Source organism: Paenibacillus sp. PCH8 (genome assembly GCF_002968835.1).
Taxonomy (GTDB): Bacteria; Bacillota; Bacilli; order Paenibacillales; family Paenibacillaceae; genus Paenibacillus.
This window is the reverse complement of record NZ_PKQK01000001.1, coordinates 2,191,520-2,306,862: the sequence shown is the minus strand read 5'-3', so window position 1 is coordinate 2,306,862 and position 115,343 is coordinate 2,191,520. Positions and strand designations below refer to the sequence as shown.

The window sequence follows — 115,343 nt, the reverse complement described above, 5'->3', positions numbered from 1 at the left end:
GATATATATTAAGTCCTCCGCTAATAATCATGTTTTTCTTTCGACCAACCAGATATACATAGCCTTCGGAATCTCGTGTTGCAAGGTCTCCCACCGTTGCCCATTCACCATGTACAACTTGGCTGGTCTCTGCCTCGGAACCATAATATCCGGCAAAGATCATCGGGCTCTTCACAAACAATTGTCCCACCGTGCCTTCGGTTGCTTCCGTATGATCCGCCTCACGAATGGAAACCTGCACACCGGCGAACGGTTTACCGATTGAATCAGGCTTATACCGATTACCCTCCGGGTCAAGTACAGTGACAAAGCTTAACTCAGATGCACCATAAAATTCGTATAAGCCTGCATTTTCAAATACTTCTGTCACCTTCCGTTTTGATTCTGGCGACCATTTATCACCAGACGTAATGAGAGATCTGACTGTTGGCAGCCCAGGAACTGAATCAGAAGCTGTGAACGCTTTGTAAAGTGCTTCAAACATCGTAGGTACAAGATAAAGGTGCGTAACCGCATGCGTTGCTAACGTCTCCAACACACACTCCGCTCGGAATCTGCGTGTCAGATGGAACGTCCCGCCGATATACAACGTTTGAATGCACGCATATAACGTAAGTGAATAGACCAAAGAACCCGGCGCCAATACATGGTCTCCTGCATCATGCACGAATGTCTCATGCGCATATGCAAAGCTCTCGATCCAGGAACGCTGAGAACGAAGATAGCCTTTCGGTCGTCCGGTCGTCCCAGAAGTATATCCCATATAGAACAGGCTATCTTCAGTTGAGGAGCGCCGCGGTTCGGCTTCTTTCCTTGTGAGAGAACGAGGTTCGCCCGCATCCACAATAATCACCCTTGTTGAATCTGGAATATGAGGTATTCTGGCGTTGAACTCCATATCTATGACAAGCACACGAGGTTCACATTCGTTAATAACCTCTATCAGATTTGCATCGCTCCACTTGGGATCAAATACAGCAGCACACATTCCCGTTTTGGTGGCTGCAAGAAAGTATTCGATCATCGCGACACTATTGTTCATCAACAGGCCGACAAGAGGAATATCATCTGCTTCAAGATCATCCTCGATAGTAAGAAGTTCATTCGCCGCCAGCTTTATTCCATGGTATAACTCGGCGTACGAAATCTGTCGTTCATCATCAAAAATTGCCGTTTTATCTGGATTTTGAGAAGCATGCATGTGTATCGCATCAGCCAATAACATCATTTCACCTTCCTTACTGTATTAACTAAGGGGGTAGCCGAGATCAATGTCTCACCTGTTTTAATCAGGTACAACCCTTTGTCTGATACACGAATATGCGGCAAATGTGAAGCTGTCAGAAATAAAAGAGAATACAGAGGATCACCAAATCGGTAACCGTGGGAACGCATCTTCTCGTTGAACTGATCCACACTGGCACCAATCGATTCTACGCTCTCCATACTCATAGCTCCGCTGAGCGGAAGAGGAATGTACAGTTGCTCCCCATCCACGAAATTTACTAATATACCTTCCCCGCGAAGTCCCATCTCCTGAGACGCTTCGCGCATGGCAGACAGAGATCGCCCAAGCAAAAGTGTATCGTTCGAGGCATTGTACGTACTTGCCAATGCCTTGACCCCGGACGCAAAACCTTTGATTCGGGTGTTGATCACCCAGCTTCCGTTAGCATCCAGCAATGTAATCCAGTTCTCATCCGTTTCTAATTCCGCATGGGGATCAAATGGATACGGTTGGGTGATGACATCGTTCACCAGCTCAATGCCGGTATTGGTTCGAGTTTCCATCTGGTCCAGCCTCAGATTAACGATCGTTCGACGAGACGGAAAAGCGGAGCGCAACCAAGTGCGTATCTCTGCTTCATCTGGCTCCATTACTCGCCTTTGATTACGGACCGCCCACTCACCACGTTGCAGGACGTGCAGTGGCTCAGGTTCATGTATGGAGGTTAAGACGTTCAAACAGGCCAGTCTGCCTGGTGCAATCCCGCCTAGGTCTTCTTCCAGACCGTAATATACTGCCGGATTTAAGGTAGCAAGACGATAAGCGTCCGCTACAGGTATTCCTGTTTCCAGACAAATCTTGATCATGCTGGCACAGCTCGTCTTCTCCACATAGTTCGGTGATGGGCCATCGCTGGTAAGCATCATTCGGTTCATATTGAACCGGGAATCACCTTTCATCCCTTTAAGGATGTGTGGCAGATCAGGACGAATGGAAGAGTATCGAAGAGAAGCGTAAAGTCCGGCTTTCAATCGTTTGAGTACATCTTCAGCATGAAGAGCTTCGTGATCAGCTGTGATGCCTGCTGCAGCCATAGTACTTATTTTTTCATAAGACACGCCAGGTAAATGTCCTTCTGCCCTCATCCGATGATGAGTCTTCGTGAGATAAAGTTGCTCCACCAATACTTCGTCGTTTTGCAGCAGTTTGGGCCATTCGGTCAGTTCCCCGCTCTGTATCACAAGGTGATGTTGCAACCACTTTTCCACGGTCAATGGATTAACCCGATCAGGACGGTCAATGTTACACCACCATAAGAACATATGATGACTTGTCTCCTCCAGCTTCTCGATAAACGGCAACGCTTCCGTTCCTAGAAACGTTAACAATGACAGATTATCATTGATGGACAGGACCGTACCCTTTCGTAAAAGAGCTTCTCCCCAAGTATAAGGATTGTACATCTGACATGGGTGTGCATGAGGTTCAATATATCCTGGAACAACAATATGACCTCTCTCCAGTTCAACGAGCTGGGTATGGACTGAAACGGGCAGTTCCTTAGGTCCCACGTAGGCAATACGACTGCCGGACAGATAGATATTTGCTTGTTCAACTTCCCCCGTGTATACGTTCAAGCAAGATGCCTGCCTAAACCACATTGTCGCTGGCTGATCACCTCTGGATACTGAGATAAGTCTGTGATATTCATGGAGATTCGTCGGATAAATTCTCATAGTTTACCTCACTTTCGTAATACGAACAAAAGTGTGCAACAAAGGATGGATATGATCAGCACCTGATAGTCGAGCTTTTTGAAAGCTAACGTTCTCAGTTGCGTTCGATTCATGCCTGGGCTATACCCGCGTGCTTCGACGGCCAGTGAAGCGTTCTCGGCTTTCTGGAACGCCAACAGAAGAATAGGTACTACAATGGGAATATAACTTCGCAGACGCCTAACGATATTACCGGAATTAAAACGAACACCTCTTGCCTGTTGTGCCTTCATCACCTTGTCGGTTTCATTCAACAGGAGTGGAATAAAGCGGATCGTCCACGATATCATTAGCGCAAATTCCTGTGTAGGAATACCTAGCCGCTTGGCAGGCTTCAACAGGTCTTCGATAGCCTGAGCGAGATCCCCCAGCTTCGTCGTAAGCGTCAACAATGAAGCGATGACGAGAAGAAGAATGATGCGAATGGCCATGTTGCCTGCTTTAATGACACCTTCCTCGTGGATCGAGAACACTCCCGCTTCAAGCCACAACCGCCCCCCTTGTGTCAAAAAGATGTGAAACAACGACGTGACAATGACAATTAGCCAAACCGGTTTCAGTCCTCTGACTATATAGGAGAGGGGGATTTGCGATATAGTGACTACACACGCCACAAACACCGCAGACAGTGCATATGAAAGCCATGATTTCAACAGCATAACAGACAACATGAACAGGAAAGCGATGACGAGCTTAGCTCTTGGATCAAGCCGATGAATGATGGAGTTTCGGTGGACATACTGACCAATGATAAAGGATTGAGATAAGGACATAACTACAATTCCTTTCTCTGAAAAAAATCAGCAATATATGACAAAATCCATTCTTTGTTTACCGATTCCAGTTGCAATTCAGCATTCAATTTTACCTTTATGGCTTCCACGAACTGGATCGCTTTAGGCAACTTCAGTCCCATATCTTTCAGCTCATCTTGATATTCAGTGAACAGTTGGAGCGGAGTTGTGTGTTTTTGCACTTGACCATGTTCAAATATAATCACTTCGTCGGCATACTCAGCAACAGTCTCCATATCGTGTGTCACCATAACGATCGTACTCCCCTGTTCCTGCTGCCAGGAACGAAAGAGCACCATCAGCTGTTCTTTTCCTTCCGAATCCAACCCTACAGTTGGCTCGTCGAGAATAAGCACCTCCGGGTTCATCGCTAACACACTTGCGATCGCCACTCTCCGCTTCTCACCACCACTTAATTCAAACGGTGATCTATTGCAGAAAGATTCGTCCAGACCTACCCTGTGTAATGCCTCCAAAGATGTGCTTCGAACCTTTTCGACCGACCAGCCCAAGTTTCTGGGACCAAACGAGATATCCTTTAATACCGTATCCTCGAACAACTGATGTTCCGGAAATTGGAATACAATACCTACCTTATCGTAGAGAACCTGCGCTCGCTTCCTATCGGTTGTCATCCGAAACTCCCCGATATCAACTGTTCCGTTCGTGGGTTGCAGAAGTCCATTGAGCAGCTGTACAAAAGTCGACTTGCCTGATCCTGTTCTTCCCACGACAGCAAAGATTCGATTATGACCCATGGTGAGTGTAATGTTGCTCAATACGTTGTTCTCCAGTGGTGTTCCCACATGATACGAGAAGCCCACTTCTTTTAGTGTAATTTGCATATATCATCCACCAAATCTTTCAGAGTGAGTGCCGAAGAAGAGTGTAATCCCTTCCGGTTCAGTGCCTCTCGTGCCTCGACGACAAAAGGAGCTGTTACCCCGGGAAAACGCCAGTATTCGCCCTGAAACAAAGCTTCGGGTGATCCATCGTAACAGATGTCACCTTGATCAAGTACAACAACCCTCGATGATGCTGCAATCTCCTCGAAGTCATGCGTAATCGTTACGATCGTAATTCCTTGTTTATGCAACTTCCCCATCAGCATTGCGATCTGATCTTTGCCTTCGGGGTCGAGCATCGAGGTAGATTCATCAAAAACAATAACCTCTGGTTCCATGGCGAGCACTCCCGCTATAGCGATACGTTGTTTCTGCCCTCCTGATAACGAATGTACATCGAAATTACAGTAATTCAGCATCCCTACTTGCCTCAATGCCTCTGTTACATGATGCTCGATATCTTTAGTGGGGACACAAACGTTTTGCAGACCGAAGGCAATATCTTCAAACACTGTAGAAGCCACAATTTGATTCTCCGGATTTTGGAAGATCATTCCGATTCTCTGACGAATGATACTCAATTCATCTTCATTGGATGTCACATAATTTTTAAAACTTACTTGACCTGCGGTTGGAAGGAGTAATCCGTTCATTAACTTAGCTATGGTGGATTTCCCTGCTCCATTCCTTCCAGCAAACGCCACGTATTCCCCAGGACGAATATGAAGGTTTATATCGTTTAATATTGTTGCACGATTTGCATAACCAAACGTTACATTGGAAAATTGAATCACTATCGTACCTCCATCACTTAGCGCGATTTACTTGTACAGGAGTGCTTGGGAATATGCAGTCTTTGAATATCATAATGTTAGGCTCTTGGAGCCTGCCTCTTCGTATCCTGGATCATTGCAGGACTTACTTTGAGAACCCTAACAGCAATGAGTGATGCAAGCACTGCTTTGAGCAGATCACCTGGAATGAAAACAAGGTTGCCTATCGCTGCTTTTGTAATAGGTACATCCGTTATCAAGGACAGGAATGGGATACCCACTGCATACACGACAAGGATTCCGCCCACGATGTTGCTCAGTAGAAATTTCCAAAATTTGATGCCTGCGACGGATGTCCGTTGAACCAGCAACCCAATCACGAATGCTGCAATCGGATAACTAAGAACATACCCGCCTGTAGGGCCAACCAGAACAGCTAATCCCCCTCTACCGCCGGACAACAATGGAGCCCCTAAACCGATAAGAATAACAAAGAGCAAGAGACTTATCCCTCCCAATCGGGCACCAAGGATACTGCCTGCCAACATCACGCCCAGCGTTTGGACTGTAATCGGCACAGGTATAAATGGAAGTGGAATCGGAGGTAACAGTCCAAGTACTGCAATAACAGCTGCCATAATCGCAGTAAACATCATTTCTTTAATCTTCATAACAAGGCCTCCAATACGAATTAGTTGTTAAATACCGAATTCTTCATGTTGAGATTAAGATTTTTATCTAAGCCTTATGTATTACTGCAATAGGAGAACCTTCCCCTTGATGCCCGATTCAGCCGCTGCAATAGCCTGTTGTACATTCGTTAGTTTATACGTCGCCCCAATATTTGCCATGATTAACCTCCCCGCTCTGACCAGCTCCAATACCTCATGAAATACCTGTTCCCAGCGTTCTTGCGAACAGCGTTCAACCCAATGCTTTAACCAGAAAAGTTTCACCTGAACTTGTGTTCCCCGGGTTACTTCATGCCATAACGGTGTGATTCCCGAAAGCAGTCCGACACTGATGACCGTGCCATTTGGTTGAAGACAGCTCACCAACTGTTCCCCGTCTCTCCCTCCAATACAATCCACAGCTGCATCAGCACCGCACCCCTCAGTTAATTCCGCCATTCTCTCCTGTAGCAACTCTTTCGTCGTCTGGATAACAGAAAATGCTCCAAGACGATACAGTTCAGCAGTATGACGATCACTTCTTGTAAGCGCAATCAAATTAAACCCACAGATTTTTGATATCTGTGCAAAGATTCGCCCGATCGCAGATCCCCCCGCATTCACAATTAAGGTATCACCATACGTAAGATTAAGCATCTCTGTACAGATCAACCAAGCCGTAATCGGATTAATATAGATCTGACTGGCTGATTGATCATCGATATCATTAGGCACAATGATCGTATGTCGATCCATAGTCTTCACGACGTCCTGCCACGTGTTCTCACCTTTCAACGGCAGGACTCGGCGCCCCACCATTTGATTGGACACTCCTGGCCCTACTGCTTCTACCACACCCACACCCTCAAACCCGGGAACAGCTGGTAATAAGGTCCGATGCGGGTAAGCTCCTCGAACAGGAATGATATCGGAGGGATTAATAGGTCGAGCCGTCATCCTCACTGCTAATTCACCGCGGCCAGGTGGTATCACATCTTTTTCTTCCATACATAACACTTCACTTGGTTCGCCAAAACGATAATAACGGATTACCCTAGCTTTCATTGGTGCATCTCCTATAATAATTTTCTAGAATAGCTCTAACTAAAATATTGAATATATTTACAGATCACATAACAATAGTATCATTGGTAAATTATTTCATCAACGACTTATTATGATATAAACTAACTTTTTTTTCATTTAAAATTTAGACAAATTGTACTTAGGACAAAAAAAAATCCCCACAACCTTGAATTCCAAGGTTGCGAGGATCTTTATCATGTGAATTAATGTGCAACAGCGTTGTTAAGCATGATCCAGATCGAACCAATCACGATAGTCATCATGATAAGCAGACCGAAGATCAAGGCCATGACATTCCAACGTGGTTTCCCCGTTTCACGAATATGCATGAAGAAGAAGAGTTGAACCACGAATTGAAGTGCAGCTGTTCCAAGAATGACAACGAACGTTCCTGTTCTGCCCATCATATCATTGAGAACCACCACAAGCGGGATGATCGTCAGAACAACGGACAGAATGAAGCCGATGACATAAGACTTGAGTGAACCATGTTGCTCATGGCCGTGGGAATCATGCGAGTTATGCTCTGCCATCTACATCACCCCCATCAGGTAGACAATCGTCAGGAGGAAAATCCAAACGACGTCCAAGAAGTGCCAGTACAAGCTGATTACGTTAATTTTACCGCGAGTTACATCGGTAATTCCACGTTTTTTCAGTTGGAACATCAATCCGACCATCCAGATCAGACCGAGCGATACGTGAAGTCCGTGAGTACCCACAAGGGTGAAGAATGCGCCGGAGGCAGCACTCGTTGTAAAGCTAAACCCTTCATGAATCAACTCAATAAACTCATATACTTCAAGAGCGATAAAGCTAGCGCCCAGAACAGCTGTAACAGCCAGCCAACTAATTAGTTGTTTTACTTTGCCTTGATTCATCGCCAGAACAGCGAGTCCGCTCGTAAATGAACTTGTGAGCAAGATAAACGTTTCGGCAATAACGCCAGGCATTTTGATCAATTCAGACAAAATCGGTCCGCCCGCCGTATTGTCACGCAACACAATAAAGGTTGCGAACAATACGGAGAACAGGATCACGTCGGAAATCAGGAAGAACCAGAATCCGAGTATTTTCATTTCCTGTGGATCATGATGTCCATGGTCGTGACCATGTGCATGATTCTCACCGTGCTTAGCGGCTACATGAGCCATCTATACCGACCCCCTTAACGACGCTTCGGTACGCTTAATTTCGTCGACCGGAATGTAATAATCCGTATCGTAAGAGAATGAACGAGCGATCATACAGATCCCTACGCCAGCAAGTCCGAGAATTGCCATCCACAGCCATCCGAAGACGAAGCCAAAACCAGCTACGAACCAGAAGACAGACATAATGAATGGAATGGAGGAATTTTTCGGCATATGAATCGGCTCAAGCGGTTGCTCTGGCGGATAGATGCCTTTAGCGCGACGTTCTTTCTCTTCCCACCACTCATCAATATCATCTCCACGCGGTGTAATCGCGAAGTTGTATTCAGGAGCTGGTGAAGGAATCGACCACTCCAGTGTGCGGCCATCCCATGGATCGGCGGAAGCTTTGAGTGTTTTGTATTTGCGAATACCGTCTGCAATTTGTGCAACTTGGAACAGGAAACCAACACCCATCAGGAATGCCCCGATTGTGGATACGAAGTTCAATTCCCACCAGCCGGTATCCCAGCCGTACGTGCTCAGACGACGTGTCATACCCATCAGACCGACAGCGTACTGCGGCATGAAGCAGACATAGAAACCAATATTCCAAGTCCAGAATGCCCATTTGCCCAGTTTCTCTTCGAGTTGGAAACCGAACATTTTAGGCCACCAGTAATACAGACCAGCGAAGTATCCGAAGACAACGCCACCGATCAATACTTGGTGGAAGTGGGCAATCAGGAAGTAACTGTTGTGGAACTGGAAGTCAGCTGGAGCAACAGATAACAGAACGCCCGTCATACCCCCAACGATAAAGCAAGGGATAAAGGCAAGTGTCCACATCATCGGAGTCGCCATGCGAATCCTTCCTCGATACATGGTAAACAGCCAGTTAAATATCTTAACCCCTGTTGGAATGGCAATCAACATCGTAGTGATGGCGAAGAATGCATTCACGTCCGCTCCGGAACCCATCGTGAAGAAGTGATGCGCCCAGGTGAAGAAGGACAGGAAGCTGATAATTAACATTGCGAATACCATCGACTTGTAGCCAAACAGTTTTTTCCGCGAGAAGGTACTTACAATCTCGGAGAACACACCGAATGCCGGCAAGACGACGATGTATACCTCAGGGTGACCCCACATCCAGATCAAGTTGATATACATCATGGGGTTACCGCCCAGATCAAGTGTGAAGAAATGCGCCCCGGCAAACCTGTCGAGGAAGAGCAATGCAAGTGTCACAGTCAAGATTGGGAATGCAAACAAGATGATGATACAAGTGGAGAATACCGACCAAGTAAACATCGGCATTTTCATCCATCTCATGCCTGGTGCACGCATTTTAATGATCGTAACCAGGAAGTTGATACCGGTAGCCAGAGACCCGATACCCGATATCTGTATACCCCATATATAGAAGTTCTGTCCTACCCCCGGACTGTGAGACAGTTCCGACAGAGGCGGATAACTCAGCCATCCTGCATCCGGTGAACCACCGATAACGAAGGACAGGTTGAACAGCATTGCGCCCAGGAAGAATAACCAGAAACTCAGTGCATTCAGGAATGGGAACGCAACGTCTCTTGCTCCGATCTGTAGTGGCACGATAACGTTAAACAGACCGAACATAAATGGCATCGCCATGAACAGAATCATGATCGTGCCGTGAGTTGTAAAGACCTGATTATAATGCTCAGGATTTAGAAATTCATTGTTAGGCATAGCCAGCTGAAGACGCATCATCAGCGCATCCACACCACCACGGAACAACATGATAATGGAAGCAATGATATACATGATACCGATCTTTTTATGATCGACGGTAGTTAACCAGTTACGCCAAAGCCAGCCCCATTTTTTGAAATAAGTCAGCACCGCTACAATCGTAATCATCGTAATTCCGATAGCTACCATCGCGCCGTAAATCAGTGGATCACCGGTTACGAAAAACTCCGATGCAAACTCCTTAAGTCCCTCTAACATTGGGGCCTCCTTTCGAATCTTTAGTTAGCACTCTTATCCACATTTTGATTGGACATATTCATACTTTCGTGAGTCGTTTTTGCTCCAGTAGCTTCACTTGAACTTCCGTGCTTGCTATGGGCACTTTGACCATCAACAACATACTTGGTCACGATATCCTGGAACAACCCTTCTGGGAAGGCGGAATAAAAAGCAACATTGCTTGTTCCTGGTTCAGCCAGTGCATTGTAACCTTCTGTGGTCAAAGGCTGGGAGTTCTGTTTCACTTCAGCTACCCATTTGTCGAAATCTTCGTCTGATGTCGCATTCACATCAAAACGCATTTCACCAAAATGTTCACCTGTAAAGTTGGCACCTGAACCCCAATATTTGCCTTCATGATCTGCCTGCAAGTACAAGGTCATCGCCATACCCGACATCGTGTAAATCTGTCCACCAAGTTGTGGAATCCAGAATGAGTTCATCGGTGAATCCGCGGTGAGCTCAAATTTCACAGGCCGATCTGCCGGAATATTTAACGTATTGACCGTTGCAATCCCTTGCTCTGGATACATAAACAACCACTTCCAGTCCAGTGAAGACACTTGAATAGTAACAGGTGCTTTCTCATGAACCAACGGCTTCGAAGGCTCCAGATCATACGTGTAACGAACCGTAACAATGGCAAGAAGTCCAATGATGATAATTGGAACTGTCCACCAGATTACCTCAGCCTTTGTGCTATGTGCCCAGTTAGGTTCATATGCAGCTTTGTTGTCCGGCTTCTCGCGGTAACGCCATACGATTACAGCAGACAAAATGAGTACTGGCACAATGATGACAGCACACAAGATTGTCGAGATGACAATCAAGTCTCTCTGCGAAGCGCCAATCGGCCCCTTCGGATCCAGAACAACGTACTGCCCGCCTGCCAGCATTGGCCAGACAATCAACGCAATTGTAACCAACGTTAGGACAACCGGAATAATAATCCGGGTTAGCGACCTAGGTTTCTTGTTCATTTTGATCCCCTCTCCTTATATTCGCTCATACTAAAAAATCAGTATACTACTCTCTCCTTACTAAAGATATCAGAAACGAGCAACTTTTTTGTTCTTGTTAACAAATTTGTCGATTTTACACCTCAAATGTGTGAATTTTTTCTCACAAATCGCTTGCGCGGTTGATATTTGCACATTGTAATCTTTACACTTCAAGTCACAAAATAAAACCCTTTGCAGTCCCGTTGAACAGTGTCAACGAATCCGCAAAGGGCTTTATTGACTGGATTCCGGGTACTTATCCAGTCTTATTATGAACGAATTAACGCAGGATTATAATCAATCGGCGCCTTCGTCTTCCCGGCGTGTATGAACAAGGCCAATCGCTTTGGCAATAACGTAAATAAACACACTACCTACCAGAAATCCAATACCGAGCATCAAGCCAAGATTACGATCATTGAAGTCATTCAGATTAATCAGACACATAATCACTCCCGTAATGAGTGCGATCCATGCCAGAACTGTCATCGTCAAGACTGCGCGTCGCATATTTTTGTCTTTGCGCTCCAATTGACTAACCATTGCTGTCTTCGATGCCATAGTAAACACTTCCTTTTCCCTTTTTGTAAGTGCTTTCCTAATACCAATATACCACATCAATATGATTTTTAGTCAACAAATGTTCAAATTTTCTTCGCAATTTGGACACTTTATTTTGAAATATACTGTTGACAAAACATTATTCAATTCTTCCTTACTTCTTATAACCCAAAATCCGGCACTTCATAACAGCAAACACACTTGACCTTATGAAACCTTTATGAATCCTCGTTTTTATCCTGCCCAAAACACAAAAAAAGACGACACATCGGAATGCTCCAATGCTGCCGTCTTTTCTTATGAAATGAATCTGTATCGCGCTTTCTTCCATAATATAAGGAATTGAATTAGTTCCGTCTTTCCAACCAGTTATTCTTGATGACATTTTGATACCAGTAATAGCTCTCCTTCGGCGTTCTCACAAGTGAACGATAATCCATATGCACGAGACCGAAGCGCATCCGGTACCCTTCCGCCCATTCAAAGTTATCCATCAGTGACCAGGCCATATACCCTTTCAGGTTAATGCCGTCATTAATGATGCGGTGAATTTGAGCCAAATGCTGCTCATAATAGGATATCCGGCGAGCATCGTTAATTATGCCATTCTCCAGATCATCATTGATACAAGCACCGTTTTCCGTGATATACACATCTACATTGCCGTACTTTTGCAAATAATGCATGAATTCATACAAGCCACGTGATTCCACTGGCCAGCCGATATCGGTTTTGGTCAGCCCCATATCGACTTCTTCGGATTGCAGCGTACCTGCTTCCGGGTTGAATCGATTGATTCCCATCGTGTAATAGTTGATGCCAAGCAGATCAATCGGTTGCGAGATGATTTCCATATCGCCTTCCTCAATGGGTACGGTAGCCCCCGCTTCAGCAAACCAGTCCACCAGAAATTGCGGATAGGAGCCTTTGTAGATCGGGTCAAGGAACCAATCGGTATTAAGCGCAATCGACCGATCACACGCAGCCTGGTCTTCAGGAGATTTGCTGTACGGCTCAGCCCAGCATACATTGGGTGCAATACCAATCTGTCCTGTGATCCCCATGCGACGGAAGGATTGAACGGCTTTACCATGAGCCACCAACAATCCATGAGCAACATTGATTGACGTTTGCAGGTCTTTGTTACCTGGCGCATGGATACCGAGGAGGTTCGACAGGAACGCGATACACCATGGCTCGTTGAAGGTCAGCCAGAGATTGATTTTGCCTGAGAATTCTTTGAAGATTACTTCTGCATATTTAACAAAAGCATCTACCGTTCTGCGGTTCCCCCATCCCCCGTCATCCTCCAGCGTTTGGGGAAGATCCCAGTGATACAGGGTGAGGAACGGTTCGATTCCAGCCTCCAGCAATGCATCCACGAAACGATGATAGAAGTCGAGGCCTTCACGATTGATCTCACCATCTCCGTCAGGAATAATGCGCGGCCAAGCAATGGAGAATCGATACGTATTAATTCCGAGTTTCTTCATTAGTTCGATGTCTTCCTCGTACCGGTGGTAGCTGTCACACGCGACATCTCCATTGTGCCCGTTAAATACTTTGCCAGGCGTACGTGCAAATGTATCCCAGATAGATACTCCGCGTCCACCTTCTTGTGCGGCTCCTTCGATCTGATAAGAAGCTGTTGCTGTACCCCAGAGAAAATCATGTGGAAATTGAAAAATGGTCATGGTTGGCTCCTCCGTCTCATGATGACACGCGGATCGTCTGTCCTGCGGTCATGGATAAAATAACTACATAATCACCCTGAGGCGTAAGTACTGCCTCGACTTGTTCATTACCTTCCACACGTAGTGGATAAGCACTGCGAATGGTAACCGAATCACTGCGATCTGCACGAATAACGGCAGATGTAAGCTTGTTATCTGTCCACGCCATGTTCACTGTATATCCACCTCGTGCACGCAATCCTTCGACACGGCCTCGATTCCAGAGGTCAGGCAGTGCCGGCAGCAAATGAAGCTCGTTCAAGTGGCTCTGCAATAACATCTCGGCAATTCCAGCCGTGCCTCCAAAGTTACCATCGATCTGGAACGGTGGATGGTCATCGAACAGATTCGGGTGGGTGGACCTGGCAAGTAGCGTGCGTACAAATTGATGTGCCTGGTTACGATCCAGCAATCGTGCATACAGATTGATCAACCATGCACAGCTCCATCCTGTATGCCCGCCTCCCTGGGAGATACGACGTTCGAGCGATATTCGTGCAGCTTCGACAAGTTCCGGTGTCTGTAGTCGGTTGATCTGCTCGCCCGGATACAGTCCGTATAGATGGGAGACGTGACGATGGCCTGGCTCGGATTCGGCAAAATCCTTGAACCACTCCAACAGTTGCCCTTCGCTTCCAATTCGGAACGGATAGAGTTTGCTCAAGGCCTCACTCCACTCATTCGCGAGTGTCTGATCTACATCCAGTTGCTTCGCGGCTTCAATACAGCGATTGAACAGTTCGCGAATTAATGTCATATCCATCGTTGAAGCCATCGATATACTACATGCCTCTCCAGCCTCTGTCAGGAATTTGTTCTCTGGTGAAGTAGATGGAACCGTGACCAGATAACCTTCCGGCCCTTCTACCAGCCAGTCGAGACAGAAGAGCGCAGCTTCTTTCATAATCGGATACGCACGTTCCTCCAGAAAACGCAGATCACCGGTAAATTGGTAATGCTCCCATAGATGTGAGGTCAGCCAGACGCCGCCCATTGGCCAGAATGCCCAGCTTGCGTCTCCGCCTGTAGGCGTGGAAGTTCTCCAGATATCCACATTATGATGCGCAGTCCATCCCCGGGCTCCATACAAGATCCGTGCTGTTCTGCGTCCCGTGTGACTCAGATCTTCCAACAAGTCAAATAACGGTTCATGGCATTCACTGAGATTGCAGACTTCTGCTGGCCAGTAATTCATCTCGGTGTTGATGTTAATGGTGTAGTCACTGTGCCATGGCGGCTCCACCTGATGATTCCAGATTCCCTGCAAGTTGGCGGGCTGGCTTCCTGGACGGGAACTCCCCATTAACAGGTATCTTCCATATTGGAAATACAATGCCTCCAGTCCAGGATCTTGTTCTCCTGCCTGATAGGCTTGCAGCCGCTCATCTGTAGGCAATTCCTCATTAGCCGATATACCAAGATCAATAAAAACTCTTGTAAACATAGCGCTATGGTCTTGTACATGTCGTTCACGGAGTCCTTCTGTGCCAAGTGTAGTCGCCTTGGAGATCACATCCTTGCATTCCGTTTCCAGCACCAGGCTATCCTTAGTAGGCGGCACATCGTAACTTTCGAAGGAGGTAGCCGCTGCCAGATAGAAAACCACTTGATCAGCATCCTGAATATGCAGCTTGCCTTTAATCGTGGAGATCTTCACCTTCCCGCCTGTTGCCTTAGCAGCTAAACGCACAACATAAGAGATTCCCCGATCCTCTTCATAGATGACGGATTCCGGGTGATCTCTGAAGTAATTGGACTCCACATGACTTGGGCACCGACTGAACAGGGTAAGTGCATCTCCCGAAGTCTGCACTTGATAAGGGTGCGGACTGTCTAAATTAACACTTACATTCACAGCGCCCTCCCGATTGGCAGCCAGTGTGCAGACCATCAGATCATCTGAAGCGCTGAAATACACTTCGCGCATATAACGAGTTCCTTCATATGAATAAGTCGTCGTTGCAATGCCCGATTCCAAATCAAGCTCACGCTCGAATGCATCAACTGCAAGATCGTTTAACCCCTCATGATGTAATAAAAAGTGGCCCATCGGTTGGTAGGCCTCGACATCACGGCCCAGCATTTCACGATTCAACACATCCTCGGCCTCACCGTATTGTCCGGCCATGATCAACTCACGTGTCTGTTTCAAATACCGCTGACTACTGTATTGAATTGTATCTCGTGGAAACCCCGACCATAACGTATCTTCATTAAGCTGAATACGTTCATCTGCTGCACCACCGTATACCATGCCTCCTAGACGGCCGTTCCCAATGGGCAGTGCTTCTTCCCAACGTGTAGCAGGCTGGCGATACCATAGACGATCAATTTTAGTTTGGTTATTGTATTGGGACATGATTAGCTCCTGTTCCTTCATCAACTGTAAATTAAATTTCCCATAAACATAAAACGTTTTCGGTAAGTGCTTACAATAAGAAAATTATATTTGATTTCGAAATTTGCGTCAATGCAAATCGTCACTTAATCAACAAAAAAGGCCCCTTCAAGGGCCTTTCCTTCTAAAGCCATGGAATGCAGACAATCCATGTTATTTCACATCTTTACCTGACCACAGGGATACACGGTCTTTAACCCATACTGTATATTGTTTCTCCATTTCCACTGCACCGGCTTGGTCTAGCTCTGCGAGGAAGTCATCATACACTTTATCGAAGTTCGCTGGCGTTGTCAGAACAGCTTCTGGAATTCGTTTACGTACGATGTCCTGCGTTTTGCGGAACGTTACTTCATAATCTGTACCTGAAGGTACTGGCATGTTGTAGGCTGCGCCCCACTCTTTCAGTTTCAAATCATCTTCGGATGGATAGAAATCTTTCCATGTTGTAATACCATAAGCTTTCAACGTTTCCTTCTCTGCTGCCGTGTATCCAATCTGGATCTGCTCAGGGAAGTTTGTTGTATAGTAGTTATCCGTGGAATCTTTTACACCATCTCCATACCTTGCACTGAAGATATTGTACATCCCGATTCCTGTCTCTTTGGTGAAGTTCGAGTTGTCATTCGTTTTGCGATCCTGAACATCGTCAGGAATCACACGTTGACCATCTTCTACGTTGTAGTGCTCGCCTTCAATACCCCAGTTTCTCATAACTTGCCCTTCATCCGAAGCAAGCCAATCCATGAATTTGATAATTCGTACCGGATCTTTGGCAGACTCTGTGATCCCGATACCGTAACCGTCAAAGCCGGTGGGTTGGAACGTATGATCCACAATGTCCTTGTTCAAGGACACGGAGAAGTGAGCATACGTACTGTCGTCTTTGCCTGCAGATTTAAGCGCATTCTCAGCTTCCTGATAGTTCCACTCTTGGTCAATCAGACCCAGGACACGGCCACTGGCAATTTTGGACTTGTATTGATCATCCTTTTGAACAAACGTATCTTTGTCCAGCAGGCCATCATTGTACATTTTGTTCAACCAACGGAAATATTCTTTCTCCTCTGGGCGCTTATAGTGCAGCATCGCTTCATACGTCTCAGGATTGATGTAGTATTCACCATCATCCGGTGCGCCCGTTGCCTGGAAGGCCGGGTTGGTTACCGTGATCATGATCTTCCAGTCATCTGCATTCAATGTCAAAGGAATGGTAGGCTGTCCATCAATCGTTGGGTGTTTTTCATAGTAAGCTCTGAGTACGTTCTCGTAGTCCTCAAGTGTCTTGACTTCAGGGTATCCAAGCTCTTTCAATACGCGTTGTTGAATCTCAAATCCGCCAGTTGCATCAAACGCAACATTATCCACACCCATGTTCGTTGGGATGGTATAGATCGCCTGATCTTCCGTGCTATACTTCAGACGGTTCATCTGGTCGCCATAAATCTTCTTCAGGTTCGGAGCATGCTCTTCGATCAGATCCGTCAGATCCAGCATCGCACCTGCATCCACCAGCTTAGAAAGGTTACCTTTTGGGAAAATAATATCAGGGTAATCGCCACTCGCCGCCATAAGTGCAACCTTCTGATCGCCACCATTGTTCACATCATACTCAGCTTCTATGGTAACGCCTGTATGCTTGGTAATTTCTTGACCAACGGCATCCTGCATCTTGTTCCAGGTCGGACTTGGGTCGGCTCCAAAGAACTTCACTGTAATTGGTTCGGTTCCGCTGGACTCCGAGGTCTCTTTAGTGCCCGAATTTCCACAACCAGCTGTAACCAACATAGCACTTGCGAGCATCAACATTGCAAACGTCTTGGGTGTATTGCCTTTCATCTTGCCTCTCATTGTCTAGTTCCCCCTATAATTTATGAAGGTTTTATCTGTATAACAGGCCATAGCCTGAGGATACCACTTTTATGAATGCGCTTTCGATACGATACAATAAAAACCAGATTTTTGGAGTCCAACGTCATTATCTCTTTGCTAAATATCATTCTTTAATTTAGACGACTCAGATTACAATGCTTTTAATTCACATAAAACGTTTTCGTAATATACTATAAAACGCTTACTGAAAGTGCTTACATCATAGATTATAGGCTATCTACTACCTTACGTCAACAACAAAAAAAGCCCTGTTTTGAGGGCTTTTTTTGTTGTTGAAAGTCATTGGCTTTTATGCCTTGTTTTCAAATTTATTTCACATCTTTTCCAGTCCAGAGAGATACCCGATCCTTAACCCATACCGTATATTGTTTCTCCATCTCTACTGCACCGGCTTTATCGATTTCAGCCAGAAGACCGTCATATACGCTGTCGAAATTCTCAGGTTTGGCTAGGATGGCTTCCGGAATCCGTTTGCGGATGATATCCTGCGTTTTTTGGAACGTTACGTTATAGTCTGTATCCGAAGGCACTGGCATATTGTACGCTGCGCCCCAGTCTTTCAACTTCAGTTCATCTTCGGAAGGGTAGAAGTCTTTCCATGTTGTAATGCCATAAGCTTTCAACGTTTCCTTCTCAGCTGCTGTGTAGCCTGCTTGGATCTGCTCAGGGAAATTCGTTGTGTAGTAGTTATCTGTGGAATCTTTCACACCGTCGCCGTATCTTGCGCTGAAGGCGTTGTACATGCCAACACCAGTTTCTTTGGTAAAGGCGGAGTTCTCATTGGTTTTACGATCCTGCACGTCATCCGGAATGATCCGTTTTCCGTTTTCTACTTGATATTGTTGGCCTTCAACACCCCAGTTTCTCAAAACCTGACCTTCATCGGAAGCAAGCCAATCCATAAATTTGATGATGCGTACCGGATCTTTGGCCGAAGTTGTGATCCCGATGCCATATCCGTCAAATCCGGTTGGCTGGAACGTATGATCTACAATGTCCTTGTTCAAGGAGACAGAGAAGTGGGCATATGTTTTTTCACCATTGTTAACAGACTTCAATGCATTCTCCGCTTCACCGTAGTTCCACTCTTGGTCGATCAGACCGAGGACGCGGCCACTGGCAATTTTGGACTTGTATTGGTCATCCTTCTGAACAAACGTATCTTTGTCCAGCAGACCCTCATTGTACATTTTGTTCAACCAGCGGAAGTATTCTTTCTCCTCTGGACGTTTGTAGTGAAGCATCGCTTCATACGTCTCAGGGTTGATATAGTATTCACCATCATCCGGTGCACCCGTTGCCTGGAAGGCCGGATTCGTTACCGTAATCATGATCTTCCAGTCATCTGCATTCAATGTCAGCGGAATCGTTGGTTGACCATCAATTGTTGGGTGTTTTTCATAGTAAGCTCTGAGTACGTTCTCGTAGTCCTCAAGCGTCTTCACTTCAGGATATCCGAGTTCTTTCAATACGCGTTGCTGAATTTCGAATCCGCCAGTTGCGTCAAATGAAAGGTTATCGACACCCATGTTCGTTGGGATCGTATAGATCGCTTGATCTTCCGTGTTGTATTTCAGACGGTTCATCTGATCGCCATAGATTTTCTTCAAGTTCGGAGCATGCTCCTCGATCAGATCGGTCAGGTCAATCATCGCACCTGCATCCACAAGCTTAGACAAGTTACCTTTTGGGAAAATGATATCAGGGTAATCACCACTCGCCGCCATAAGCGGAATCTTCTGGTCGCCGCCATTATTCACATCATACTCAGCTTCAATGGTAACTCCCGTTGCCTTCGTAATCTCTTGTCCGACAGCATCCTTCATGTTGTTCCAGTTCGGACTTGCATCTGCACCAAAGAATGTAAAGGTGATTGGACTGGTTGTATCTCCGGAATCGGCCGGCTTTTCGGAAGCGGTAGTTCCCCCTCCGCTGCATCCTGCAGTAATTGCAAGAGCGCTGGCTAACAGAAGCATTGCGAATGTTTTTGGTGTTTTGCCCTTCATGTGTGATCCCCCTTATGGATATAATGAAGCTGTGTATTTGTATAACAGGCTGACCTGCACATACCATAACCGATGATTCCAATGTACTTCTCTTGCTGAAATTGTAAACGTTTTAGTAATTAGAACATGCCAATGTAAGTGCTTTCATATTTGAATCATAATCGCTCATAAACTCCTTGTCAATAGCCTATTAACAAAATTGAAAACGTTTTTTAGAAAACGTTTTAGATAAAAAAAGAACCCAAACACTCTGGGTTCTTTCTCATTTTATAAGCCTATCGGCCAAGCTCTACTTAGCCTCTTCACCGCTCCATAATTGGACACGGTTTTGGACAAGCTCTGTGTATTGTTTTTCCATATCTTCTGCTCCGGCTTTGTTCACTTCTTCAATCATACCGTCATAGATGGCATCGAACTGTTCAGGAGTACTTAGAATAGCTTCCGGTATACGTTTCCGAATGATATCCTGTGTTTTCTTGAAGATGACATTGTAGTTAGAGTCACCTGGTGTTGGCAGATTGTATGCTGCTCCCCATGGTTTGATTGGGAAATCGTCTTCACTTGGGAACAAGTCTTTCCATGTAGTAGCACCGTACGCTTGGAGTGTTTCTTTCTCTGCATCGGAATAGGCTGCCACGATCTGTTCAGGGAAATTCGTAGTGTAATAGTTATCTGTTGAATCCTTCACACCATCTCCATAGTGCCCCGACATATTGGTGTAGAGCCCAATACCCGTCTCTTTCTGGAATACGGCTGCATTATTTGTTTTCTGGTCCTGAATGTCGGCAGGAATGACACGTTTGCCGTCCTTCACTTCGTACTGCTTGCCTTCAATTCCCCAATTCATCAGCACTTGACCTTCTTCAGAAGCCAGGTAATCGAAGAATTTAATCGTACGAACCGGATCCGGATTCGTTGTTGTAATCCCTACACCCCAACCGGACACAAAACCAGGATCTTGGAAGGAATGATCCTTGATATCCGCGGACAGGCTTACCGGGAAGTGTGAATACGTTGCTTCCGTCTTACCAGCGGATTTCAATGCATTTTCTGCATCAGAGTAACCCCAATCCTGATCAATGACACCCAGAACACGTCCACTTGCAATTTTAGATTTGTATTGGTCTGTTTTTTGGATGAAGCTGTCCTGATCTAGCAATCCAGTGTTGTACATATGGTTCAACCAGCGGAAGTACTCTTTTTCCTCTGGACGTTTGTAATGCAGACTTGCTTCATACGTCTCTGGGTCAATGTAGTATTCACCGTCATCCGGTGCTCCTGTTGCCTGGAAGGCCGGGTTCGTTACGGTAATCATGATTCTCCAGTCATCTGCGTCCAGCGTTAACGGGATCGTTGGCTGACCATCAATCGTTGGGTGTTTCTCTTTGTACGCCTTCAATACATTCTCGTAATCCTGAAGAGTACGTACTTCCGGGTATCCGAGTTCTTTCAGTACACGGTGCTGAATGCCGAATCCACCACCTGCATCAAAATACTTCTGGTCTACCGCATAATACGTTGGCAGCACATAAATAGCCTGATCTTCATTACTGTATTTCAACCGATCCATGTAATTACCATACAGCTTCTTCAGATTGGGAGCATATTGGTCGATCAGATCTGTCAGATCGAGCATTGCTCCGGCATCCACCAGTTTGCTGAGTTCTCCTTTGGGTGAGACGATATCCGGATAGTCTCCGCTCGCCGCCATTAAGGATATCTTATCTTGACCCCCACTAACGGCAAATTCACCGTTAAGTGTTATCCCTGTTTTTTCTGTAAGGACTTTACCTACTTCATCCTTCATGCCATTCCAGTTCGGACTGGGATCAACACTAAAGAAATCGAAAGTAAGTGGAGTAGTCTCTGAACTTGTATCCTTAAACGACGTATCACCGCTGTTGCCTCCACCGCAACCTGCGAGCAAAGACATCGCAAGCACTGGAGCCAGTGCAATCTTCATTTTGAACCTTGCCATAATGGTAATCCTCCCTGTTTCATATGTCTGTTTGTCCGGGACTTTTTTGTCCCTGTCTATAGCTTCATGAATACCACACCGCAGCCCTATACGGTGAAGCGCAGACCAAATGGCTGCGCTTCGGGTATCCTGATGCTTCATTTGTAGTTGTAAGGCCGCTCTATTTGGCAGCCTGTACCCAATTGTTTATCCTTTTACTGCGCCCAGTGTCATACCGCCAACAAAGTACTTTTGAAGGAATGGATATACAATGAGGATTGGAACCGTTACAACGATTGTAATCGCCATCTTGATTGATTCCGGTGAAATCTGTGTCATTTGCTGCGCCATATCATTCGCATTTCGTCCAGCCCCTGAGCCTTGCTGCGTACTTTGCAATACTTTCATCAGCTCATATTGGAGCGTGGTCAAATGTGCCTTTGAACCATTATACAGGTACGTATCGAACCACGCATTCCATTGACCTACAGCCAGGAACAATGCGATGGTAGCAAGCACTGGTTTACACAGTGGCAAGATGATTCTGTAATAGATGGTAAAGTCATTCGCTCCGTCCAGCTTCGCGGATTCCTGCAATGAGTATGGCAGGCCATCAATGAATGAACGGATGATGAACACGTTAAATGCACTGATCATGCCAGGCAATACATATACCCAGAATGTACCGATCAGGTTCAAGTCACGCATCAGAATGTACACCGGAATCAGACCACCGGAGAAATACATCGTCAGTGCAAGTGTTGTTGATACAAACTTTCTAAGTCCAAAGTCAGGTCTGCTCAGTGTAAAGGCGATCATGGAGGAGCTGATCAATCCGAGCACGGTACCTACAAGTGTACGCATAATGGAAACTTGCAAACCTTGTAACAAGCCGTCATATTGGAAAATCGTTTTGTAGTTCTGTAATGTGAATTCGCGAGGCCACAAGTAAATTCCGCCACGTACCGTATCTGTCGAGTTATTAAGTGAGATGGCTAGTACGTTAAGGAATGGATAAAGTGTTACAACCAGCACCATGGTCATCGCGAGGATGTTGAATATATCGAACAGTTTATCGCCCCGAGTAGCATTGAATGCTTTGTTCGCCATAATGTCGTCCCCTCCCTACATGATGCTTTCTTTGGTGAATTTTTTGAACAAGCCGTTCGCAGTAAACAGAAGGATGATACTGACAACGGAGTTGAATATACCTATGGCTGTACCATACGAGAATCGTCCCATATTCAAACCATAATTGAGCGCGTATAGATCAAGTACTTCCGAGTAGTCTGTGACCAGACTGTTGCCAAGCAAGAACTGCTTCTCGAAACCGATACTGATCAGATGCCCAATCGACATGATGAAAAGTACAGAAATCGTGGTCCGTATGCCAGGCAGCGTGATATGCCACATCTGTCTCCAGCGGTTGGCTCCATCTACACGGGAAGCTTCATACAGCTCATTGTCGATACCTGTAATTGCCGCCAGATAGATGATGGCATTCCAACCGGTTTCTTTCCACATATCTGAAGCGGTTACAATGTACCAGAACAGGTTCCCCTTAGCCATGAACTGGATCGGTTGATCGATAATATTCAGGCCTACCAGAAGGTCATTGATAATCCCTCCATCGGTGGAGAGCATCTTGGTAATAATCCCTGCTACAACGACCCAGGATACAAAGTGAGGCAGATAGGATACCGTTTGCACAGCACGCTTGAAGAACATGCCTTTCATTTCATTCAGGAGAATGGCGAAGAAAATCGGCACGATAAAACCGACAACTAATCCCATCAAGCTCATTGCAAGCGTATTCCGAAGTACCAGATAGAAACGATCATCACTGAACAGCTCTACAAAGTGTTTAAAACCAACCCACTGTTGATCGCCGAACGATCTGGCTGGTTTGTAGTTTTGGAAAGCCATCGTCCATCCCCATAGTGGCAGATAGTTAAATACGAAAACCCAAGCAACGAATGGCAATGACATGAGATATAGATATTTCTGCTGTTTCATTCTGTCCCAAATTCCGTTCAGCCGTTTTTGGATTGGCGGCTTGGGGTCACTGCTTCTGTTCGCGGAAGCGGATTTTTTTGTTAGCGTTTCCATCTCCGTTCCCCCTCCTCTGTTTAATAAAATAATCATACTAGATAGAGCGTTTTCAAAGTACCAGCTGGATTTTAGAGAAAATCATATAAAAATTAGATATAGACCTATATAATCAGACACTAATTAGTTAAAATCAGTGATAATTCCGACTTCAAAATGCTTTAAATGGAATATAAAGGTGCATATCATCTCGTATTGGTAAATTACGAAAACGTTTTATAGTAATCGTTTACTTCAACTAAATGGAACACTAAAAAGGACCCTTGCGGGTCCAGTAGGAATTACAATGTGAATTGAATGGTTTGCAGTTTAACAATCCCTAGCAATTGCGCAACAGAAATGGAGGTGTCCGGGCAGAAGTGATCGCCATGCAGATACGTAAGTATTTCCTGCAGTAAGTAGGCAGCTTCCGGACGCTTCATTAGGGCCAAGTCGGCGAATGGAAGTGAGGATACCAGGATTCTGCCCCTCCCTACTTTTGCCTCAAAAGCATAAGCAAGTCGTTTGGCCCGATGGAAATGGTCTATCACTTCAATCAGCGGCTCCACCCCGGACAACGTATCCAAGCATATTGCTGGTGTACCGTTGACCAGGTGATACCAATGCCAGTCGGAAGTCCCATCATGCGGGAAGGAGCCCAGCAGTGGTACTTGATCCTGCATATACATTCCCATCGTTGCACCAGGCTGTGTAGCAAACATGAGGTAATTCCAGAATACAGGTAAGTACTTCGTTTCCACTGAATCATACAATTCTTCTGCGGCTGGCTGTAGCCAAACAGTACCCCCATTGACCAAATAGTCCAGTACATTGGGTGTTAAAGACCGAACGACAACCGAGTCAATCTCCCGATTTTTTAACAAATGATATCCGTCAATGTGATCCACGCAATCATCATGTGCTTCACCCAGGAATGGCTTCAGTTCTTCCATGGTGTTCCAGATCCGATTCGAACCCGGATGGGTCTGATATAAAGGAAACGACCATCCATGCCACACATTGGTGGCGACATTCTGCGAATCGCCTGATCGCAGCTCCGCTTCAATCCGGAAAGCGGCTGCCCCTCCACGAGGAGCCATAGCAACGATGCTACCCAGTGACATGACGGAACCCCGTTGGACATCTCCAGTTCTCCATTCTCCTTCAGTAAGGATCACATCATCGCGAATGAACCTCCATTGAATGAATGCATTCTCAAGTGGTTCTTTACCATAGTGAGATATGCGTACATCCACATGCATGGGTTCTCCGGCATAGAATGTACGCTCATTACAACTTAGCAATAGAACCACATCTGCGTTGAATCGCCTGAATTCTGCAGGAGTTGTAATGCCTTTGTCCTCCCAGAATACGTCCAGGATGCCGGTCGTAGCATGGCCCTGCCCCGGAAAATCACGAATATCCAGCAGTTGCACACCCGCAGCATCCGGCGTTCGACGGATTCGCTCCATCGTTTCTTTTAAGGAACGTACCAGATGTGTACCGCTTGCCTGTTGATAATGCTCCAGATCTCCAATCATGCCTTTACGTGTCAACGATTCTTCGATCGGCTCTAGCCAGCTTGGACGCAGCACACCTGTATATTTGGCTCGCTCCTGAGGCCGCACATACATCGTATACTGTGCATGTTCATGTCCAATGACGGGACGCTCAGCCAGACGGGTGACCGTATGGTAATCGAGTGTCGTATCCGGTACAGCAGACCATGCTGACTCCAGCGGGGGGTGCCAATTCAATGACTGGATGTAATAATCCCCTTCCCGCCCCTGCACCGGCAGCTGTCCAAAACCTGTATTATCCGTATATAACCGGGTCGAGTCCATCGCCTGTGCCCTAGATACCAGTACATTAAGTTCAGGATGACCATTCGGACCAATGAGTTCATTCCCCATGGAGAACATAACGAAAGAAGGGTGTCTGTGCAGCGACTGGAGTAGCCCATCCAATTCCTGTGTCAGATAGGACAACACTTCAGGGGGCGCAGGCTGATCCGGTTTCTCAAAGAATCGAGACCAATGCGGAAGTTCGGCCTGTACCAACATCCCCTCTTCGTCCGCAGCATCCCAGAACGGCTCAGGTGCACTCCACCCATGTAGACGGACATGATTGAAGCCATATGATCTGGCGATCCGAAATTGCTGAGCATAGTACCCTTTATCCCAGACTGGATACCCTGTAAGTGGAAATATACAACAATCGACGTACCCGCGTAGATACACTGGTATCCCGTTCAGTATGAGTTGCTTGCCCTGTGCGGCAAAAGAACGTAGACCAAATGACTGCTCCAGCCGATCCAGTTCCCGTTCTCCATCATGCAGATGGAATACGGCTCTGTACTGTTCCGGGGATTCATCCGACCATCTTGCGATGCGCTTCTCTATACCGAGTTCCAACCGCCACTGATCGATTACGGTGCTGCCTTCAGCAGAATACCCTGCCCCTGTATCCAAATCCGAACCTGAATCCACACCTAGCTCCATATCACAACTCTGCCGATCGAGCCATGTTCCGTCTGGATGCTGGATATCCACATGCAGTTGCACCCATTTAGTCACTTCATTAGCGGGAGCGCTTACAGTACATTGAACCAGAATGGCGCCATTCTCAGCATCCGGTTGAATTCGTAGCGTCTGTACCCGGCATGGGGGCAATCGGTCCAGATAAGCACCACCCGTAATACCGCCCCATGCCGTAGCTGTATGTAACGAATGGATATGACTGCCCGCCAAGGGAAGTTTCATCGTATTATCCACGCAGATCTCCACACGATTCACATCTCCCTGCTTCACCCAGGAAGTAACATCCCACTTCTGTTGATTCAGCAGACTATCCTGCTGCCCAGCATACTGTCCATTGATCCAGAGATCCGTCGTCCATCTAACGCCCTCCAATCTGAACACATACTGAGAATCAGGATCATCTACTGGAACATGAACCTCCTGGGTATACCAGGCTGAGCCTTCATATTCACGGACCTTGGTCCAGGTATCGATTCTTTCGTATTCGGGCTCATCTCCATATCCTTGCTCTTCCCATGAACCGGGAATCTGGATGGTTTCCCATGATGTATGTTCACCTGGTAGAGGTAGCAACTTCTTTGGTTCAGCAGGTACACGTGTATCGGACTGCTGTCCCAAACAAAACTGCCATGTTCCATTTAAGTTCAATGTATGGCGCACTGTGCCTACATCAGATATATTCATACAGGATAGCCACTCCTTCATTGGAATTCATATAGACCCAGTTTAAGATGTGGAGCATGCCTAGACCATTGCTTATAACGGGAAGTGCATGGACAATATGATGAATATCAATCAATATTAAGGGTTGAGCTATCAAACGAAAACGTTTTATTCTTCTTCCCCATTACCCGCCGGTTCTTTGGACTGAGACAGGAATCTGGCTTGTTTGTAAGCAGAAGGTGATTCTCCTACATATTTCTTGAATTTACCGTGGAAATAGTCTACATTGGCGTAGCCCACTCTTGCGGAAACCTGATGAACCTTTAATCCTTCATCCAGCAATTCCTTGGCTTTATCCATACGCACCTTGTCCAGAAATACATTGAAATATTCTCCGGTATGATTCTTGAACAACTTGCCCAGATAACTGCTGTTATAGTTGAATACTTCAGCTAATACCTCCAGCTTGAGATTCTCACCAGGATTACGCTGAATAAATTCAATCATCTGTTTCAGCACGGTATCCTTGCTGCCCCCACCCATACGTTGAATAAGTCGATTCAAATGTTCCGCTGTCATCACTTTGAGATCAGACAACGTGAATTGATGATAGACTTCGTTAATTAGAACTGAATGTTCCTGCATAATAGATTGCGTATGTTGATTCGTTGCAACGAGCTTGTTGATGGCCAGGGAAAATACCTGTGAGAACGCCGACTTAATGGCTTGCTCTGTCCGATGATATGGAACCAGACGATCCTCCATCTCACCCAGCACCCGCATGACCGAATCACTGCTACGAATATCCAGCGCATAATACAGCTTGTCCGCAAGTTCCGCTTCATCTGGTTCAGGCGTTCCAGCCACACCTTCAACTCCTGCCTCACTAGCAACCTCGCCGGTTTCCCCTTCATTCCATAGGATGATGCGCCGCTCCGTGAACAGGAAACGCTCTCCCAACACATTATTCGCCTGTGTGTATGACTGCGCAATCTCTGCAGTGGAGTGTACGGGTTCTCCTGCAGCACCATACATATGAATATCCCATTCTCCCAGTAGTCCTTCCAGCTCATCATAGAGATTCCTCGCAGATGACTCAGATGTGGTCATCTCCTTACTTAACAGACCCAGACCGGAATGGAATGAGAATACAATACCTCGGTCTTTATGGTCAAAAGCTTCAATTAGTTTGCGTTTCATGCCACTTCCCCGCTGCAGGTCCGGCGCTGCATGTATCTCGATCAGCACAATCTGATAGTGAGGCCAGTGCAGACCAAGACTATCTTCTTCCATGCTGCCTGCGCCCTCCAGACTATCAAAGAGCAAAGCCTCGATCTGATGCTCCCTATAGGCAGTATCTTCACCCGCAAGACGAGCCAAGGTTTCCCGTTCCTGGGTAAGTACCGTAGCTAACCGCTCCAGTTCACCAATAATCTCCTCTTCATCCACGGGTTTAAGCAGATAACCATCCACACCATAGCTGATGGCTTTCTTCGCATAATCAAAATCCGCGTAACCACTCAATATCAAAAAGTGCGAACTCGGATGATTTCGACGCACTTCTTTAATGACTTCCAGCCCGGTCATCCCGGGCATACGAATATCAATAATTGTCAGGTCAGGCTCCAGCTCCTCAAAACGAGAGAGGGCTTCACGCCCACTGGCAGCTGTACCAATGACCTGGAATCCGTATTTCTCCCACTCAATAATGGTTGTTAGTCCCTCACGTATGCTCGGTTCATCATCTACCAATAATACTTTATACATGTTGGTCCCCTCCTGCTGGCAAAGTGAAAGAAACCTCTGTTCCTTCCCCATACACACTCGTGATCTGTAATCCGTATGGCTCTCCATACGTCAGTGTTAAGCGTTGATGTACATTGCGCATACCGATCCGGCTCTTCTCCTGTTCTTCCGGTCCAGAGATGAACTTCATCACTTCTGCCAATCGTTCCGCTGTTATGCCTGCACCATCGTCATTTACACGTATATGAACCCTATTTTCTACTAAACGAATGCTTATATCAACATGGACGGTCCCCTCTTTGTTCTCCAAACCATGGACAATTGCATTCTCAACCAAAGGTTGAATAATTAGAGGGGGAATGTACCTCTTCTCCACCTCGAGATCGATATGGATGTTGAACGCCAGTCGGTCGCCGTACCGAAATTTCTGGATTTCCAAATATGACCGCACCATTTCAAGTTCAGCCCGGAAGGTTGTTTTTCCACTGCCAATCTCCAGACTCTTGCGCATCAGCTTGCCCAGTAGCCTGACGATATTGGCAATCTCTGCTTCTCCCTTGATATGGGCCTTCATACGAATGGATTCCAACGCATTAAACAAGAAATGAGGATTGATCTGACTCGCCATCATTTTCAATTTAATTTCTTTCTGGGCAATTTCCAATTGATTGTTCTGTTCCGTCGCTTCGACCACCTGCGTCATAAGTTCATTGATGCTTTTCACCATGTAATTGAACTGCCGTGACAGTTGGCCAATCTCATCATTTCCGTCAATTCGCGAAGTCACGTTCAAGTCTCCCAAGGCAAGCTTGTTGAGGTGTTTGCTCAATCGAAGCAACCGGTTCGACGTGAGGAACGAGATGATATATACGAATAATAGCGCGATAACCAGCACAAGTATAATAAAAATCATACCGATCAGACTGACCCTGTTGGCATCTTTGACTATATTTTTGGTGGCAAAAACCGAAATGACCTTCAAGCTGTTCATGCTTGATCCAGGACCCAACTCATCAATAACAATGTTGGAGGGTTCACCCTGAAAATCAGCTTCTATTGTGCCTTTGGCCTGATTCTGAAGATCGACGCCAAAATCAAGTTCGTTCAGCGTTTTACCTACCAGCTCGGTGTTTTTGGCAGCCACCACATAGCCCTGCTCATCTGTAATCAACGTCTCAAACTGCTCTTGACGCAACAATCCATTCAACTCATCTTGATTGATTACAATCATCAGCACGCCCTCGGTCCGATATTCAGCAAAAGGTACTTTACGCACCAAGCTGAGCTTGTGTACAGGATTATCCTGCTTGTCCGGAATGTAAAACCACCCGATGCTGGTCGTTTCCAGTGCCTGCTTGTACCAATAGCTGTCTTCGGTCTGCTTGTCTACCGGAATGAATTCGAGGTTATTGATCAGTGTTGGATTGGTCGAGTAAAATCGAATGCCGGCAATCTCACGGTACAGACGTCTGTATTCCTGAAAATCTTTGTACGCGAGATAAGCCGAGGTTAGCTCCACGACGCTCTTATAACGCTTGTTCACGATCTCCTTGAGATCCGTGTTAAACATCAGAATATTGGATATATCGGTCGGCACACGCAGCATGGTCGCGGTCTGACTTTTGATTTTGTCCACATTGATGATCGTCTGCCCAATCGCATTGTTCAGGGCCTGCTGACGGAAATAACTGGTCACGGCAAGACCGATAATCAAGATCGGAATCATGACGACCAGTACATAGGAAATGAGCAATTTATGCTTTAATTTGAGATTGTTGGTGGTTCGTATTAACTTTTTGAACATGTCTGCACCTTCCGTCATCTGTATAAGCGCTTACATATAAAGAGCAGGACCAAGACGTCCCGTCCTTGCATTTCATCATACCACATAACCGCCAAGCCCTCGCATGAGGGTTTTGAAAATGGTACTACGAGGTACGAGTGAACTGTTCACATACTTGCTAAGTTAGCTCAGGTCAGCATCCCATTGCAGCAGAGAGGATGTACAGATATCAGATTAATCAAAAACTCAAATAAGCCGCCATGGCATGGCGACCCATTAACAGAGATATAGATATAGATGCAGAAGTCCGCATTTAAACAGCATCGTTATCCGGCTTGAGCCAGATAACGATGCTCCATGAGTTCCTTTAAGGACGCGGTGTGTGCACGCCATTCAGGATCAGCTTGGGATGAATATCGGCGCTCAGCGAAGCGGAGACCGCACAATATTTCTCTTCCGCCATCTGGATGGCTTTCCAGATGCGGTAATCCGGGATGTCACCGTCTACTTTGAAGATCAGGTCAATCGAGGTGAAGCCTTTCGGCATATCTTCGCTACGTGTACCTTGCGCTTCAATCTCAATGCCTGTAATTTTGTCCAGGAAAGCGTCCAGAATCATCGTGATATCGATCCCCATACAACCTCCAAGGCCCGCAAGTAACAACTCCATCGGGGTAGCCCCCTTGCTGTCACCACCATAAGCAGCAGTCGCATCCATGCCTACCTCATAGCCAGAGGGTCCTTCGGAAGTAAACGCACGTTTTCCTTTCCATACGGTTGTTACATTCATGATGTTATCCTTCTTTCTTAGAATAGGTTAAGTTCAAGCGAAAAAGGTTTGCACTTGCCACTCCAACCTTCCGATCGCTGTTATCCCCAGATTTTTTTGATTCCCTTTTTCAAGGGGAAAATCAGGGGATAAAGGCGAGGTGTATGCTTCCGAAGTAGCTTTTTTTCAGAAAGCTTTTAGCTTCGCTTCTTCAGGTTTCTTCTGTCCTCTCCGTTCTTGTGCAAAAAGTTTAGTTGAACTGATATCGTTCACGACCTTAAATACCCGCTCCGGGTACGTTCGTTCTTATGATCGCTGTTGTCTTCATCAAAATTCGGTAATCTGCTGCAAGAAACGACGGGTGCGTTCTTGCGTCGGATGTTCAAAAAAGGCCTGTGGACTTGCCTCTTCCACAATCGATCCGTCCGCCATAAAAACGATTTTGTTCGCCACATTGCGGGCAAACTTCAATTCATGTGTCACGACCAGCATGGTCATGCCTTCCTCGGCGAGTTCCTTCATGACGGACAATACCTCTCCGACAAGTTCAGGGTCTAAGGCTGAAGTGGGCTCATCAAACAGCATCACTTCCGGCTCCATCGCGAGGGCACGTGCAATGGCAACACGCTGCTGTTGTCCACCGGATAATCGGGATGGATACTGATCTTGCTTGTCCGACAGGCCGACCCGGTCCAGAAGAATACGGCCACGTTCGGCTGCTTCATCACGTTTCATTTTTTTCACCGTCACGAGACCTTCCATTACATTGCCTAGCACCGTCTTGTGCGGATACAGATTGAACTGCTGGAAGACCATACCGGTCTGACGACGAATCTCCAATACACGGGCACGCTGAACGCGCAGCGAGTCAGCACTGTTCACCACAATGCCATTCACTTCGATCTGTCCCCCGGACAGTTCTTCCAGTCCATTCAGGCAGCGCAGCAACGTACTTTTGCCTGAACCACTGGGTCCGAGCAATACAACAATATCTTTGGCTTCGACATGCATATCTATATTTGTAAGAACCTCATTTGGCCCAAAACGTTTCGTAAGTCCAGTTGTTGTAATCATCGCTTCTCTCCTCCCATCAGTAAGCCCGGGCCAGCCGGCGCTCCACTTGTTCCAGAATGGCTGAGAAGCCGATACTCATAATCCAGTAGATCACACCGATGGCCAGATAAAACGGCATGTTCAATGCATATTGTGATACCAACAGTTGTGCTGAACGTAACAACTCGGTAACACCAATCGCCGCCACAAGGGATGTTTCCTTCAACATGCCAATAAACGTATTACCCATCGGCGGGATGGCAATGCGCACAGCCTGCGGGAAGATAATCCGTCTCATCGCTTGAGCCGGGGTCATTCCCGTTGCGTATGCAGCTTCCGTCTGCCCTTTCGGTACAGCCTGAATGGCTCCACGGAACGTCTCCGACAGAAACGCACCTGCATTCAGACTCAGTCCCAGACATGCTGCGGTGAGCGATCCCAAGGTCACTCCATAATCGACCAATCCGTAATAAATAACGAATAATTGCACCAGCAGCGGGGTTCCCCGCATGATGGATACATAGAATCTTGCGATCAACCTGAGCCACATCGGTCCCTTCAGACGAGAAATGGCAACGAGCACCCCGATGATGAACGCAAAAAACATGGAGATCACAGTTACATACAACGTATAGTAAGCCCCCTTCAGAAAGAAGGGGATATTCTCAAATACCAGTTCCATGGGTCAAATCTTCCCTTCGCCTTGCAGGTTCATTATTGCGCAGGCTCTTCACCAAACCATTTTTTGAAAATGGTATTGTACGTGCCATCTTCTTTCATGCCTTTGAGAGCATCATTCAGTGCTGCTACAAGTTCCGGATTGTCTTTGCGTACAGCAATTCCTGCCTGGTCACTCTTGATTGCTTCACCTACAGCTTTGATATTCAATCCGTTGGCATCCACAATCGGTTTCAGAGCGTACATGTTGTTGATTGTTGCGTCAATACGTCCAGCATTCAGGTCTTTAAGTGAAGAGATCACATCGTCATAGGTTTTAATCGTGAAGTCTCCCACTTTAGGCAAGACTTCATTACGCAGGTATGATTCATCATTCGTACCCAGACCTACGCCAATCGTTTTCCCTTTGAAATCCTCCAGCTTGGTAATATCGTTATTGTCTTCTTTTACAATAATTTTAACTTGGTTCGTAATATACGGATCACTGAAATCCAGCACTTTCTTCCGATCATCGGTAATCGTCATCTGGCTGATAATGGCATCCAGCTTTTTGGCTTGCAGACTAGGTGTCAGACCGGAGAACTCCTGGGATACAAATTCAACCTTTACTCCAAGACGCTTCGCAACCTCACGTGCGATATCAGCATCATAACCGTCCATTTCTTTCTTATCGTTCAGGAAGTTGTATGGTGCGTAAGTTCCCATCATACCCACTTTAATAACGCCAGCAGACTTGATCTGCTCCAGTTCATTGCTTGCCTGTGCACCGTTCGTGCCTCCATTGTCTGTTGCCGCCTTACTTCCACAAGCGCTAAGTACCAGCACGGTCATCAGCAGAATAGCTGTCAACGACCAGCCTTTACGGGTTTTCGATCCATATGTTTTGTTCATTACGTTAACTTCCTCTCATTCGTGTATTCATCTCATGGTGTACATTTGGTTACTTCATGGTGATCAAACCGCAGTTGTACCCATTATTCCCTGCGACTAGGTTAAACATGTGAATCTCTGGTCTATCGGTTGAAAATAAAACGTTGGCCCCTGCACATGCTTCATGTGCCCAACAGCCCGTAAAACTCAAAACTTGCTGCCTCCGCTGCCAGCGACGAAGCTGTCATGGCTGAGAACTTGCTATGCAATTCATCGGAGCCGAATAACCAGCGCGATATCATGCCTTCAATCATGCCCACCAACAGTGCTGCCCTAAGTGGCACATCCATGCCTTGAGGCAACATGCCGAGTTCGATGGCACGTTCCATATTGTGACGGAACGCCGTCTCCACAGCATTGCGTGTCTCCTCGACCAGACGTTGTACAGATTCTTCCGTTACGATGCCTTTGAGCAACAGTTCCATAAAATAACGATTCTGCGCAGCAAATGAGAACAAGTCGGTGAACAGCCTTTCCGATGCTTTCACCATATCCTCTACCGATCCGGCATCCTTGCGGTACCCTTGCCCAATCGCTTCTAGCAATTTTTCCTTGCCCGTTAACAAGATCTCGGAAGCGATCGCTTCTTTACTCTTGAAGTGCCAGTAGAACGTCCCTTGTGCAACCCCAGCTTCACGGACGATATCGGAAATTTTCGTCTGATGGTAGCCCTGGGTTGCAAACCGCTCCATCGCTATGCGAATGATTTGGTCCCGGCGTTCTTCACCAGGTTCCAAACCGTTAGTTTTGGTCATACATGTAACCCTCCCGATTGATCAGTCAGTCAGTTAAGTTATATCCTATGGGATAACTAGGTTTTTGTCAATATAGTTTTAAACAAATGATTACAAGCATAAGTTGAAGTTGAGCGCATTTGTGATCATAATAGATGATAGTCTTGTTCAGATGAACGGACATGGTCGAGCAGGACAGCCTATGCTGTCATCTGCATTTCAAGGAGGAAGAGAATTGGACATTATATCATCCATTATTATGGGCATCATCGAAGGTTTGACTGAGTTTTTGCCCGTGTCCTCTACTGGACACATGATTCTGACTGCCCACTTGCTGGGTTTATCGGAGGACAACGAGTCAGTCAAAACGTTTGAGGTGGTTGTTCAACTCGGAGCTGTACTTGCTGTTGTTGTACTGTACTGGAACAAATTCATTGATATGTTCCGCTTCACCGGAGGGACAAGATCGTATTCACGCCGTCTCAATCTGGGACATATCTTCCTGGCGATGGTTCCTGCCGTAGTCATCGGACTTGTATTCCGTGACTGGATCAAAGCACATTTATTTGGTCCCGAGACAGTGCTGTACAGCCTCGTTATTGGGGGTATATTGATGATCGTGGCCGAACGTTGGAGCCATAAAAGTGGACGGATTACGACCCATGATGTCGACGACATTTCCTACAAACAGGCTTTGGTTGTGGGTCTGTTCCAGATCTTCGCGTTGTGGCCAGGCTTCTCCCGTTCCGGGTCAACGATCTCAGGCGGTCTCTTTGCAGGAGTAAGCCGTGTAGCCGCTGCCGAGTTCACATTCCTCGTATCCGTGCCCATTATGATTGGTGCTACGGGATATGACCTGTACAAAAGTATCGATCACCTGAACAGCAGTGATTTCCCCATCTTCGCGATTGGATTCATTGCTGCCTTCATTGTAGCCATGCTTGCGATCAAGACGTTCTTGTCCATTTTGAAAAAATTGAGCCTGACCGTCTTTGCTGTGTATCGATTCGTCTTGGCAGCCGTGTTCTTTATTATTCTGATGTAACCTCACAGCAAGCGAACTGCACCGTATCATAAATATGGCGGCCCCACCTTCCTCAGGGAAGCAGGGTCGCCATATTTATATTCTGTGCTCTGCTTATGTTGAATCATGGTTCTTTTGTTGCATCAGAGACATGAATATACGTAATTAGAAGAAGTGTTCCTCTTCATATCTCCCTTCACTACTCGGTTGAATCATTGGTGAAACGGACTAGGTGTACTATGTAAATGGACATCCTGATCTGATTACTGATTACTGAGTACTGTTCACTTCTCGTACCAATCTAACTTAGGACCACTCTTTCGCTTGTATGTTCCGCTGTTTCTTTCGAGACTTTAATTTTTCAAGCAAATTATATCTATTCTGTTTTTTCTCCTGTAGCAGTTGTTTCACCCCAATCATCAACAAAATGTATCTTCGGTCATTATTGTGGCTTAATTGGTGCATTTCTTCAAAAATTTCTTTGCTCATACAGATCCTTTCACTCCAATATTCAGTTTATTCTAATAGTATACGGTGCTACACTGAACAAATTCTAAACAAAATAGCAAAGACCCCTTCCTAAATCATGTGAAAGGAAGGGGTTCATTTATATATTGCTATTGCTTCTGCCTAAAAAACACGAAACGAATTAAACTTTGGATTCAAGCGTCTCCAGATACTCGGAGATTTGGGAAGGTGTTTTGGCCCATTTGCTATGCAGATGTGCGATCTTCTTGCCGTTCTGGAAGACGAGCAGGCTTGGAATGCCGCGTACACCGTTCTCTTCCGCAAACGGCTGGAACTTTTCTGCATCCAGGGCATAGAAGGTTTTATCTTTATGCTGATCAATGACGTCCCCGATAAAGCGATCCAGATTCTTGCAATCTGGACACCAGGTTGTATCAAATTTAATGACGGTAAAACCATCAGAGTTAATCGTATCCAAATATTGCTGTTCACTTTGAATTCTTTCCATGAGGTCTTCTCTCCTTTGTATGGTTCTTCATTATCATGCTTACCTCTATTGTACCTTGAATGGTTACATTTGAAAATAGGCCCTCTGTTATTACCGATGCTGCGTATACAGATTAGTGGGGCTATGCTCGCGTATGCTCTGGATTTCGGCAACTGTAAGCGGTGTTGCATCCGCAGCTGCAATGTTGTGCAACAATTGATTTCTGGAGCTGGCTCCAGGGACGACAGCTGCAACGGCTGGATGTGCCAATGCGTAGCGAATAGCTGTCTGAGCCATGCTTCGATCGTCTGTGACCAGTCGACTGAGCCCTTGGCGAATGGTATGCAGTTGCTCTGGCGTATAATCCAGATAACCTTTATCCGCCTTGGCAGCTCCTGAATCCGCGAGCACACCGCTGGCTACAGGTCCACGGGCGATTACACTGATCCCTTTTTGCTCCAAAAAAGGCAACACTTCCTCTTCGGCTCGGCGGTCAGCTACACTGTACTGGTTCATCACACTGACAATAGAAGCCCTCTCCACATATTCCCGGATCACATTGGGGCGAATGGAAGAGATGCCGTAGTAGCGAATGAGTCCTTCCTTCTTCAATTCCTCAAATGCCTCAATCGTCTCTTCCATGGGGTCATCCAGTGTTCCACCATGCAGTTGGTACAGATCGATATAGTCGATCTGCAATCGTTTCAGACTCGCATGTACAGCCTGCTTGATATACGCCTTGGAGGGGTCCCACGACAACCCATCTTTGCCAGGAATACGACGGTTACCTACTTTGGTTGCCACAATGACTTGATCCCGACGTCCTTGAATAGCTTGTCCTACTATTTCTTCATTACGCCCTGCGTCATACAGATCGGCTGTGTCCAGCAGATTGACGCCGTAATCCAGCGCTTCATGAATCAGACCTACAGCAGGCTCGATATCCGTTCCGAGTGACATACAGCCCAGTCCAATCTCAGACACCATCAATTCGGATGTGCCCAGACGGTTCTTTTTCATATGTGCATCTCCTTCCCATACGTTCTGCAAGTATTCATTGTATCATTCTTGCTGGCAAAAATCGCATGTGCGATTCATGCGCGATCAAAGTAAAGCTATGCTGTAGATACCGATCCCTCAAGAAGCTTATCGAGAAAGATTAACGGCAAAAAAAACCTGGAATACCGAAACTCCAGGTTTCTCATGATTATCAAGTTAGTTGCACGGGTATGCAAAATCTATTTCACTTCGATGCGTGGTCTTGTTTTACTTTCCGTAGATGAATTGGACTTTTTCACCATACCCGAGACGGTGCTAAATAACTTATCTCTTGCTTGCTTGTTCCTCATCAGATAGGTAACGCCTGCGCCGAGGGCCGTCATCATAATTCCTCTTCTTTTCGACATGTGCTTCTCCTCCTTCAGGATCAATGTACATCGTGTCTTGCTTGAGAATTACCCTGTGGGAGCAAAACGAAACGAAAGATCAGCTTCTTCACGCAAAAAAAGATGACCCCCGAATTAAATTCAGCGGTCATCTTCCACACGCGTCCATTCCGATTAATCGGATGGAGTGGCAACATGGGTCATTTCTTCATGTTTGAACGTTGAGCCATCCGCGGTCAGATAAAAGTGTCCGATGGGATGCAGGTCTTCGTCCAATTCATAGACAAGCGGAATGCCTGTCGGGATATTGAGCGCCATTACGTCTGCTTCGGACAACTGGTCCAGATGCATGACGAGTGAACGGAGCGTGTTGCCATGCGCAGAGATTAGCACTCTTTTGCCAGCAGACACCATCGGTTTAATCTCAGCATTCCAATATTCCAGCACCCGCTTCGATGTATCCATCAGATTCTCGGTGAACGGAATGGTGCAATCCAGCCGCTTGTACTTGTCCAAATCCTGCACATAACGCTCATCGGTTTCGTCCAATGCCGGGGGAGATACGCTAACGGAGCGTCTCCACTCCTTCACTTGGTCTTCCCCATACTTAACAGCAGTCTGCTGTTTGTTCAGTCCCTGGAGTGCACCATAATGGCGTTCATTCAGCTTCCAGGTCTTCGTAATGGGAATCCACATCAGGTCCATCTCATCCAGCGCAATATCGAGTGTTCGAATCGAACGCTTCAATACCGAAGCATAGGCATAGTCAAAATCAAACCCCTGCTCCTTCAGGATTTCCCCTGCTTTCCGAGCTTCAGCGTAACCATCGGTCGTCAGATCCACATCCGTCCAACCGGTAAAACGGTTCTCCACATTCCACATGCTCTGTCCATGACGTATCAAAACCACTCTATACATAACCGTGAACCTCCCTCCATGGAAACATGACCCACATGTCGTACATGATATAACTCAGTAAAATTCATGAACCTACTTCGGCTTATCATCATTTCAGACTAATTAGCACCATGAAACGTTCATGACATTAATAATACGGTGCCATCATCAGGTATACCACGACACCTGTAGAACTGACATACAACCAGATCGGCATGGTCCAGCGTGCAATTTTGCGGTGTTTCTTCAATTGATTCGTCCAACCCCAGACCAGCGTAAATAACGCCAATGGCACAATCAGGGCTGCCAAAATACTGTGCGTGATCAGAATGAAGAAATAGATCGAACGAATGATGCCCTCGCCGCCGTACTTGGACGTTTCTGGTGAGAGATAGTGGAATGACAGATACGTCACCAGGAATAGCAGCGTTGTTGAGAATGCAGCAAGAATAAAACGTTTGTGCAACTTCACATTCCGCTTGATAATAGCAATGAGCGCTGCAAGCAGGAAGATGAAGGTGAAGCTGTTGAACACGGCATTAAACCGCGGCAACACCGTAATATCAAAAGCGACATCGCCTTTGTACCCGATGGATGGTGCGAAAAACAATAATAAAATAATGACATTAGCGAGAATGGAAATCGTGATAATGATACCTGCGAAATTTTTATTGCTGCTCGGGGATTGAATGTTCGATTCCCCTTTGTCCTTTTTGCCCAATGCCAAATCCTCCTCATATCCTAACTTCTATGTTCTATATCATTATATATCGCCATTTCCGGGCTGTTAAGTGACAACACTCTGAACAAAACCGCTTCCCTCCCCTATAAAATGTCCCTTTACGGCTATTTTCAATCAAATTCAATCCGGCTTCCATTTACCGAATCCTTCATATGTGGTATAATTAACGCAATTAATCACATACGCGTTGAACATGGAGGAGCCTGTCACCAAGGGTCCTCTTTGTTCTTTTTCAGGCATGGAACGGCACTTTATCAAAGTCGTTGCATGCCTTTTGGTATGCTCAGACTTGGAGCGGGATGTTTCACCCTTGGACAGGTTAACCTATTGACGCGACTGACGGAGAGGAGTACACCTATGGAATTTGTGTTGGTACTTGCCCTTATTCTGATCTTTACGAAACTTGCTGGTGATCTGTCTGTCCGACTGGGTCAACCTTCGGTATTGGGGAAACTGATTGTCGGTGTCATCCTTGGACCTGCACTGCTAGGTTGGGTGGAGAAGACGGATTTCGTTCATGATATGGCCGAGATTGGGGTCTTGTTGTTGATGTTCATCGCGGGACTTGAAACCGATCTGGAGCAATTGAAGAAAAACTGGAAGGCTGCCTTTGCAGTAGCCGTCGGCGGCGTTATTTTACCCTTCGTGGGAGGATACGGTTCGGCTATAGCCTTCGGTATGTCACAGGCACACGCGCTCTTCTTCGGACTGTTGTTCTGTGCAACTTCAGTCAGCATCTCTGTGCAAACGTTGAAGGATATGAATCAGTTGGGTTCACGCGAGGGGACTACGATTCTGGGTGCAGCCGTTGTAGATGATGTGCTCGTCGTCGTTCTGCTTGCAGTCATGATGAGCCTGCTTGGAACTGGTGGAGGAGATGTCTCTATTGCATGGTTGATTGGCAAGAAACTTTTGTTCTTTGTCATTATCTTCGCAGCAGGCTGGTGGCTTGTTCCACGGATTATGAAATGGATGGCCCCTCTACGGGTCACTGAGACGGTGATAACGGCAGGACTCATTATCTGTTTTGTCTTTTCGTACTTTGCCGAGTGGATGGGTGTTGCAGGTATTATTGGTGCTTTTGCAGCAGGGATTGCGATATCACAGACGAACTTCAAACATGAGGTAGAAACCAAAATTGAGCCGATTGCCTACGGGATTTTTGTGCCGGTATTCTTTGTCAGTATCGGCTTAAATGTCACCTTTGATGGAGTTGGCTCACAGATCTGGCTCATCGTTGTGATCAGTCTCATCGCCATTGTGACCAAACTTATTGGTGGAGGGATTGGTGCGCGGTTAACCGGGTTCGACCGTTCATCATCCATTGCAATTGGCGCGGGTATGATCTCCAGAGGTGAAGTTGCCCTGATTATCGCTTCCACCGGACTTGCCTCCGGCTTGCTCGATCCAGAGTACTTTACCAGCGTCGTCATCATGGTCATCATCACCACATTGGTTACGCCACCTCTGCTCAAGATCACCTTTGCACGTAAGAAGGGTGAGCAACGGGTTGAACAAAGTATTGAGGAATCACATCTTGGTGGGTAACTAATACAGGGTACTCACCTTTTGCAAGTATGCCGCTTTAAAGGTATTGAAATGATCCAGCTCTTGGAGCTATACTTGATTAAAGCAACAATCATCGGTCGTGAAGCACACGCCGCTTTGATTAATTCCTACCTTCAAACCAGAAGGCTTGGGGATGATCGAAGCGGCTTTTTGTATTTTATACGAGTATGAGGAGGAAATGAAAGCGATGAGCAGTGATTTTGAAGTGGCCTATGAAGAATGGTTGTACTCCCTTATGACGAAGGAAACGAACCCGCGAGTACGTGCCAGAATAGAGCATGGACTTGAACATGGCACGTTGGAGTTTTTGCGTTCCGTATGGTTCCCGGTGATGAAAAACTTCAACCATCTACAGCCCGAATGGGAAGTTCGCGACTTTCACAATGGCTATCGGTATCTGGATCTGGCTTATATGCCGGGTAACGGCGTTAAGGGTGGCATTGAGATTCAAGGATACGGACCACATGCCCGTGATCTGGATGTTCGGCGTTTCAAAGATTTATGCTGGCGGCATTGTCTGCTTACGCTGGATGATTGGATTTTTTTACCGATCGCTTATCTCTCCATTAAGGACGAACCTAAACGGTGCCAGCAGCTAGTGCTTTCTTTTATGGGGAAATTCATGGCCACTGATGTACCGCCATCCCTCAATTGGCTTGAAGCCGAGACCGTTCGTTATGCCAGACACATCATTCGTCCTTTCGCTCCTTCTGAGCTGGCGGCACACTTGCGAATTACCGACCATCACGCTCGAAGGATTCTACACAGCCTGATGAATCAACAAGTCGTATATGTGGCTAGTGGCACTCAACGTTACCGAACTTATTCCTTGCGAACCTGAAAGAGACGACTGGGAGTAGAACACATTTCTTTTCTAACGAACATCAGAGAAGCTATTTGAAGGATATCACACCTTCTCACTTTCTAACGAACTCAGGAAACCTTATTTTGATCAAAAAGAGTAATTCATGACTCTTTATCAGGTTTTTTCGTACAATAAGGTTGCTGAGATTCGTTAGAATTTCAACTTAGCTCATATCGCCGATAATAAGACTACCTGAGTTCGTTAGAAAAATGCGAAGTTACTTGGAGTTACTTGGAGTTACTTGGAGTCACTTGGAGTCACTTATAACGCTTAGATCACCAGAGCCACTTTAGCACACAAGGCACAAGCTGATCCGTTACTTCTACAACAAAAAAAGACCACCTTATATTTAAGAGGTCTTCGATCCTGGTCCGTTGCTTTTGCAACACAGGCTGTCCCATATCAAGTTAACACACCGACATAGAATCCAATAGATATAAAGACAACACACCACACAAATGCACCAATGCTGGATACTACAATGTATCTACCGATCGCCATACGGCTCATCCCGGAGAAACAGCACATCAGATGACGAATGCCTGGAATGAAGTAACCGAGGATAATGGACCAATATCCATATTTCAGGAACCACGACTCCACCCTGCTGAAGCGCTTGGCATTGACGCCGATCCACTTGCCATACTTGTCAAACAGTGGCCTGCCCGCCTTCTTACCAATCATGTAGCTGAGCAGCCCACCGGTAAATGCGCCACCGAAGCTTACAGCGATGGATACGGAGTAATTCAATACCGAAATGGAAGCAAGATAGCCGACAAACGTCATCATCACCTCATCCGGAATGGGCATGCCAATGACACCCAGAGCCAGTAGGCCGTAAATTGCGAAATATCCATATTGACCAATAAATTCTTTAGCAAATTCCATACTGACTCGCTCCTTATTTCGGTTCCACTATATCCTTCTCATGAGAGGCTAGCACTTGTTTTAGTGATGGGAATCGGATTTGGCTCACCATGAGACCAGATAGTGCAATAATGACGAGATAGGCTACACCATTCGTGAAATAAGGACTCCAGAGTGCAAAGAAGGACATGAGACCACCTGCAAATGTAATCGGCATGCCGACAAAACCACTGCTAGGTGTCTTCTGACAATTGTAACGAGCGAGTCGTAATGCACCACACACCGGGAACAATGCTGTCAGCGCCATACCCAGCATATTTACTTCGGTCATTGAATTCAGATACAGGATCAGCACAGGTGCTGTTCCGAATGAAACTACATCTGCAAGCGAATCCAGCGCTTTACCGAATTCACCCTCACAATGCAATTTGCGGGCTGCATACCCGTCAAACAGATCAAAGAACATCGCTACCCATATCATCATCACCGCCAAGGCGAACTCACCGTGAATAGCCATAATGATCGCCAGCATACCTGAACTCAGATTCCCCAAGGTTAAAATGGATGGTAAAGATTTCATAAGAATTGACTCCCTTTCGTACTAGGCATTAGGAAAAATAATATAAAAACGCACTCCGTCCGGCGTGTTCTCCACTCCATAACTGCACCCATGCAGATCGAGAATCTGCTTCGCAATGGCCAGGCCGAGCCCGGTCCCCCCATTTTGCGATTACGTGAGCGCTCTACGCGATAGAATCGCTCCCATATAAATTGGCGTTCGGCTTCAGCGATCTGCTCGCCTTTGTTCTCAATGGAGATGCGAACACAGCCTTCCTGCCTGTTAATCTCAATCATTATATCGGTATGGGGTACCGAATGACGTATAGCATTCATCATGATGTTGAAAATAACTTGTTCCAACTTACTCCGGTCACCCTCAACCGTCTGTTCCGTTGTGGATACCAGCACGACATCCAACCCTTTATCCTTCAGTTGCGGGCCCAGACGACCGGCGATATCTTCAATCATGTCTGCCAGAGCAACGGCACCCGTGTTCAACTTGACTGCTGAGGATTCCAACCGTACCAGATCCAGCATCTCTTCAACCATCATTTCCATTTTGACTGCTTCATCGGCAATAATCTCGATGTAACGCTCCCGTTTACTTTCACTCACGCCATCCTTCAGTCCTTCGGAGTACCCCTTGATAATACTAATTGGTGTCTTGAGTTCATGGGATGCATCTGCGAAAAACTTGCGCTGGCGCTGTTCAATCTGCTGCTTCATCTCCATATCTGTTCGCATCTGGGTATTGGCTTGCCGCAACTCTTCCAACGTCTGACCCAATGTTCCTGATAATGCATTCAGACTATTAGACAGACTGCCGATTTCGTCATTACGCCGGATGGGTGACTTCACGGTGAAATCTAGGGTCGACATCTTCTTCGCGACATGATTCAAGGCCAAGAGCGGCTTCGTTACAATTCGCGACAGGAGTAACGCCAGCAACAGAATCAATACAAATGCGCCAATACCGAAGTACCCATAGAACAACCGTGTGGCCTCACTCGCTTCTCTCATCTCCTGTAGAGATGTCAGCGTGAAGATCAGTTGCTGCCCGGAACCGAAGTTGTGCACCGGAGCAATGGTGATGACATTGCGAACACCGCTCCAGCTATCTGTCCATTCTTCATTGAGCATCTTGCCATTCGCCAAGGAACGCTGGTCTTCCGTAGACAACGGAAAGCGACTGTCCAGTGCCTGCACCAGCAAGCCTTGTCTCTGGCTCCACGTTGCCAGATTGGGAAGAACCACCTCGGTAAGTACGCCAGACCATTCCTGCACCGGTTCAATTGATTCTTGAAGACTCTCTGTTCCCCATGCGGTAGAATTCACGTCCTGAATTTGGAATGGATAGACCATCGGTTCTTTCAGACCGCTTGCCGGACCCCTCACCGTCAATTCCTGTCCATATTTCAGATGGGATGTAATCCAACTCGCATTCTCACTATTAATAAACAGGGACAGGGAAACCTTCACCCGGGTTCCGTCTTCCTGAAGCAGTGTAATGTGGAACGGGTCATTCACCAGCTTCCCGGTATTGGTGAGAATGACCAGATGTGACTGATTCTGGCGCATGAATTTCCCGGTTTCCTTGGCAAGTTGTATATCCCTCCAATGTCCGTTGGAATACGCCTGCTCGAATTTGGACAGTTTTTTCTTTATACTGCTGATTTTCTGATGTTGATAGAAGTCGGGGAACCAGAACAGCTGGGCAAAAACGGTCGTCCCATATAGTAGAACCAGGCATCCTGCCATGACCAGGAACAGCTTCATCGTTACGCCATTTCTTCTCATGCTTCTGCCTCAAAACGGTATCCTGTACCAATGACGGTCCGGATACACGTCGCATCCTCGCCCAATTTACTGCGCAGCTTTTTGATGTGAGTATCCACTACACGTGAGTCACCATCAAAATCAAATCCCCATACCCGATTCAAAATGGCTTCACGGGACAATACAATGCCTGCATTACGTACCAAATACAGCAACAGATCGTACTCTTTGGGGGCGAGTTCCACTTCAATTGCATCCTTCTCCAGCCGGCGTGCCCACGGATCAAGGGTTACCTGACCAAAGCGGATCACACCCTGCTCCCGTCCAATCGCACCTTGAACGCGTTTCATTAATGTCTCTGCTCGTGCAACCAGCACCCGTGGACTGAACGGCTTGGTCACGTAATCGTCTACGCCCAGCTGGAATCCATGAATCTTGTCATCATCCTCGGATCGTGCAGTCAGCATGATAATAGGTACGGTGGATTGGGACCGAATATGACCGCATAATGTCCATCCATCCATTTCAGGCATCAAAACATCGAGAATGACCAGGTCAACCTCATGCAGAGCCAACAGCTCCAATGCCTGGACTCCATGTTCCGCTTCAATGACGTTCCATTGTTCTTTTATGAAATAATCGGCCACAATCTCACGAATGCGGCTTTCATCTTCCACCAGAAGCACTGTTCTGATCATGGCCGACTCTCCTTTTTCAATTTCTGATGTTAACATACCTATTCCATGTGTCGTTCATGTGTCCAGACGTGATCTGAAATGAACTCCATGTTATATACGACTAATATATACCAAAAGTTACTATTTTTTAACGAAAATCGCAAAAAAAAAGAAGCTGCCACTGAGCAATCTTATGCTCATTGACAGCTACTTGAATAGAACAGAAGCTTTTCTCAGGGATCATGCGCTATCGGCGCGCATTCATTTCACCCTTAACGTTGATGCTCCAGACGGTGTGCCACATGCAGTGTCGGGCCTACAAAACGATTCAGCGGGAATCCACCCGCAATCGCTTTGGTCACGAAGGCTTTGCCTTCCCGAACAGCCTCTTTCACTGTAAGACCGCGAGCCAAACCTGCGGTAATGGCCGCAGACGTGGTACAGCCCGCACCATGCGTATATCCGGAGCCGACAACATCGGCTTCAAACCATTCGTAGTTGGTTCCATCAAAGAGCAGATCCATTGCTTTACCCGGGTTAATCACACCTCTGTCCTTAATCAGAACATGTTTGGAACCGTGCGCATGAATGGCAGCTGCCGCTGCTTCCATCTGTTCTTTGGAGCGGATCGGTCCACTCTTCGCCAGTTGGGATGCTTCGAACAGGTTCGGTGTAACCAGATCAGCCCCGGGTAAAAGGAATTCGATCATAGCTTCCGTATTCTCCGGTTGCAGTACTTCATCTGTACCTTTGCAGACCATCACCGGATCGATAACGATCTGTGGTAAGCCACTGCGGCGAATGTGTTTTGCTACCAGTTCAATGATATCTACAGAACCGAGCATGCCTGTCTTCATCGCATCGAAACCAATACCGTCCAGAACGGTACGAAGCTGGGCTTCGACCACATTTAACTCCACAGGAAAGACCTGGTGATCCCATGTATCGGGCTCCATCGCTACAACCGTAGTCAACACGGTCATGCCATACACACCCAGCTCCTGAAAAGTTTTCAAATCAGCCTGAATCCCTGCGCCACCGCTCGTGTCCGAGCCAGCTATTGTTAATGTTTTTGGAATTGTCATAGTAATTGTATTCTCCTTCATGTCTCAGTTGACATTACTCTATCCCTTGTGCGAGCGGATGTCAATGGCATCTGAAGCCATACGGAGCTTGGTGTTCAGGGTGATTCAGTTCACATCTTTGGTCTCCAGACGAACCATGGAGAGCGAAGCGATCCATAGACCAATAGCTCCCAGGGTCAGAGGAATAACGATTAGCGAATGAATGGACAATTCTGATCCATTGCCGTTGAATCCGGAGCAGACAACCAACACCAGCAGCATGGAAGAGACCATAGTTGTCGTAACGGAATGCTTACGCATACCGAAGAATAGAGGAATCAGGGCCATGCCTGCCGCAGAAAGTGAACTGATCGTATATTTAACTAACAACCGCCAGGCTTCATCGATCGACAATGCCTCCGGAATGAAGGAGTAGAAATGATCTGTGGTGATCAGTATAGCTCCCATCAGCAGGTTGGAGAACATGATCATCACAAAGGTGAATATAAACACAATCATCAATTTCACTGCAATGATTTTATGCCGTTTAATCGGATACGTGAACATGACGTTCATCGTTTTATTTTTGTACTCACTGATGATCAGCTTCGATATCAAGGCTCCGGCAAATATGATAAAGGTTGCTCGGGTAAATGTATCAATTATCATGAAGGAACCTTCATAGCTGCCAAAGGGATAATCTTCTGCACCCTTATCGGCGAAGCCAATCAAGATCAGGAACAGGAGGATAGCTACATTAGCAATGCCTGCGCCTCCGATATAACCAGCGAATCGATGTTTTCTCATTTCCAGCAGCATCAGTTTAAGCAACGTCTCCATCCCCTTTCACCAAGTTCATGAAGTGTTCTTCCAGGGAGTGAGCCCGTTTGGATATGGATTCGATCTCGACGCCATGCTGGATCAGCTTGGTTGTTAATTCCGATGGAATGATTCCAGAATCATAGATGCGTAACGAATGTTCATCAACCAGCTTATAGTTGCTCAATCCAAGCTGGTGTTCAATGACATAAGTCGCTTTGCGGATATCTACTGCCTGTAGCTCAATGTATTCATTTTGACTTCCACGAATGCTCTCCATCGATACTTCCTCCACCAGGCGACCACCACGAATGACACCTACCGTGTCCGCAATCTGTTCGATCTCACCAAGGATGTGACTGGAGATCAACAGGGTGATCCGATATTCGCTACTCAGACGTTTGAACAAATCTCGCATCTCTCTAATCCCTATGGGATCCAATCCGTTGATTGGTTCATCCAGGATGAGCAATTCGGGTGTTGTAATAAGTGCCCTAGCCAGACCAAGCCTTTGCTTCATGCCTAACGAGAAGTCTTTGACAGGTTTCTTGCCCGTATCCTTCAAACCTACCATTTCCATGTTGCTCTCAATAACCTTTTTGTTGTGAAATCCCATATACTCACAGTGAAGCTCCAGATTTTCACGGGCGGACAGTCTATCATAGAAAAAGGGATATTCGATGATGCTGCCTATTCGCTTCAGCACTTCATACGAATCCGGGACCAGCTTCTCTCCGAACAGTTCGATCTCCCCTGCCGTTGGTTTGACGAGATTGGTCAACATCTTCATGATGGTCGTTTTGCCTGCTCCATTCGGACCGAGAAATCCGTAAATCTCGCCTTTTCTGACATTCATATTGACGTTCGAAACAACCTCTGCCCCTGCGTATACTTTGGTCACATCTATCGTTCGTGCGATATAAGTCATCGTTCTTGTTCTCCTTTACGCTCCCTGACGGGTTCTTATATCTGTATTGTAAAGAGAAAAGTCTGCTTTTTTATTAATCAATTCTTACAAAAACCTTACGTTTGTCGAGAAAGCCCCCATGGCTCCTACCAAGCCTTTAAAATAACGGAAAATACAGTTCGTTGATAGGGCACACTATGTACATCAATGTCTCCACCCATCCGCTCGACCAGCCGCTTCGTGATCGTCAGACCCAGGCCACTGCCCTGATAGAGGCGATTACGAGAATCCTCCAGCGTATACATACGTTCGAACACGCGGCTGTGTTCACTCTCAGGAATGCCTATGCCCTGGTCCCAGATCTGTAACGTTACCGGTCGACCCATCCGATGTTGGAGTGATAGGCCAAGCACCTTACCGTCCGCTCCATATTTCATTGCATTGGTAATCAGGTTGTCCAGTACACGGTCCAGCGCTTCTTCATTCGCTTGCACGAAGATATCACCTTCGGGTATCTCCAGATCCACGTGCAATCCCAGATTCGTCAACATTTCATAAAAGGAAAGCACCTTCAACCGGCACAATTCGCTTACATTTACCCGACTCAGAACGAGCTCCGTGTCACCGGATTCCAGCTTCGCCAGATCGAAAAAGGAATGGATCAGACGTAACACTTCCTGCGCCTTATCCTGTATTTTCTCGGTCATAGCCTTCCGTTCCTGATCGGACAATGACGGACTGTGCAACAAGGTCTCACTGTATCCGAGAACAACCGTGAGCGGAGTTTTCAGATCATGAGATATGTTGGAGAGCATATTGCGCATCTCCTTCTCCTGGTTCGCATAACCGGCCTTAGCGCGGTGCGCATAATCCAGCAGCTGGTTCATGTCTTTTAGCAACTGGCTGACTTGATCATCACTGTCGAATACGAGCAACCGTTCAAAGGTCCCTTGATTCAGAATTGCTGACATCTTGTGATGAATGTAGGACAGATGTTTGCTCCGTTTGCGGAGCCTGAGTCCCAGTACGATGACCGCAATGACCAGAATAGCTGTAGTGGTAGCCAAAATCAGCGTCATGTCTGTCCTACCTCCAATTTATACCCGATGCCCCAGAGCGTCTTGATGTATTGGGGAGCGGAGGGATCAACCTCCAGTTTCTCACGAAGGCGACGCATATGTACGTTAATGATATTTTCGTCTCCATAATAATGATCGTTCCAGACCGAAGCATAGATTTGGGCTTTGGTGAAAACTCTGCCTGGATGGGTAACAAATAACTTCAGAATGCCGAATTCCTTGGATGTCAGCCGTACAGGGGTACCTTCACGCTCCACCTCGTATGTCTCCATATCAACTACAAGTCCCCCAATATGAATACGCGTATCTTTGGCTTCTTCAGTCACAGGCCCTACGGTATAATTGGCGCGTCGAATTGCAGCTTTGATACGGGCCGTCAGCTCGATTAACGAGAACGGTTTACTCAAGTAATCGTCTGCACCGAAGCCAAGCCCAAGTGCCTTGTCCACTTCCCCATCCTTTGCTGACAGAATGAGTACAGGCACCAGACTGATGGCCCGAATGGTTTGCAGCACATCCATGCCGCTCCGATGTGGCAGCATCAGATCCAGAATAACCAGATCGTAGCCAGGCTTAGACTGGCTAAACAGATGTTCCGCCTCCAATCCGTCATATGCATATGTAACGTCGTAGCCCTCTTTTTCAAGATAAGGCCCAACCATCTCGCTAATGGAACGATCATCTTCTACAAGCAACAAGCGGTGAATGGACATTCGTCTCCCTCCAACATGAACGTTTTCCTTAATTACCTCACAGTTTGATTGAATTGGCAATGCAATACGAAAAACCTGACAGGATCGCCACTTTGACATCAAGTAGGCTTCCCGCCAGGTTAATAATGATGATGAATGAACGCTTATACGTCTACTCTCTATATCCGTTCTCGCTGCGGATCCAGCACAGTCCAATCGTTCCTGCTCCAGCATGAATACTTACCACAGGAATGAACGGCATGATCTCGGTCTTTAATCTAGGGAGCAGATCTGAAATCTGCTTTTTGATGGTGACCGCCTCTTCCTGATTGTTCGCATGCATGATACAGACATGCTTTACTTTCTCCATATCCAGCTTGAGCATATCCAGCATACGGTCTTTGGTACGCTTGAACGTGCGAATCTTCTCATTCACAACTACTTTGCCCTCTTCAAATCGGAGCAGCAGATGAATTTTCAACAGCTGACTGATAATGAGCTGCGTACCCGACACCCGACCGCTGCGGTGAAGATGCTGAAGACTGGCCGGTATGAGGTAAAAGGACATGTTATCAATCATCTGTTCAATATTGACTTTAATCTCAGAAGCCGAACATCCCTGCTTCTGCCATTCCAGTCCTTGCATAATCATCTCACGGTGAGGATAGGCTCCTGCCTTTGAATCAATTGCGGTCACCGTCACTCCTGCAATCTCTGCAGCCTGCATGGACGTATGCAGCGTTCCGCTAAGTTCAGTAGAGCAATGAATCGTAATAATCTCATCGTACTTGTCTTTCAACGACTCATATAGTTCAATGAATTCGCCAATGGGTGGCTGTGAGCTACTCGCACGCGAAGCCTCCCCCAGCTTCTCATAGAACATCTCAGATGTGATGTCCTCGGTTTCCCGGTAACATTCCTCTCCAAATACGATGCGTAACGGTACGATGTAGATATGATTTTGCTTCGCAAAAGCGGGATCCAGTGTACTTGTACTGTCGGTGACCCATGCAATCTTCTTCATGACATCCTTCTCTCTTGCCGGATTGTTCGTTCTGTATCCTCAATCGTCAGGCACAAGGCCGGCGGTTTATTTAAAATTTAAATAGTTCAGATTGTAAACGTTTGCGATCCTACCACTCAATTATAAATGAACGGACAGACGGTTGTCTTGTGGCGCAATCATGAACAACCCTATTAATTCCATTTTTCGCTAAAAAATTGTCTTGCCTGTGAAGGAATAAATTGGTATGCTGTTGTCCTTCTCTCTTTTTCGCCTTGACTGAAGTGAACGGAAAACGCCGTTCAATCCACTTATCGGAGGTGTCACATGCTTTATTTCACCCTGGCTTCCAAAGCCTATTCCCGGAATCTGCAATACCGCGGGGCACACATGGTACATAACCTGGCAAGCGCCATGTTCGGTTACATGTACGCCTGTCTCTGGATCAGCATCGGGGCCGACCACACACTTGGGGAATACGGGACACAGGGGATGATCAGTTACATTGCGTTCACGCAGTCCTCTCTCTGGATCTCGGGCTTTCTCACCAACGGACTGGGTATTCCCTTGACCGTCAGGACAGGGCAGATCGCGCTGGATCTCATGAGACCTGTTCATCTGTTCACCCACCTGATGGCACGTGAATGGGGGCAGATCGCCTACCAGTTCGTGTACAAAAGCATTCCCATCTACCTGCTCTTTTCCCTTGTTTTTTCCCTGGATTGGCCCTCAGACGTTTCAACCCTACTCTATGCCACACTTGGTCTTGCCGGCGCCGCATACTTGTCCATCTGCATGAACTACATCATTGGTGCCACGTCGATGTGGACCACGGAGTCTTCCTGGCTTCACTGGGGCAACCACGCGATGATGAATCTGCTGGCTGGTTTCTTCATTCCGCTGGAATGGCTGCCGGACTGGCTTGAACAACTTGCCTGGCTATCACCCTACCCCTTCCTGCTCTATGTACCTACCCGAATCTACCTTGGTTTCGAAGATGGCTCCTTCCTATGGGGGACCTTGCTTTGGTGCGTCTTCATGACGTTGATCTGTCTTGCGATCACCCAGGTATTACGTCGTAAAGTGGAGGTGCAGGGCGGATGAAGCAAACTTCCTGGTTCAATTTATATAAAATGCTCATTACAACAAGCATCCGCAGCCGGATGCAATACAAGTTCAATTTCATGATGGCGTCCGTACTCGCCGCATTAATTCAAATTTCCGAATTTCTGATGGTTGCCCTGGTGCTGCACCAATTCGGAGCGATCAAAGGCTGGTCCCTGCATGAGATCGGTTATCTCTTCGCCATCATGACGTTATCCAAAACTCTATACCGCACGTTCGGCAACGAGGTGCACCATCTGGAGAAGTATCTGGTCAATGGTGAACTGGACCAACTGTTAACACGCCCCATGCCCGTATTGCTGGCACTGCTGCCGCAGAACTTTCGCATTATGGCTGGGGAAGTTCTGCAAGGTGGATTCATTCTCTGCTGGTCTCTGTCAGGCATGATGCACAGCGGACAGATTGGCTGGATAGCCATTCCCTTCTCTCTGCTCATTATCCTGACCGGAGCAGTCATTCTCTTTTCCATCGGACTCGCTACGGCGACACTCGGATTCTGGACCACACGCATAGAGGAATTACAGACCATTACTGAAGATGCAGCCCGAACAGCCGCCCAATATCCGCTTACGTTATATCCCAAATGGATGTCTGGCATTCTGCTGACGGTCATCCCGGTGGGATTCGTCAATTACATCCCGTCACTCTATCTGCTGCGGGGTGAAGGCGGAGCGTGGGTTCTTGTGACCGTTGCGGCTGTTGCCGCACTGAGCTTGGCGGCAAGCCTGCGTTTCTGGACGTTCGGCTTGACCAAATATCAAAGTACAGGTAGCTAAGGAGGCGAAACGACTCATGTCCATGATTACTGCACAACATCTGCATAAGGAATTCAAGACCCCTGTTATTCGCGAAGGACGATTCTCAGGACTGCGCACATTATTTTCACGCGAGTATGTATCCAAGGAAGCGGTACGCGACATCAGTTTTGATATAGGCCAAGGTGAGTTTGTAGGATATATCGGTCCGAACGGCGCTGGCAAGTCTACCACGATCAAAATGCTAACAGGTATCCTACACCCAACCTCGGGTGAGGTACTGCTTGACGGCAAGAACCCGCATCAGGACAGACGCAGAACGGTTGGCCGACTTGGTGTCGTGTTTGGACAGCGCAGCCAGCTCTGGTGGGATCTGCCCGTGAAAGATTCATATGATATTCTGGCCGAGATGTATGGGGTCCGTGCCGAGGATAAAAAGAAACGGCTGGCCCAATTCGCCGAACTGCTGGACCTTGAATCCTTCTGGGCTACACCTGTCCGCAAGCTCTCGCTTGGACAACGCATGCGAGCGGATCTCGCAGCTTCCATGCTGCATGACCCGGAACTGCTTTTTCTCGATGAACCGACGATTGGACTGGATGTGAACGCCAAACGAAACATACGACAATTCCTGCGTACATTAAATGAAGAGTTCGGCAAAACGATTCTGTTAACCACCCATGACATGGACGATATTGAGCAGTTATGCAGCCGAGTCATGGTAATTAACCACGGTCAGCTGACGTATGACGGCACGATCTCCACCCTTAGGGAAACCATCGGACTGCCTACGTTGATTCGGGTAACCTTCCGAGAGTCCTTTCAGTTGCCAGATTCCTTACCCTCAGCGATTCATGTTACAGGCGTGGAGAACCAGGTTGTTACCGTCGAAGTTAATCGGAAGGAATGGAGTACAATGGACATTCTGAAACAGATGGAGCAGTGGGGAGAGATTGAAGATGTGGAGATGAAAGAACCGGATTTCGAAGATATCATCCACCGAGTGTACTGATTGGCCTATTTTGTAATGGAATTGGATGCGAGGCTGTTCGAATGCCGTTACAGGAAAGAGGGACATGGCGTACTGTAATAGCGGAGGTGAAGCGTCATGCTTGTGACCAAACATGTACTGGCAGCATCCAGCGCACACGCCACTCCCTATTACATCGTGCGCGGCATGATGCCCGGACCGGTGATGTTCATTACATCCGGGGTTCACGGGAACGAAACGGCGAGCATGGCCGCTGCACAAAAACTCGCAGATGACTGCGCTACGGGTCGCCGCTTCATTCAGCGAGGGTTGCTGATTATCGTGCCACGCGTGAATCAGAAAGCCTACGGTAAGAAAGTCAGGGGAAAGCCGGATCTGAACCGTATGTTCCCACGTCGTAGGTCAGGCAAGGCCAAGCATCCTTTGGCTGCAGCAGTTTTTCAACTGGCGCGCGAACATCAGGCGGGCTGGTGGCTCGATCTGCATGAAGCCAACGGGCTGTCACAGCTTAGTTCGCGAGTACTTGGGCAGACGCTGATTACTAATCCCGGCAGTCGCACCCTTCCGGTCTGCCGGAGAGTGATTCAGCGGATGAATCGATCCATTGCCATTCGTGATCGTCATTTTAACCTCAAGCAGCATGAATTGCCGGGATCTGCTCGCACAGCAGCTTCCAGACTATTGCAAGCCCGTTCCGTTACGGTTGAGACGTGCTGGAGTCTGAAGCGCGCAACCCGTATCCAATATCAGACGGAGATTGTGCACCATTTCCTGCGTGAAGCAGGCATGGCATGATTGAGATCATTAAAATAGAAATAAAAGACACCTTCAGAAGAGAGCGCCCGAGGATACACTTCGGGAGTTCACTTTGGAGGTGTCTTTTCTGCGTTTATCTCTGCATCATTGCTTCCAGTATTTTATTACCCACAGGGTCCAGCGGCATGAGTGGATATAGATCTTTTTTAGTTATAAACTTGAATATCGCATCCAGATACTCATCCACCATGGAGGCTGATCCAAAACAATAATTGGATAATAATACAACACCTATACTCTGTTCCTTATTTAAAGCCAGATAACTACTGAAACCAAATGTGCTACCGTTATGCCAGAGAATATTTTGATCTGAGATATTATCACTAAACCAGGTGTAATGATGAGTTGAATCTCCAATCATGACAGGTATGTGACTTTGTTGTATGGCAGAGGCTAGAGGATGATCTTCATTGAGATTGGCCTGCACAAATAAACACATATCGTGAAGAGATGACTTAATCGCCCCTGCCCTTCATGTACGCTCGTATCCCAGTGAGGCATTTTTTTCCCCGTTGACGTATGTCCATTCACAAATCTGCCATTCTGTTCTGCATTCAGCGTAGCAGCTGTCTCCGTCATATCTAATGGACCTGTGATATATTTTTTTACCAAATCGTCATATGTACTGCCTGATACTTTACATAGGATGTGGCCCAGTAACCCCATGCCGGTATTGGAATACTCATATGTACCCATCTGATCCGTAAAGTCAGCATCGGATAAAAAAGCAAGTAAATCTTCCTCCGTATACGTTGAAAATGGATTGTATCGATTTTTCGAGGACAGGTTGGTGGCAAGTCTGGGTAATCCAGAGGTATGCGTAGCAAGACTTTTCAAGGTAACCTTATTCAAATAATCGTTTTTACCATTGTGTATGTACTTGCCAACCGTGTCATCCGTGGAAAGCAGCTGTTGGCGTTCCATTTCTAATAGAAGGATAGATGTAAAAAGCTTGGTTACAGAGCCGATTTCGAACAATCTGTGTTCAGGAGGAACCGTACTCTTTTTTTGGGGATTGCCGAATGAATGATATTCGCTATCGCCCTTCGTAATCATGCCAATCTCAAGATGCAGATGTTTCTTTCCTTTAGTGTAATCGGATACAAAACGTTGTAAATCCCTCATAGAAAATGTTACTCCTTTTTTGGTGTGAATTTCATTGTTGGAATATTGAAATCATGTTAACCACTCTGTTTTGGCAAACTATACTATGTATTCGTTTTAAACTTCCTTTTCCCTGTTCGATAGTCGACGCCTGTTTTCTCTTAAACAGGAAAAGAGCCGTGATAACGGCTCTGAGACTCTTTCCCTATTCAACTGATTTTACGGGTTAATCTCATACGGCTCTTTCTTTTTCACCCTGAACGACTGAATATAGTTGTGGATATCGTCTTCTGGCGTCTTGAGCAATCTGGCCAGATGGATCTGCATCTGTTCCAAGTTATCGATATGCTCCTGAATCTCCTTAATGCGGTCACGGACGAGTGTCTTTAACGTATCACTCTCCATGTCCTCCTGGCTTAGCAGTTGGAGGGTCTCTTGTATTTCCTTTAAGGAGTAACCCAGCGACTGGGCATCCTTAATGAATTTAATTTTCACCAGATAATCCTCAGTGTACACCCGGTATCCATTGGATGACCGACGGGGAGCAGGCAGAATCCCACTGTCCTCATAATAACGAAGGGTCGCCATACTTACGCCGGTGCGCTTCGCTAGCTCTCCTCTTGTCATGGTTTCCATCGATAGATACCCTCCATCCTTCTGCGGGGTTAATCCGCCTTTTGGTGACGTTGCTTAGTGTACTTACTGTCATAAGTAGCCTCAGGAAATTGAGATGAAGGGCCCTGTAACAATGGCTGCTCTTCTCCTTTGAGGTAACGATCAAAGAATGCCAGTGTATATGATCTCGTGATATCCACATTATGTTCTGGCGTCATGCCTCTGGCAAACATTTTTGGTGAAATCAACGAAATATCCGTAAAGCTTTGATGGAAGAAATTCTCCACGGTCAGATAATAGGTGTCATTGAGACTGCTTGTCATCACCCGATCCAAATCAGGCTCAAACTCGGGATAAAATACTTTATCCTTGGCAGTGGCGTCCGGGTCCAGACTTTTGGCTGTCCCACCCGACATGATATACATAAACGGCTGTTTCAAGGCTGTCGTGGATACTTTACCCCAGAATCCGCCTTCCAAATTAAGTCCTGCTTTGAAACGTTCATCCTGAGCCAGCGCTTCCGCCGTGGTTGCACCCCCGTAGGAGTGACCAAAGATACCGACAGCATTCAGATCAAGCTTGCCTTCGAGCAATTGATTCGGATCATGTGAGTTCCACTGCGTGAGAGTGTCCAATACAAAGCTTGCATCCGCTGCACGAATACCTATACCTTTGATATTATATTGATAGAGTTCATCTGTGGTTGGAAAGTCCGGGTCTGGCTCATACGAAACCGCATGTCCATCCGGGAATGTCACTTGCGCCGATGTATACGGATGATCGATGCCAACAACAATGTAGCCGTGGCTCACAAGTTCCTCAATCGCGGTCATACTTTGAAAGCGAGTAGAACGTATCCCTGGTGAAAACAGTAATACAGGATACTTGCTCTGTGCGGCAGATACCTCGGCACCTTTAACAACATGCGTCGGAATCGTGTCAAGGTAACTGAATACCACTGGTGGAATACCAAATACCAGGCTGATCGCCTCTCCCAATTCGGCAGGATAGTGCTCTAGCGGCAATCCTTTGGCTGTTTCCTGATCTACAGGATACCAGACATTGATCATGAGTTCCCGCTTATCTCCCACTTCAGCCGATTTGGTCTCTTCCCGGGAATCATCCGTTATCTGCTGCGAAAAGGTTCCTATGGCGAATGAACCAGTCGATTCGGGCATCATGAATGCAGGGAAAAGCGACGTCAGCACAATTGTACCTGCACTGAGAGCCAGCACCAGAATGGATGTCAAAATGATTTTGAACCACGATCGATGTTTCCGTTTCTGTGTATTCTGAATATTGCGCCCGGAATTCCACAGTTGAACGGCAAATACAATCATTAAAACAAGAGACACGAGATAGGTAGGCAGCATCTGTACGCGAAAATGATCAATTACCCCATGCACAAGGATAGCAAGCACCAGTGCCAACAACGTAATGCCCCCCACTACCCGACGCTTGGGAGCCACCAACATGACCACTGCGCCAATAACCGTCACCAATACCAAAATCCATTCCAAAATTCTCATCATTTAACCTCCAATATTCTTGATAAATCAAGAATAAACCTTGAAGTATACTTCAAGGTCAAGGCTGAATAGTAAGACAATGAACAGATGAAATTAGACATATTCAACACCCGGTAATCCATGCCATACAGTCGGCTTGGGCTTGTACTTTATACTCACCGGGTGATGTCTCCTAATTGGGTGTTCATATCGGTTCATAGAAGACTACTCTACGGTTACCTTCGTTCGCGGCATCGTATGCATAGCCCCTGAAGTCACATGCGCCTGAATGACATACACCCCAGGTTTCTGAAACGTATAAACGACTTCATACATTCCATCGCCTACCGATTTGGCAGTGGTCGCTCCCCGAGCCTCAAGTTCTTCGGCACTCATCATTCCTTGTTCCAATGAAGGGGCTTCCGGTTCATCCTGCTCGTTCCATACCTGAAACTGTACATCATCCGCATCATTCACTGGCTGATCTCCTTGTGTCAGTTTGATGCGCAGGGAGACATTTTCCTTAATGGACGCTTTGTCCGGAATCATGAGCTGTACTTTGATCATCTCTGGCATCTCACCAGACTGAGATTGTTCCTCATAAGAGCAACCCACGGTCAGGAAGATCAGAACAATGAAGGGCATGAACCAACGGGCTTGTCCGCTCATCAACCATCTGTCCTTTCATATCAAGAAGATTTTGGTGTTTTACCAATACCCCATAGCATCACGATGATGATTATAAATGCAATGAGTGCCATCAGCGGAATGGTGATGAATCCAAACCAGTTCAGATAGTCTGTGTAACATGGAACCTTGCCACAAGCCACAGCATTGCCTGTAGCCGAAAAAATACGCTGAATCGTTACATGATATAACGAAATGCCTCCACCGATAAAGCTAAGCGGAAGTACATATTTCGTGATGCCCACGTCATCCTTAAAGTACGCAATGCCCAGCAAGATCGTTAGTGGATACATGAATATGCGCTGGTACCAGCACAGATCACATGGAAGATATCCCTGGATCTCACTGAAATAGAGACTTCCCCCTGTTGCAATAACGGAAACGGCCCAAGCAACAAATAACCGGGTATCCACACTTCTCGCCGGACGCTCCGATTCTGATGATGTACTCATTCCTCTGTCCCCCTCTTCATTTGGCTTATACCGAATTATCATACCTCATTCTAGGCTGCATCGGCTATTCAAGCTGTTATGTAGGTCATTACTCGATGATTATACCAAATATTTGGAACTTTGGGGTGAATACAAAAAAGCTGCCGTATGGGGCAGCTCTTTTGCTTGATTCATATGAAAAACGTTGTATTACATGGATTTAGTCAGCGTAATGGAACCATCTTTTTGTGCCCATTTCACGTCCCAGTTCAGAAGTTCAGCAATGAAACGCAGGGGTACTTGCGTACGTCCATCTTTGTTTACAAATACAGTTGCACCCACGTTTTTCTTCACGCCATTCACTTCCATAACGTTGTTGTTTACCCAGAATTCAAGCGTATCATCGCCAGCCATTACCGTTACTTGTTGTGCTTTTTTGTCCCATTTCACCGTTGCACCAATACCTTCACTCAGGAAACGCAGTGGAATGTATGTTGTGTTCTTCCAAAGCATTGGTGTTGTATCCATGTTGGTTGTTTTGTCGTTAATTTTCAGCATCTTGCTGTTCAATTGCATCCACACCGTTGTCATTTCTGGTGCTGGTGCAGGTGTCATTGACTCTTGGAATTTGTCGTTGAATTGAGTCACGATCGCATTACCCAGGGCTTGACCTACACCGAACATCACTTTGAAGCCTTCACGGTTCGTTGTGTAAGAAGCATCATAGTTACCTGCAGCATATCGGTCGAGGACTTTCTGCACTTGGTTCTCGTGTGTAGTCAGCGCTTGTTGTCCTGCTGCTTTAGGCAGGTTGCCTGCTGTTGCAGAATCCAGGAATGTGGCGAACTCGGTTGTGAATCCGTCAATACGCTTCTGTACAGCTGCACGAGCCGTAGCATCGTTATTTTTAACAGCTTTGACATAATCGCTTTGAGCATTAACGTGGTTAGTTACCCAAATTTTCTCGAATGCATTGGCACCATCATTGCCGTAAATGGAAGCAATCGCTGCTTTGAAGTCAGTTGTGTTTCCAGCTTCAGCTGTAACCAGTGCATTGGAAGCCGCTGTACGTCCATCGAACTCTTCTTGCATCTGCAGAGCCGAGAGCGCAAAGTGCTCGGAAGCCAGGTGGTTCAGTGCAGATCTCAGATCAGCTGCCTTGGTATCCGCTTTAGTGTTCTCGAATTTCTCAGGCATTTGTGTTGTAATTGCTGTGGAGAGTGCTTTACTTACGTCGAACATTTCTTTGAAACCTTCACGGTAAGCTTTGTAAGCATCTGCATAATCTCCAGCTACATATTCATCGAATACTTTCTGTACGAGATCTTCATGTACTTTCAGCGCCTGTTTGGCAGCTGCTTTTGGCAATTTGCCTTCGGTTGCTGTGCTCAGGAATGTAGAGAATTCATCTACGAAACCGTTGATGTTTGCTTGAGCTTGTTTGATGCCAGCCTGGTTGCCCATTTTGGTTGCTTTCACCAGATCATCTGTGTATTTGTTATGAGCGCGGAAGATGCGTTCGAATTCTTTGGCACCTGCATCACCGTAAAGAGAAGCAATTGCCGGTTGCATATCCAGTGCATTTTGGTCGAGTGCTTTGTAAGCTGCGTCTGCATCTTTTGCTCCGTCATACGCTTTGGCCATTGCTGTTACAGCAAGTGCAAAGTGTTCGGACAACAGGTGATCCAGGTTCGCTCTAAGGTCAGCCGCAGGTGTGTTCACCGATGCTTTCATCATTGTCATTGGCGTCTGTGGTGCGGAAGCAGCGCCTGCGATTCCCGGCATCAACAGTGTCAAGCTAAGTACAGGTGCGATAAACTTCTTCATTTTCATTTTCATTACGTGTTCACTCCTCGGTTATATTGTTTGTATCATTTCTTTCCTCGTCGTCGTCTTCATAGGGTGTAACGCAGGGTTCTCCAATCTGGATCACTCTGTGGGCAAAATAAATTCGCAACCCTCGCCTGGGAGAGCCGTGAATGTGCGTCGCATCAAGGATTATGCAAAGATAAAAATATTAAATATAAAGTGATCTGTGCCCTTCAATGCCATGCACCTATTGTAAGACAAGTCCTTAAATTTCCTTTATTTATCAATAAAAGCTTACATCCCAGGTTATCCTGAAGTACAATGAATAGACAGATTGATTTCATTATAAGGAGGTCAACTCATGACATTACTACCCTATATTTTGATCATTGGTATTGCCCTGTTCGGTGGAATTGCCACGATGGTCATCGGGAATTCCAAAGCCAATCAGACCAGTAACCCCGATTATGATCGCAGAACCAAGCAAAACCTGAGTAAACTTACGTATGTATACGTTGGAGCGATTGTCTTCGGTATGGGCGGCCTCATCCTTTATTTGGTGAACTGAAATGAATTCACACTCAAACTTATTAGAGAGAATTCTAAATTTTTGATCAGCTCCAAGGATATACTGTACATATTGAATGGTTTGGTGGAACGATCTCCCTACTTTATAAATGCGAAATAGCCACGTAGCACCCACAATGCATTTGTGGGCGATACGTGGTTTTTTCTTACTTAAAATTACTTTCCCTGCATGTATACTTCATTGCCCGAATAATTCCCCGCACATATGCACATGTTTACAAGTTGGAGATAATTCAGAATTATTCTGGATATGTTCCAGGTTTAATATAAAGCCATAAGGGACAGCGAGCTTATAAAACAAAACAAACCCCCAATTGAAGGAGAGATACATGATGAAAAAGAACATGAAAAAATCTGTAGCAACAATGATGGTACTGGGCATGACATTAACAGGAGCAACAGGCGTATTCGCCGGAACACAGCTGGAGAAAATCTCGGCATACCTTAACCATGGGATCAGCTTCAATGTCGATGGTGCGGCATACTCACCAACCGATGGAAATGGTAACAAACTTGCGCCTATCACGTATAACAACTCTACTTATCTGCCCGTGCGTGCACTTGCCGATGCGCTCCATGTACCTGTATCCTATGACGGCAAAAAAGGACAGATCATTATCGGCCAAGCGACAAGCAATCCATCAGCTCTGACGAATATAATGTATAGTGCAGCACAAAAAGAAGCGATTCAGAAAGCCTTTGCCCAATTTGATGGGTTCGAGACAGCTTATGCACCTCAACAGATGATCGCAGGTGACACGTTCAAGAGCGTAGGTGCAGGTGGGGATGGCGTCAGCTACATTTTCAATCATATGAAAGTGGATGTGTCTCCAAGAGATTATTCAGAAGGTTACACCAGCAAAGATGTAAAACTGTCCAATGGGGTGATCGCCAAATGGTACACACCGGATCAAACAGGCATGCTCACGTTCCAGTTGGATGATCGTTACGTTACTATTAGCTCGCCAGATTACAAGCTGACTCAAGCTCAGCTGCAACAAGTTGCTGTATCTGTTCAGAAGGCAACGAGTAACAACGATCAGGGGGTAACTGCATTCGCTGATGTGAACTACAGCAAGCAACAACTGGTTAACATCCGCAAGGCATTTGCGAAATTTGATGGATTCACAACAGCTTATGCACCACAACATATGGTAGCTGGTGACACGTTCAAAAGCGTAGGTGCAGGCGGCGATGGCGTAAACTTTGTTTTCAATCGCATGAATGTCACGGTATCCCCTAGAGACTATTCATTCAGCTATGATGGCAAAACGGTAAAATTGCCTAATGGCGTATCAGCCAAATGGTACACACCGGATCAAACGGATATGCTCACGTTCCAACTGGATGATCGTTATGTAACCATCAACTCGCCAAATAACCAATTGACGCATACTCAACTGGAGCAAATGGCGGTAGCCGTACAAAAAGTGAAATAAACATAAAAATAAACACACATCATTTCGGTCCCGCTCTCCGAGCTGGGGCTGATTTGGTGTGTGTTACGTATGCTCAAGCTCTGCTACAACGACCTCTTCCTATTCGGCCGCATACCCTTTAAAAATAACTTCTTCAAATATCTTCATGATTAAAGACATACATGATCAATTCGTTTCGTCATGACTGCAGTGCCATTCCCGTTAAACGAAAAACTCTGCGATAGTACATTGTATCCATCAATTCCTCCCAGTCCAGTTCACTGGCGTTACCGTCCCGATAATACACCGCAGCAGCGGGCAAGAAACCAACCAGTGGACCCGTACCACCACAAATTAAACTTCCACCGTCTCCGCCCTTGGGCATCACGTCCCCTGCAGTATCCAGCGTAAGCTCATACTTGTAGGGATCTCCGGCAAACCGTACTCCGAAGAAATTCGGCAGTTCCAGATCGTATGGATGATCTTCCTCTTCAACTAGCAAGGAGTCCGGCTCGGCCAATTGATCCACGTTCTCTTCGGCGCCTTCCAGGGCTCCATAATGCTTCAATTTCATCGTATAGTCAAAGCTGTCTCCCCAAGGAAATAACGTGCGACAACCGCCGCCATAGATATACTCCCATTCATCTTCGGTAAGCAAACCAAAGCCCGCCGCTGCTTCCTCCCTCACGACGTCCTCCAGTTCTATCCCTTCATTGAACCACAGGATTCGGACTTCACCCTCTTCTTGACGAATCAGGCGGAAGTGTTGATGCAATTCATATTCACGTATCTCCGACTGCTTGAACTGCTCCAGGGTTGACGAGAAATCAGGATTTTCTTGCGCAAATGCTTCCTCCTCGGATACTTCAATCCAGCCCAGTGAAATCGTCTCACATTCCACGAGCATTGGAACAATCTGCACTTCTCTCACAGGTGACATTTGACTCGCCAGAAACGAATCTACATCTTCTACTCCATATTCGCTGACCGTTTCATGCAGGTCGGCTGAGGTCTCTTTGTTCATTCCATGCAGCCAACGATCCCAGCCGAGCGTGACGTGATCCCCAGGCACAAATACAAATCTCTCCCCCTCATGCGTAAACACCCCTGTCTCCATTCGCTGACCGAATCGTTCGAACGATGCCAAACCCTCATACTGCATATCATCCGGTAACTCCCGAACCATCTTACGCATCCACTCTTCTTTGTCTTCAGCTGATAATCTCTGCCACCCGTCTCGATTCAAAACTTCCATAAACTCCCCACCTTTCCTTATACACTTTCAATTCACTAAAATGCTCTACTGGCTGGCACAGTAAAATCTTACTTGTTTTGTTTACATTTTATTTTCCAGCGGCCTGCAACAGTTTCAGCAATAACTCCTTACGTCTTCCCGAAGCCTTACGAGCCAGCGTCACAAGCTTCTCCATCTTGCCGAAGATCGGGTAAAGGATACGCTCCACTTCATAGTCAGGGAGCCCCTGAATTTGTTGTATCAGCAGTTCGAGTACTTCATCATTCTCCAGCTCGGGCTGAATCTTCAGCTTCAGACTGTCGGTCGAACGTCGCAAGCTGGCAACTAACACAGGTATCGAGCTTGCTGTTACACCATGCGTTTCTGCAAATGCAGAGGTGAATTTATCCTGAATTAACTGATGCTCATCATCCACTTTGCCCATGTAATATTCAACCAGCGGGAAATATCGCGCATCTGCAAGCCCCAGGCCAAAGGTGGCATAACTGCCTGGCATACAGTTCTTCTCTCCTTCCGTATCCTCGTAAAACTCGAATTCTTGAATAGCTTCACGCGCATATTCTTCAAGAAGCGGGTGCAACTCCGGGTACTCCAGCGCATTGGCAAAGAATCGGTGAGTGTCCGATTTCGCGAGTCCTTTGATCGGCAAATACTGCTTTACGCCAGATTTCAGCTTGATCTTATAACTTTTGGGGAAGCCCTGCTTCAATAAATGAGTTATAAAGGCAAGCGCCTGCTGATAGGCACCCGCCTCTTCCTTGCGAATGTGAATGGTCATCAGAGCAAATACATCATTCGCTTTGCACTCCACCTGTTCCGTTTTTACACGGATATCTTCCTTCGCATACGTGCCGCTACCTTCCGTCATCATACGTGATGCACGACTGCTGCCAAGCTGCTTCGCCAGTTCCAGGAAAGTCAGACCTTTAGGCTTACTGTAACTGGGTTCAAAACGTAGAATCATGACCGCTGCATATAATAGCAAATCCATAGGTTGCGCCCCACGTTCCCCGCTCTTGTTCTCGCTGGAGTGCTGGACTGAATCTGCCTTATCGTCTGACTCCATAACTGCATCTGACTTGAGTGTGTATTCAGCGGCACTGTACGCTGAAGACTGCACCTCATAATATTGGGGCAAAAATTGATTCTCCACCCATGCTGTCACCGCGCGAATAATATCTCCACGATGCTCCGCAAGGGTGTCCTGACGTCCTTTATTTAACTCCTGAATTCGGTCATACTGCCTGATTGTCCATGCTACATCCAACTCAGGGAACAGTTTCGGGTCAAGCAAGTGACGAGTTACAAAGAAGGATTCCAACGGCTTCGTCGGGTATGTACCGTGTTCCAGTTTCTTCTCAATATATGTATGAATGCGCTCAAGCAGTTGCTGCCTTTTCTCTTCATTCACATAATCCAGCAATGTCAGTTGCAGCTTCCCTTCGGTCGTCGGAAATTTCCCGCGAAAGGTGAAGCGGTAGTCGATCAATGGTGTATTCGCCAGCTCGTCTAATTTGACCTGTACAACCTCTACCAGCTTCGGCTGGATCTCCGTTCGCACCTGCTCTTCGGTAAAGAGCCCTGCCTGCTTCGACTTCAATCCATCATCCAACCCCAGATCCACACTGTCTACTGTAGTCCGTCCAGGTCTATAATCCAGCAAAATATCATTGAAGATGCCCATTTGCAGCGTGGTTCGCTTCGTAACACTTTCCAAGTCATCCCGCTTTTCCTGTTCATCAAACCACTCATGGATCGTCATAATCATCTCTTCCATCGCTTGGTCATAAAGTGTACTCATCTAATCTCCTGCCTTCCCATGCATCTAATGTTTACCAACCACACTTGAACCCTATGAATCCCGAACAATCCCAAGCATCTATGTTATATAAACGTATTAACATTCGTATATCACCTATTATTTTACTCTCTCAAGTACAACCGGAACAATAAGGCTTATGTACGGTTGTTCGCTAACTCTCGCTATCATCATCCCCACGTTGTATAATCATGTTATTCCTTTTCAGGAGGTCAGCATAAATGAGCTACAGTAAATACTTCCCTTTGGAAAACTATCTGAATCAAGTTTCAATCACCCTTACATACGCAGAGCTTGAGGAGATACTCGGGTTTACGTTACCCCCGACAGCCTATAATCGCGAACAATGGTGGGTGAATAATTCCATGAATCATACACAGGCACTATCTTGGTTAAATGCCGGATGGAAGGTGGAGAATGTGATTTTAGGAAAAAACGTTACCTTTGTCCGCTGCGAATCATAGATGATCATGTACCATAGATTATTAGTAATAACTCCAAAGGCTCTATTTGTTCCATCAAAGTTATAGCAAAAAAGCAGGATAGACGGATGAATTCATCCGTTCTACCCTGCTTTTAATTATTAATTGACTGTCTTATACCATTCGTTCACTTCGGCCGTAATATCATCGCCGCCCATGGACTTCCACTTCGTGACAAAAGCATCAAATTCCTCAATGCCCACCTGACCATAGATAATCTTGCTGAACGTGTCCTTTTCCAGCTTATCGATCGCGTCTTTCTTCATTTTCATCGTCTCGGTCGGTGCTCCGGTGAACTTGTTCTTGATCGCATTATCCTTGTTCGCAACGACGACTTCCGCGGCAGCAAACACTTCCGGTTTGTTCGCAATCTTCGTATTTCTCTCAAAAGGGGTCTCCGGCTCCTTGCCCTTCGCAAGTTCCGCCAGTGTATCCATCATCAGGTTTGGAATCCGTGCACCATCATACGTAATCGTATATTTGAGTGGGGATACCCCATCCTTGACTTCAGCTTCGCCAACCACTTTACCGTCCACAATGTCATAGTCATACCCTTGAGCAAAACCATGTTCGAACTCGCTGCCCACTTCCGGGTTGGCAAAGTTGTCGAACAGATAATTCTGATACGTGAAGAAAATCTCCGGGTTCGCCATGTCTTTATTAATCAGAATCACCCCGTTGCTCGCACCTGATCCATGCTGGTGGCTCTCACCCGTAGGACCGGTTGGCAGCGCAATTGCTTTGTACGTGGCACCATCCACATTTTTCTTCACATCATCAATCGGCCAGTTCGGCATCCAGTGCGGTCCAACGATGATTCCGGCTTTGCCAGCCGTGAACAGTTCTGCTGCCTTGATCTCGTCATAGACACCTGCTTCTTTGGGCAGATAACCTTTGGACAACCAGTCTTTCATCGTCACAAGTCCTTCTTTCACCCCAGGCTGGATGGAGCCATATTGCAGTGTTCCGTCCCCGGCATCATTCCACTGTCCAGGCATCGTGTTGTACATGCCGAAGATCCAGCCCGATTCCGTCATCCAGGTATTGAGCGCATTCTTCATACCCACGGTCAGACCATACGTATCCTTCTTGCCATTCCTATCCGGGTCCTTATTGGTGAAGGCATCCATGACGTTAACCAGTTCATCCATGGTTTTGGGTTCTTCCAGTCCCAACTTCTTCAGCCAGTCTTCCCGAATGAACATCACCGAGTCACCATTGTAGGCATAATCGAAAATGGGAATGCCGTACCGATCACCTTCATACATGTACGGATACCATTCCTCCGGTGCTGATTCAGCGGCCTTTTTCCATGGTTCTGAAGCATACTTGTCAAACAACTCGCCAGCATTGGCGAACTTGCCCGATTCAATTAACTCCCGTACCAGATTGTAGTCTCCCCGAATGGAGACGATATCCGGCAGTTCCTCGTTCGCCGACAGAGACAAGCGTAATTTCGTGTAAAAGGCATCATTCGTCACCGAAACGGCCCACGGGGTGGTCAGATCGATGCCGAGTCTCTCCTTGGCCCATTTGGAATGCACATTGTTCTGTGCCGTTTCCCCGTTCTTGAACTTGGTATCATCATTCCAGGCTCGCAAATAGCTCATCTGCACGGCTGGTTCATACTTCCCGTCTTGCAAGGCAAGTGGTGCAGCAGCTTCCTTCGCCGGTTCTTCCGTGGCCCCCGAACTACAAGCCGTGACAGCAACCATCGTTAATGCGAGTAACGCAGTCATCATCTTTCTATACATGAACTAACCCCTCCTCAGGTAACTTGGATACCCTTTTGTGCCAAATGGATTGATGCCAAATGCACCTTACATGAAAAGGATAGTGCAGCCGGGGAGGCAAACATATATCACAATTTCAATGTTCATATTGATTTGTTAACCGTTCCGAAAATCTTGCGGGGTGAGTCCGTAATGTTTGCGAAACACCTGAATGAAATAAGGGGTATTGTGATACCCCACTTCCTGACCCACTTCATAGATCTTCATCGCTGTATGCTTGAGCAAATGAACCGCACGTTCCATTCGGGAACGGATAATGTAATCACTAATACCTTCACCGGTGGATTGTTTGTACATTTTGGACAGATATACCGGGTGCAGATGCACCTCTCCGGCAATGACCTGTAACGACAGATCCTCGCCCAGATGATGGTCGATCCATTGCTGTACCTGCCGGATCAGCGTTGATCCGGCATCCTGTCCCGAGTCATTCGTTCCCTCCACCCACTGCTGCATCACACTTCGGGTCCATGTTTCCAGGCTACGCAGCGAGATGCCATAACCATCCTTCAGCAACTGCTGGTACTGCTCGCCAAGCACTTCGGCTAACTGTCTTCCTTCCCGATGTGCCATATAAGAGAACGCAGCCGCCAGATAATGAAAAGCTACATACACATGCTCAGGGAACACACTGTTCGACAGTTCGGTAAAGATCTGATCCATCTTCCGCTTTGCATCCTCCATGCGCCCGGCTTCCAATAACGTTGTCAGACCGGGCGGTTCATAGAGCGCCGCAAGTGACTTCAACGAAGCTCCTCTGGAGCCTGCTGCCGCATTCAGATGTAATCCTTTGCCCGCCTCAGCCTGCTTGCGTAGCGCACTCACCGCCTGATGATACAACTGAGGCACGTGATCGGGAAAGCGACCCATACGACTAACGGACAGGGAGATGGTCGCATTCAGATACTGCCTCACACTGTGAAGCAGCCGTTCTCCGAGCCGACCCATCAGCATTTCAGGTTCAGCCTGAGGCTGTTTCGGACTCGCCATGAACACCAGATCGTCATAGGTGTCATCCGTATGGCAGAGATGATAGGCACTACCGTAGATTTCTTCCACCACGTTCGAGATGGCATACTTCATCAATCGAAACGCCTTATGTGTGGGTTGGTGGTCATCATAACGGATGAGCAGCAGCTGCATTTTATCCTGTGGACGGAATCCAATCTCCAGTTGCTCCAGCTTACCCACGAGTCCAGCATCGGCGAATCTATGCCCTAACAGCACATCCTTCATCAGCTCCGCACGTTTCTCGGGCAGATGTTCCCTTACCGAATACATGGCCCGCTGGTGCAGCAATTGTTTCTCACCCTCCAGCCGAATCTGCACAGCGGCTTGCTGTACGGATTCGATCAACTCTTCATCCCGAACCGGTTTGAGCAGATAACTGACCGTTCCGTGTTTTAGAGCCTGCTTTGCATAATCGAAGGAAGCATGCCCCGATAAAATAATACATTTGGTCTGTTCCCACTTTTGCCGAATATGACTCACCAGATCCAGACCAGACATGCCCGGCATACGGATGTCCGTGATAATAATATGGACTTGATGTGCTGCCATCTGTTCCAGAGCTTCTTTGACCGAATAGGCTTTGAACACCTGACCAATCCCGTGTTCTCTCCACGGTATGGAAGCGGCAATGGACTCCACTACCGAATGTTCATCATCCACGACCATTAGATTCATCATGCGGTTGTTCCTCCTCAAACCATCGAATTTCCACACTAAGTCCCCCATAGGGGATGGCTGCAAAATGAAGCCCGGACGACAGACCATATCGCGTCATGAGACGTTGGTGCACATTCCACGTGCCTGTTCCAATCTCTTCGCCCATCGGTTCATTGATCTCCCGTTCCAATTCCGCAATCTGTTCGGCTGTCAGCGTAACACCGTCGTTGTCAACAAACAGGCTGTATCTTGTATATTTCCGGCCCCCAATATGCTCGTGTACCACCACCATACCCGTTACGACGACATGCCCGCTGCCCTCCAGTGGCTCAATGCCATGGATGACTGCATTCTCTACAATGGGCTGAATAAGCAACCTTGGAATCTGAAGCTGCATTAAAGGCTGCGGTACGGCAATCTCATAGGTCAGCCGATTGGTCCGCATCTGTTGAATGGATAGATAATGGTTCAGCAGCCGGATCTCTTCTTCCACGGTTGTCATGTCATTCTCACCCCGCGTAATGTAGCGATAATAGTCTCCCAGACTTAGCGACATGGCAATCACCGCTTCACGGTTGCCGAGCTGGGTCATATTTTTAATATAAAACAGGCAATTGTACAGGAAATGCGGATTGATCTGGGATTGCAGATGCTTCAATGTCGCTTCCCGTGAGCGAATGCGTTCCTCGTATACTTTCTCAATTAACTCCTGAATCTGCTCCGCCATATGGTTGAAGCTCTGGGTCAAGTACGCGAATTCGTCACGGGAATGATCGACCGGAATTCGTGTGGACAACTGGCCTTTGCGAATCTGCTGCAGACCTCTCATCAAGCGATGGATTGGAACCTGCACCTTTCTGTACAATAGCAGCGCAGCCCCAATACTCAGCACGAGCAACAACAAGATGGAGGTAATGAACATATTCCGGCTCTTGTCCATCGGATTCAGCAGATCATCCAGAAGCACCGGATTGACGTATATGGCTTGCAGTTGCTTGGAGTGTACATAACTGACCAGATACTGTTTGCCACTTACCTCCAGCTGATGATTCCCCTCCCTCTCCGATCCCTCAAAAGAAATATCACGCATAATGGCTTCAACGAGTTCGTGATCTGCCGTACGATTCAGCAGCGGCTCGTTGCCCGGTACCAGCAAGAAAGGGTCTCCGCCTTGCGCCTCTTTAAAATCATCCAACATGGCAACCATATTCATGGGGTCAAAATTAATCTCCATCACCGTTCGCACGCTTGTACTCGCCGGTTTTTCATTCCACTCATAGTTGTCTGTGAAAAAATAAGTGAAATTCCCTTCCTCCAACTGCCATTGTCCAGGTTGCGGAAATGACAACATCTTCTCATCGTAGACCGTCCGGCTGGACATGGTGGATAACACGAGCTCAGCCTGCGGCAATACGATCGTAATATCGTTCTTCCATCGGCTGGTGGACTGATACAACGATAATTTGTCGAGAATATCCAGATAGATGCTGTTTTTCTCATATTGGCTGGTGGAATCCGTCATGTAACGGTAGTGCAGGATACTGGGATCTCGCAGCAATGTCAGGCCATACAGCGAGAGCTGCTCAATATTTTTATCCACCTGGGAACTGAAATAATTGAACTGATTCAGACTGGACTGCTGTTTCTCCTCCACCACCATGTCCACATTGGCCTGGTTCGCGTATGTATATAGCAGCAGAATGGGTACCAGCAGGCAGATTAAGAGAATGATTGTCTTTGCGAATACTGTGAATTTCATCGTTTCACCCTGTCCCTGAGTTCAAAGTCCATCTACACCGAAGTCCTATTCTATATTGAAAACCCTTACATTTCTAGTTGATTTTATGTTCTCTCACTTTCCTATGACTTCCAATCCCCTTATACTGGAGTGAATCAACATTCGTGAGGAGGCACTTGGATGCAATTGACGGACCAAGGCATTTTGCAGATTGAAAAGGACGACTTATCCACCTTGTATTGCTATAGGGATCGGGATGGCATGGACTTCGATGCTTCATTTCTATTCGAATTACAGCTTCAGGAATTAAGTTTACCTCCGGGGAGTGTTACGGCCATTCGGTTTAACTTTGAAGCAGAAGAAGAACCACTCTATGATGAGCGGGAGCGACTCGTCACTGAGGTGCAGTCAGCCGTTCGAACGGTTGACCCGCAGTATGACGGTTCGATTGTGGGATAATATAGGGACGTTCAGCGTAACGAGCATATAAGCAACAGGCGACAAAAGGCAGGTGGCAGAAGCTACCCAGAGGACAGGAGCATTGGACTTTCGAGTCGGATGCTCTTTTTTGTCATTTCCGTCAAATAGTTAATATTTCAACATCCGCCTTGAAATGTTGTTCTATAGTCCGCTCATTTCCGTTGCTATAATTCAGATGCTCCACTCTGTGCAAAGGCTTGTTCGCCTCATTATGCCAGGGCTGGACGAGATAAAGGAGGGACCCTGATGGCTATGGAACAACCACTACCAACCAGCAAGCCGGTGCGGCAAGCGACACGACAACCACATCAACCACGCAAACGTACCCGCTGGAATCTCAAACGCACGTGGCCGCTGCATCTGATGCTGCTGCCTGCCGTACTGCTCACCTTACTGTTCGCCTATGTGCCCATGGGCGGCATTATTATTGCTTTTCAGGATTTCAAACCATGGCTGGGATTTACCGGTTCCAAATGGGTGGGTTGGGACAACTTCCGCTTCATGTTCGAATATCCCGACAGCGTTCAGGTCATCTGGAACACGGTGCTGATTGCTTCGATGAAAATTGTGGCCGGACTCGTGGCCCCGGTGGTGTTTGCCATTTTGCTGAATGAAGTTCGAAACTCCACGTTCAAACGCTTCTCACAGACCTTGGTGTATCTGCCCCACTTCCTGTCCTGGGTCGTTCTGGGTGGCATTCTGCTCGACATGTTATCACCGGAAGGTGGTCTCGTAAATCAGGTGCTGGCTGCGGCTGGTATTGAACCGATCTTCTTTCTCGGAGATGGCGACTGGTTCCGTGTCACGGTCGTTGTCAGTGACGTATGGAAGGAATTTGGATTCGGTACGATTGTGTTTCTCGCAGCGCTGGCGGGCATTAATCCGGCATTGTATGAGGCTTCAGAGGTGGACGGCGCAACACGACTCAGACAGACCTTGCACATTACCCTGCCTTCTCTTGTGCCAATGATCATTGTGGTTGGTACGTTGTCACTGGGCAATATCCTGAATGCAGGATTTGACCAGATCTTCAACCTGTACAATCCGCTCGTGTATGAGAAAGGCGATATTATTGATACGTTTGTCTACCGGATGGGGATTCTGAATGGCAAGATGAGCTTTGCGACTGCGGTTGGACTATTCAAATCATTTGTCGCGATGTTCCTAATCATCTCTGCGTACCGAATGGCGTACAAAATCGCCAATTATCGTATTTTCTAATGGGTTAGCATAATGCATGGAGGAGGAATCAAGGTGTATCACAAAACGACCGGGTACCGTATATTCAATGGCTTCAACCTGTTATTCATCGCAGCTGTCTCTATTCTGTGTATCTTGCCGCTGGTCCATATTCTGGCAGTTTCCTTCAGTGGTAAAGCAGCAGCCTCCGCCAATCTGGTGACACTCTGGCCGATAGATTTTACGGTGGACGCCTATACCAAAACGTTTGGAAACAGTAACTTTCTCAGTGCGCTCTGGATTTCAGTAGAGCGTACCGTTCTCGGCACACTGCTCAGTATGACGCTAGTCTTCCTGACCGCTTATCCTTTATCCAAAGAAAGTCTGCACTTCAAGGGGCGCTCACTATATGCGTGGTTCTTCATCTTCACGATGATGTTCAGCGGGGGGTTGATTCCGTCCTATATTTTGATCCAGAAGCTGGGGCTGATCAATACGATGTGGGCTCTGATTCTGCCAGGAGCGGTGGCTGTCTGGAACCTGATTCTCATGATGAACTTTTTCCGTAATGTGCCTAAAGAGCTGGAAGAAGCCGCCTTCATCGATGGAGCCAACCATATCACGACCCTCTTCAGAATCTATCTGCCTGTATCCATGCCCGCCATTGCCACGATCTCCTTATTCACCATGGTAGGTCAATGGAATTCCTGGTTCGACGGGCTGATCTATATGAATGATGCTTCCAAATATCCACTTGCCACGTTGATGCAGACCATTATCGTTCAGCAGGATTTCTCTAATATGAACGTGGATGCCACACAGCTTCAGAACATGTCCCAGCGTACGGTGAACGCAGCTCAGATCTTTATTGGCGCTCTGCCAATCCTGCTCGTATATCCGTTCTTGCAGCGCTTCTTCGTAAAGGGGATTGTGCTCGGGGCGGTAAAAGAGTAAGGCAAACACACGGAATCCCTTCATGGGATTCTTCTTCATTCTATAAGAGTATTCTATAAGTTCATGATTTCAATTGATTCGCGATTGTTCTCCCGCGAGTTGCGTTGTTATATTCATTAATTAACTCATCCAATACCATGGATTGGCGAATAACTTCCGGATGCCATAGTTCCGAGTATTGATTTGCAATCTGGTAGAGTCTTTGCCGTGCATGTTCGATACATTCCTGAATGGTTTCCGGATTATGTACCATACTCCCGCCCCCCTGTATTCCTTGAATATCCATCATCCAAAAAAGACCATCTAATATAATATTCGGAACAAGAGGGGATTTGGATTACCCCAAAATCGAAATTTTGTAACTTTTTTCTTGTAAAGGCGAGAATACGTATATAGCGCAGATTACGCATATTATAAAATGAAAAAAAACACCGGATAGGCTATCCAGCCTTCCGGTGTTTGGTGATCGATAATATGAAATGTCCCCTCTTCGACCAGAAGAAAGGACACCATTTAGGATGGATCTGTATTCGTCTGAGCTGCCGCCTGCAACAATGGTTGCAATAGTCCCGGAAAGCGTGTTTCCAAATCATCGGATCGCAGGGTGAGAAAATGCTGTGTGCCCTGCACTCTGACCCGAATAACCCCGGCTTCCCGCAAGGTCCGAATATGATGCGACATCGTTGACTTCACGACAGGTGCATGAAAATGACTGCACGGCTGCTCCCCACTTCTCGCTGCTTCCGCAACAATCCCAAGACGGGTCGGGTCGCTTAACGCATACAATACGGAGGAAAGTTCAATATCCGTTACTTGTGGATGATGTAAAATTTTCATATTGTAGTCTCCTTTTTTCAGACTATGCATTGTATTTTAACACAGATTCATGATATATTTCTAAAGTTCGATACCAATCGAACTTTAATGATTTCGTTATGTACCCCCTGCTGTCAGGCATGGGATTGACATCATACTACATTTTGCAAATGTTACACACCGTTTCTGAAATGTTGCGAAATACACATCACTCCAGGAGGTTTTTATGAACAACACCGCAACCGCATCATCAGGGGAACGGACCGGAATACAGGAAGGACTAATCGTAAGCTTGCTTGGCTTCACCGTTGTACTCGTTGTGATGAATACAATGATGTTTAATCTGGCCCTGCCCAAAATAGCAGCCGAATTTATGCTTACCTCTGTCGCTTCTTCATGGATCGTTACAGGATATTCCATTGTATTTGCCATTTCATCGATTACGTTCTCACGTCTATCGGATTTCATCCCCATTCGCACACTGTTCACAACCGGGCTTACGTTACTTGGTGCTGCATCCGTGCTCGGATTCTTTAGTGATCACTTCATCATTTTGCTTATTGCTCGTCTGATCCAGGCTGCAGGTGCTGCTTCAGTTCCGGGGCTTGCCATTGTGCTGATTACCCGGTACATTCCAAATGATCGCCGGGGTAAATCGATGGCTGTCATCATGTCCGCCAGTTCACTGGGTCTTGGACTCGGTCCCGTCATTGGCGGAAGTATTACTCAGTTTCTGGGATGGCATGATCTGTTTATCGTTACGGGATTAACGTTATTCTTAATTCCTGTATTCTTCAAATTGCTCCCGCGGGAAACACCGCAAAAGGGTTCATTTGACCTGCTGGGTGCTGTGCTTCTTGCCATTGGTACTACCGGTGTGCTGTTATTCCTGACTTCCCGTCAGTGGTTCACACTTGTTATCGGTGCTGTGGCACTGCTTCTGTTCTGGCTCCGAATTCGACGCGCGGCAGACCCATTTGTTCAACCTGCTTTGTTCAAAGACAAAAAATATATGATGCTTAGCTCACTAGGGATTGTATCGTATATCAATAACTTTTCAACACTGTTCCTGTTACCGCAGATTTTGGCACATCTATATGGACTGACACCTGCCCAGTCCGGACTTGTTATCTTCCCAGGTGCAGTCGTGTCCATGCTGCTCTCCAACCGAATCGGCCGAATGATTGATCGACATGGCAATACCTTGTTACTGAAATTTGCACCATGGCTGCTACTGGCAGCTGCCGGGTTATTCGCCTTATTTGCAGATAATAGCATCTACGCCATCATGGCCGTGTATGTCCTGCTCAGCGTAGGCTTCTCTTCCCTGACAACCAGCGTATCCAATGAATTATCTGGCAATCTGACCATGGATCAGGTAGGCGCAGGCATGGGACTGTTCCAACTTAGTCAGTTCTTCAGCGGTGCCTTCAGCGTTGCTGTTACTGGCGTAGCATTAACGGCGATGCAAAACATGCCGCTGTCCTCAGCGTACACTAATATTTTCTGGGGCATGACCGTGGTCGCACTCGCATCGGTTATTTTCTCTCAGGTGTATCTGAGAATGCAGTCACGGAAAAAAACAGGCGGCTCTAGCATCTCATCTTAATTGGTCTCTTCAATATAAGACAGGTCATCCATCTTTATCCTCAAAGAAGCCAGGTAAGGGCCGCTACGGTCCGAACCTGGCTTCTTTGCACCCGTTTTTCTGAATATGTATCAGGAGGTACCTTTCCTATAAACGTCACAAAGCCCCAAGGAAGCATTCATCACGTTCCTCAGGGCTATGATTATATAGTGGCTCAGCCTCGGCATTCTTCTATCAACATTCTACTATTCAAACATATCCAGACGAAGACGTTTCAGGCTCGTATGTTTGATGTACCACTGACCGTCAATTTTGACAAAAGTCTCATGGTAGTGCCCAAATCCGTGGAAGGATTTGTTCTCATTGCCCTCCGGGAACGTTACCCAATCTTCCATCGGGGAGATGACTTTTGCTTCGTACTCGGATACAAATTCAACTTCGGCACTATGGACATGATGCACGGTTACGGCAACATCCACCAGATCACGGAATACTTGTACGATCGTATCACGGCCTGTTAATACCGGAATCGGATTACCTTCTGAGCTAAAATCGGCGACTGCATCCGGAGCGAACAAATCACCCAAGGTGTCCCATTGCTTTGTATCAATATAGCGGCAATAACGCGCCTTGGTATTTCGAATGTTTTCCAGCGCCAGCAATTGCTCCAGTCCTATAATCGTTGATTGGCTCATGTGCGTCCCTCCAGAGATGTAAGATGTGATGTGAAATCTGATCCACTATGTATGCAAACTATACCTTCCTTATTGTACCATTCGATTTCTATTAGGTACAACGACATATTATACGCTTAAATATTAACCAATCTGGTAGTCCGCGAAATATAGCTTTGCAACGAACTGCCTACATTCATCATTTTTCGCCAAAAGTCCACTCTTCTGATCCATATCTCTCATTTTGGATATTTCCTGGCATACCAAAAAGTCTTTCCACACCTCCTGCGCGGATTAGGAAAGACCACTACATAACCAAATAGTTGAAATATGTACCGCCACTTCAAGACTCGTGAGCCGCAAGTTATTGAGAATGTGCACTCCCGCTCTTCATCTCGGAAGCCAGTTCTGACATTTTTTTATTATTCAGAAAACTCTCCATCTCTTCCTCCGCCTGAACCATCACCTGCTGGATCAAACAACCTTCGTTATGATTCTGGGAGCATTCGAACAGGGAGGCCTGACCTTCAATCGCATGAATGATCTCCAGGAAAGAAGGATCAGGATTCTTACGGCTAAGTCGATAGCCACCATTGGCACCGGAAGTAGATTCAATCATGCCCGCCTTAACCAATTTGGTCAATATTTTGGACAGGTAGGTCGGAGATACTTTCTGCAACTCTGCCAGTTGATGTACACTAACCAGTTGCTCGGGAGCAGTACTTACAAGGTGAAGCATGGTGTGTAAGGCATAATTTGTCGCTTTGGAATATTTCATGAGGGCACCTCATTATATACGGATTTAATTTATCCATAATAGACTTGATTGTACGCGATGTCAAACCACTGCACTGTAAGCTGATGGCAAACCAGAAAGGAAACCGATCAATTGTGATATAATCCGCGATAATCCGTAGGTGTCATCCCCTCATGAGCCATGAATTGGCGGTTAAAATAACTGGCATTGGGGTATCCCGCTTCCTCCGCAATCTGTCCAATGTTGGCCGTAGGCCGTTCAAGCAACCATTGCTTCGCCATCTGTAGTCGTGATCGAGTGATAAATTCCATGGGCGTCATCTCCACGGCACTCTTGAACATTTTGCAAAAGTAATACGAACTGACACCTGCAAGATCCGCCCAGTCCTGTAATAGAAAAGGCTGGCAGGCCTCCTGCTGCATCTGTGGAAGCAGCGCAAGCACCCGACTCTCTGCCTTGCTTGTGGTGCGTGTGCTCTTTAAGGGTACGGCATGCTGTACAAATTCGGCGAGTAAGGCGTAGGTCAGCGTGGATAACTGTGCCGGACGGAGCATCGTGTTCTGTTCCGCTTCGGTCAGCAGCGCCAGATGAGCCTCTTCCCATGAGCTGCGCTGGCGCAGCGTCCACAACAGATTGCGATGCAGCCCCCGCTCAATCATATAATCATGCAGACGTTCACCGTAAAAATGAACCCACCGTACATCCCACGGGTCATCTTCACTGCTGTAATAATGCTGCCGCTGCTGCGGGAAATAAAGTACGGCCTGACCTGCACGAAGCTCATGCACCACTCCATCCACTTCAACGTATCCCTTACCCGCGGCGACGTAGTGAATATTAAAGTTATTCAGTACACCTGCCTCCCGTAATACGGAATGCTGGACGTGATCTATATAATGTCCTACGGACTCGGGATAACAAAAATACGGAATATCCTGCAAGGTAAGCAATACCGTTTGTCTCATCATGTCGACTTCTCCTTATTCAACAATATTGTGTTAACTCACTTCAATATATTATTATTTTAATTCATCGATCTATTCTTTATAATCACAATATACATTCATGCACAGGAGGAAACAACATATGAATTCAGTTCGAAAGTTGCGTTGGGGCATTCTTGGTAGCGCTAGCATTGCTGTGGAATCCGTAATCCCAGGCTTGCAGCAATCCGAGTTAAACGAAGTAACTGCAATTGCCAGCCGAGAAGAAGATAAAGCCAAACAGACCGCCGAGCAACTCGGCATTGACAAGGCTTATGGCAGTTATGAAGCTCTGCTCGCGGATGACTCTATTGATGCTGTCTATATCCCACTGCCGAATCACCTTCATCGGGACTGGACGATCCGTGCTGCCCAAGCAGGTAAACATATTTTGTGCGAGAAACCACTGGCTCTGACAGAACAGGAAGCTCAGGAGATGGTGCAGGCCTGCGCGGATGCAGGTGTACATCTGGCTGAAGCATTCATGTATCGCCATCACCCGCGTTATGAACAGATCAAGGAAATGATCGCCAGCGGCGAGATTGGTGAAATCCGCAGCATTCACAGTACCTTCTCATTCAACAATTCCGGTTCATCCGGTAACGTCCGCTTCCGTAAGGAATGGGGCGGCGGGGCGCTCTATGATATCGGCTGTTATTCCATTAGTGCAGCACGTCTCCTGCTTGGTCAGGAGCCAAGTGCCGTCACCGTCATCGGCATGTTCTCCCCGGAACATGATCAGGTCGATATGATGGCTTCCGGATTGCTTGAATTCGATAATCACGTCGGCGTAACGTTTGACAGCAGTATGTGGGCTGCCTTCCGCAACACGCTGGAGGTACTGGGATCGGATGGCATTATTGAGGTGCCCTCTGCCTTTATCGGTCGTCAAGACAACAGCTCCAACTTCTATGTAACGGCTGGCGGTGAACGCAGGGAGATTGAGGTTCCGCAAGTCAACCACTACTCCCTTCAGGGCGATGATATGGCGCGCGCAGTACTTCAGGGTAAAGATCTGCGTTTCGCCCCTTCCGATGCCGTAGCCAATATGAAAGTGCTCGAAGCATGCCTTCGTTCAGCTGAAGAACGTACACGGATTACACTATAAGTGAGAGGATGAACTGAGTTATGGAATATATTGATATTGCGGGTGCAGGTAAACGCGTCTCCAGATTGATTAAAGGAACCGATTATTTCGTACATGATGCGTATGAGAAAGCAGCAACGAACATGGATGCCTTTCTGTCGATTGGCGGTAACACCGTAGATACAGCACATATTTATTGTGGTGGACAGAGTGAAGAAGTCCTTGGCCGTTATATGAAAGAACGCGGTAACCGTGATCAGATTGTCATCCTCACCAAAGGTGCTCATCATGATCAGAATGGACCACGTGTGAACGCTGATGCCATCCGCAGTGACTTGCTGGAAAGCCTGGAGCGTCTTCAGACAGATCATGTAGAGATGTATGCCCTGCACCGGGATGATCCCAATACCCCTGTCAGTGTTATTCTTGAAGCACTGAACGAACACATTGAATCTGGCAAAATCGGAGCCATCGGTGCTTCCAACTGGACTTGGCAGCGCCTAGAGGAAGCCAATGCTTACGCTGCGGCGAATGGTCTGAAGGGCTTCACCTTCAGCAGTCCGAATCTCAGTCTCGCCAAAGCAAACGAGCCTTTCTGGGAAGGTTGTGTCTCAGCAGATGCGGAGACGCTCGCATGGCATGAACAAACCAAGCTGCCATTGCTGTCCTGGTCCTCTCAGGCGCGTGGTTTCTTCACTGGACGATTCACACCAGAAGTTCGCGATAACGCCGATCTGGTTCGTGTCTTTTACAGTGACGGCAATTGGGAACGGTTACGTCGGGCTGGACAGCTGGCTGAATCGAAGAACACTACAGCGATCCAGATTGCGCTCGCTTATGTACTGAATCAGGCATTTCCAACCTGCGCGTTGATCGGCGCCCAGAATCAGGTTGAACTACTCTCCTGTGACGAGGGCTCGCGCATCACGCTAACCCGCGAAGAACTGGATTGGCTGGATCTGGGTAGTGAAGTGAAACCTTTCGTTTAGGCCTCATGTCTAGCACTGGAAGACTGGCTTGGTTCTACTGAAATATATTCACATCGATAACAGGTAAGGGACTGGTTTCTCCGCATCTTAGCGGAGTGGTCAGTCCTTTTCTAGGTGACATCGAACCTTTTAACCACTCCAACTATCACATCATAGAAGCTACAATTAAAGATCATATACATACACATTTTATGGAATTTTTTTACACTAAAAATAAAATATATGGTATTATTGGTAATAAATAAAAAAGAAAAGAGGCCATTATGAAAAAAACCATTATCCTAGCAGTTACGCTTTTCATGCTCCTGCTCTCTGTTGCCCCTTCAACGTTTGCTGCTGGAGATCGTCTAACGACGCGCGAAACCTTTAACATTGCCGTAAGTCCGCTTGTATCCAACAATCTTGCGTATGCCTTGTATTTTACTCCGAGTGGAGACATTCAACTGCGAAACGTTCGCTCACACAAAATTTTATGGAACACCAAAACCAAAAATCTGAACATATTCCAGTTTAGAATTGATCAATATAGTGGCAAACTCACTCTAACGGATATTAAAAACACTCCCTATTGGACGTCAGATAATAAAGCATGGGCAACGGCATGGTATGGACAAGGTAATGAACCCGAAAATCTCAAAGGTGACCTTCTACTCGTTCAAGAGGATGGAAACCTGGTCCTTTATAACACCATAAATCTGGATAGAGGTTGGTATCCTGTCTGGGCTTCCAATACAACCGGACAATAAGATCGTATCTTTAGAGCCACACTAGGATGTGGTTCTTTTTGATTTGGAAAGATAATACCCACATAAATGTTCATTTTAGCCACAATGAAAAGGAGCTGATTCCTGGAATATGAACAGGATTCAGCCCCTTATTGCACATTATCGATATCATGGATATAGCATGCTATATCATCATCACGATTACAGTTTAACGATCTGACCTGTCTTCTCAGATTCGAATGCTGCGAGAATGACTTGCAGGGAACGCAAGCCCTCTTCGCCCGAAATCACTGGAGGTGTTTGAGTCACAATGGACTCTACAAAGGCGTCAATTACACCACTCGGCACTTGTTTCTCATTGGTAGCCATAGCACCCACTTTGTACGTCTCTACCGTACCGTTGGTCAGCTCAACGATAACTTCATCGCCTTCCACCGTTCCGATCTTCATGACACCCTTCTCACACCACAGAACTGTACTGTTATCTCCAGCTCTATATTGCGTCCAGCTCGCTACCAGCGTACCAATCGCTCCACTCTTCATGCGCAGCAAGCACGTCGCATTATCGTCCACTTTCGTGTTTTCCTTATGCAGTGTGCTGATGAAACCAGCCACTTCAGATACTTCATCATCCAGCAAGTAACGGATGAAATCCGATTTATGTACGCCCAAGTCGCCCATGGCGCCCATAATAGCTTCTTCTTTGCGGAAGAACCAGCTCTCCGCTCCGTCTACACTCCATCCTTCTGGACCCGGGTGACCAAAGGAAGTACGGAAATTCAGCACTCTGCCCAGTTTGCCAGAGTCGAGAATTTCTTTGGCTTTCACGTGTGGAGGCATCAGGCGTTGGTTGTGTCCAACCATCAGATACACACCGTTCTTCTTGGCGGCTTCGATCATTTGCTCGCCTTCTTCGGTAGATACAGCCATTGGTTTCTCAACCAATACATGCTTACCAGCATTGGCAGCAGCAATAGCCATTGGGGCATGCAGATAGTTCGGTGTGCACACACTTACAGCATCCACCGTTTCGTTTGCAAGCAATTCTTCGTAACTGGAGTAAGCTTTACCACCGTAAGTTTCAGCCATCTTCTCCGCACGCTCCACAATCGGATCGGCAAAAGCGACAAGTTCTACGTTCTCATTGGCAGCGTACTCTGGAATATGTCTGCGCTCGGCAATGGCTCCACAGCCGAATACAGCAACTTTAATTTTACTCATGTACATAAGTCTCCTTTGACAAATAGATTAGCATTTTGCATGGTTCGATGAAGCTCTTAGAACTGGTTCAAGTAGTTTTCTTTCAGCCAGTTGTAGCTGTTGGATACGCTCTCAAGCGGTGGATTCTGACATACGTCCTGTTCCACGATCAGCCATTCCACGCCTGCATTCGTAGCCTCTTCTATAACAGCTGGCAGGTCAACCGAACCTTGTCCAAGTTCCAGTGTTTTCATCTGGCCCTGTTCGTCTTTGCTGAAGTCTTTCAGATGAAGTAGCGGCAAGCGGCCCGCATATTTATTAATATACTCGATCGGATTTTGTCCCGCAAATTGTACCCAACATACGTCCATTTCCACTTTTACCGCTTCCGGCGTCGTTTGAGCGAACATGGCATCAAAGGCATTCGCACCGCCAACCTGACCATGGAATTCAAAATCATGGTTATGGTATCCGAAGATCAGACCTTGCTTCGCTGCTTCAGCTCCATATTGCTGTAATTCATCAAACAGCTTGGTCCATCCTTCTGCATTCTCAGGACGATCTTCAGGCATCAAATAAGGGCAAATGATATATTGTGCACCAATGGTTTTCAGGTAGTCAATTTGTTTTTGCAAGTCTTCGCGCATCGCATGTAAAGAAACGTGGCTGCTGAAACCTTTCAGCCCAAGTTCGTCTAGTAGCGCTTTCATTTCTTCTGCTGGAATGTCACCATACCCGGCAAATTCCACGCCTTCATATCCAAGGGCCGCTACTTTACGTAACGTTCCACGAAAATCTGCTGCAGTTTCATCACGGAGTGTAAACAATTGCAAACCAATATTAAGTTTTTTCATGACGGATACACCTCTGCTCTCAAATTTGCTTTCATTGCTCTATCTGGTTTCATCCTAACGCAAAACAGGCTAGAATGAACATATACAATATCGTCAGAACATGAACTATCTGATCAAATTTTATTTCCATCCTTTTGCATCTATTGAATGTACATCATTTTAACTGAAGATATTTACACTTGATGCAACAGGATCGATATATTGGGGGATTTCATCTTTGGATACGTTAGAGACATCTGTGCTGATCTGTGACTACTCATACCACTATAAGGCGTTCACTCATAATATGAAGGGCGAGCTACAAACCTATCTGTTCCGCCTGCAGACCGAAGGCTCGTGCAAAGTATATGTACAGGAGGAAGAATTCAGGATGACCAGTGGGGATTTGCTGCTGCTCAAGCCTGGCGACGACTATCATCTAGTTGTCGATGAACCGCACAAGGAAGGACGCTTGTCCAGTGGGGATTATTATCTGTTCTGCGAAGGCAGCTGGATTGAGCACTGGTGGAAACGTCAACAGCGGTCTACCGTAAGCCGTATCGGGTTAGATGATAAACTGATCAGTCTATGGCGCAATATGTTGCTGGAGAAGCGACGTGGCCCTTTGGAGGAAAATGCAGAGCTGAAGGATGCGTTACTACGCGGCTTATGTCTATATATCGACCGGGCAATCAAGGAGAATATTCAAACAGATCGTGCGGTCTCTTCCGCCCTGAAATTGAAACGCTTCATTGAAGAGCACGCCACCGTGACGTTTAAACTTGAGGAAGCGGCCCGTTATGCAGGGCTTAGCCTGTCGCGCGCGGTTCGTTTATTCAAAGAGCATTATAATCAGACCATGATTCAATATGCCATTGAAATTCGTCTGAATGCGGCACTGGAACGCATGAAATACAGTGAGATGACACTGGAGCATATTGCCGAATCCTGCGGTTTTGCAAGCTATTCCTATTTTCACCGGGTATTTCGGACACACTTCGGTGTATCTCCGGCGGAGTACCTCAAATCCAGACAGCATGAACCTATTGATGATCTGGAACATGTATGACGTGCAGTATCAGAAACCCATGACCTTCAACAGGTTCATGGGTTATTTTGATACGTTGAACTATGATCAGCTATGAGTACGACTGGACGTCAGAACGTTTTTCACAAGAATGAAGTTCATTTCAATTTTTTCATATGACTCCTGCAGAACAAGACTGTACAATTATAGAGACAGTCATTTTACAAATTCATACATATTCACTCAATTCACAACTATCATACTGGAGCGATACATATGCTAACCCACCAGCGCAAAGTCCTCATCATCGAGGATGAACCAGATCATTTCGCGCATCCTGCGAGATTATCTGACCAAAAACCAATATGAAGCCGTCGTCGCAGCCACTGGACAAGATGAGCTTCAGATCATCGAGCTTATTCAACCGGACTACATCATTCTGGACATTATGCTTCCGGTCATGGATGGGATTGAGGTATGCCGCGAGATTCGTAGGCGGAACAACATTCCCAATGTGTTAATCGCTATCGACCCTATTCGGATTGAACAAGTGATTTCCAACCATGTCGTTAAGGCCCTCAAGCATACAACTCCGGGAGACACGATACGTATAGACATAGAGCTGGAATCCGGGCAGAGCAAAGCTGCAAAACGTGCTTGAAGAAGATTCCCGTATCCAAAATGTAGGATGGCAAGGAAACATTACCGGAGTTATTCCCTCAGATGTTTCCTCCCGCAATATAGCTAGTCAGTCTACTAGCCTTTATCTAGGCGTGTTGGATGGAAGCTATAAGGTTTCCGGCGGTGTCCGGAAGAATCACCGTTCAAGCGGTTCGAAGTGTAAATCCAAGTTACGCTGACGTAGATGTTGCATTTATTAATGTCATCGATCCTTCACAAGCAGGGGCAATTGCACAGCCCAGCTAAATGAGCGTTTCAAATACTCTACATCCATTGTCACGCAAAAAACGCTGCTGGATTCCGTTTATACAGAAGCAGCAAACATTCTCATATATCCCATGCCCTGATCGGTCTTCTATTCATCATAGTTACGTTTATGATCATCTTCAGTACCTGCCGGATCAGCATTCGCAAAGAAAACAAGACGTACGGCATCTACAAATCGATGGGTATGACATCTGGCAGTATTCGGTGCTCTATTACACTTGGAGTCGTATTGTTATCCCTGATCGGTTCGATGATTGGCGTTATTGCCGGCGTGTACCTTCTTCCGTTGTTGCTTGAAAAGGTGCTCTCGGGATATGGTATTGTACAAATCCCGTTGGTTCTGAATTGGTGGGGGATTATACTTTTCTCTTCTCTAAGTATCCTTGCAGCAGCTTTTGGCTCCTGGAGATCATCCAAGATCATTCGTCAGGCATCGCCGCGCATTCTTGTCATTGAATAACGTGTATAAGAAAATCATTAAAACACATGACAATATATTTCAACAAAACTCTAAATCCGACACAGAAATAGTCCTATATACCTAGCAACGATAGATATGATAGACTTAATGGCATACTATGGTAAATGAGTTAATTTCTTTTTACAACAAAATGAAACGGTAGGTCAAGATTAAGTTTAACCTCGATCTTTATTAAGGAGTTGTTTATTTTGAAATGGTTTTGTATTCGATTTTGTTTGTTGATCAGCATCCTGAGTCTAGGATTGTTGTCAGTAGACAAACCCTCAGCGTCGGCTAAAGCCAAGGCCGTGCCGCAACTTGAATGGGCCAAACAAGTCGATTCTGGCAAATGGGGAGATGGATTTACTCCGCATTACTTCAGACTGGATTCGTCCGGCAACCTAAACATTCTGGTGAGAAAGGTTGTGAACGAGGATCTCACATACGTGGAGAACATTAGTGGTGAAACCGGGGACATTCGATGGTCCAAGCCAGAATTCGACTATTGGTTATCTGAAGACGCATATATGTATACTCGTACACCTGCAGAAACTGAAGAAGATTATGACTATGAAAGAAGATTTGATGATATTATTACGGTCTCGGATCTGACAACTGGTAAACCGATATGGTCCTCAAAAAACCCTTATTTTCGTGAAGGTCGGTCTTCAGGTTTCAACAAAAGTGGAACAGCTTATTCTTTCACTTATCACAAAAACAAATATGCAACCCTTTATTATTATGACTCAAAGGGAAATCGAAGTAAAAAGCTTATTCTCCCCTACATGCAGTACTACACAGTAGAAGGCAATTTTATTTTAGGTCAACCGGGCAACAAAAGTCCGTATACTCACGTTTTTGATCTTTCTACAGGGAAGAAACTAACGGTGCTGACCAATGAAACAACCTTGCCCTACGGGAATAGGGTTACGGACGATGGAACCCTAATAACCCGGAAGTTTATCAATAACCGTGAACTTGAGTTGAGGGCGTACTCGCCTACGGGAGCTTTGAAATGGAAGTATGATTTTTCCTTTAAAAAGGGGCCTCCCGAGATATTTATCATCCATGATCGTGTGCTGTATCTGGAACAAACCGCAGGCAATATCATGCTTATGAATTCCGATGGAAAATTCATTACAGGAGTCAATGAAACTCCCTTCTACATGCAAGGTGAGCCAAATAGCCCTCTGAAAATGGCCATCGATTTACAGAGTTTTATGTACATCCAATACACGGAACAGGGAATAGAACTCGTGATTAGAGATTCAAATAATCTGAGAGAACTCTATCGGGTGTCGCAGAACGATTGGAACGATGTAAGGTTTAATCGAGATGAATTGTTCCTCAACAAGCAAAATGAACTATTTTTCATACCTTCCGACGGGCAGACGATAAGAAAGTATCAGTTACTTCAATAATCCATAGAACATTACATAAGGAGTCTACCAATGAGTTTAAAACGAATCAACTATTGGCTTATAGCCAGCCTATGCATCTTCCTTGCGATCCCATCCGAGCCAGCTCTGGCTAAAGATCTGCTGCAATTCCAATGGGGGTATGATATTACCAACGGCGGACAGAGTGCAACAAGCTCATATTCAATGAAGAGTGTTACGAACGCCATGGGGAATGAAAGTCTGCTCGTAACTAAAGCAGGCAAGAATAATGATTATTATATCGACAGTGTGGATGCCAAAACAGGGGAGCTACTTTGGTCGATTCCAACGGACAACGAGTACACGCTATCCGATGATGGATATATGTTTATTTTCCACGATAATCAAGTCAGTGCCAAGCATATAGCCACAGGTGAAATCCGTTGGACAGCCCCTTTACCGGGGCCACCAGAAGATTTTTTGAGATACTACGGGCCTGAGTCAGCCTATCCAAGAGAAAATGGAAGTTTGTATGTGATTGCGGACTCTGATGATTTAAAGAGCAGTACACTCTACTATTACGATACCAACGGAAATTTAAGCCGAAATTTCAAGGTTCCATATTTAATTAAACAGATTACAGGAAATGTGATCATCGGCAAAAAATTTAGTGATCATCCCGATTTCTACATGAGCAGCCTGACCACAGGAAAAAAAATAAAAACGATTGCTGGCGGAAAAGGGTATAACCAGATTCTGGGTCTATCCGATGATACATTGTTGCATTATAGTATTTACAAAAAAATTGTGACGCTAAAAGCATACAACAGTTCGGGGAAAATTAAATGGACAAAAGAACTTCCTTATATTGATTATTCAACAGAAATTGTTGCATTGAAGGATCGTTTTTTGTTTGTGGATGCTAAAAATAAACGAATTAAGTTATATTCATCTACGGGTAAGTTAATCACTGAGAAGGCATATCTGCCGATAACAACCACCTATAACAGCTATTGGATGTCTCTTCATATAGCAGTTGATGGTACAAGTTTTATGTTTACAGCTAAAAAGAATGGCAATGACGAACTAGTTATTATGGACACAAGCAACCTGAACGTTTTGTACACTTACAAAAATGGCGAATTTGATCTTAATGATGAACATCTATTTCTCAATAACACAACGGGTCTGTACATCCTAAGCGACGAAGGTCGTACTTTAGTTAGCACTCAGTTAATTAAATAGCCTTATCTAAAGCATAAGAAGAGAAATTTCCTAACGTTGATGTTAACGCTAAATCACACTGAAAAAGCCCTCACTAATCCAGTAATGGATCGTGAGGGCTTCTTCATATGTGGTTGTATCTCTAGCTTTTCGGGGGTGCAACTCTACATCAAGTCTTTTAACTCCGCCACTTCTTGGCAAGTTCACCGATCTGATGTGGCGTAGTGCGGCAACAGCCGCCAATAATCTGCGCACCCGCAGCAATCCAGGCTTCCGATGCGTCCCTCATACTACCACAGGTCCCCTGTCCGCTCCACGTCTTCGTCACAGCATCATATGTCTCACCTGAGTTGGGATAAACAATGACAGGTTTGTCGCTGGCACGGCGTAAAATAATCACAGCTTCCGTCACCACTTCCATCGGAGCACAGTTCAGGCCAATCGCCGCAACCTGCGGCTCGGAGCCAAACGTCTGTGCACATACCTCAAGAGGTGTGCCCTCGCTGATGCTTGTCCCATCTTTTAAAGAAAAAGATAGCCAAGCATACGCATGAGGAAACTCCTTCAGTAGATTAACCAGCACTTGTGCTTCCTGCAACGAAGGAATCGTCTCAAACGCCAGAATATCAGCACCAGCTTCAAGCAAAGCGGCCATACGCGGACGGTGAAATGCGGACAGCGTCTCATCCGATACCCCGTAATGTCCCACATACTCCGAACCATCCGCCAGATAGGCGCCATATGGCCCAACGGACCCGACAATAATTGGACGTGGACGAAGAAGACAATCTCCTTCGCGATCCCCTGTACGATCTGCCCTATGCTCCTCGTTCTCCACGGCCTCGACACGTACCGAAGGAACTTCTACAGACTGACCCTTTAAACCTTCACTCCCTACTACACCGCTCTGCACTTCTGCCCACACCTCATCTCTCGCCTGTGCAGCCAGCTCCACTGTCTTACGGATCAGCTCAAGCGCTGCCTGTTCATCGATTCCTCGCTTGCTGAAGCCATCCACCGTCGCCTGATAACTGGATGTAATCGCACAGTCAGCTCCTGCTCGGAAATAATCCGCATGGACCTGCACGATAACATCAGGATTCTCAAGCAACACACGAGCCGACCAGAGTGGATCATCCAGATCACATCCATGCTGTTCAAGTTCGGTCGCCAGTGCTCCGTCCAGAATCATAACCGGATATTTACGCAGGATCTCTTCTATGGGGTTAGTCTGTTGTATTTGCATCATGGACTTGTCCTCTTTTCTTATTCACACGTTCTGTCAGATAATAAGCTGCGTAACACACTGCGATAAATGGAATCCCGCAATACAAGGCAATGCGTTGTGTCGGGTCAAAGGCAATACCTATGCATGAAGCCAGACATAATATGAACGAAATAATCGGTACCGCTGGATACAGCGGTGTGCGGTAGACCAGATCTTTGACCGCATGACCCTCACGGATATACTGTCTACGGAACATGTATTGGGAAGCGCTGATGCTCATCCATACCGCAACAACGGCAAGACCTGAGATGGAGACCAGTGTAATATACACCGTACCTGGTGCGATGACACTGGACAGCAAAGCCAGCGCGCCACCAACCATACTGATCAGAAGTGCATTCAGCGGCACCCCGCGTTTGGTCAATTTGGCGAACCAAGGTGAGACTGTCTTTTTATCCGCCAAAGACCAGAGCATCCGCGACGACGCATACAGACCTGAATTGGCAGCCGATAGAATAGCCGTCAGAATAACAAAGTTCATAATATCCGCCGCATACGGAACTCCAATTCGCTCCATCACGGCAACGAATGGACTTTCCAGTACACTCGCATCCGACATCGGCAGCAGCGCAGACAAGATCACAATCGTACCGATAAAGAAAATAATTAAACGCCACAAGGTGGTATGGATCGCTTTCGGAATCGTCTTTTCCGGATTTTCGGTCTCTCCAGCGGCAATCCCGATTAACTCGGTACCCGAAAAGGCAAAGTTTACAGCAAGCATAGTCATCAATATCGCCGTAGCCCCGTGCGGAAACCATCCAGAAGCTGTAATATTCGATAGAAACGGAGCCGGTTCAGAACTCGCCATAGGAATCATCCCGAACATGGCTGCACCACCGATAATAATGAAGATTACAATGGTAACTACTTTCACAGATGAGAACCAGAACTCGGATTCCGCAAAAAATTTCACTGTTAATGCATTGAACAGGAAGATCATCAGTGCAAACAGCGCACTCCATATCCATACGTTCACCGATGGGAACCAGCGTTGCATCAGCAGTCCAGCGGCTGTGAATTCAGAACCGAGCGCAACCGTCCAGGTTAACCAGTACAGCCATGCGACGGTGTAACCTGTGGCTGGTCCAATATACTTGGCTGCGTAGCTATGAAATGCGCCCGTCTCTGGCATATGTACTGACAGTTCCCCAAGACAGAGCATGACCAGATATACGACAATTGCTCCGATCAGATAGGACAGAATGGTCCCCAGTGGTCCTGCCTGCTGAATCGTGTAACCCGAGCTTAGAAATAATCCTGTTCCGATAACTCCACCCAAAGAGAGCATGATTACATGCCGTGCCTGCATTTTCCGCTGAAAGTGTCCTTTGTCATTGTTGTTCTCCATACCTGCTGCTCCCCTACTTCATCATCCAGAAAAAACAAAAAAGGCGCACTCTTCCTGAAGAGTGTGCCGTTACTGACAAATAAAAACAAACGCTCCTATCTATCAGGCTTTCACCCGCTGGAATTAGCACAGTATCCTTCAGATCTGTTGCTGAGGTTTCTAAGGGCCAGTCCCTCCACCTCTCTGGATAAGAAAATGATTTTTTATAAATATAGCGATCTATTATAAATGTGTCAACATTTAAATATTAATTCAATATTATTCTACGCTACTCGGTTGAAGAACCCGGATTGGTGATGTTAATCTTTACTTCATACGTAATGGGCACGGTGCTAAAGATGTGATCCCAATCATCTTTGACCTTCTTCCACGTTTTTGGATATTGGATACGCAAGCTATCCCGGAAATCAGCAACGTCTACTTTATACGTATGCTGAAGCTTGTACAGTACTTGACTAATCTGTTGTTCAGCCATGTCCGAAAATTCCTTTTCCAGTTCCCTCAGGTAAGCACCCTTCTCCTCTTCTTCGGGAGCACGCCAATCCTCCATCAGCCAGCCTTGCGACTCGCTCTTCACATGGAATGAGATATCACTGCCAACCACCTTAGCGATGATTTTAGTTTTTTTCTTTTTAATCTCATATAGAACGGTGAAACCTTCTTTGTTATGAGTCTTCACAACACCGCCCCGATTTTTAGTCATGAGCCAAGATAGTCCTTCCAGATCTGTTTGAGTAAGCTCCCCGAGAAATTTGGTTGTTTTCCCCTCAAAAATGCTACCTCCAGAGAACTTGTCTTCTCCGTTGAAATTCAGCACATTCTGAAGCAGGAAGCTGGAACCAGATTGCATCTGTGCATCTAATTTGGTGAGCAAGACCGGCTCCAGAATCTTGTTGGACAAGTACGCATTGTTCGTGATTCCTGTGAGATAAAAAGCTGGAATTCGGGATGGATCTTCTGAAGTCAGTACATCTGCCGCGCGATGATGACTAATCAGCACCAGACAATTGGGACGAATGTCGTTATCCCTAAGTACAAAATCAAGTAATTGATTCAGTCCATATTTTTTGGCAATATCTTTAGAGACGACGATGACCTTTAGATGATGTCCGATGAGTGGACGATCTCGTCTTAATGCGAATTGACGAAAGATCTGGAGTAATGAATCTCCGGTAAGCTGTTCATTGGAATAGGAGGTTTTGCCGGAAGAGGGTGAACCTGATTGTCCGCTTTTTTGGCTACTGGAATAACCGGGAGCAATCTGCACCGTTGCAGTCAAAATATTCCGCTTCCTGTAATCCCCTCCCTGTTCGGCGATGTTCTTCTCAAATTCCGTCTCTTTGCCGACATCTATACCTAGACCAACATATAGACTCAGATCCTCGATCTCCCGGCTGCTCCAGCATCCAGACATCAACAATAGAACGGACAAGGCAGAGATTACACGCAAAAGCACACCAGTTCGAATCATGCATGTTTGCCTCCTTTTTTGCGAATCAGACTCATTAGTAGCAACACCAGAGGCAGAATGGCAAATAAAAGCACGGATGTATTGCCCAACAGATCGCCCAGCGCGAAGGTCTCGTCTACGTTTTTGGGCATCAAAGCCGTTACATATATGACTGGAAGCAGAGCGTACATAATGACCTGGATCTTTTTGGAACGAAACAAATCCCGAATGCCCACCGAAGCACAATAGTGAGTGATCGTGTAGCTCGAAAAAATCTGCATGATCCATATGGCTAATAGTAAAGATTCAAAACGCTCAAAAATTAAACCTTGAATCTCAAAACTTCTCACCAAATCCAACGTTGGCCAGGTTCTTGTTTTAATTCCATCCAGGGACAAACTACCTACAACCATCACGACTGTAATCAGGTAAATCATCGTGGAGATGGATATGCCCCAGCTCATTGCTTTATTGCTTTTCTTCGGATTTTTCATATAGGCAGTCATGATAAACATTACCTCGTATCCCGTGTACGCCAGAAGTGAAGGCTTCAATCCTTTAAGCACGGGCGAGATTCCCTCACCAAGTAACGGCCTCAGATTGCCGATCTCGAATAGCTGATTACTAAGCAGAATTTCAATCACAAAGATAACCAGCGTAATTGGCAAAATGATTTCGAACACGCGCACAATGACGGCAAGTCCGCCTGAAAGCATATATATCCCGATCCACATGAAGACCATTACAATCGCCCAAGTTGGCGTACGTTCGAGCAGATACATTCCCGTTACATCGGCCATTACTCTAATTTCAAATGCAGCAATTACCGTAAAATATATGATCATGGCGAATCCCAGTATGTACGCAATCCAGCTCCCCGTAATCTCACGGGTGAACTGAAAGACTGTTTTCCCTGGAAATCTCCGACACAGGGTAACCAGAATGATACCAACACCCGTGATGGCTAGTCCGGAGAGAATAATGGAAATCCAGACATCCGGCGTTCCGACAGCTTTGCTCGTTGTCCGAGGGAGAGTCAATATCCCAGCGCCAAGCATGTTATTGACAATAACTACGACAGCCTGCGTAGTGGTTATCTTTTTGGGGGAGCTGCCCATTTCATTTTCACCTCAGAGGTCATGATTTATTTATTTATTTATTTTTTCCGATCCTGATCTACCGGATTTGTCATCTCAGGGCGCCTTCTCATCATATTGAGCGGAGCGCGAATGACGAAATCCTTCCAATCACTCATATGGTATGGAACAGCCGGCGAAACATAAGGTACTCCAAAACTTGAGAGCCTCGCCAGATGAGTACACACGAGCAGAAAGAACATAACCACACCATACAATCCAAGTACAGCTGCACTAAACATGGCGGCAAATCTCAGAATCCGCAGCGTTAACCCTGCACTATAGACAGGAATCGTAAAGGAGGATATGGCCGTAACCGCAACAACAATGACAAGAAATTGGCTTATAATTCCTGCTTGTACCGCAGCTTGACCGATAATCAAACCTCCCACGATCCCCATTGCTGGCCCAATCGGCTTAGGCAAACGTATTCCCGCCTCCCTCAGAATCTCAATGGAGAGTTCCATGATCAACACTTCAATGATCGAAGGGAACGGTACTCCAGTTCGGGTTTCAATAATCGTCAATACCAGTTTGGTTGGGATAAGCCCGGGATGGAACGAGATAAATGAGATATAGAGCGCAGGAGCAAGCAGTGCCAGCATAGCTGACATAAAGCGCAACATACGCAAAAAGGTTCCGGGAATCCAGCGTTCATAATAGTCTTCGGGAGATTGGAGCAACATGCTGAAGGTCACCGGCACAACCAATACAAATGGCGTTCCATCCAATAAAATGGCCACCCGGCCTTCCAGCAAGGCAGCAATGACCCGGTCAGGTCTTTCCGTATTCAATATCTGTTGGAAAGGACTCAATGTACTATCTTCGATGAGCTGTTCTACATAACCAGACTCGAGCATGATATCCATATCCATCTCTTCAATTCGCTTGCGAACTTCCGCCACCAGATTGGGATCGGCAATATCCTGAATATACGCAATCGCCAAATCTTTTTTGATCCGTGAACCCACTTCATACTTCTGAATAAACAGGCTCTGATCACTTCCGTAACGACGTAAAATGCCGGTATTATCACTTAACTCTTCGGTAAAACCAATACGAGGACCGCGGAGCAAACCTTCTGACAGGGGTTCATCGATGCCGCGCGATTTCCCCTTGGAAGTTCCAATTAACATCGCACCTGGCATACCGTCCACCAACAGTGCATTTTTACCAAGCAGAACACCCAGTGCGAGTTCTTGAAGGGATTGAGTCTCCTGAATCTGGCTAACAGGAAGCAGCTGATCCTTTAGATATGAAGCTAGCAAGTGTGCGTTGTCTGGATGAACGAAACCTTCCTGCTTCAGCTCAGGTACACCTTCTAACATCAATGGTGTAATCAGGTGGTCATCAATTAAGTCCAGATCCACCAGACCTTCGGTGTACATGACGGCAGCACGCGTATTCGTACCCCTGATGATAAATTCTCGAATATGCACGTCTGCATTCTGACCAAAACTCTCTCTAACACTAATTAGATCAGTACTGTATTTACCGGTTAATTTAATATTGGCATAGTGTCCTGTCTCGGTACCTGTACCCAGACCCGCAGCTGCTGGCGAGATATCCCTTGAAGATATGGACGAATTCTTGGAACGAGAGAAGCTGCCACGCTTGATGGATGCATTAATCCAGCGCATGGTCAAGGTAATGCCAATCGGAATGAGCAGAACTAACAATGCCTGAATCCATATGGACCGTTCCGGCACGTAGGATACAATTGTTGACCACATGTTCCCACCCCAACATTTCTCTGCAAGACGAAGCTGCAGGTATTCCCAAGTATTGTGTCCCCGTTTGTACACAATAATTCCCGTTTTTTAACCGACCTGCTCGAAGAGAGGCTTACCCTCCCAATGCTTACATCGTATATTCTGTAAACAGCAAAAAACGGTTCCTGTATAAGGAACCGCTTCATATTAATCCGTCACAATACAGAGTAACCAGCAGATAACGGACATGTCACATAGTTATCCTGCAATCTATCCATCATATATTATACGATTTTGGTCACTTGCTCCGCTTTGGCATCAAGCAAATGAGCAGATGCAGCAATTGCCGTAAAGTCATTCAAAGCGATCTCAATACGCTTTTGGCTCTGCTCAACATATTCCTCTACCTTTTGTGTACCGCCTGTGATATTGCCAATCTCCTTGGTAATTCCAGTAACGCTATCACGAATCTGGTTAATCGAATTTTCCACCATCGAGGAAAGTTTTTTTACTTCCTTGGCCACAATATCAAATCCGCGTCCGAATTCCCCCGCATGCGCAGCTTCAATCGCAGCATTTAATGCTAGCAACTGTGTCTGTGATGAAATCTCGCGTATTGTTCGTACTACTCCTTGAATGGACCCGGCCTGTTCCTGCAGATGAGTCAACGTCGCCCGGTTTGAAGCCGATACTTCTGAGATATATGCGATACTCGACATTAACTCCTGGCTCCGTCCAATGCCTACATCTGCTTGCTCGTTCAGTTCATGAGACATTATTTTCAGCTCGTTGACCACAGCCGAGATATTGTTCTGACGATTGGTAATGTTGGTAGCTATTTTGGAAACGCCCAGTATTTTCTGATTTGTCTCATCGTATACCGGCATATACGTTGCCTCAAGCCACACCGAGTTGCCTTTTGCATCCTTGCGCTCAACCTTATCCTGAACGCTTATTCCACTGAATATGCTCTTCCAAAATGCTGTATAATCCGAACTGTTCACGAATTCGCCGAAGCATAATTGTTGATGCTGCATGCCATACATATCTTCTCGTTTATAGCCCATTGTTGAGGCAAATACATCATTCACATACGTTACTCTGCGATCCATATCAAATCTGATGATGGCCAGACTTTTTTCCATAGCTTTGATAACCATCGTATCCGTCACAACATCTTTATTCCCCATATCTACTATAGACACTTGGTAGCCCCCACTTTTCCCCATAATAATAAACGCTTACGGTCTAACACTCAAACAAAGGTTCGTATAATATGTATCTTTGCTAAATCAGATCACTATATTATTGATACCCCAATTTAGGACTTTTGGATCACTCATTTGCCTGTATTCTCAAATTATTTATCTTCAGATCGAATAAAATCGAACGTTCATTCATCATTGGTTGATCATACAATAGCATTGCGCTTGATACCAATACTTTAATTCGCTTATGCACGTTGAATTCCATACTAATTCTGATGCTATTCAATACTGGGAGGCCAGTGTACATCGAATGGAGAGCAAACAGATTGACGCCATGAACTGATGTTAGACGCGCTGGCTCCTACGTTACCTGAACCACCTTGTATATATAGAAAGAAAGCATCTAAATAAAGAAGAGTACACGGATATCCATGCCTCTTCTTTATTAGATGCTTTTACGTTAGCCAGGAGTCATTCATACATCATACGGCTCTTGAACTTTTTTTATTACCTATAACGAACTGAACGATAATTTGCAGCACGATAATTATAGCCAGACCATAGAAGGCTTGAACGAAACTACCTGTTGAATCGTGGAGCCACCCTATCGCTAGTGGTCCTAGTGCTCCGAGAATGTAACCACCGGATTGGGTCATCGCTGACCAGGCACTGGCTTCCTGTGCATTATGTGTCTCATCAATCGGCAGCATCAACGCGATCGGGAATAGTCCTCCAGCGCCAATACCGAGCGGGATCGCCGCAAGCCACGGGTTAACGGACAGATTAAGCATCAAGACACCCACCAATTCCATTAAAGCACATCCAACAAGCCAGAACACTCTTCTTTGATAGCGGTGTACGAGCATTGGAATCAATAACGTAGACGGTAGTGAAACTAATGTGAATAACGTTTGGATGCTGCCTGCTGTCTCTTTGCTATATCCCTGACTCTGAATCGCTGGTGCAAGCCAAGCCGTCAACGAATAGAAGATTGCTGCCATCAGTCCGAAGAATAGCGTCAGCACCCATGCACGCATGTTCTTTACCGGGAGCGGTTCAGATCCCATAGCCGAGATGTTGCCAGATTGTCGATCAGTTCGCGCAGACCGGGCTAATCTCAGCCAGATCGGCAATGCAATGGTTGCGAGTAATGCCCACACGGCCAAAGACCCTCTCCACGATCCACCCAGAGCATGCTGGAGTGGAACCGATAGACCTACACTAATGCTGGCCCCCATCACCATCGCTGTAGAGTAGATACCCACCATGGCTGCAACCCGGTTAGGAAAATACTGTTTAATGAAGCTCGACAACAGTGGCCCGGCCATTGCAATCCCTACACCGGATAGGAAAGAAGTGAACATCATCAACGGCGTTGCACCCACGAACAATCGTAAGCCTGTACCTACCCCAATGAGGATTAGCGCCACAGCAATTGCACCCTCGTTCCCCCATCTCCTACTTAATTTTACGGAGAATGGAGCAAATATACCCATGCACAGTACGGGAAGTGTGGTTAACAGACTCGCGGTAATCCCGCTTATACCCAAATCATTCTGTATCGTGCTCATCAGAGGAGAAATGGATGTAATAGGTGGTCGTAAATTCAGTGAAGCCAAGATAAGCGCCAAGACAATATAGAAAAGTTTCATTATCAATCACCTCATGGTAGTAATATCGTTACATACACCATTATCCTATCGGTTAATATCCGATCCTTAGGTGGTGCAAGATTAAGTATAGATTTTATATAATGATTGATCAATACTATTGTTTCTATTAAAATGATTACTAAAACCAATGATTAGAGGTGATATGGATGGAGATCCGTCAGATGGAAAACTTCATTGCTGTGTGCGAAGAGCTTCATTTTACAAGAGCAGCTGAGAAACTTGGCATATCTCAACCTACATTAAGCCAACAAATACGTGCATTGGAGGACGAGCTCGGTGTTCCCTTATTTGACCGTGTCGGTAAGAAGATTCTAATAACTCAGGCAGGAACGCTGTTTTTGGAGCACTGTGTGCAGATGATTCGTCATTTACATAATACCCAGGATGCCTTAGCGGAATTCCGCAATGATCAGCGGGGAAAGTTGGTCATTGGGGTTCTACCTTCCGATCTGGACTATCGGATCACACCTTTGCTCGTGGATTTTCATGCCCGATTCCCCAAGGTGCAATTGAAGGTTGTCTCTTCGATCTATGTTGTCAATCAAGTGCTTGATAATGAAGTAGACATTGGCATCGAGATTACATCTGCCCCTGATGATCGACTTGTGCGCACGCCTCTGTGCAGTGAAGAATATGTACTTGTCGTTTCCGAGAAGCATGAGTGGGCTGAACGAAGTGCAATAGGAATTCAGGAACTGCGTGATATCCAGACGGTGATGTTCCCCGAAGGATTTACCGGAAGAGAATTGGTTGACGACTATTGCCGGAAATATGGATTTAGCTTGAATACCATCATGGAGACCAGTTCGGCAACCTCCATCATTAGTCTGGTCAAAGCCAACGTCGGAGGAACTGTACTGCCTTATCCTCTGATCCAAGCAATGAATGAGCCTACCCTGCGCAGCATCCGAATTACGGACGATCCGCCGTACCGTCACTTTGAGATCATACACCGGTCCGACCGTTATCTGACGCAGTCAGCCAAAGCATTTATTGAGAAAACGATCGAGTATTTTAATTAAAGCTGAGTTTAGAAGGAGAGCTATTGAAATGAAAATAAGAGAAGTTGGTTTGTTGACATATGAAATGGAGGCCTTAAAAGAGTTTTACGGTACAATACTGGGGATGGATCTTGTAGAGGAAAGTAAAATATCCGTCTCATTCTGCGCAGGAGAATCAATTCTTTCTTTTAAGAAGGCTCCAGAGCAAGAGAAGCCGTTCTATCATGTGGCCTTTACAATTCCCACGAATAAACTTGCTGAAGCTAAAAAGTGGTCCCAAGACCGTAACATTCCGTTACTCTCCAAGGATGGACAAGATGAATTCTATTTCCCCTACTGGAATGCCACGGCCATTTATTTCTATGATCCCAGCGGCAACTTGATGGAATTCATCGCTCACCATTCAATCGATAATGCAGTCGATGAAGCTTTCCATGTGAAGCATCTGCTCTGCATTAGTGAAATCGGCCTACCCGTTGATGATGTGCCTGAGACCATGAGCATATTGAACAAGCATTATCAACTTGAACCATTTGCCGGAGACGGAAAGCAATTTTCTCCCACGGGTGACGCTGAAGGCATGTTTATTGTAATTGATAGACAGATGCCTTGGTTCCCTGACGGTCGCATGCCCGGCGTATTTGCCACAGAAGTAACGGTTGAAACTGTTAAGACCGGCAGTCTACGTATACAGGATGGTCTCTATTCGCTTGTTTCGATTTGATGTAAGAACGTACTGAATGAAAACCACAAGTAGGACGTAGCCGGAGTATATTTCTTATCATTAATACTTTCCAAAACCATCCTCACACGAGATTCAGTTAAATCTTCTAAAACAAAAGCATTGTCCTCTTCTAGTGTATATAGATGAATTATTGGTTCATAACCAAAAGGGTCCTAATGACATTTGTCATCAGGACCCTTTTGCATGGTTTGAATCTTGGTATACCCAAGCCGGGTAAGGGATTAGAAAATAATATCAATGGCCTCTAACACATCTTGCTCCTGTTCGGATTGCCCGTTCAGGGAAATATCCTTGAGCAGCACTGAAGACTGTTCGCAAATTTGGGTGATGATCACGAGCAGATCCTGAGCGAAATTGTCGATCAGATTGTGAGTAAACAACTTGGTGGCATATTCAAACTGCCCGTTCATTCCCTCATCCAGCAACGAAATGACCAAGGTAAGATCAAATGGGGAAACTGTATGTGTTTCCGGATAAGATTCGATCTGGATATCCCCAAAGCTTTGAACGTTATCTTCCTTGGTTTCCAGAGCAAACATGACATCGAATACAGGATTACGGCTTGGATCTCGCGGCGCCTCCAGCCTTTTCACAAGCTCCTCGAACGGATAATCCTGATGGTCGTAGGCCCCCAGCATTGTTTCTTTGACTTCGTTCAAGTAAGCGAGGAACGTCTTCTCCCCGGATGGATACTGGCGAATCGCCAACGTGTTGACAAACATTCCGATGAGTGGCTCCAGGTCGGCATGTGTGCGACCCGAGACCGCCGTGCCTACAATGAAGTCTTCTTGTCCCGAGTACTTGCTGAGCAGAATTGAATAGGCCGCCAATAACACCATATAAAGGGTGCCGCCATTCTCATCGGCGATGCGCTGCAAGCTGTCGGTCATCTGCTTGTCGATGCTGAAAGGCAACACATCTCCCTCAAAGCTGCGAGCGGCAGGTCTGACAAAGTCCGTAGGCAGTTCAAGCGTTGGCAGTTCACCTTCCAGCATATCCAGCCAGTAGGCTTCCTGATTTTTCAGCCGCTCTTGTACAGGTTCGGATTGCTGCCAAGCGGCGAATTCTTTGTATTGAATCCGAAGCGGTTCCAGAGTCTCACCGTTATACAGGCGCAACAGCTCTTCGACGAATATGCCCATGGACATGCCATCCGTGACGATATGATGAATGTCCAGCATGAGCACATGCCGTTCCGCTTCACATTCGACTAAGCCCACACGCAACAGCGGCGGCCGCTCCAAGTCAAAGACACGCACAAAGCCGTCTGCGATGCTCTTCGTTTCACTTTCGGTCGCTTTTGTATACTCGACGGCAAACTCCAAGTCCCGATAAATCCGTTGTACCGGTTCACCGTCGACCATTTCGAAGCCAGTTCGCAAAACTTCGTGACGAGCGATCAATCCTTTGAGCGCAGCCTCGAATGGATTCCGTTCCAAACGCCCGACGAGAATTGTCATGCCGGACATGTTGTAGCTAAGCTCGGCGCCTTTCATCTGCTGCTGGATGTACAGCCGTTTTTGCACGGAGGAAAGCGGATAATAATCCCTCTTATCTAGAACCGGAATGGAGAGGTGTTCCTGCTGCTCCAATTGGCTGATTGCTTCGGCCATCGATTCGATGGTCGAGTGCCGGAACACATCACGCAGCGGCAGGTCGACGTTCAGCTCCTTGTGCACCTTGCTTACCAATGTCGTTGCCCTCAGGGAGTGCCCTCCGAGATCGAAGAAGTTGTCCGTCACCCCAATCGTGACCGGCCCGAGCACGTCCTGCCAGATGGAGACCAGTTTCGCCTCCAGTTTGGTGCGCGGCGCCACATATTCGCGGCCTGCGCTTGTCCCCCCTTCCGGCGCTGGCAGCGCCTTCCGGTCGATTTTCCCGTTCGGCGTCAGAGGCAGACGTTCCAGCTCCACAAAGTATGACGGGATCATGTACCCCGGCAGCTCACTGGAGATCGCCCGTTTCAGGTCTGCCGTCGTCAAGCCTTCTTCCGCTGTATAATAAGCGCACAACGCTTTCTGGCCTTCTTGATCTTCCCTGACAACGACAACCGTTTCCTTCACGCCACCCACACTTAACAGCTTCGCTTCGACTTCGCCCGTCTCAATCCGGTAGCCCCGGATTTTCGCTTGGTTATCGATTCGGCCGATGAAGTCCACGTTGCCGTCTTCCATCCACCGAGCCAAGTCTCCCGTGCGGTACAGCCGCTCGCTCGCAGCGAACGGGCTGTCTACGAATTTCTCTTCCGACAGCTCTGGACGGTTCAAATACCCGCGCGCCACGCCGATTCCGCCGATAACCAACTCACCCAGCACCCCGATCGGCACCGGATTCAGATGCGCATCCACGATGTAGAATTTCGCATTCAGCCATGCTTTGCCGATCGGCACATGACCTATCCGTGGTAGCTTCGTCAACGGCTCGTCGTAGAAGCTGGAGTCGATTGCCGCTTCTGTCACGCCGTAGGCGTTGATGATTCGGAACAACGAGCCAAAACGTTCCTGCAAGGTCCGGTAATCTGCCACGCTGCAACTGTCCGAGCTCGTGATCAACAGCTCCATCCCGCTCATATCCAGCTGCTGCTCGTGTACGTACTCCATGAACGGCACAATCAGCGCTGGCGTCGATTCGAAGATGGTGACTTGCTGCTGACGGATCCAGTAGTGCAGACGAGTCGGATCGATCCGGTCGTCCTTAGGCACAATCACCATCGTACCTCCGTTATACAGCGTCCGCGCGATATCTCCCACGAACACGTCGAATGAGAAGCTGGCGAGTTGTAGCAGCCGCACCGGGAACTGATCCAACCGGTATTCCCGTCGGTAGCCCGCCGCCGTGTTCACCAGGCTGCGGTGCTCGATCATCACGCCCTTAGGCTTACCCGTCGTTCCCGACGTATAGATCACGTACGCCAGATCCTCCGGACGGGCTTCATGGAAGCTTTCGGTGTCAACATTCGGATGGCTCGCATCGCCAGTCATCCTGGCACCTGTCAGCTTGCCGGAGACATTGCTGGAGCTAATCGGCGTATTTGCCCGCTCCTCGCTGTACGACGCTTCGTCGTCCAGGTACAGCACCGCCGCCAGTGCCAGTTCATCTTCACTGAGCCAGGCTTCGGCACGCTCTCGCAGCGCCGTTTGCGTCAGCAGTACCTTCGCTCCGCTGTCTTCGAGCATGAACCGCACGCGGTCTGCCGGATAATCCGGGTCAAGCGGTACATAAGCCCCGCCCGCTTTCCAGACGGCCAGCACAGCCACTAGCAAGTCCACCGAACGCTCGGCCAGAATGCCGACGATCGACTCCCGGCCGATGCCGCTTGCGCGCAGCGTGGCCGCCAAGCGGTTCGCCCGTTCGTTCAGCTTCGCATACGTCAACCGGTCGTTCTCGTACACAACGGCTGCCGCTTCTGGGGTGCGTTCCGCCTGTTCCTCGAACAGCCGGTGGAACGCTGCCGTAGGATCCGTTTCCGGCTGCGCCGGATTAAACGCGCCGAGAATGTGCTCTTTTTCCTCTGCCGTCAACACGTTCAGCTCGGCTATAGTCGCCGACGGGTTGCGGAGAATGGAGTCAAGCAGCTGCAAGTAGTGAGCGGCCAATTTCTCCACCGTTTCAGTTTTATAGAGAGCAGTGGCGTATTCAAACAGATATTCCAAGCCTTCCTCGATCTCCGTGACGTCCAAGCTGAGATCGAATTTAGAAACAATTTCTTCGCTGGCATACGTCGACAAATGGAGTCCGGGAAGCTGGATTTCCACATTCTCTGTATTCTGCAAAGCAAACATCGTATCGAACAGCGGATTGCGACTTAAATCCCGAGCCACGTTCACCTTATCGACCAGTTCCTCAAACGGATAATTCTGATGTTCAAAAGCACCCAGCGTCGTCTCTTTGACTTCCTTCAAGTAGTCAAGGAACGTCTTACCGGCAGCCGGATAACTGCGGATGGCCAAGGTATTGACGAACATCCCGATCAGCGGCTGAACGTCGCTGTGATTTCTTCCCGCAATCGGCGTACCGACGACCACATCTTCTTGGTTTGTATATTTATGCAATAATATTGTATAACTAGCAAGCAGAACCATATAAAGCGTAGCGCCATTCTCGGCTGCAAGCCGTTTCAGACCTTCGCTTTTCTCGCTATTCATAAACAACTGCAGCGTACGGCCCTCGTAGCTCTGCATAGCCGGGCGCGGATAGTCCGTCGGCAATTCCAAAACCGGCAGCTCTCCGCGGAACATGTCGAGCCAGTAGGCTTCCTGCTTGACAAGTTGAGCTTTCTGCTCGTCCGATTGCTGCCATACCGCATAATCTTTGTACTGAATGTGGAGCGGCTCTAACTGCTCCCCGCTGTACAAATGGACAAACTCTTCGATCAATACGTCAATTGAAATGCCGTCAGATACAATATGATGTGTATCGAACATCAGAATGTGCCGATTCGGCGCAAGTTCGGCAAGACCTATCCGCAGAAGTGGCGGCTTCGCTAGATCAAACGGACGAACGAATTGGCGCACCGTTTCTTCCGCCGGCTCTCCGCTGATCTGTACATATTCCACTTGAAAGGCGACTTCTTCATAAATCCGCTGAACCGCTTCGCCTTTTACCATCTCAAAGCCGGTACGAAGCGTTTCATGACGAGCTACGAGCCCGCGGAACGCTTCCTCAAACAGCTTCCGGTCAATCTCCCCTTCGAGCAGCATCGCTCCCGGTATGTTGTAGCTCAGCTCGCCTCCTTCCAGCTGGTTCAAGATATAGAGACGTTTCTGAGCGGAAGAGAGCGGATAATACTCGCTAGGTTCCGCAACAGGAATAGCCGTGAATGAGCCAATCTCCAGCCGCTCCATAGCTGCGGCCATTTCCTCAACCGTCGAGTAGAGGAATACGTCGCGAAGCGGGAATTCAACGCCTAGCTCCTTATGCATTTTGCTGACCAGCGTCGTTGCCCGCAGGGAGTGCCCGCCGAGGTCGAAGAAGTTGTCCGTTACGCCTACCGCCTTCTCCCGAACAAGCACATCCTGCCAGATGGCAGCCAGCTCCGCCTCAAGTTCAGTGCGCGGCGCCACGTATTCGCGGCCTTCGCCTGCTCCCCCTTCCGGTGCTGGCAGCGCCTTCCGGTCGATTTTTCCGTTTGGTGTCAGAGGAAGGTGCTCCAGCTCGACGAAGTACGATGGGATCATGTACCCCGGCAGCTCACTGGCAATCGCCCGCTTCAGGCTCTTCGCCGTCAAGCCTTCTTCCGCTGTATAATAAGCGCACAACGCTTTCTGGCCTTCTTGATCTTCCCTGACAACGACGACCGTTTCCTTCACACCACCTACACTCAGCAGCTTCGCTTCAACTTCGCCCGTCTCAATCCGGTAGCCCCGAATTTTCGCTTGGTTGTCGATCCTACCAATGAAGTCCACGTTTCCGTCCTCTATCCACCGCGCCAAGTCTCCCGTGCGATACAGCCGCTCGCCCGCTGCGAACGGGCTGTCTACGAATTTCTCTTCCGTCAACTCCGGACGGTTCAAGTACCCACGCGCCACGCCGATTCCGCCGATAACCAGCTCGCCCAGCACCCCGACCGGCACTGGATTCAGATGCGCGTCCACGATGTAGAATTTCGCATTCAGCCACGCTTTACCAATCGGCACATGGCCTGTCTGCGGCAGCTTCTCCAGCTCAACGTCGTAGAAGCTGGAGTCGATCGCTGCTTCCGTCACGCCGTAGGCGTTGATGATTCGGAACAGCGAGCCGAAGCGTTCCTGCAAGGTTCGGTAATCTGCCACGCTGCAACTGTCCGAACTCGTGATCAACAGCTCCAACCCTTTCATATCCAACCGCTGTTCATGCACGTATTCCAGGAATGGCACGATCAGCGCCGGGGTTGATTCGAAGATGGTTATTTGCTGCTGACGGATCCAGTAGTGCAGACGAGACGGATCGATCCGGTCGTCCTTAGGCACAATCACCATCGTACCTCCGTTATACAGCGTGCGTGCGATATCGCCCACGAACACGTCGAATGAGAAGCTGGCGAGCTGTAGCAGCCGCACCGGGAACTGATCCAACCGATATTCTCGTCGGTAGCCCGCCGCCGTGTTCACCAGGCTGGAGTGCTCGATCATCACACCCTTAGGCTTACCCGTCGTTCCAGACGTGTAGATCACGTAGGCCAGATCCTCTGGACGGGCTTCATGGAAGCTTTCGGTGTCAACATTCGGATGGCTCGCATCGCCAGTCATCCTGGCACCTGTCAGCTTACCAGAGATATTGCTCGAGCTAATCGGCGTATTTGCCCGCTCCTCGCTGTACGACGCTTCGTCGTCGAGGTACAGCACCGCTTCCAGCGCAAGCTCCTCTTCACCAAGCCAGGCTTGGGCACGCTCTCGCAGCGACGTTTGCGTCAGTAGTACCTTCGCGCCGCTGTCTTCCAGCATGAACCGCACGCGGTCTGCCGGATAATCCGGGTCAAGCGGTACATAGGCCCCGCCCGCTTTCCAGACGGCCAGCACAGCCACTAGCAAGTCCACCGAACGCTCGGCCAGAATGCCGACGATCGACTCCCTTCCAATACCACTTGCGCGCAGCGTAGTCGCTAGACGGTTCGCTTGCTCGTTCAACTCCGCATACGTCAGCTGGTCGTTCTCGTACACGACAGCTGCCGCTTTTGGGGTGCGTTCCGCCTGTTCCTCGAACAGCCGATGGAACGTAGCCACAGGAGCTTCTTCCGGCTGTGCCGGGTTAAACGCGCCAAGAATTTGCTCGTTTTCCGCCGTCGTCAAAAGCTCCAACTGATTCACGCGAATGTTTGGGTTAGCTGCAACCTTCTCCAGTGCCCGGGCAAAATGACCGTGGATCAGCCTGATGTCTTCCTCTCTGTACGTCAGCGCATTATACGTAAACCGCAGCAAAATATGCTCTTCCGGAATGACGGTAATGTCCAGGTCGTAGTTCGTTTGCTCCGGTGACTGGATATTAGCGATTTTCAGCGCTTCTTTGTCTCCGCCGACGACCTGCTCAATCTGTTCTTCCATCGGATAATTTTCAAATACCATAATATGGTTGATCAAGTCCCGCTTTTGCTCACTCAGCGACTGGATTTCGAACAGCGGAAACGTTTCGTAAGCTCCCGATGCCAGTGCTTGATCCTGGGTTTTTCTCAAGATATCGGCTACAGCTTCTTCGGCTTTGCCTTGAATACGAACCGGGATCGTATTAATAAACAGACCGATCATGCTTTCGATGCCCGGAATTTCCGCCGGACGCCCGGAGACAACGGAGCCGAATACGACATCCTCACTGTTGTTGTATATCTGGAGAACCAGCCCCCATACGGTCTGCATGAACGTATTAAGCGTCACCTGCTGTTGGCGCGCCACCTGCTCGATTTGCCCGGTCAGTTCCTTGCTGAGCTCCACATCGATTTCAGCCGCTTCAAAAGCGCCCAGCTTCAATTGCGTTTTCTCCTGGGGCAGCTTGGTCTGCTGATCATAACCCGCCAAATACTTGGACCAGTAACGCGAAGCTTTCGCGGCATCTTGAGCTTCCAGCCATTCGATATACCGGGAGTACGAGGTAACTGGAGGAAGCTCCAGCGTCCGCTTCTCCTGGAACGCGAAGTAGGTGTCGAACACTTCTTTGATCATGAAGGACATGCACCAACCGTCCATCAAAATGTGATGGTGACTCCAGATCACATGGTAGGACTCGTCGCCCGTGTGCAAAACGGTCACGCGCATTAGAGGGCCTCGGGCCAAATCGAACTTATTCGCTTTATCCGCGCTGACGAAATCGGCTATCCTCTTCTCCGGGTCTTCATCGCTTACCGGGCGAATATCTTCGAAGTACACTTCACACTTCCGCTCGCGGAATATCACTTGAATCGGCTCGTCTCTCCAGCCGGTAATAAAGTTGGTACGCAGCGCCTCATTCCGCTGCACCAGCGTATCCAACCCTTGGGTGAAGGCTTCAATATTCAGGCTTCCGTACAGATCGAAGGTTACCTGTTCAAAGTAAGCTTCCGAATTGGCATCCAGCAGGCTGTGGAACAACATCCCTTTTTGCAGCGGAGTCAGGGTATATACATTCTCCAGTTCGCCGAGCGCTACCGTATGTTCGGTCAGCCGCTCCAGTTCCTCCACCGTCACCTCTTGAAGCAGTACATCGCTAGGTGTAAGCTCCGGTCGCTCTTTCGATACGCAATGGCTGATGACTTCAAGCAAGCTCGAATGAAGTAGGGTGCTCAGGCGCTCTACCGTTTCCCGTTTATACTGGGTTTCCCCATAACGGATCGTGAGTTCCAGCACGCCTTCCGACATCATACCGTTGATATCAAGGACATAATCCATCACTGCATTCGGGCTTGAATCGGAGCCCGCGCTGAACGAAGACGGCCGCGAGCCGCTACTTTCGTAATCCTGGTCGAACTGACCCAAATAGTTAAAGCTGATCTCCGGCTCCAAAGCGAAACGCTCGCCATCATGCGATGCTGACAAATAACGCAGGATGCCGTAGCCAATCCCCTTGTTCGGAATGCGGCGTAAACTTTCTTTAACCAGTTTCACCTGATGACCGAGCGCTTGGGCGTGACCCGTCTCTAGAACGACAGGGAATTGGCTCGTAAACCAGCCTACCGTGCGCGTAATGTCCACATCCGGTAAAAGTTCTTCCCGGCCGTGGCCTTCGAGATTCACCAACACGCGTTCCCGGCCACTCCAAGCTTGTACCGCGAGGCCAAGCGCGGCAAGCAGCAGATCATTCATTTCCGTATGGTAAGCACGGTGTGCCTGCTTCAACAGCTGTTCGGTTTCCTCCGCCGTCCAGTGAACGGTCACGAGCCCACTGTCTTCCAACTTGGACTTGCCTTGTTCAAAATCTTTCGGAAGCGGCTCATAGCTCAATTGCTCGATATGCTGCCAGTACTCTCTTTCGCTTTCCATCGCCGGACCGTTCACATAATCAGTGAGCTGTTTCGCCCACGTTTGGAATGAATCCGTTTTGAGCGGCAGGCGGATCGGTTGCCCTTGCAGCGCCTGCTCATAGCCGACAGCAAAATCCTCAAGCAGAATCCGCCAAGATACACCGTCTACGACCAAGTGATGGATCGCGATGAGCAGGTGGTCTCCATCGTCGCAGCGGAACAAGCCGAGCTTCACCAGCGGGCCGTTTTCCAGATCAATGCTTGCTTGAATGTCATTCGCCTTAGCCTCTATCGCTTCTTTCATGTCGCGGGCTCTCTTGAAATCGACAACTTCCAGATCGAACAGCGTTTCGTTCTCCCCGGCGCCGCGATTCCAGGCGGTATAGCCGTTCTCGGTTTGGCGATAAACCGTACGGAGAGCATCATGATGCACGACAAGCTGACGCACCGCTTGGCGTAAAGCTTCTTCGTCAAAGCCTTGCTTGGAGAACTGCATGAATGCCTGGTTGCTGTGATGCATATCGGCTGGATTTTGTTCAAAGAACCAGCGCTGAATCGGGGTCAAGATGACCTCTCCCGTCACTTCGGCCTGGCTTGCCGTTCTCTCCACCGTTTGCAGATGCAAACCAAGGGCGGAAATCGTCGGGTAATGGAACAAATCTTTCATGACCAGCTTGTATCCCGTTTGCAAAAGACGGGATGATACCTGCAAAGCCTTGATTGAATCGCCGCCGAGCGCAAAGAAATTATCCATCGTTCCGACCTGATCCACGCCCAGCACCGACTGCCAGACCGACGAAAGTGCTTGCTCGGCAGGAGTACGAGGCGCCGTGTATACAGCCTCGGCACGAATGTTTCCTTCCGGCACAGGCAGCGATTTACGGTCAATTTTCCCGTTCGGCGTAAGCGGCATTTGATCCAAGTGTATGATGCGCGAAGGCACCATATGGGAAGGCAGTGCGGCATCCAGATGAGCCACAAACCCTTCCAGATCGAAGCTGAAATCCGCTACGACATACCCGCACAAATATTTCTGCCCTCGCTCGTCTGTCCGGTCGATGACAAGCGCTTGGCGTAAGCCGGCAACATTTTTCATGGCCGCTTCAATTTCACCAAGCTCGATCCGATAGCCGCGAATTTTTACCTGGTTGTCAATTCGGCCAATGAAGTCCACGTTGCCGTCCGGCATCCAGCGCGCCAGGTCGCCCGTCCGGTACAGCCGCTCCCCGGCGGCGAACGGGCTGTCTACGAATTGCTCCGCCGTCAAATCCGGGCGGTTCAAGTAACCGCGGGCCACACCCGCTCCACCGATAACCAGCTCGCCGAGCACCCCGATCGGCACCGGCTTCAGATTCGCATCTACGATGTAGAACTTGGCGTTCAGCCATGCTTTCCCGATCGGCACACTGCCCGTCTTCGGCAGCTTCTCCAGCGGCTCGTCATAGAAGCTGGAGTCAATCGCCGCTTCCGTTACGCCGTAGCTGTTAATAATGCGGAACTGCGAGCCGAAGCGCTCCTGCAAGGTGCGGTAATCTGATACGCTGCACGTATCCGAGCTTGTGATCAGCAGCTGCAGCGAGCTGAGATCTAGACCCTCAGCATACACATGCTCCATGAACGGCACGATCAGCGCTGGAGTCGATTCGAACACCGTCACGGCGTAGTCGCGAATCCAGCCGTAAAGGCGGGTTGGATCAATCCGGTCGTCCTTCGGCACGATGACCATGGTGCCGCCGTTGTACAGCGTCCGTGCAATGTCGCCGACGAATACATCGAACGAGAAGCTGGCAAGCTGTAACAGCCGGATCGGGAACTGATCAAGGCGGTAGCCCCGCCGGTAGCCCGCCGCCGTGTTCACCAGGCTGCGGTTTTCCACTGCCACGCCCTTCGGACGGCCCGTCGTACCAGAGGTATAGATGACGTAAGCCAAATCGTGCGGCTTATTCACATTTGCCAGATTCGATGCGAGATCCACTGCTAGTAGGTTCTTCTCGGCTTCTGCTGTGGCGGACATTTCGGCAGAAGCCGTTTCCGCTTGCGCCAAAGCCTCCAGCTCTGCGCCTGCTTCGCCCAAAGCGTGTACACCCACGGCAACTTCTGCCGCTCCGAGGCTATATGTCGCGGCATCGTCAAGCGCAAGCACCGTTTGCAGTGCTAAATCTCCAGCGCTGCGCCAAGCTTCTGCCTGCTCCAGCAGGCGGGTCTGCGTGAGCAGCACCGACGCCCCGCTGTCCGCGAGCATATACTCGATCCGCTCCGCCGGATAGTCCGGGTCGAGTGGCACATAAGCGCCGCCCGCTTTCCATACGGCGAGCACCCCGATCAACAGCTCGGCCGAACGGTCGGCCAAAATGCCGACCACCTGCTCCGGTTTCACCCCGCGCTCCCGCAGTGTATACGCCAGACGATTCGCTTTGGCATTCAGCTCCGCATACGTCAGTTTGCTGTCTTCGTAGACAACCGCCAGCGCTCCCGGAGTGCGTTCCACCTGCTTTTCAAATAGCTCATGGAAAGTTCTCTCTCTCCACGACTCATCCGCCTCCAAACCTGTCCCCTCTGCGGTGGATTGTTTCGCAAGAGCCGAAGACAACACGTCAAACCCGACCAATAAATTATGCTTTTCGCTGTCCGTCAAGATATCCAAATCCGCAATCCGCGCACTCGGCTGAGCCAGGATCGACGCCAAAAGTTGCTCGTAATGACCTGCCAGCCGTACCATTGTTTCCTGCCTAAACAGCGAGGTAGCATACTCAATCTTGCAAACCAGCTCGTTACCCTCTTCCACAATATCTAAGCTAAGATCAAACTTTGCCGTCTTTTCCTCGATGTCGAACAGCGACCATTGCAAGCCTTCCAGGGTTAAATCCAAGCTTTCGTGCTTCTGCAAAGAAAACATGGTGTCAAACAGCGGATTCCGGCTTAAATCCCGGCTCACCTGAAGAGCTTCCACCAGTTCCTCGAACGGATAGTCCTGGTGCTCGTAGGCTCCAAGCGTCGTTTCCTTCACTTCCTGCAAGTAATCCAGGAATGTCCGCTCCGCCGCTGGACCAAAGCGAAGGGCCAGCGTATTGACGAACATGCCGATAATCGGCTGCAGGTCGGCGTGAGAACGGGCGGCAATCGGCGTGCCAATCACGATATCTTCCTGTCCCGCGTATTTATGAAGTAATACGGAGTATGCAGCCAGCAGAAGCATGTACAGCGTCGCCCCCGAATCGCCGGCAAGCCGTTTGAGAGCTTCACTTTTCTCCACATCCAGCGTAAACGTGAGCGTTTGACCGTCAAACTGCTGCACAGCCGGACGGAAGAAGTCGAGAGGCATCTCCAGAACCGGAAGCTCGGAGCTGAATACCCCGCGCCAGTATTCTTCCTGCTGTTTGATGCGCTGGCGCTGCTCCTCGGATTGCTGCCAAACGGCGTAATCCTTGTATTGAATCCGCATCTCCGGCAATTCTTCCCCATTGTACAGCCTCACGAATTCGCGTAGCAGCACGTCCATGGAAAGACCGTCGGAACCTATATGATGAATATCCAAAGCGAGCAGGAATTTCTCTGTCTCCAGTTCGATCAGCAGGGCGCGCAGCAAAGGCGGCTGGGTCAGGTCAAAAGGTTGAATGAAGCCTTCAAGAATGGCCGCAACCTGATCTTTGCTTGCTTGAAGCTTTTCGACCTTGAAAGCTACTAGCGGATGAATACGCTGAACTGGCTCCCCATTCACGATTTCAAAACCGGTGCGCAGCATATCATGCCGGGCTACCAAAGTGTTCAGCGCCTTTTCCACTTTCGCCTCGTTCAAAGCCCCTTCCAATTGCAAGGCACTTGGGAGGTTGTAATTCAGCTCCGAGCTATCCAGCTGGTGAAGGACGTACAACCTTTTCTGCGCAGAGGAAACCGGATAGTACGCTTTCTCCTCTGCTTTTGGAATCGAGATATGCTGCGTTTCTTCCAAGTTGGCAATAACCCCGGCCATCGATTCTACCGTCATATAGCGGAACACATCGCGCAGCGGAAGTTCGACATTCATTTCCTTCCGAATCTTGCTGACAAGGTTCGTCGCCCGCAAGGAGTGGCCTCCGAGCTCGAAGAAATTGTCCAGGATTCCAATGCCAGAGTAACCCAGCACTTCCTCCCAGATCTCCACAAGCTGGGACTCCGTCCGGTTACGCGGCGCTACATATTCGACGCCCGTTTGCAAGCCGCCTTGCGGCTCCGGCAGCGATTTGCGATCCACTTTGCCGTTAGACGTAAGCGGCATGCGCTCCAGCTGCACGAAGTACGACGGGATCATGTACCCCGGCATTTCCTGGGCCAGCGAGGTTCTCATCTCGCTGACCGTCAACATCCGGTCCGCCACAAAGTAGGCGACAAGTGTCTTCTCGTCTCCACCGTCCTGACGGGCGAGCACCACCGCTTCTTCCACGCCCTCGACGTTCAGAAGCTGCGTCTCGATTTCGTCCAGCTCGATCCGGTACCCACGGATTTTCACCTGATGGTCAATCCGGCCTAGATATTCGATGTTACCGTCCGGCAGCCACGCCGCCAAGTCGCCCGAGCGATACAGTTTCTCCCCCTGCGCAAACGGAGAATCGACGAACTTCTCCGACGTCAAATCCGGGCGGTTCAGGTATCCTCGCGCCAGCCCTTCCCCGGCCACGTACATTTCGCCCGCCACGCCGATCGGCACAGGGCGGCGGTTTTCATCCAGGACGTACACGCTCAGCGTCGGAATCGGCTTGCCGATATTGCTCTTCGCCGCCTCCATTTCGACCCACGTGATTTCCTTATACGTAACATGAACCGTCGTCTCGGTAATCCCGTACATATTGATCAGCTTCGTCTCCGGGTATTTCGTCTTGAAACCCTTGAGCAGCAAAGGACTCAGCGCTTCTCCTCCGAAAATAACGTTGCGAATCCGCAGATCGTACGCATGATCGGCCAAGACCTCACGCAGCAGCTGGTAGAAGTAGGTTGGTGTCTGGTTCAAAATCGTGACCTGTTCACGGCCCAGCAGCGTCAGGAATTCAGTCGGATTTTTCGCCGTGAGCGGCGGTACGATGACCAGCTTGCCTCCGAACAGCAACGCTCCATACATCTCCCAGACGGAGAAATCGAAACAGAACGAGTGGAACAGCGTCCACGTGTCGGACGGCCCGAAGTCGAACAGGTTCTTGTTGTTGAACAGGAGGCGCACGACATTTTTATGCTCAATTAGCGTTCCTTTCGGTCTGCCGGTCGT

Annotated in this window: 93 protein-coding genes and 1 riboswitch (2 of these 94 running past the window's edge); of the genes, 24 read left to right on the top strand and 69 right to left on the bottom strand. The window is 47.4% G+C overall.

Features of this window, described 5'->3' with window-relative positions:
• The 27 genes from C0Q44_RS09925 to C0Q44_RS09795 all read right to left on the bottom strand — a co-directional run.
• Positions 1-1,201, bottom strand: partial view of an AMP-binding protein gene (locus tag C0Q44_RS09925; RefSeq protein ID WP_181150918.1) — the 5' portion only. It extends 278 nt beyond the left edge of the window; the window shows 1,201 of its 1,479 coding nt (coding positions 1-1,201); it begins with the start codon at positions 1,199-1,201; its stop codon lies off the left edge, out of view.
• 23 nt (positions 1,202-1,224) lie between these two features.
• The gene (locus C0Q44_RS09920) at positions 1,225-2,865 is read right to left on the bottom strand and encodes an adenine deaminase C-terminal domain-containing protein (protein WP_181150917.1); all 1,641 of its coding nucleotides are present in this window, start codon (positions 2,863-2,865) and stop codon (positions 1,225-1,227) included.
• A 107-nt stretch (positions 2,866-2,972) separates the two neighbouring features.
• Positions 2,973-3,776 carry an energy-coupling factor transporter transmembrane component T family protein gene (locus C0Q44_RS09915; RefSeq protein ID WP_105407085.1) on the bottom strand — a complete coding sequence of 268 codons (804 nt, stop codon included), beginning with the start codon at positions 3,774-3,776 and terminating at the stop codon, positions 2,973-2,975.
• Between the two features lie 2 nt (positions 3,777-3,778).
• Positions 3,779-4,642, bottom strand: a complete 864-nt coding sequence (locus tag C0Q44_RS09910; protein ID WP_105407084.1) for an energy-coupling factor transporter ATPase — start codon at positions 4,640-4,642, stop codon at positions 3,779-3,781.
• A complete protein-coding gene (locus C0Q44_RS09905) occupies positions 4,627-5,436 on the bottom strand; it encodes an energy-coupling factor transporter ATPase (RefSeq protein WP_181150916.1) in 810 nt (269 codons plus the stop codon). Before C0Q44_RS09905 ends, C0Q44_RS09910 begins: the two co-directional genes overlap by 16 nt.
• Positions 5,437-5,513: 77 nt before the next feature.
• Positions 5,514-6,086: a biotin transporter BioY gene (locus C0Q44_RS09900; RefSeq protein WP_105407082.1), complete on the bottom strand. Its 573-nt coding sequence runs from the start codon at positions 6,084-6,086 to the stop codon at positions 5,514-5,516.
• A gap of 81 nt (positions 6,087-6,167) precedes the next feature.
• Positions 6,168-7,151, bottom strand: coding sequence for a zinc-dependent alcohol dehydrogenase family protein (locus C0Q44_RS09895; protein ID WP_105407081.1), 984 nt, complete (start codon positions 7,149-7,151; stop codon positions 6,168-6,170).
• A 224-nt stretch (positions 7,152-7,375) separates the two neighbouring features.
• A complete protein-coding gene (cyoD, locus tag C0Q44_RS09890) occupies positions 7,376-7,705 on the bottom strand; it encodes a cytochrome o ubiquinol oxidase subunit IV (protein WP_105407080.1) in 330 nt (109 codons plus the stop codon).
• Positions 7,706-8,326 (bottom strand): cytochrome o ubiquinol oxidase subunit III, encoded by a 621-nt coding sequence (gene cyoC / locus C0Q44_RS09885; protein ID WP_105407079.1) that lies wholly within the window; start codon positions 8,324-8,326, stop codon positions 7,706-7,708.
• A complete protein-coding gene (locus C0Q44_RS09880) occupies positions 8,327-10,297 on the bottom strand; it encodes a cbb3-type cytochrome c oxidase subunit I (protein WP_105407078.1) in 1,971 nt (656 codons plus the stop codon).
• Between the two features lie 20 nt (positions 10,298-10,317).
• Positions 10,318-11,298 carry a ubiquinol oxidase subunit II gene (gene cyoA, locus C0Q44_RS09875; RefSeq protein WP_105407077.1) on the bottom strand — a complete coding sequence of 327 codons (981 nt, stop codon included), beginning with the start codon at positions 11,296-11,298 and terminating at the stop codon, positions 10,318-10,320.
• 318 nt (positions 11,299-11,616) lie between these two features.
• Positions 11,617-11,880: a hypothetical protein gene (locus C0Q44_RS09870; protein WP_105407076.1), complete on the bottom strand. Its 264-nt coding sequence runs from the start codon at positions 11,878-11,880 to the stop codon at positions 11,617-11,619.
• Positions 11,881-12,227: 347 nt separating this feature from the next.
• Positions 12,228-13,574, bottom strand: coding sequence for a GH1 family beta-glucosidase (locus C0Q44_RS09865; RefSeq protein ID WP_105407075.1), 1,347 nt, complete (start codon positions 13,572-13,574; stop codon positions 12,228-12,230).
• Positions 13,575-13,590: 16 nt separating this feature from the next.
• The gene (locus C0Q44_RS09860) at positions 13,591-15,972 is read right to left on the bottom strand and encodes a glycoside hydrolase family 95 protein (protein ID WP_105407074.1); all 2,382 of its coding nucleotides are present in this window, start codon (positions 15,970-15,972) and stop codon (positions 13,591-13,593) included.
• A gap of 192 nt (positions 15,973-16,164) precedes the next feature.
• Complete coding sequence (locus C0Q44_RS09855; protein ID WP_374955075.1) at positions 16,165-17,862, bottom strand: ABC transporter substrate-binding protein; 1,698 nt, start codon at positions 17,860-17,862, stop codon at positions 16,165-16,167.
• 350 nt (positions 17,863-18,212) lie between these two features.
• Positions 18,213-19,910, bottom strand: a complete 1,698-nt coding sequence (locus C0Q44_RS09850; RefSeq protein ID WP_105407073.1) for an ABC transporter substrate-binding protein — start codon at positions 19,908-19,910, stop codon at positions 18,213-18,215.
• A gap of 289 nt (positions 19,911-20,199) precedes the next feature.
• Positions 20,200-21,888 carry an ABC transporter substrate-binding protein gene (locus C0Q44_RS09845; protein ID WP_105407072.1) on the bottom strand — a complete coding sequence of 563 codons (1,689 nt, stop codon included), beginning with the start codon at positions 21,886-21,888 and terminating at the stop codon, positions 20,200-20,202.
• Positions 21,889-22,074: 186 nt separating this feature from the next.
• Positions 22,075-22,977, bottom strand: coding sequence for a carbohydrate ABC transporter permease (locus tag C0Q44_RS09840; RefSeq protein WP_105407071.1), 903 nt, complete (start codon positions 22,975-22,977; stop codon positions 22,075-22,077).
• 15 nt (positions 22,978-22,992) lie between these two features.
• Entirely contained in the window at positions 22,993-23,976 is a 984-nt protein-coding gene (locus C0Q44_RS09835) for an ABC transporter permease (RefSeq protein ID WP_105407070.1), read from the bottom strand.
• Positions 23,977-24,257: 281 nt separating this feature from the next.
• Positions 24,258-27,179, bottom strand: coding sequence for a sugar-binding domain-containing protein (locus C0Q44_RS09830; RefSeq protein ID WP_181150915.1), 2,922 nt, complete (start codon positions 27,177-27,179; stop codon positions 24,258-24,260).
• Between the two features lie 147 nt (positions 27,180-27,326).
• Entirely contained in the window at positions 27,327-28,925 is a 1,599-nt protein-coding gene (locus tag C0Q44_RS09825; RefSeq protein WP_181150914.1) for a response regulator transcription factor, read from the bottom strand.
• Entirely contained in the window at positions 28,918-30,708 is a 1,791-nt protein-coding gene (locus C0Q44_RS09820) for a sensor histidine kinase (RefSeq protein WP_105407067.1), read from the bottom strand. Before C0Q44_RS09820 ends, C0Q44_RS09825 begins: the two co-directional genes overlap by 8 nt.
• Before the next feature lie 346 nt (positions 30,709-31,054).
• Entirely contained in the window at positions 31,055-31,477 is a 423-nt protein-coding gene (locus C0Q44_RS09815; RefSeq protein WP_105407066.1) for an OsmC family protein, read from the bottom strand.
• A 306-nt stretch (positions 31,478-31,783) separates the two neighbouring features.
• Positions 31,784-32,530 carry an amino acid ABC transporter ATP-binding protein gene (locus C0Q44_RS09810; protein ID WP_105407065.1) on the bottom strand — a complete coding sequence of 249 codons (747 nt, stop codon included), beginning with the start codon at positions 32,528-32,530 and terminating at the stop codon, positions 31,784-31,786.
• Between the two features lie 16 nt (positions 32,531-32,546).
• Positions 32,547-33,191 carry an amino acid ABC transporter permease gene (locus C0Q44_RS09805; RefSeq protein ID WP_105407064.1) on the bottom strand — a complete coding sequence of 215 codons (645 nt, stop codon included), beginning with the start codon at positions 33,189-33,191 and terminating at the stop codon, positions 32,547-32,549.
• Positions 33,192-33,223: 32 nt separating this feature from the next.
• Positions 33,224-34,078 carry a substrate-binding periplasmic protein gene (locus C0Q44_RS09800; RefSeq protein WP_105407063.1) on the bottom strand — a complete coding sequence of 285 codons (855 nt, stop codon included), beginning with the start codon at positions 34,076-34,078 and terminating at the stop codon, positions 33,224-33,226.
• 161 nt (positions 34,079-34,239) lie between these two features.
• Positions 34,240-34,872, bottom strand: coding sequence for a TetR/AcrR family transcriptional regulator (locus tag C0Q44_RS09795; RefSeq protein WP_105407062.1), 633 nt, complete (start codon positions 34,870-34,872; stop codon positions 34,240-34,242).
• Positions 34,873-35,086: 214 nt separating this feature from the next.
• On the opposite strand from C0Q44_RS09795, the gene C0Q44_RS09790 reads away from it, so the two are divergent.
• A complete protein-coding gene (locus C0Q44_RS09790) occupies positions 35,087-35,896 on the top strand; it encodes an undecaprenyl-diphosphate phosphatase (protein ID WP_105407061.1) in 810 nt (269 codons plus the stop codon).
• 628 nt (positions 35,897-36,524) lie between these two features.
• Here C0Q44_RS09790 and C0Q44_RS09780 read toward each other — a convergent pair.
• From C0Q44_RS09780 to C0Q44_RS09765, 5 genes are all read right to left on the bottom strand, one after another.
• Positions 36,525-36,851, bottom strand: a complete 327-nt coding sequence (locus C0Q44_RS09780) for a thioredoxin family protein (protein WP_105407059.1) — start codon at positions 36,849-36,851, stop codon at positions 36,525-36,527.
• Positions 36,852-36,941: 90 nt separating this feature from the next.
• Complete coding sequence (locus tag C0Q44_RS09775; protein ID WP_105407058.1) at positions 36,942-37,850, bottom strand: aldo/keto reductase; 909 nt, start codon at positions 37,848-37,850, stop codon at positions 36,942-36,944.
• Between the two features lie 218 nt (positions 37,851-38,068).
• Entirely contained in the window at positions 38,069-38,236 is a 168-nt protein-coding gene (locus C0Q44_RS30110; RefSeq protein ID WP_181150913.1) for a hypothetical protein, read from the bottom strand.
• A gap of 153 nt (positions 38,237-38,389) precedes the next feature.
• Entirely contained in the window at positions 38,390-39,133 is a 744-nt protein-coding gene (gpmA, locus tag C0Q44_RS09770) for a 2,3-diphosphoglycerate-dependent phosphoglycerate mutase (protein ID WP_105407057.1), read from the bottom strand.
• A 127-nt stretch (positions 39,134-39,260) separates the two neighbouring features.
• On the bottom strand, positions 39,261-39,833 hold the full coding sequence (locus C0Q44_RS09765) for a DUF420 domain-containing protein (RefSeq protein ID WP_105407056.1): 573 nt from the start codon (positions 39,831-39,833) through the stop codon (positions 39,261-39,263).
• A 378-nt stretch (positions 39,834-40,211) separates the two neighbouring features.
• Here C0Q44_RS09765 and C0Q44_RS09760 point away from each other — a divergent pair, with 378 nt between their 5' ends.
• Positions 40,212-41,402: a cation:proton antiporter gene (locus tag C0Q44_RS09760; protein WP_105407055.1), complete on the top strand. Its 1,191-nt coding sequence runs from the start codon at positions 40,212-40,214 to the stop codon at positions 41,400-41,402.
• 208 nt (positions 41,403-41,610) lie between these two features.
• Positions 41,611-42,264 (top strand): transcriptional regulator, encoded by a 654-nt coding sequence (locus tag C0Q44_RS09755; protein WP_105407668.1) that lies wholly within the window; start codon positions 41,611-41,613, stop codon positions 42,262-42,264.
• A 426-nt stretch (positions 42,265-42,690) separates the two neighbouring features.
• Here the strand turns inward: C0Q44_RS09755 and C0Q44_RS09750 are convergent, their stop codons facing one another.
• From C0Q44_RS09750 to C0Q44_RS09705, 10 genes are all read right to left on the bottom strand, one after another.
• Complete coding sequence (locus C0Q44_RS09750) at positions 42,691-43,176, bottom strand: DedA family protein (RefSeq protein WP_105407054.1); 486 nt, start codon at positions 43,174-43,176, stop codon at positions 42,691-42,693.
• Positions 43,177-43,189: 13 nt separating this feature from the next.
• On the bottom strand, positions 43,190-43,735 hold the full coding sequence (pssA, locus tag C0Q44_RS09745) for a CDP-diacylglycerol--serine O-phosphatidyltransferase (protein WP_105407053.1): 546 nt from the start codon (positions 43,733-43,735) through the stop codon (positions 43,190-43,192).
• The gene (locus C0Q44_RS09740) at positions 43,732-45,513 is read right to left on the bottom strand and encodes a sensor histidine kinase (RefSeq protein WP_105407052.1); all 1,782 of its coding nucleotides are present in this window, start codon (positions 45,511-45,513) and stop codon (positions 43,732-43,734) included. Before C0Q44_RS09740 ends, pssA begins: the two co-directional genes overlap by 4 nt.
• On the bottom strand, positions 45,510-46,190 hold the full coding sequence (locus tag C0Q44_RS09735) for a response regulator transcription factor (protein WP_105407051.1): 681 nt from the start codon (positions 46,188-46,190) through the stop codon (positions 45,510-45,512). The genes C0Q44_RS09740 and C0Q44_RS09735 overlap by 4 nt, the downstream gene beginning before the upstream one ends.
• Before the next feature lie 251 nt (positions 46,191-46,441).
• Positions 46,442-47,254 carry a bifunctional hydroxymethylpyrimidine kinase/phosphomethylpyrimidine kinase gene (gene thiD, locus C0Q44_RS09730; RefSeq protein ID WP_105407050.1) on the bottom strand — a complete coding sequence of 271 codons (813 nt, stop codon included), beginning with the start codon at positions 47,252-47,254 and terminating at the stop codon, positions 46,442-46,444.
• 105 nt (positions 47,255-47,359) lie between these two features.
• Complete coding sequence (locus C0Q44_RS09725) at positions 47,360-48,040, bottom strand: ABC transporter permease (RefSeq protein ID WP_181150912.1); 681 nt, start codon at positions 48,038-48,040, stop codon at positions 47,360-47,362.
• 16 nt (positions 48,041-48,056) lie between these two features.
• On the bottom strand, positions 48,057-48,980 hold the full coding sequence (locus C0Q44_RS09720; protein ID WP_105407048.1) for an ABC transporter ATP-binding protein: 924 nt from the start codon (positions 48,978-48,980) through the stop codon (positions 48,057-48,059).
• Positions 48,981-49,105: 125 nt separating this feature from the next.
• Positions 49,106-50,038, bottom strand: a complete 933-nt coding sequence (locus C0Q44_RS09715) for a sensor histidine kinase (protein WP_105407047.1) — start codon at positions 50,036-50,038, stop codon at positions 49,106-49,108.
• Entirely contained in the window at positions 50,035-50,751 is a 717-nt protein-coding gene (locus C0Q44_RS09710; protein ID WP_308737398.1) for a response regulator transcription factor, read from the bottom strand. Before C0Q44_RS09710 ends, C0Q44_RS09715 begins: the two co-directional genes overlap by 4 nt.
• 151 nt (positions 50,752-50,902) lie before the next feature.
• The gene (locus tag C0Q44_RS09705) at positions 50,903-51,754 is read right to left on the bottom strand and encodes a DegV family protein (protein WP_105407046.1); all 852 of its coding nucleotides are present in this window, start codon (positions 51,752-51,754) and stop codon (positions 50,903-50,905) included.
• 306 nt (positions 51,755-52,060) lie between these two features.
• On the opposite strand from C0Q44_RS09705, the gene C0Q44_RS09700 reads away from it, so the two are divergent.
• The 4 genes from C0Q44_RS09700 (at position 52,061) to C0Q44_RS09685 (ending at position 55,399) form a co-directional block, all read left to right on the top strand.
• Positions 52,061-52,837, top strand: a complete 777-nt coding sequence (locus C0Q44_RS09700) for an ABC transporter permease (protein WP_105407045.1) — start codon at positions 52,061-52,063, stop codon at positions 52,835-52,837.
• Positions 52,834-53,634: an ABC transporter permease gene (locus C0Q44_RS09695; RefSeq protein WP_105407044.1), complete on the top strand. Its 801-nt coding sequence runs from the start codon at positions 52,834-52,836 to the stop codon at positions 53,632-53,634. Before C0Q44_RS09700 ends, C0Q44_RS09695 begins: the two co-directional genes overlap by 4 nt.
• A gap of 22 nt (positions 53,635-53,656) precedes the next feature.
• Positions 53,657-54,625: an ABC transporter ATP-binding protein gene (locus C0Q44_RS09690; protein ID WP_105407666.1), complete on the top strand. Its 969-nt coding sequence runs from the start codon at positions 53,657-53,659 to the stop codon at positions 54,623-54,625.
• A 96-nt stretch (positions 54,626-54,721) separates the two neighbouring features.
• A complete protein-coding gene (locus tag C0Q44_RS09685; RefSeq protein ID WP_105407043.1) occupies positions 54,722-55,399 on the top strand; it encodes a M14 family metallopeptidase in 678 nt (225 codons plus the stop codon).
• Positions 55,400-55,493: 94 nt separating this feature from the next.
• On the opposite strand, the gene C0Q44_RS09680 is transcribed toward C0Q44_RS09685, so the two are convergent.
• The 7 genes from C0Q44_RS09680 to C0Q44_RS09650 form a co-directional block, all read right to left on the bottom strand.
• Positions 55,494-55,847: a serine hydrolase domain-containing protein gene (locus C0Q44_RS09680; protein ID WP_105407042.1), complete on the bottom strand. Its 354-nt coding sequence runs from the start codon at positions 55,845-55,847 to the stop codon at positions 55,494-55,496.
• On the bottom strand, positions 55,814-56,545 hold the full coding sequence (locus C0Q44_RS09675; protein WP_105407041.1) for a serine hydrolase domain-containing protein: 732 nt from the start codon (positions 56,543-56,545) through the stop codon (positions 55,814-55,816). Before C0Q44_RS09675 ends, C0Q44_RS09680 begins: the two co-directional genes overlap by 34 nt.
• Positions 56,546-56,743: 198 nt before the next feature.
• The gene (locus C0Q44_RS09670; protein ID WP_105407040.1) at positions 56,744-57,160 is read right to left on the bottom strand and encodes a MerR family transcriptional regulator; all 417 of its coding nucleotides are present in this window, start codon (positions 57,158-57,160) and stop codon (positions 56,744-56,746) included.
• Positions 57,161-57,189: 29 nt separating this feature from the next.
• Positions 57,190-58,668, bottom strand: coding sequence for an alpha/beta hydrolase family protein (locus tag C0Q44_RS09665; RefSeq protein ID WP_105407039.1), 1,479 nt, complete (start codon positions 58,666-58,668; stop codon positions 57,190-57,192).
• 204 nt (positions 58,669-58,872) lie between these two features.
• Positions 58,873-59,316: a FixH family protein gene (locus C0Q44_RS09660; protein ID WP_105407038.1), complete on the bottom strand. Its 444-nt coding sequence runs from the start codon at positions 59,314-59,316 to the stop codon at positions 58,873-58,875.
• A gap of 20 nt (positions 59,317-59,336) precedes the next feature.
• Positions 59,337-59,786: a disulfide oxidoreductase gene (locus C0Q44_RS09655; protein WP_105407037.1), complete on the bottom strand. Its 450-nt coding sequence runs from the start codon at positions 59,784-59,786 to the stop codon at positions 59,337-59,339.
• 189 nt (positions 59,787-59,975) lie between these two features.
• Positions 59,976-61,598 carry a copper amine oxidase N-terminal domain-containing protein gene (locus C0Q44_RS09650; protein WP_105407665.1) on the bottom strand — a complete coding sequence of 541 codons (1,623 nt, stop codon included), beginning with the start codon at positions 61,596-61,598 and terminating at the stop codon, positions 59,976-59,978.
• A gap of 337 nt (positions 61,599-61,935) precedes the next feature.
• Between C0Q44_RS09650 and C0Q44_RS09645 the strand changes: the two genes are divergently transcribed.
• Positions 61,936-62,142 carry a hypothetical protein gene (locus C0Q44_RS09645; protein WP_105407036.1) on the top strand — a complete coding sequence of 69 codons (207 nt, stop codon included), beginning with the start codon at positions 61,936-61,938 and terminating at the stop codon, positions 62,140-62,142.
• A gap of 349 nt (positions 62,143-62,491) precedes the next feature.
• The gene (locus tag C0Q44_RS09640) at positions 62,492-63,601 is read left to right on the top strand and encodes a copper amine oxidase N-terminal domain-containing protein (RefSeq protein WP_258166226.1); all 1,110 of its coding nucleotides are present in this window, start codon (positions 62,492-62,494) and stop codon (positions 63,599-63,601) included.
• 178 nt (positions 63,602-63,779) lie between these two features.
• Here the strand turns inward: C0Q44_RS09640 and C0Q44_RS09635 are convergent, their stop codons facing one another.
• Both C0Q44_RS09635 and C0Q44_RS09630 read right to left on the bottom strand, forming a co-directional pair.
• Positions 63,780-64,835, bottom strand: coding sequence for a hypothetical protein (locus C0Q44_RS09635; RefSeq protein WP_105407034.1), 1,056 nt, complete (start codon positions 64,833-64,835; stop codon positions 63,780-63,782).
• Positions 64,836-64,923: 88 nt separating this feature from the next.
• The gene (locus C0Q44_RS09630) at positions 64,924-66,636 is read right to left on the bottom strand and encodes a DUF6138 family protein (RefSeq protein WP_105407033.1); all 1,713 of its coding nucleotides are present in this window, start codon (positions 66,634-66,636) and stop codon (positions 64,924-64,926) included.
• Between the two features lie 239 nt (positions 66,637-66,875).
• On the opposite strand from C0Q44_RS09630, the gene C0Q44_RS09625 reads away from it, so the two are divergent.
• Positions 66,876-67,118, top strand: coding sequence for a DUF7662 domain-containing protein (locus C0Q44_RS09625; protein ID WP_105407032.1), 243 nt, complete (start codon positions 66,876-66,878; stop codon positions 67,116-67,118).
• A 119-nt stretch (positions 67,119-67,237) separates the two neighbouring features.
• Here C0Q44_RS09625 and C0Q44_RS09620 read toward each other — a convergent pair whose 3' ends face one another.
• The 3 genes from C0Q44_RS09620 to C0Q44_RS09605 all read right to left on the bottom strand — a co-directional run bounded on the left by C0Q44_RS09620 (position 67,238) and on the right by C0Q44_RS09605 (position 72,356).
• Positions 67,238-68,890 carry an extracellular solute-binding protein gene (locus C0Q44_RS09620; RefSeq protein ID WP_105407031.1) on the bottom strand — a complete coding sequence of 551 codons (1,653 nt, stop codon included), beginning with the start codon at positions 68,888-68,890 and terminating at the stop codon, positions 67,238-67,240.
• 135 nt (positions 68,891-69,025) lie between these two features.
• Positions 69,026-70,618 carry a response regulator transcription factor gene (locus tag C0Q44_RS09615; RefSeq protein WP_181150911.1) on the bottom strand — a complete coding sequence of 531 codons (1,593 nt, stop codon included), beginning with the start codon at positions 70,616-70,618 and terminating at the stop codon, positions 69,026-69,028.
• On the bottom strand, positions 70,593-72,356 hold the full coding sequence (locus tag C0Q44_RS09605) for a sensor histidine kinase (RefSeq protein WP_105407030.1): 1,764 nt from the start codon (positions 72,354-72,356) through the stop codon (positions 70,593-70,595). Before C0Q44_RS09605 ends, C0Q44_RS09615 begins: the two co-directional genes overlap by 26 nt.
• Positions 72,357-72,515: 159 nt before the next feature.
• Here C0Q44_RS09605 and C0Q44_RS09600 point away from each other — a divergent pair, with 159 nt between their 5' ends.
• The 3 genes from C0Q44_RS09600 (at position 72,516) to C0Q44_RS09590 (ending at position 74,948) form a co-directional block, all read left to right on the top strand.
• Positions 72,516-72,794 (top strand): hypothetical protein, encoded by a 279-nt coding sequence (locus C0Q44_RS09600; protein ID WP_105407029.1) that lies wholly within the window; start codon positions 72,516-72,518, stop codon positions 72,792-72,794.
• Positions 72,795-73,061: 267 nt separating this feature from the next.
• Positions 73,062-74,036, top strand: coding sequence for an ABC transporter permease (locus tag C0Q44_RS09595; protein WP_105407028.1), 975 nt, complete (start codon positions 73,062-73,064; stop codon positions 74,034-74,036).
• Between the two features lie 33 nt (positions 74,037-74,069).
• Complete coding sequence (locus C0Q44_RS09590; RefSeq protein ID WP_105407027.1) at positions 74,070-74,948, top strand: carbohydrate ABC transporter permease; 879 nt, start codon at positions 74,070-74,072, stop codon at positions 74,946-74,948.
• 61 nt (positions 74,949-75,009) lie between these two features.
• Here the strand turns inward: C0Q44_RS09590 and C0Q44_RS09585 are convergent, their stop codons facing one another.
• On the bottom strand, positions 75,010-75,201 hold the full coding sequence (locus tag C0Q44_RS09585) for an aspartyl-phosphate phosphatase Spo0E family protein (RefSeq protein WP_105407026.1): 192 nt from the start codon (positions 75,199-75,201) through the stop codon (positions 75,010-75,012).
• Positions 75,202-75,461: 260 nt separating this feature from the next.
• Positions 75,462-75,785, bottom strand: coding sequence for an ArsR/SmtB family transcription factor (locus C0Q44_RS09580; RefSeq protein ID WP_105407025.1), 324 nt, complete (start codon positions 75,783-75,785; stop codon positions 75,462-75,464).
• 205 nt (positions 75,786-75,990) lie between these two features.
• Between C0Q44_RS09580 and C0Q44_RS09575 the strand changes: the two genes are divergently transcribed.
• The gene (locus C0Q44_RS09575; RefSeq protein ID WP_105407024.1) at positions 75,991-77,373 is read left to right on the top strand and encodes an MFS transporter; all 1,383 of its coding nucleotides are present in this window, start codon (positions 75,991-75,993) and stop codon (positions 77,371-77,373) included.
• A 224-nt stretch (positions 77,374-77,597) separates the two neighbouring features.
• Here C0Q44_RS09575 and C0Q44_RS09570 read toward each other — a convergent pair whose 3' ends face one another.
• The 3 genes from C0Q44_RS09570 to C0Q44_RS09560 form a co-directional block, all read right to left on the bottom strand.
• Positions 77,598-78,047, bottom strand: coding sequence for a nuclear transport factor 2 family protein (locus tag C0Q44_RS09570; RefSeq protein ID WP_105407023.1), 450 nt, complete (start codon positions 78,045-78,047; stop codon positions 77,598-77,600).
• A 343-nt stretch (positions 78,048-78,390) separates the two neighbouring features.
• Entirely contained in the window at positions 78,391-78,804 is a 414-nt protein-coding gene (locus C0Q44_RS09565) for an RrF2 family transcriptional regulator (protein WP_105407022.1), read from the bottom strand.
• Positions 78,805-78,911: 107 nt separating this feature from the next.
• Positions 78,912-79,751, bottom strand: coding sequence for an AraC family transcriptional regulator (locus C0Q44_RS09560; protein ID WP_105407021.1), 840 nt, complete (start codon positions 79,749-79,751; stop codon positions 78,912-78,914).
• Between the two features lie 118 nt (positions 79,752-79,869).
• Between C0Q44_RS09560 and C0Q44_RS09555 the strand changes: the two genes are divergently transcribed.
• The 3 genes from C0Q44_RS09555 to C0Q44_RS09545 all read left to right on the top strand — a co-directional run bounded on the left by C0Q44_RS09555 (position 79,870) and on the right by C0Q44_RS09545 (position 82,588).
• Complete coding sequence (locus C0Q44_RS09555; protein WP_105407020.1) at positions 79,870-80,874, top strand: Gfo/Idh/MocA family protein; 1,005 nt, start codon at positions 79,870-79,872, stop codon at positions 80,872-80,874.
• A gap of 20 nt (positions 80,875-80,894) precedes the next feature.
• Positions 80,895-81,842, top strand: coding sequence for an aldo/keto reductase (locus C0Q44_RS09550; protein ID WP_105407019.1), 948 nt, complete (start codon positions 80,895-80,897; stop codon positions 81,840-81,842).
• A 263-nt stretch (positions 81,843-82,105) separates the two neighbouring features.
• Positions 82,106-82,588, top strand: coding sequence for a hypothetical protein (locus tag C0Q44_RS09545; RefSeq protein ID WP_105407018.1), 483 nt, complete (start codon positions 82,106-82,108; stop codon positions 82,586-82,588).
• Between the two features lie 180 nt (positions 82,589-82,768).
• Here the strand turns inward: C0Q44_RS09545 and C0Q44_RS09540 are convergent, their stop codons facing one another.
• Together C0Q44_RS09540 and C0Q44_RS09535 are read right to left on the bottom strand one after the other, a co-directional pair.
• Positions 82,769-83,788, bottom strand: a complete 1,020-nt coding sequence (locus C0Q44_RS09540; RefSeq protein ID WP_105407017.1) for a Gfo/Idh/MocA family protein — start codon at positions 83,786-83,788, stop codon at positions 82,769-82,771.
• A 56-nt stretch (positions 83,789-83,844) separates the two neighbouring features.
• Positions 83,845-84,621, bottom strand: a complete 777-nt coding sequence (locus C0Q44_RS09535) for a sugar phosphate isomerase/epimerase family protein (RefSeq protein ID WP_105407016.1) — start codon at positions 84,619-84,621, stop codon at positions 83,845-83,847.
• A 217-nt stretch (positions 84,622-84,838) separates the two neighbouring features.
• On the opposite strand from C0Q44_RS09535, the gene C0Q44_RS09530 reads away from it, so the two are divergent.
• The 5 genes from C0Q44_RS09530 (at position 84,839) to C0Q44_RS09510 (ending at position 89,659) form a co-directional block, all read left to right on the top strand.
• The gene (locus C0Q44_RS09530) at positions 84,839-85,669 is read left to right on the top strand and encodes a helix-turn-helix domain-containing protein (protein WP_105407015.1); all 831 of its coding nucleotides are present in this window, start codon (positions 84,839-84,841) and stop codon (positions 85,667-85,669) included.
• 271 nt (positions 85,670-85,940) lie between these two features.
• Complete coding sequence (locus C0Q44_RS09525; protein ID WP_258166225.1) at positions 85,941-86,288, top strand: response regulator; 348 nt, start codon at positions 85,941-85,943, stop codon at positions 86,286-86,288.
• A gap of 396 nt (positions 86,289-86,684) precedes the next feature.
• Positions 86,685-87,035 (top strand): FtsX-like permease family protein, encoded by a 351-nt coding sequence (locus C0Q44_RS09520; RefSeq protein ID WP_105407014.1) that lies wholly within the window; start codon positions 86,685-86,687, stop codon positions 87,033-87,035.
• A gap of 209 nt (positions 87,036-87,244) precedes the next feature.
• Positions 87,245-88,456: a hypothetical protein gene (locus C0Q44_RS09515; protein WP_105407013.1), complete on the top strand. Its 1,212-nt coding sequence runs from the start codon at positions 87,245-87,247 to the stop codon at positions 88,454-88,456.
• 30 nt (positions 88,457-88,486) lie between these two features.
• A complete protein-coding gene (locus C0Q44_RS09510) occupies positions 88,487-89,659 on the top strand; it encodes a PQQ-binding-like beta-propeller repeat protein (protein ID WP_105407012.1) in 1,173 nt (390 codons plus the stop codon).
• 157 nt (positions 89,660-89,816) lie between these two features.
• Here the strand turns inward: C0Q44_RS09510 and mmuM are convergent, their stop codons facing one another.
• From mmuM to C0Q44_RS09475, 7 genes are all read right to left on the bottom strand, one after another.
• Complete coding sequence (gene mmuM / locus C0Q44_RS09505; RefSeq protein ID WP_105407011.1) at positions 89,817-90,887, bottom strand: homocysteine S-methyltransferase; 1,071 nt, start codon at positions 90,885-90,887, stop codon at positions 89,817-89,819.
• Positions 90,865-92,277 carry an S-methylmethionine permease gene (gene mmuP, locus C0Q44_RS09500; protein WP_105407010.1) on the bottom strand — a complete coding sequence of 471 codons (1,413 nt, stop codon included), beginning with the start codon at positions 92,275-92,277 and terminating at the stop codon, positions 90,865-90,867. The genes mmuM and mmuP overlap by 23 nt, the downstream gene beginning before the upstream one ends.
• Before the next feature lie 92 nt (positions 92,278-92,369).
• Positions 92,370-92,471: riboswitch (SAM riboswitch) on the bottom strand.
• 74 nt (positions 92,472-92,545) lie between these two features.
• Entirely contained in the window at positions 92,546-93,748 is a 1,203-nt protein-coding gene (locus C0Q44_RS09495; RefSeq protein ID WP_105407009.1) for a Ger(x)C family spore germination protein, read from the bottom strand.
• Complete coding sequence (locus C0Q44_RS09490) at positions 93,745-94,845, bottom strand: GerAB/ArcD/ProY family transporter (RefSeq protein WP_105407008.1); 1,101 nt, start codon at positions 94,843-94,845, stop codon at positions 93,745-93,747. Before C0Q44_RS09490 ends, C0Q44_RS09495 begins: the two co-directional genes overlap by 4 nt.
• A 38-nt stretch (positions 94,846-94,883) precedes the next feature.
• A complete protein-coding gene (locus C0Q44_RS09485; protein WP_105407007.1) occupies positions 94,884-96,596 on the bottom strand; it encodes a spore germination protein in 1,713 nt (570 codons plus the stop codon).
• A 263-nt stretch (positions 96,597-96,859) separates the two neighbouring features.
• A complete protein-coding gene (locus C0Q44_RS09480; RefSeq protein WP_258166224.1) occupies positions 96,860-97,780 on the bottom strand; it encodes a methyl-accepting chemotaxis protein in 921 nt (306 codons plus the stop codon).
• Positions 97,781-98,265: 485 nt separating this feature from the next.
• Positions 98,266-99,435 (bottom strand): MFS transporter, encoded by a 1,170-nt coding sequence (locus C0Q44_RS09475; RefSeq protein WP_105407005.1) that lies wholly within the window; start codon positions 99,433-99,435, stop codon positions 98,266-98,268.
• 182 nt (positions 99,436-99,617) lie between these two features.
• On the opposite strand from C0Q44_RS09475, the gene C0Q44_RS09470 reads away from it, so the two are divergent.
• Positions 99,618-100,478: a LysR family transcriptional regulator gene (locus tag C0Q44_RS09470; RefSeq protein WP_258166223.1), complete on the top strand. Its 861-nt coding sequence runs from the start codon at positions 99,618-99,620 to the stop codon at positions 100,476-100,478.
• A gap of 28 nt (positions 100,479-100,506) precedes the next feature.
• Positions 100,507-101,181, top strand: a complete 675-nt coding sequence (locus C0Q44_RS09465; RefSeq protein ID WP_105407003.1) for a VOC family protein — start codon at positions 100,507-100,509, stop codon at positions 101,179-101,181.
• Between the two features lie 242 nt (positions 101,182-101,423).
• On the opposite strand, the gene C0Q44_RS09460 is transcribed toward C0Q44_RS09465, so the two are convergent.
• A protein-coding gene (locus tag C0Q44_RS09460; RefSeq protein ID WP_105407002.1) for a non-ribosomal peptide synthetase crosses the window boundary here: on the bottom strand, positions 101,424-115,343 show its 3' portion. Its footprint extends 5,019 nt past the window's final position; the window shows 13,920 of its 18,939 coding nt (coding positions 5,020-18,939); the start codon falls outside the window, past its right edge; the stop codon is at positions 101,424-101,426.

Coding starts and splice junctions, on each gene's coding strand:
- C0Q44_RS09915 (WP_105407085.1), bottom strand. CDS start 3,776: ATGTCCTTATCTCAATCCTTTATCATTGGTCAGTATGTCCACCGAAAC.
- C0Q44_RS09910 (WP_105407084.1), bottom strand. CDS start 4,642: ATGCAAATTACACTAAAAGAAGTGGGCTTCTCGTATCATGTGGGAACA.
- C0Q44_RS09900 (WP_105407082.1), bottom strand. CDS start 6,086: ATGAAGATTAAAGAAATGATGTTTACTGCGATTATGGCAGCTGTTATT.
- C0Q44_RS09895 (WP_105407081.1), bottom strand. CDS start 7,151: ATGAAAGCTAGGGTAATCCGTTATTATCGTTTTGGCGAACCAAGTGAA.
- cyoD (WP_105407080.1), bottom strand. CDS start 7,705: ATGGCAGAGCATAACTCGCATGATTCCCACGGCCATGAGCAACATGGT.
- cyoC (WP_105407079.1), bottom strand. CDS start 8,326: ATGGCTCATGTAGCCGCTAAGCACGGTGAGAATCATGCACATGGTCAC.
- C0Q44_RS09880 (WP_105407078.1), bottom strand. CDS start 10,297: ATGTTAGAGGGACTTAAGGAGTTTGCATCGGAGTTTTTCGTAACCGGT.
- cyoA (WP_105407077.1), bottom strand. CDS start 11,298: ATGAACAAGAAACCTAGGTCGCTAACCCGGATTATTATTCCGGTTGTC.
- C0Q44_RS09870 (WP_105407076.1), bottom strand. CDS start 11,880: ATGGCATCGAAGACAGCAATGGTTAGTCAATTGGAGCGCAAAGACAAA.
- C0Q44_RS09865 (WP_105407075.1), bottom strand. CDS start 13,574: ATGACCATTTTTCAATTTCCACATGATTTTCTCTGGGGTACAGCAACA.
- C0Q44_RS09860 (WP_105407074.1), bottom strand. CDS start 15,972: ATGTCCCAATACAATAACCAAACTAAAATTGATCGTCTATGGTATCGC.
- C0Q44_RS09855 (WP_374955075.1), bottom strand. CDS start 17,862: ATGAGAGGCAAGATGAAAGGCAATACACCCAAGACGTTTGCAATGTTG.
- C0Q44_RS09850 (WP_105407073.1), bottom strand. CDS start 19,910: ATGAAGGGCAAAACACCAAAAACATTCGCAATGCTTCTGTTAGCCAGC.
- C0Q44_RS09845 (WP_105407072.1), bottom strand. CDS start 21,888: ATGGCAAGGTTCAAAATGAAGATTGCACTGGCTCCAGTGCTTGCGATG.
- C0Q44_RS09840 (WP_105407071.1), bottom strand. CDS start 22,977: ATGGCGAACAAAGCATTCAATGCTACTCGGGGCGATAAACTGTTCGAT.
- C0Q44_RS09835 (WP_105407070.1), bottom strand. CDS start 23,976: ATGGAAACGCTAACAAAAAAATCCGCTTCCGCGAACAGAAGCAGTGAC.
- C0Q44_RS09830 (WP_181150915.1), bottom strand. CDS start 27,179: ATGAATATATCTGATGTAGGCACAGTGCGCCATACATTGAACTTAAAT.
- C0Q44_RS09825 (WP_181150914.1), bottom strand. CDS start 28,925: ATGTATAAAGTATTATTGGTAGATGATGAACCGAGCATACGTGAGGGA.
- C0Q44_RS09820 (WP_105407067.1), bottom strand. CDS start 30,708: ATGTTCAAAAAGTTAATACGAACCACCAACAATCTCAAATTAAAGCAT.
- C0Q44_RS09815 (WP_105407066.1), bottom strand. CDS start 31,477: ATGAATGTAACAACCGTATGGAAAGGAAAACGTGCGTTTACTTCCGAA.
- C0Q44_RS09810 (WP_105407065.1), bottom strand. CDS start 32,530: ATGATTACAACAACTGGACTTACGAAACGTTTTGGGCCAAATGAGGTT.
- C0Q44_RS09805 (WP_105407064.1), bottom strand. CDS start 33,191: ATGGAACTGGTATTTGAGAATATCCCCTTCTTTCTGAAGGGGGCTTAC.
- C0Q44_RS09800 (WP_105407063.1), bottom strand. CDS start 34,078: ATGAACAAAACATATGGATCGAAAACCCGTAAAGGCTGGTCGTTGACA.
- C0Q44_RS09795 (WP_105407062.1), bottom strand. CDS start 34,872: ATGACCAAAACTAACGGTTTGGAACCTGGTGAAGAACGCCGGGACCAA.
- C0Q44_RS09780 (WP_105407059.1), bottom strand. CDS start 36,851: ATGGAAAGAATTCAAAGTGAACAGCAATATTTGGATACGATTAACTCT.
- C0Q44_RS09775 (WP_105407058.1), bottom strand. CDS start 37,850: ATGAAAAAGAACCGTCTGGGCACATCCGAATTGATGGTGTCTGAGATT.
- C0Q44_RS30110 (WP_181150913.1), bottom strand. CDS start 38,236: ATGTCGAAAAGAAGAGGAATTATGATGACGGCCCTCGGCGCAGGCGTT.
- gpmA (WP_105407057.1), bottom strand. CDS start 39,133: ATGTATAGAGTGGTTTTGATACGTCATGGACAGAGCATGTGGAATGTG.
- C0Q44_RS09760 (WP_105407055.1), top strand. CDS start 40,212: ATGGAATTTGTGTTGGTACTTGCCCTTATTCTGATCTTTACGAAACTT.
- C0Q44_RS09755 (WP_105407668.1), top strand. CDS start 41,611: ATGAGCAGTGATTTTGAAGTGGCCTATGAAGAATGGTTGTACTCCCTT.
- C0Q44_RS09750 (WP_105407054.1), bottom strand. CDS start 43,176: ATGGAATTTGCTAAAGAATTTATTGGTCAATATGGATATTTCGCAATT.
- pssA (WP_105407053.1), bottom strand. CDS start 43,735: ATGAAATCTTTACCATCCATTTTAACCTTGGGGAATCTGAGTTCAGGT.
- C0Q44_RS09740 (WP_105407052.1), bottom strand. CDS start 45,513: ATGAGAAGAAATGGCGTAACGATGAAGCTGTTCCTGGTCATGGCAGGA.
- C0Q44_RS09735 (WP_105407051.1), bottom strand. CDS start 46,190: ATGATCAGAACAGTGCTTCTGGTGGAAGATGAAAGCCGCATTCGTGAG.
- thiD (WP_105407050.1), bottom strand. CDS start 47,254: ATGACAATTCCAAAAACATTAACAATAGCTGGCTCGGACACGAGCGGT.
- C0Q44_RS09725 (WP_181150912.1), bottom strand. CDS start 48,040: ATGAGAAAACATCGATTCGCTGGTTATATCGGAGGCGCAGGCATTGCT.
- C0Q44_RS09720 (WP_105407048.1), bottom strand. CDS start 48,980: ATGACTTATATCGCACGAACGATAGATGTGACCAAAGTATACGCAGGG.
- C0Q44_RS09715 (WP_105407047.1), bottom strand. CDS start 50,038: ATGACGCTGATTTTGGCTACCACTACAGCTATTCTGGTCATTGCGGTC.
- C0Q44_RS09710 (WP_308737398.1), bottom strand. CDS start 50,751: ATGTCCATTCACCGCTTGTTGCTTGTAGAAGATGATCGTTCCATTAGC.
- C0Q44_RS09705 (WP_105407046.1), bottom strand. CDS start 51,754: ATGAAGAAGATTGCATGGGTCACCGACAGTACAAGTACACTGGATCCC.
- C0Q44_RS09700 (WP_105407045.1), top strand. CDS start 52,061: ATGCTTTATTTCACCCTGGCTTCCAAAGCCTATTCCCGGAATCTGCAA.
- C0Q44_RS09695 (WP_105407044.1), top strand. CDS start 52,834: ATGAAGCAAACTTCCTGGTTCAATTTATATAAAATGCTCATTACAACA.
- C0Q44_RS09690 (WP_105407666.1), top strand. CDS start 53,657: ATGATTACTGCACAACATCTGCATAAGGAATTCAAGACCCCTGTTATT.
- C0Q44_RS09685 (WP_105407043.1), top strand. CDS start 54,722: ATGCTTGTGACCAAACATGTACTGGCAGCATCCAGCGCACACGCCACT.
- C0Q44_RS09675 (WP_105407041.1), bottom strand. CDS start 56,545: ATGAGGGATTTACAACGTTTTGTATCCGATTACACTAAAGGAAAGAAA.
- C0Q44_RS09670 (WP_105407040.1), bottom strand. CDS start 57,160: ATGGAAACCATGACAAGAGGAGAGCTAGCGAAGCGCACCGGCGTAAGT.
- C0Q44_RS09665 (WP_105407039.1), bottom strand. CDS start 58,668: ATGAGAATTTTGGAATGGATTTTGGTATTGGTGACGGTTATTGGCGCA.
- C0Q44_RS09660 (WP_105407038.1), bottom strand. CDS start 59,316: ATGAGCGGACAAGCCCGTTGGTTCATGCCCTTCATTGTTCTGATCTTC.
- C0Q44_RS09655 (WP_105407037.1), bottom strand. CDS start 59,786: ATGAGTACATCATCAGAATCGGAGCGTCCGGCGAGAAGTGTGGATACC.
- C0Q44_RS09650 (WP_105407665.1), bottom strand. CDS start 61,598: ATGAAAATGAAGAAGTTTATCGCACCTGTACTTAGCTTGACACTGTTG.
- C0Q44_RS09645 (WP_105407036.1), top strand. CDS start 61,936: ATGACATTACTACCCTATATTTTGATCATTGGTATTGCCCTGTTCGGT.
- C0Q44_RS09640 (WP_258166226.1), top strand. CDS start 62,492: ATGATGAAAAAGAACATGAAAAAATCTGTAGCAACAATGATGGTACTG.
- C0Q44_RS09635 (WP_105407034.1), bottom strand. CDS start 64,835: ATGGAAGTTTTGAATCGAGACGGGTGGCAGAGATTATCAGCTGAAGAC.
- C0Q44_RS09630 (WP_105407033.1), bottom strand. CDS start 66,636: ATGAGTACACTTTATGACCAAGCGATGGAAGAGATGATTATGACGATC.
- C0Q44_RS09625 (WP_105407032.1), top strand. CDS start 66,876: ATGAGCTACAGTAAATACTTCCCTTTGGAAAACTATCTGAATCAAGTT.
- C0Q44_RS09620 (WP_105407031.1), bottom strand. CDS start 68,890: ATGTATAGAAAGATGATGACTGCGTTACTCGCATTAACGATGGTTGCT.
- C0Q44_RS09615 (WP_181150911.1), bottom strand. CDS start 70,618: ATGATGAATCTAATGGTCGTGGATGATGAACATTCGGTAGTGGAGTCC.
- C0Q44_RS09605 (WP_105407030.1), bottom strand. CDS start 72,356: ATGAAATTCACAGTATTCGCAAAGACAATCATTCTCTTAATCTGCCTG.
- C0Q44_RS09600 (WP_105407029.1), top strand. CDS start 72,516: ATGCAATTGACGGACCAAGGCATTTTGCAGATTGAAAAGGACGACTTA.
- C0Q44_RS09595 (WP_105407028.1), top strand. CDS start 73,062: ATGGCTATGGAACAACCACTACCAACCAGCAAGCCGGTGCGGCAAGCG.
- C0Q44_RS09585 (WP_105407026.1), bottom strand. CDS start 75,201: ATGGTACATAATCCGGAAACCATTCAGGAATGTATCGAACATGCACGG.
- C0Q44_RS09580 (WP_105407025.1), bottom strand. CDS start 75,785: ATGAAAATTTTACATCATCCACAAGTAACGGATATTGAACTTTCCTCC.
- C0Q44_RS09575 (WP_105407024.1), top strand. CDS start 75,991: ATGAACAACACCGCAACCGCATCATCAGGGGAACGGACCGGAATACAG.
- C0Q44_RS09570 (WP_105407023.1), bottom strand. CDS start 78,047: ATGAGCCAATCAACGATTATAGGACTGGAGCAATTGCTGGCGCTGGAA.
- C0Q44_RS09565 (WP_105407022.1), bottom strand. CDS start 78,804: ATGAAATATTCCAAAGCGACAAATTATGCCTTACACACCATGCTTCAC.
- C0Q44_RS09560 (WP_105407021.1), bottom strand. CDS start 79,751: ATGATGAGACAAACGGTATTGCTTACCTTGCAGGATATTCCGTATTTT.
- C0Q44_RS09555 (WP_105407020.1), top strand. CDS start 79,870: ATGAATTCAGTTCGAAAGTTGCGTTGGGGCATTCTTGGTAGCGCTAGC.
- C0Q44_RS09550 (WP_105407019.1), top strand. CDS start 80,895: ATGGAATATATTGATATTGCGGGTGCAGGTAAACGCGTCTCCAGATTG.
- C0Q44_RS09545 (WP_105407018.1), top strand. CDS start 82,106: ATGAAAAAAACCATTATCCTAGCAGTTACGCTTTTCATGCTCCTGCTC.
- C0Q44_RS09540 (WP_105407017.1), bottom strand. CDS start 83,788: ATGAGTAAAATTAAAGTTGCTGTATTCGGCTGTGGAGCCATTGCCGAG.
- C0Q44_RS09535 (WP_105407016.1), bottom strand. CDS start 84,621: ATGAAAAAACTTAATATTGGTTTGCAATTGTTTACACTCCGTGATGAA.
- C0Q44_RS09525 (WP_258166225.1), top strand. CDS start 85,941: ATGAACCAGATCATTTCGCGCATCCTGCGAGATTATCTGACCAAAAAC.
- C0Q44_RS09520 (WP_105407014.1), top strand. CDS start 86,685: ATGATCATCTTCAGTACCTGCCGGATCAGCATTCGCAAAGAAAACAAG.
- C0Q44_RS09510 (WP_105407012.1), top strand. CDS start 88,487: ATGAGTTTAAAACGAATCAACTATTGGCTTATAGCCAGCCTATGCATC.
- mmuM (WP_105407011.1), bottom strand. CDS start 90,887: ATGATGCAAATACAACAGACTAACCCCATAGAAGAGATCCTGCGTAAA.
- mmuP (WP_105407010.1), bottom strand. CDS start 92,277: ATGGAGAACAACAATGACAAAGGACACTTTCAGCGGAAAATGCAGGCA.
- C0Q44_RS09495 (WP_105407009.1), bottom strand. CDS start 93,748: ATGATTCGAACTGGTGTGCTTTTGCGTGTAATCTCTGCCTTGTCCGTT.
- C0Q44_RS09490 (WP_105407008.1), bottom strand. CDS start 94,845: ATGGGCAGCTCCCCCAAAAAGATAACCACTACGCAGGCTGTCGTAGTT.
- C0Q44_RS09485 (WP_105407007.1), bottom strand. CDS start 96,596: ATGTGGTCAACAATTGTATCCTACGTGCCGGAACGGTCCATATGGATT.
- C0Q44_RS09475 (WP_105407005.1), bottom strand. CDS start 99,435: ATGAAACTTTTCTATATTGTCTTGGCGCTTATCTTGGCTTCACTGAAT.
- C0Q44_RS09470 (WP_258166223.1), top strand. CDS start 99,618: ATGGAAAACTTCATTGCTGTGTGCGAAGAGCTTCATTTTACAAGAGCA.
- C0Q44_RS09465 (WP_105407003.1), top strand. CDS start 100,507: ATGAAAATAAGAGAAGTTGGTTTGTTGACATATGAAATGGAGGCCTTA.